This window comes from Microbacterium sp. Leaf159, assembly GCF_001423615.1.
In the GTDB taxonomy this organism is placed as follows: Bacteria; Actinomycetota; Actinomycetes; order Actinomycetales; family Microbacteriaceae; genus Microbacterium.
Map to the genome: position 1 here is coordinate 50,989 of NZ_LMOU01000001.1, position 113,963 is coordinate 164,951.

Annotated in this window: 111 protein-coding genes and 2 tRNA genes (1 of these 113 running past the window's edge); 87 read left to right on the forward strand and 26 right to left on the reverse strand. The window is 67.6% G+C overall.

Annotated features, from left to right (window positions below):
* The first annotated feature begins 98 nt into the window (after positions 1-98).
* The gene (locus ASF80_RS00250; RefSeq protein WP_235559976.1) at positions 99-1,658 is read left to right on the forward strand and encodes a MinD/ParA family protein; all 1,560 of its coding nucleotides are present in this window, start codon (positions 99-101) and stop codon (positions 1,656-1,658) included.
* Positions 1,658-2,149: a peptide deformylase gene (gene def, locus ASF80_RS00255; RefSeq protein WP_056306959.1), complete on the forward strand. Its 492-nt coding sequence runs from the start codon at positions 1,658-1,660 to the stop codon at positions 2,147-2,149. The genes ASF80_RS00250 and def overlap by 1 nt, the downstream gene beginning before the upstream one ends.
* A gap of 63 nt (positions 2,150-2,212) precedes the next feature.
* Here def and ASF80_RS00260 read toward each other — a convergent pair whose 3' ends face one another.
* Entirely contained in the window at positions 2,213-4,045 is a 1,833-nt protein-coding gene (locus ASF80_RS00260; protein WP_056306961.1) for an AMP-dependent synthetase/ligase, read from the reverse strand.
* Positions 4,046-4,196: 151 nt separating this feature from the next.
* On the opposite strand from ASF80_RS00260, the gene ASF80_RS00265 reads away from it, so the two are divergent.
* Positions 4,197-4,895 carry a lysophospholipid acyltransferase family protein gene (locus ASF80_RS00265; protein ID WP_056311564.1) on the forward strand — a complete coding sequence of 233 codons (699 nt, stop codon included), beginning with the start codon at positions 4,197-4,199 and terminating at the stop codon, positions 4,893-4,895.
* Between the two features lie 38 nt (positions 4,896-4,933).
* Positions 4,934-6,274, forward strand: a complete 1,341-nt coding sequence (locus ASF80_RS00270) for a class II 3-deoxy-7-phosphoheptulonate synthase (RefSeq protein ID WP_056306963.1) — start codon at positions 4,934-4,936, stop codon at positions 6,272-6,274.
* 103 nt (positions 6,275-6,377) lie between these two features.
* Here ASF80_RS00270 and pknB read toward each other — a convergent pair whose 3' ends face one another.
* Together pknB and ASF80_RS00280 are read right to left on the reverse strand one after the other, a co-directional pair.
* Positions 6,378-8,324: a Stk1 family PASTA domain-containing Ser/Thr kinase gene (pknB, locus tag ASF80_RS00275; RefSeq protein WP_056306965.1), complete on the reverse strand. Its 1,947-nt coding sequence runs from the start codon at positions 8,322-8,324 to the stop codon at positions 6,378-6,380.
* A 79-nt stretch (positions 8,325-8,403) separates the two neighbouring features.
* Entirely contained in the window at positions 8,404-9,597 is a 1,194-nt protein-coding gene (locus tag ASF80_RS00280; RefSeq protein ID WP_235559837.1) for a LysM peptidoglycan-binding domain-containing protein, read from the reverse strand.
* 221 nt (positions 9,598-9,818) lie between these two features.
* Between ASF80_RS00280 and ASF80_RS00285 the strand changes: the two genes are divergently transcribed.
* The gene (locus ASF80_RS00285; RefSeq protein WP_414845667.1) at positions 9,819-10,163 is read left to right on the forward strand and encodes an Rv2175c family DNA-binding protein; all 345 of its coding nucleotides are present in this window, start codon (positions 9,819-9,821) and stop codon (positions 10,161-10,163) included.
* Positions 10,164-10,189: 26 nt separating this feature from the next.
* On the opposite strand, the gene ASF80_RS00290 is transcribed toward ASF80_RS00285, so the two are convergent.
* A complete protein-coding gene (locus tag ASF80_RS00290) occupies positions 10,190-11,290 on the reverse strand; it encodes a polyprenyl synthetase family protein (RefSeq protein ID WP_056306967.1) in 1,101 nt (366 codons plus the stop codon).
* A gap of 85 nt (positions 11,291-11,375) precedes the next feature.
* Here ASF80_RS00290 and ASF80_RS00295 point away from each other — a divergent pair, with 85 nt between their 5' ends.
* The 27 genes from ASF80_RS00295 to ASF80_RS00425 all read left to right on the forward strand — a co-directional run bounded on the left by ASF80_RS00295 (position 11,376) and on the right by ASF80_RS00425 (position 40,210).
* On the forward strand, positions 11,376-11,747 hold the full coding sequence (locus ASF80_RS00295; RefSeq protein WP_056306969.1) for a DUF3040 domain-containing protein: 372 nt from the start codon (positions 11,376-11,378) through the stop codon (positions 11,745-11,747).
* A 298-nt stretch (positions 11,748-12,045) separates the two neighbouring features.
* Positions 12,046-12,477, forward strand: coding sequence for a division/cell wall cluster transcriptional repressor MraZ (gene mraZ / locus ASF80_RS00300; protein WP_056306971.1), 432 nt, complete (start codon positions 12,046-12,048; stop codon positions 12,475-12,477).
* Between the two features lie 117 nt (positions 12,478-12,594).
* The gene (rsmH, locus tag ASF80_RS00305; protein ID WP_056306973.1) at positions 12,595-13,533 is read left to right on the forward strand and encodes a 16S rRNA (cytosine(1402)-N(4))-methyltransferase RsmH; all 939 of its coding nucleotides are present in this window, start codon (positions 12,595-12,597) and stop codon (positions 13,531-13,533) included.
* The gene (locus ASF80_RS00310; protein WP_056306975.1) at positions 13,530-14,117 is read left to right on the forward strand and encodes a hypothetical protein; all 588 of its coding nucleotides are present in this window, start codon (positions 13,530-13,532) and stop codon (positions 14,115-14,117) included. The genes rsmH and ASF80_RS00310 overlap by 4 nt, the downstream gene beginning before the upstream one ends.
* A 39-nt stretch (positions 14,118-14,156) precedes the next feature.
* Positions 14,157-15,938, forward strand: coding sequence for a peptidoglycan D,D-transpeptidase FtsI family protein (locus ASF80_RS00315; protein WP_056306977.1), 1,782 nt, complete (start codon positions 14,157-14,159; stop codon positions 15,936-15,938).
* 28 nt (positions 15,939-15,966) lie between these two features.
* Positions 15,967-17,379: a UDP-N-acetylmuramoyl-tripeptide--D-alanyl-D-alanine ligase gene (locus ASF80_RS00320; RefSeq protein ID WP_056306979.1), complete on the forward strand. Its 1,413-nt coding sequence runs from the start codon at positions 15,967-15,969 to the stop codon at positions 17,377-17,379.
* Positions 17,376-18,488: a phospho-N-acetylmuramoyl-pentapeptide-transferase gene (gene mraY, locus ASF80_RS00325; RefSeq protein WP_056306980.1), complete on the forward strand. Its 1,113-nt coding sequence runs from the start codon at positions 17,376-17,378 to the stop codon at positions 18,486-18,488. Before ASF80_RS00320 ends, mraY begins: the two co-directional genes overlap by 4 nt.
* The gene (gene murD / locus ASF80_RS00330) at positions 18,478-20,016 is read left to right on the forward strand and encodes a UDP-N-acetylmuramoyl-L-alanine--D-glutamate ligase (RefSeq protein WP_056306982.1); all 1,539 of its coding nucleotides are present in this window, start codon (positions 18,478-18,480) and stop codon (positions 20,014-20,016) included. The genes mraY and murD overlap by 11 nt, the downstream gene beginning before the upstream one ends.
* Positions 19,985-21,223: a putative lipid II flippase FtsW gene (gene ftsW / locus ASF80_RS00335; RefSeq protein ID WP_056306983.1), complete on the forward strand. Its 1,239-nt coding sequence runs from the start codon at positions 19,985-19,987 to the stop codon at positions 21,221-21,223. Before murD ends, ftsW begins: the two co-directional genes overlap by 32 nt.
* Positions 21,220-22,296 carry a UDP-N-acetylglucosamine--N-acetylmuramyl-(pentapeptide) pyrophosphoryl-undecaprenol N-acetylglucosamine transferase gene (locus tag ASF80_RS00340; protein WP_056306986.1) on the forward strand — a complete coding sequence of 359 codons (1,077 nt, stop codon included), beginning with the start codon at positions 21,220-21,222 and terminating at the stop codon, positions 22,294-22,296. Before ftsW ends, ASF80_RS00340 begins: the two co-directional genes overlap by 4 nt.
* 64 nt (positions 22,297-22,360) lie before the next feature.
* Positions 22,361-23,758: a UDP-N-acetylmuramate--L-alanine ligase gene (gene murC / locus ASF80_RS00345; protein WP_056306988.1), complete on the forward strand. Its 1,398-nt coding sequence runs from the start codon at positions 22,361-22,363 to the stop codon at positions 23,756-23,758.
* 3 nt (positions 23,759-23,761) lie between these two features.
* Entirely contained in the window at positions 23,762-24,703 is a 942-nt protein-coding gene (locus ASF80_RS00350) for an FtsQ-type POTRA domain-containing protein (protein WP_082488128.1), read from the forward strand.
* 176 nt (positions 24,704-24,879) lie between these two features.
* Positions 24,880-26,031: a cell division protein FtsZ gene (gene ftsZ, locus ASF80_RS00355; RefSeq protein WP_056306990.1), complete on the forward strand. Its 1,152-nt coding sequence runs from the start codon at positions 24,880-24,882 to the stop codon at positions 26,029-26,031.
* 50 nt (positions 26,032-26,081) lie between these two features.
* Entirely contained in the window at positions 26,082-26,732 is a 651-nt protein-coding gene (locus ASF80_RS00360; RefSeq protein WP_414845668.1) for a YggS family pyridoxal phosphate-dependent enzyme, read from the forward strand.
* Positions 26,733-26,775: 43 nt separating this feature from the next.
* Complete coding sequence (locus tag ASF80_RS00365) at positions 26,776-27,255, forward strand: cell division protein SepF (protein WP_056306994.1); 480 nt, start codon at positions 26,776-26,778, stop codon at positions 27,253-27,255.
* A 3-nt stretch (positions 27,256-27,258) separates the two neighbouring features.
* Positions 27,259-27,558 carry a YggT family protein gene (locus ASF80_RS00370; RefSeq protein ID WP_235559839.1) on the forward strand — a complete coding sequence of 100 codons (300 nt, stop codon included), beginning with the start codon at positions 27,259-27,261 and terminating at the stop codon, positions 27,556-27,558.
* 154 nt (positions 27,559-27,712) lie between these two features.
* Positions 27,713-28,315, forward strand: coding sequence for a DivIVA domain-containing protein (locus ASF80_RS00375; protein WP_056306996.1), 603 nt, complete (start codon positions 27,713-27,715; stop codon positions 28,313-28,315).
* Positions 28,316-28,324: 9 nt separating this feature from the next.
* Positions 28,325-28,975 carry a signal peptidase II gene (gene lspA, locus ASF80_RS00380; RefSeq protein WP_056306998.1) on the forward strand — a complete coding sequence of 217 codons (651 nt, stop codon included), beginning with the start codon at positions 28,325-28,327 and terminating at the stop codon, positions 28,973-28,975.
* A 2-nt stretch (positions 28,976-28,977) separates the two neighbouring features.
* Complete coding sequence (locus tag ASF80_RS00385) at positions 28,978-29,898, forward strand: RluA family pseudouridine synthase (RefSeq protein WP_056307000.1); 921 nt, start codon at positions 28,978-28,980, stop codon at positions 29,896-29,898.
* 97 nt (positions 29,899-29,995) lie between these two features.
* Positions 29,996-30,595, forward strand: coding sequence for a GNAT family N-acetyltransferase (locus tag ASF80_RS00390; protein ID WP_056307002.1), 600 nt, complete (start codon positions 29,996-29,998; stop codon positions 30,593-30,595).
* Between the two features lie 31 nt (positions 30,596-30,626).
* Positions 30,627-31,232 (forward strand): RNA polymerase sigma factor, encoded by a 606-nt coding sequence (locus ASF80_RS00395; protein WP_056307004.1) that lies wholly within the window; start codon positions 30,627-30,629, stop codon positions 31,230-31,232.
* Positions 31,207-32,310: a hypothetical protein gene (locus ASF80_RS00400; protein WP_056307005.1), complete on the forward strand. Its 1,104-nt coding sequence runs from the start codon at positions 31,207-31,209 to the stop codon at positions 32,308-32,310. The genes ASF80_RS00395 and ASF80_RS00400 overlap by 26 nt, the downstream gene beginning before the upstream one ends.
* 61 nt (positions 32,311-32,371) lie before the next feature.
* Positions 32,372-35,890, forward strand: coding sequence for a DNA polymerase III subunit alpha (dnaE, locus tag ASF80_RS00405; protein ID WP_056307007.1), 3,519 nt, complete (start codon positions 32,372-32,374; stop codon positions 35,888-35,890).
* Positions 35,891-36,006: 116 nt separating this feature from the next.
* Positions 36,007-37,389, forward strand: a complete 1,383-nt coding sequence (locus ASF80_RS00410; RefSeq protein ID WP_082488129.1) for a hypothetical protein — start codon at positions 36,007-36,009, stop codon at positions 37,387-37,389.
* Positions 37,389-38,696, forward strand: a complete 1,308-nt coding sequence (gene hisD, locus ASF80_RS00415; RefSeq protein WP_056307008.1) for a histidinol dehydrogenase — start codon at positions 37,389-37,391, stop codon at positions 38,694-38,696. Before ASF80_RS00410 ends, hisD begins: the two co-directional genes overlap by 1 nt.
* A 10-nt stretch (positions 38,697-38,706) precedes the next feature.
* On the forward strand, positions 38,707-39,177 hold the full coding sequence (nrdR, locus tag ASF80_RS00420; protein ID WP_056307011.1) for a transcriptional regulator NrdR: 471 nt from the start codon (positions 38,707-38,709) through the stop codon (positions 39,175-39,177).
* A 10-nt stretch (positions 39,178-39,187) separates the two neighbouring features.
* Positions 39,188-40,210, forward strand: coding sequence for a quinone-dependent dihydroorotate dehydrogenase (locus ASF80_RS00425; protein ID WP_056307012.1), 1,023 nt, complete (start codon positions 39,188-39,190; stop codon positions 40,208-40,210).
* Between the two features lie 71 nt (positions 40,211-40,281).
* On the opposite strand, the gene ASF80_RS00430 is transcribed toward ASF80_RS00425, so the two are convergent.
* Positions 40,282-40,869, reverse strand: a complete 588-nt coding sequence (locus ASF80_RS00430; RefSeq protein ID WP_056307014.1) for a DUF3043 domain-containing protein — start codon at positions 40,867-40,869, stop codon at positions 40,282-40,284.
* Positions 40,870-40,915: 46 nt separating this feature from the next.
* Between ASF80_RS00430 and ASF80_RS00435 the strand changes: the two genes are divergently transcribed.
* From ASF80_RS00435 to ASF80_RS00455, 5 genes are all read left to right on the forward strand, one after another.
* Complete coding sequence (locus ASF80_RS00435) at positions 40,916-42,337, forward strand: dipeptidase (RefSeq protein ID WP_056307016.1); 1,422 nt, start codon at positions 40,916-40,918, stop codon at positions 42,335-42,337.
* A gap of 71 nt (positions 42,338-42,408) precedes the next feature.
* Positions 42,409-42,774 (forward strand): iron-sulfur cluster insertion protein ErpA, encoded by a 366-nt coding sequence (erpA, locus tag ASF80_RS00440; protein ID WP_056307018.1) that lies wholly within the window; start codon positions 42,409-42,411, stop codon positions 42,772-42,774.
* 96 nt (positions 42,775-42,870) lie between these two features.
* Positions 42,871-43,773, forward strand: a complete 903-nt coding sequence (gene coxB / locus ASF80_RS00445; protein ID WP_056307020.1) for a cytochrome c oxidase subunit II — start codon at positions 42,871-42,873, stop codon at positions 43,771-43,773.
* Positions 43,774-43,776: 3 nt separating this feature from the next.
* The gene (ctaD, locus tag ASF80_RS00450; RefSeq protein ID WP_056307022.1) at positions 43,777-45,510 is read left to right on the forward strand and encodes a cytochrome c oxidase subunit I; all 1,734 of its coding nucleotides are present in this window, start codon (positions 43,777-43,779) and stop codon (positions 45,508-45,510) included.
* Between the two features lie 3 nt (positions 45,511-45,513).
* Positions 45,514-45,948 (forward strand): cytochrome c oxidase subunit 4, encoded by a 435-nt coding sequence (locus ASF80_RS00455; protein ID WP_056307024.1) that lies wholly within the window; start codon positions 45,514-45,516, stop codon positions 45,946-45,948.
* A gap of 93 nt (positions 45,949-46,041) precedes the next feature.
* Here ASF80_RS00455 and ASF80_RS00460 read toward each other — a convergent pair whose 3' ends face one another.
* The 7 genes from ASF80_RS00460 to ASF80_RS00490 all read right to left on the reverse strand — a co-directional run bounded on the left by ASF80_RS00460 (position 46,042) and on the right by ASF80_RS00490 (position 51,961).
* Entirely contained in the window at positions 46,042-46,461 is a 420-nt protein-coding gene (locus ASF80_RS00460; protein WP_056307026.1) for a rhodanese-like domain-containing protein, read from the reverse strand.
* Positions 46,462-46,547: 86 nt separating this feature from the next.
* The gene (locus ASF80_RS00465; protein ID WP_056307027.1) at positions 46,548-47,051 is read right to left on the reverse strand and encodes a GNAT family N-acetyltransferase; all 504 of its coding nucleotides are present in this window, start codon (positions 47,049-47,051) and stop codon (positions 46,548-46,550) included.
* A complete protein-coding gene (locus tag ASF80_RS00470; RefSeq protein WP_056307030.1) occupies positions 47,048-47,461 on the reverse strand; it encodes a RidA family protein in 414 nt (137 codons plus the stop codon). Before ASF80_RS00470 ends, ASF80_RS00465 begins: the two co-directional genes overlap by 4 nt.
* Positions 47,462-47,556: 95 nt before the next feature.
* Positions 47,557-49,374: a cytochrome b gene (locus ASF80_RS00475; RefSeq protein ID WP_056307032.1), complete on the reverse strand. Its 1,818-nt coding sequence runs from the start codon at positions 49,372-49,374 to the stop codon at positions 47,557-47,559.
* Positions 49,371-50,447: a ubiquinol-cytochrome c reductase iron-sulfur subunit gene (locus tag ASF80_RS00480; protein ID WP_056307035.1), complete on the reverse strand. Its 1,077-nt coding sequence runs from the start codon at positions 50,445-50,447 to the stop codon at positions 49,371-49,373. The genes ASF80_RS00475 and ASF80_RS00480 overlap by 4 nt, the downstream gene beginning before the upstream one ends.
* Before the next feature lie 36 nt (positions 50,448-50,483).
* Positions 50,484-51,287 carry a c-type cytochrome gene (locus tag ASF80_RS00485; protein ID WP_056307037.1) on the reverse strand — a complete coding sequence of 268 codons (804 nt, stop codon included), beginning with the start codon at positions 51,285-51,287 and terminating at the stop codon, positions 50,484-50,486.
* A 20-nt stretch (positions 51,288-51,307) separates the two neighbouring features.
* On the reverse strand, positions 51,308-51,961 hold the full coding sequence (locus ASF80_RS00490; protein WP_082478282.1) for a heme-copper oxidase subunit III: 654 nt from the start codon (positions 51,959-51,961) through the stop codon (positions 51,308-51,310).
* Positions 51,962-52,153: 192 nt separating this feature from the next.
* Between ASF80_RS00490 and trpD the strand changes: the two genes are divergently transcribed.
* Together trpD and ASF80_RS00500 are read left to right on the forward strand one after the other, a co-directional pair.
* Positions 52,154-53,218 carry an anthranilate phosphoribosyltransferase gene (trpD, locus tag ASF80_RS00495; protein WP_056307039.1) on the forward strand — a complete coding sequence of 355 codons (1,065 nt, stop codon included), beginning with the start codon at positions 52,154-52,156 and terminating at the stop codon, positions 53,216-53,218.
* A gap of 9 nt (positions 53,219-53,227) precedes the next feature.
* Complete coding sequence (locus ASF80_RS00500) at positions 53,228-54,214, forward strand: PHP domain-containing protein (RefSeq protein WP_056307041.1); 987 nt, start codon at positions 53,228-53,230, stop codon at positions 54,212-54,214.
* Between the two features lies 1 nt (position 54,215).
* Here the strand turns inward: ASF80_RS00500 and ASF80_RS00505 are convergent, their stop codons facing one another.
* A complete protein-coding gene (locus tag ASF80_RS00505; protein ID WP_056307043.1) occupies positions 54,216-55,151 on the reverse strand; it encodes a 5'-3' exonuclease in 936 nt (311 codons plus the stop codon).
* A 204-nt stretch (positions 55,152-55,355) separates the two neighbouring features.
* Here ASF80_RS00505 and rpsA point away from each other — a divergent pair, with 204 nt between their 5' ends.
* The 11 genes from rpsA (at position 55,356) to ASF80_RS00560 (ending at position 67,957) form a co-directional block, all read left to right on the forward strand.
* Positions 55,356-56,810 (forward strand): 30S ribosomal protein S1, encoded by a 1,455-nt coding sequence (gene rpsA, locus ASF80_RS00510; RefSeq protein WP_056307045.1) that lies wholly within the window; start codon positions 55,356-55,358, stop codon positions 56,808-56,810.
* Between the two features lie 144 nt (positions 56,811-56,954).
* On the forward strand, positions 56,955-57,809 hold the full coding sequence (locus tag ASF80_RS00515) for an ABC transporter ATP-binding protein (RefSeq protein ID WP_056307047.1): 855 nt from the start codon (positions 56,955-56,957) through the stop codon (positions 57,807-57,809).
* Positions 57,806-58,852 carry an aliphatic sulfonate ABC transporter substrate-binding protein gene (locus ASF80_RS00520; RefSeq protein WP_056307049.1) on the forward strand — a complete coding sequence of 349 codons (1,047 nt, stop codon included), beginning with the start codon at positions 57,806-57,808 and terminating at the stop codon, positions 58,850-58,852. The genes ASF80_RS00515 and ASF80_RS00520 overlap by 4 nt, the downstream gene beginning before the upstream one ends.
* Positions 58,849-59,709 carry an ABC transporter permease gene (locus ASF80_RS00525; protein ID WP_056307051.1) on the forward strand — a complete coding sequence of 287 codons (861 nt, stop codon included), beginning with the start codon at positions 58,849-58,851 and terminating at the stop codon, positions 59,707-59,709. The genes ASF80_RS00520 and ASF80_RS00525 overlap by 4 nt, the downstream gene beginning before the upstream one ends.
* Before the next feature lie 2 nt (positions 59,710-59,711).
* Positions 59,712-61,712: an acetate--CoA ligase gene (gene acs, locus ASF80_RS00530; protein ID WP_235559841.1), complete on the forward strand. Its 2,001-nt coding sequence runs from the start codon at positions 59,712-59,714 to the stop codon at positions 61,710-61,712.
* The gene (locus ASF80_RS00535; RefSeq protein ID WP_056307055.1) at positions 61,709-63,013 is read left to right on the forward strand and encodes an O-acetylhomoserine aminocarboxypropyltransferase/cysteine synthase family protein; all 1,305 of its coding nucleotides are present in this window, start codon (positions 61,709-61,711) and stop codon (positions 63,011-63,013) included. The genes acs and ASF80_RS00535 overlap by 4 nt, the downstream gene beginning before the upstream one ends.
* Before the next feature lie 11 nt (positions 63,014-63,024).
* Positions 63,025-63,594: a CoA-binding protein gene (locus tag ASF80_RS00540; RefSeq protein WP_056311575.1), complete on the forward strand. Its 570-nt coding sequence runs from the start codon at positions 63,025-63,027 to the stop codon at positions 63,592-63,594.
* Between the two features lie 31 nt (positions 63,595-63,625).
* Positions 63,626-64,225, forward strand: a complete 600-nt coding sequence (gene coaE, locus ASF80_RS00545; protein WP_056307057.1) for a dephospho-CoA kinase — start codon at positions 63,626-63,628, stop codon at positions 64,223-64,225.
* Entirely contained in the window at positions 64,222-65,436 is a 1,215-nt protein-coding gene (locus ASF80_RS00550) for an MFS transporter (protein WP_056307059.1), read from the forward strand. Before coaE ends, ASF80_RS00550 begins: the two co-directional genes overlap by 4 nt.
* Positions 65,437-65,532: 96 nt before the next feature.
* Positions 65,533-67,605: an excinuclease ABC subunit UvrB gene (gene uvrB, locus ASF80_RS00555; RefSeq protein ID WP_056307061.1), complete on the forward strand. Its 2,073-nt coding sequence runs from the start codon at positions 65,533-65,535 to the stop codon at positions 67,603-67,605.
* A gap of 19 nt (positions 67,606-67,624) precedes the next feature.
* Positions 67,625-67,957, forward strand: a complete 333-nt coding sequence (locus ASF80_RS00560) for a TfoX/Sxy family protein (RefSeq protein WP_082488131.1) — start codon at positions 67,625-67,627, stop codon at positions 67,955-67,957.
* 11 nt (positions 67,958-67,968) lie between these two features.
* Here the strand turns inward: ASF80_RS00560 and ASF80_RS19205 are convergent, their stop codons facing one another.
* Positions 67,969-68,211, reverse strand: coding sequence for a hypothetical protein (locus ASF80_RS19205; RefSeq protein ID WP_082488132.1), 243 nt, complete (start codon positions 68,209-68,211; stop codon positions 67,969-67,971).
* Between the two features lie 44 nt (positions 68,212-68,255).
* Here ASF80_RS19205 and ASF80_RS00565 point away from each other — a divergent pair, with 44 nt between their 5' ends.
* The 17 genes from ASF80_RS00565 (at position 68,256) to ASF80_RS00645 (ending at position 84,181) form a co-directional block, all read left to right on the forward strand.
* The gene (locus tag ASF80_RS00565) at positions 68,256-68,699 is read left to right on the forward strand and encodes a MarR family winged helix-turn-helix transcriptional regulator (RefSeq protein ID WP_056307063.1); all 444 of its coding nucleotides are present in this window, start codon (positions 68,256-68,258) and stop codon (positions 68,697-68,699) included.
* Between the two features lie 20 nt (positions 68,700-68,719).
* On the forward strand, positions 68,720-69,451 hold the full coding sequence (locus ASF80_RS00570; protein ID WP_082488133.1) for a DUF4129 domain-containing protein: 732 nt from the start codon (positions 68,720-68,722) through the stop codon (positions 69,449-69,451).
* Entirely contained in the window at positions 69,448-69,984 is a 537-nt protein-coding gene (locus tag ASF80_RS00575; RefSeq protein ID WP_157520956.1) for a hypothetical protein, read from the forward strand. The genes ASF80_RS00570 and ASF80_RS00575 overlap by 4 nt, the downstream gene beginning before the upstream one ends.
* A 1-nt stretch (position 69,985) precedes the next feature.
* The gene (locus ASF80_RS00580) at positions 69,986-70,951 is read left to right on the forward strand and encodes an AAA family ATPase (protein ID WP_056307070.1); all 966 of its coding nucleotides are present in this window, start codon (positions 69,986-69,988) and stop codon (positions 70,949-70,951) included.
* Complete coding sequence (locus ASF80_RS00585; protein ID WP_235559842.1) at positions 70,948-72,207, forward strand: DUF58 domain-containing protein; 1,260 nt, start codon at positions 70,948-70,950, stop codon at positions 72,205-72,207. Before ASF80_RS00580 ends, ASF80_RS00585 begins: the two co-directional genes overlap by 4 nt.
* Entirely contained in the window at positions 72,204-72,410 is a 207-nt protein-coding gene (locus ASF80_RS00590; protein ID WP_056307074.1) for a hypothetical protein, read from the forward strand. Before ASF80_RS00585 ends, ASF80_RS00590 begins: the two co-directional genes overlap by 4 nt.
* 5 nt (positions 72,411-72,415) lie before the next feature.
* The gene (locus ASF80_RS00595; protein ID WP_056307076.1) at positions 72,416-72,739 is read left to right on the forward strand and encodes a hypothetical protein; all 324 of its coding nucleotides are present in this window, start codon (positions 72,416-72,418) and stop codon (positions 72,737-72,739) included.
* A gap of 58 nt (positions 72,740-72,797) precedes the next feature.
* On the forward strand, positions 72,798-75,686 hold the full coding sequence (gene uvrA / locus ASF80_RS00600) for an excinuclease ABC subunit UvrA (RefSeq protein ID WP_056307078.1): 2,889 nt from the start codon (positions 72,798-72,800) through the stop codon (positions 75,684-75,686).
* On the forward strand, positions 75,686-77,602 hold the full coding sequence (gene uvrC / locus ASF80_RS00605) for an excinuclease ABC subunit UvrC (protein ID WP_056307080.1): 1,917 nt from the start codon (positions 75,686-75,688) through the stop codon (positions 77,600-77,602). Before uvrA ends, uvrC begins: the two co-directional genes overlap by 1 nt.
* 30 nt (positions 77,603-77,632) lie before the next feature.
* Positions 77,633-78,505 (forward strand): RNase adapter RapZ, encoded by an 873-nt coding sequence (gene rapZ / locus ASF80_RS00610; RefSeq protein WP_056307082.1) that lies wholly within the window; start codon positions 77,633-77,635, stop codon positions 78,503-78,505.
* A 68-nt stretch (positions 78,506-78,573) separates the two neighbouring features.
* On the forward strand, positions 78,574-79,551 hold the full coding sequence (gene whiA / locus ASF80_RS00615) for a DNA-binding protein WhiA (RefSeq protein ID WP_056307084.1): 978 nt from the start codon (positions 78,574-78,576) through the stop codon (positions 79,549-79,551).
* A gap of 187 nt (positions 79,552-79,738) precedes the next feature.
* Entirely contained in the window at positions 79,739-80,365 is a 627-nt protein-coding gene (locus ASF80_RS00620) for a superoxide dismutase (RefSeq protein WP_056307086.1), read from the forward strand.
* A gap of 115 nt (positions 80,366-80,480) precedes the next feature.
* The gene (gap, locus tag ASF80_RS00625; RefSeq protein ID WP_053096657.1) at positions 80,481-81,491 is read left to right on the forward strand and encodes a type I glyceraldehyde-3-phosphate dehydrogenase; all 1,011 of its coding nucleotides are present in this window, start codon (positions 80,481-80,483) and stop codon (positions 81,489-81,491) included.
* 10 nt (positions 81,492-81,501) lie between these two features.
* Positions 81,502-82,716: a phosphoglycerate kinase gene (locus tag ASF80_RS00630; protein ID WP_056307088.1), complete on the forward strand. Its 1,215-nt coding sequence runs from the start codon at positions 81,502-81,504 to the stop codon at positions 82,714-82,716.
* Entirely contained in the window at positions 82,707-83,498 is a 792-nt protein-coding gene (tpiA, locus tag ASF80_RS00635; RefSeq protein ID WP_056307090.1) for a triose-phosphate isomerase, read from the forward strand. Before ASF80_RS00630 ends, tpiA begins: the two co-directional genes overlap by 10 nt.
* Positions 83,499-83,579: 81 nt before the next feature.
* Positions 83,580-83,828 (forward strand): preprotein translocase subunit SecG, encoded by a 249-nt coding sequence (gene secG / locus ASF80_RS00640; protein ID WP_053096652.1) that lies wholly within the window; start codon positions 83,580-83,582, stop codon positions 83,826-83,828.
* A complete protein-coding gene (locus tag ASF80_RS00645) occupies positions 83,828-84,181 on the forward strand; it encodes an RNA polymerase-binding protein RbpA (protein ID WP_056307093.1) in 354 nt (117 codons plus the stop codon). Before secG ends, ASF80_RS00645 begins: the two co-directional genes overlap by 1 nt.
* Positions 84,182-84,253: 72 nt before the next feature.
* Here ASF80_RS00645 and ASF80_RS00650 read toward each other — a convergent pair whose 3' ends face one another.
* Positions 84,254-85,459 carry a hypothetical protein gene (locus ASF80_RS00650; RefSeq protein WP_056307095.1) on the reverse strand — a complete coding sequence of 402 codons (1,206 nt, stop codon included), beginning with the start codon at positions 85,457-85,459 and terminating at the stop codon, positions 84,254-84,256.
* Between the two features lie 108 nt (positions 85,460-85,567).
* Positions 85,568-85,638: transfer RNA gene (locus ASF80_RS00655), tRNA-Gly, on the reverse strand.
* 109 nt (positions 85,639-85,747) lie between these two features.
* Between ASF80_RS00655 and ASF80_RS00660 the strand changes: the two genes are divergently transcribed.
* The 12 genes from ASF80_RS00660 to ASF80_RS00715 all read left to right on the forward strand — a co-directional run bounded on the left by ASF80_RS00660 (position 85,748) and on the right by ASF80_RS00715 (position 96,135).
* Positions 85,748-85,821: transfer RNA gene (locus ASF80_RS00660), tRNA-Pro, on the forward strand.
* Between the two features lie 62 nt (positions 85,822-85,883).
* Positions 85,884-87,419 (forward strand): trigger factor, encoded by a 1,536-nt coding sequence (gene tig, locus ASF80_RS00665; RefSeq protein WP_056307097.1) that lies wholly within the window; start codon positions 85,884-85,886, stop codon positions 87,417-87,419.
* Between the two features lie 81 nt (positions 87,420-87,500).
* Positions 87,501-87,998 (forward strand): tetratricopeptide repeat protein, encoded by a 498-nt coding sequence (locus ASF80_RS00670; RefSeq protein ID WP_056307099.1) that lies wholly within the window; start codon positions 87,501-87,503, stop codon positions 87,996-87,998.
* A gap of 81 nt (positions 87,999-88,079) precedes the next feature.
* Positions 88,080-88,676, forward strand: coding sequence for an ATP-dependent Clp protease proteolytic subunit (locus tag ASF80_RS00675; RefSeq protein WP_042540775.1), 597 nt, complete (start codon positions 88,080-88,082; stop codon positions 88,674-88,676).
* 20 nt (positions 88,677-88,696) lie between these two features.
* Positions 88,697-89,338: an ATP-dependent Clp protease proteolytic subunit gene (locus tag ASF80_RS00680; protein ID WP_056307101.1), complete on the forward strand. Its 642-nt coding sequence runs from the start codon at positions 88,697-88,699 to the stop codon at positions 89,336-89,338.
* A 157-nt stretch (positions 89,339-89,495) separates the two neighbouring features.
* Positions 89,496-90,431 carry a sugar-binding transcriptional regulator gene (locus ASF80_RS00685; RefSeq protein ID WP_056307103.1) on the forward strand — a complete coding sequence of 312 codons (936 nt, stop codon included), beginning with the start codon at positions 89,496-89,498 and terminating at the stop codon, positions 90,429-90,431.
* Complete coding sequence (gene deoC, locus ASF80_RS00690; RefSeq protein ID WP_056307105.1) at positions 90,428-91,429, forward strand: deoxyribose-phosphate aldolase; 1,002 nt, start codon at positions 90,428-90,430, stop codon at positions 91,427-91,429. Before ASF80_RS00685 ends, deoC begins: the two co-directional genes overlap by 4 nt.
* Positions 91,430-91,440: 11 nt before the next feature.
* Entirely contained in the window at positions 91,441-92,883 is a 1,443-nt protein-coding gene (locus ASF80_RS00695; protein WP_056307107.1) for an aldehyde dehydrogenase family protein, read from the forward strand.
* Positions 92,880-93,731: an aldehyde dehydrogenase family protein gene (locus ASF80_RS00700; RefSeq protein WP_056307111.1), complete on the forward strand. Its 852-nt coding sequence runs from the start codon at positions 92,880-92,882 to the stop codon at positions 93,729-93,731. The genes ASF80_RS00695 and ASF80_RS00700 overlap by 4 nt, the downstream gene beginning before the upstream one ends.
* Before the next feature lie 119 nt (positions 93,732-93,850).
* Entirely contained in the window at positions 93,851-94,240 is a 390-nt protein-coding gene (locus ASF80_RS00705) for a VOC family protein (protein ID WP_056307112.1), read from the forward strand.
* Positions 94,241-94,333: 93 nt separating this feature from the next.
* Positions 94,334-95,602, forward strand: coding sequence for an ATP-dependent Clp protease ATP-binding subunit ClpX (gene clpX / locus ASF80_RS00710; protein WP_056307115.1), 1,269 nt, complete (start codon positions 94,334-94,336; stop codon positions 95,600-95,602).
* Positions 95,599-96,135, forward strand: a complete 537-nt coding sequence (locus ASF80_RS00715; protein ID WP_056307117.1) for an NUDIX hydrolase — start codon at positions 95,599-95,601, stop codon at positions 96,133-96,135. Before clpX ends, ASF80_RS00715 begins: the two co-directional genes overlap by 4 nt.
* A 27-nt stretch (positions 96,136-96,162) precedes the next feature.
* On the opposite strand, the gene ASF80_RS00720 is transcribed toward ASF80_RS00715, so the two are convergent.
* On the reverse strand, positions 96,163-98,214 hold the full coding sequence (locus ASF80_RS00720; protein WP_056307118.1) for a M3 family metallopeptidase: 2,052 nt from the start codon (positions 98,212-98,214) through the stop codon (positions 96,163-96,165).
* Positions 98,211-99,119, reverse strand: coding sequence for a LysR family transcriptional regulator (locus ASF80_RS00725; protein WP_056307121.1), 909 nt, complete (start codon positions 99,117-99,119; stop codon positions 98,211-98,213). Before ASF80_RS00725 ends, ASF80_RS00720 begins: the two co-directional genes overlap by 4 nt.
* A gap of 81 nt (positions 99,120-99,200) precedes the next feature.
* On the opposite strand from ASF80_RS00725, the gene tdh reads away from it, so the two are divergent.
* The 4 genes from tdh to ASF80_RS00745 all read left to right on the forward strand — a co-directional run bounded on the left by tdh (position 99,201) and on the right by ASF80_RS00745 (position 102,334).
* On the forward strand, positions 99,201-100,244 hold the full coding sequence (gene tdh / locus ASF80_RS00730) for an L-threonine 3-dehydrogenase (RefSeq protein ID WP_056307123.1): 1,044 nt from the start codon (positions 99,201-99,203) through the stop codon (positions 100,242-100,244).
* On the forward strand, positions 100,244-101,422 hold the full coding sequence (locus ASF80_RS00735) for a glycine C-acetyltransferase (RefSeq protein WP_056307124.1): 1,179 nt from the start codon (positions 100,244-100,246) through the stop codon (positions 101,420-101,422). Before tdh ends, ASF80_RS00735 begins: the two co-directional genes overlap by 1 nt.
* 73 nt (positions 101,423-101,495) lie before the next feature.
* Positions 101,496-102,119, forward strand: coding sequence for an ArsR/SmtB family transcription factor (locus tag ASF80_RS00740; protein WP_056307127.1), 624 nt, complete (start codon positions 101,496-101,498; stop codon positions 102,117-102,119).
* On the forward strand, positions 102,116-102,334 hold the full coding sequence (locus ASF80_RS00745) for a hypothetical protein (RefSeq protein ID WP_056307130.1): 219 nt from the start codon (positions 102,116-102,118) through the stop codon (positions 102,332-102,334). The genes ASF80_RS00740 and ASF80_RS00745 overlap by 4 nt, the downstream gene beginning before the upstream one ends.
* A gap of 67 nt (positions 102,335-102,401) precedes the next feature.
* Here the strand turns inward: ASF80_RS00745 and ASF80_RS00750 are convergent, their stop codons facing one another.
* The 7 genes from ASF80_RS00750 to ASF80_RS00780 form a co-directional block, all read right to left on the reverse strand.
* The gene (locus ASF80_RS00750) at positions 102,402-102,617 is read right to left on the reverse strand and encodes a hypothetical protein (protein ID WP_056307132.1); all 216 of its coding nucleotides are present in this window, start codon (positions 102,615-102,617) and stop codon (positions 102,402-102,404) included.
* The gene (gene valS / locus ASF80_RS00755; protein WP_056307134.1) at positions 102,617-105,211 is read right to left on the reverse strand and encodes a valine--tRNA ligase; all 2,595 of its coding nucleotides are present in this window, start codon (positions 105,209-105,211) and stop codon (positions 102,617-102,619) included. Before valS ends, ASF80_RS00750 begins: the two co-directional genes overlap by 1 nt.
* Before the next feature lie 97 nt (positions 105,212-105,308).
* Positions 105,309-105,782, reverse strand: coding sequence for a hypothetical protein (locus tag ASF80_RS00760; RefSeq protein WP_056307136.1), 474 nt, complete (start codon positions 105,780-105,782; stop codon positions 105,309-105,311).
* Position 105,783: 1 nt separating this feature from the next.
* Complete coding sequence (locus ASF80_RS00765) at positions 105,784-107,355, reverse strand: hypothetical protein (RefSeq protein WP_056307139.1); 1,572 nt, start codon at positions 107,353-107,355, stop codon at positions 105,784-105,786.
* Positions 107,352-107,675, reverse strand: coding sequence for a hypothetical protein (locus ASF80_RS00770; RefSeq protein WP_056307140.1), 324 nt, complete (start codon positions 107,673-107,675; stop codon positions 107,352-107,354). The genes ASF80_RS00765 and ASF80_RS00770 overlap by 4 nt, the downstream gene beginning before the upstream one ends.
* A 43-nt stretch (positions 107,676-107,718) precedes the next feature.
* Positions 107,719-108,012 carry a WXG100 family type VII secretion target gene (locus tag ASF80_RS00775; protein ID WP_056307142.1) on the reverse strand — a complete coding sequence of 98 codons (294 nt, stop codon included), beginning with the start codon at positions 108,010-108,012 and terminating at the stop codon, positions 107,719-107,721.
* Positions 108,012-108,419, reverse strand: coding sequence for a YbaB/EbfC family nucleoid-associated protein (locus ASF80_RS00780; protein ID WP_056307144.1), 408 nt, complete (start codon positions 108,417-108,419; stop codon positions 108,012-108,014). The genes ASF80_RS00775 and ASF80_RS00780 overlap by 1 nt, the downstream gene beginning before the upstream one ends.
* Before the next feature lie 157 nt (positions 108,420-108,576).
* On the opposite strand from ASF80_RS00780, the gene ASF80_RS00785 reads away from it, so the two are divergent.
* From ASF80_RS00785 to ASF80_RS00800, 4 genes are all read left to right on the forward strand, one after another.
* On the forward strand, positions 108,577-110,187 hold the full coding sequence (locus ASF80_RS00785) for an ABC transporter substrate-binding protein (RefSeq protein ID WP_056307146.1): 1,611 nt from the start codon (positions 108,577-108,579) through the stop codon (positions 110,185-110,187).
* A 103-nt stretch (positions 110,188-110,290) separates the two neighbouring features.
* Complete coding sequence (locus ASF80_RS00790; protein WP_056307148.1) at positions 110,291-111,232, forward strand: ABC transporter permease; 942 nt, start codon at positions 110,291-110,293, stop codon at positions 111,230-111,232.
* Positions 111,229-112,041: an ABC transporter permease gene (locus ASF80_RS00795; protein ID WP_056307150.1), complete on the forward strand. Its 813-nt coding sequence runs from the start codon at positions 111,229-111,231 to the stop codon at positions 112,039-112,041. The genes ASF80_RS00790 and ASF80_RS00795 overlap by 4 nt, the downstream gene beginning before the upstream one ends.
* Positions 112,038-113,546 (forward strand): ATP-binding cassette domain-containing protein, encoded by a 1,509-nt coding sequence (locus ASF80_RS00800; protein WP_056307152.1) that lies wholly within the window; start codon positions 112,038-112,040, stop codon positions 113,544-113,546. Before ASF80_RS00795 ends, ASF80_RS00800 begins: the two co-directional genes overlap by 4 nt.
* Here the strand turns inward: ASF80_RS00800 and ASF80_RS00805 are convergent.
* Positions 113,536-113,963: the 3' portion of a pentapeptide repeat-containing protein gene (locus ASF80_RS00805; protein ID WP_056307154.1), read on the reverse strand. The gene runs 223 nt beyond the window's last position; the window shows 428 of its 651 coding nt (coding positions 224-651); the start codon falls outside the window, past its right edge; it ends in the stop codon at positions 113,536-113,538. The genes ASF80_RS00800 and ASF80_RS00805 overlap by 11 nt on opposite strands.

Genomic DNA, 113,963 nt, shown 5'->3' on the forward strand with positions numbered 1-113,963 from the left:
ACGCTGACGACGACGACGACGACGACGAGGACGAGGACGAGCCAGCTTCTGCTTCTCTGCCCGACCGCTCGGCCGAGCCCGAAGTCGACACGGTGGCTGTGCCGAACATCGAAGTAGAGAATGACATCGAGCCCGAGCCCGAGCCCGAGCCCGAGCCCGAGCCGGAGCCCGTAGCCGAGGCTGAGTCGGCCGCGGATGTAGCCGAAGCCGAAGTCGACCCCGCCGGCGATTCCGAGATCGCGCCCGCCTTCGAGGAAGAGCGGGAGCCGGAGACCGAGCCCGTCTCTGAGACAGACTCTGAGGTCGAAGCAGTGACTGCCTCGGAGCCGGAGAATGCCTCCGAGCCCGAGCCCGAGCCCGAGCCCGAGCCCGAGCCCGAGCCCGAGCCCCGGATCACTCGTGAGCGCGCGATCGAGCGCGATTCCCCTGCGTCGACGCCAGGCGCGTCTGCCTCCGCCACGGCCGACCCCACGGGCACCGACGTGGTAGCCCAGGAGGCCGCGGCTGCTGCGGCATTCATCGCGAGGGCGCGCGCCGACCTCGACGCCGGACGCGGCTCGCGCCGCTCGGCGGCCGCGGCATCACTCGCCAAGAAGGAGAGCCAGCCAGTGGAACCATCCAAGAACGTGCCGGCCCCCGCACAGGCCACCCGCGCCGGCCGCGCCGAGGTTCAGCTCGCGTCGAAGCGCCTGGACGACCTCGGGGACTCGTCCCGCGAGAGCGCCGACCTGCTCACGGCGGATCGGCTGCTCGATCCGCACCGACTCACCAAGCCGGAGCCGGAAGGCGCCTGGAGCCACTTCCTCTACACGATCTCCGGCCGTCGGATCAACATCGGCGACGGCAAGCGCGCGCGTGAGCGCAAGGCGCTGAGCGCGAGGATCGCCGCCCCGATCATCGGGGGCGCTCGATTCGTCCCCGTGCTGTCGCGCAAGGGCGGCGTCGGAAAGACGACGATCACCGCGCTGCTCGGCATGGCACTCGCGGATGCGCGTGACGACCGAGTCATCGCCGTCGACGCGAATCCCGATCGCGGCACGCTCGCCGAGCGCGTCGTGCGCCCTCACCACAACAAGACGGTGCGTGACCTCGTGCGCATCCACGACGAGGTGCGGGGCTACCACGACATCTCCGCGATCGTCGCTCGCGATGCGACCCGACTCGACGTGCTCGCCTCCGATTCCGACCCCCGCATCGCGGAGGCGTTCAGCGACAGCGACTACCGAGATGTAGCCGGCGTCGCGGCCCATTACTACTCGCTGGTCCTGACGGACACGGGGACAGGCATCGTCCATTCGGTGATGTCGGCCACGCTCGACCTCGCCGATCAGCTCGTGATCGTGTCGGGGCTCAGCGTCGACGAGGCTCGCCTCGCATCCGAGACCCTCACCTGGCTCGAGAGCAACGGTTACGCCGAGCAGGCGCGCGATGCGGTCGTGGTGCTGAACCAGTCGACGCCCGGGGCGCCGCTCGTGCGCCTCAACGAACTCGAGGCGCACTTCCGTACGCGCGCGAAGAACGTGGTGCGGATGCCGTATGACGCTCAGATCGCCGGCGGCGGAACCATCGTGTTCGCGAACCTTCAGCCCGAGACGAGGGTGGCCGCGCGCGAGCTCGCCGCACTGCTCGTCGAGGGCATCCGGTCGAAGGGCGCCTGATGGCGGTTCGCGAGATCCGGGTCTTCGGAGACCCCGTGCTTCGTACCGTGTGCAGCCCGATCGACGTCATCGACGACGGCGTGCGCGCCCTGGTGACCGATCTGATCGACACCGTGGAGGTTCCGGGGCGCGCAGGCGTCGCGGCTCCCCAGATCGGAGTCGCCGTTCGGGCCTTCAGCTACAACATCGACGGTGATATCGGCTACGTGCTCAATCCGGTCCTGACCGAGGTGCGCGGCGAGCCGGTGCCGACGGGGGAGGGATGCCTGTCCGTTCCCGGGCTCTGGCACGACGCGATGCGTCACCCCTGGGCCCGGGTCGAGGGAATCGACCTCGACGGCTCACCTGTCGTGCTCGAAGGCGATGGCCTCCTGGCTCAGGCACTGCAGCACGAGACGGATCACCTCGACGGCAAGCTCTATCTCACGCGACTGGATGCCGAGACGCGCAAGCGCGCGATGCGCGAGGTGCGCGAGAGCGACTGGTTCTGAGCGTTCGACACATAGGAGAAGGGCCCCGCCGGAGCGGGGCCCTTCTCATATGTGCGGGTCGTCTCAGCCGCCGATGGCGACGTTCGTCGTCGAGACGGGCTCGTCGTAGATGGCGGCGATCTCGTCGGCGAAGTCGTTCATGATCACATTCCGCTTGATCGAGAGCTTGGGCGTCAGGTGTCCGGATGCCTCGGTCCATTCGCTGTCGAGGATCGTGAACTTGCGGATCGACTCGGCGCGGGAGACGCGGGCGTTGGCGGCATCCACCGCCTTCTGGATCTCGGCGCGCACCGCGTCGTTCTTCGCGGCGACCGTGAGCGACATGTCCTTGTCGAGTCCGGCGTTCGCGAGCCACGTGGGCAGCATCTCGGAGTCGAGTGTGACGAGCGCCGAGATGAACGGTCGCTGGTCGCCGACGACGACGACCTGGCCGATGATCGGGTTCGCGCGGATCGGGTCCTCGAGAGCGGCCGGTGCGACGTTCTTGCCGCCTGCCGTGACGATGATCTCCTTCTTGCGACCGGTGATCGTGAGGAAGCCCTCGGAGTCGAAGCTGCCGATGTCGCCGGTGTGGAACCAGCCGCCTTCGCTGAAGGCCTCCGCAGTGGCCTCGGGATTGTTCCAGTACTCCTTGAACACGTTGATGCCGCGCACCTCGATCTCGCCGTCGTCGGCGAGCCGCACCCCGACGCCGGGGAGAGCGGGGCCGACGGTGCCGATCTTCGACTTGTCGGCGAGATTCACGGTCGCAGGGGCCGTGGTCTCGGTGAGGCCGTAGCCCTCGAGGATCACGACGCCGAGGCTGTGGAAGAAGTGACCGAGTCGCGCGCCGAGCGGAGCTGAGCCCGAGACGGCGTAGACGATCCTGCCGCCCATCGCCTCACGCAGCTTGCTGTAGACCAGCTTGTTGAACAGCGCGAACTTGAGCCGGGTTCCGAACGGGACGCTCTTTCCCTCTTCGACCAGCTTGGAGTGCTGGATCGCGACGTCGGCCGCCGCGCGGAAGATCTTGCCCTTGCCGCCGGCCTCGGCCTTCTGCTCCGCCGAGTTGTAGACCTTCTCGAACACGCGCGGCACGGCGAGGAGGAAGGTCGGCTTGAAGGAGCCGAGCGCCGGCAGCAGCTGACGCGTGTCGGGCTGATGCCCGGTGCGGACGCCCGCGTGGATGTTCAGGATCGAGATGAAGCGCGCGAAGACGTGCGCGGTCGTGATGAAGAGCAGCGTCGAGGAACCGGGCGTCTGGACGACGGCATCCAGCGCCTTGGCGGAGTTGCGGGAGAGCTCGACGAAGTTGCTGTGCGTGAGCACGCAGCCCTTGGGGCGACCGGTGGACCCGGACGTGTAGATGAGGGTGGCGATGTCGGAGCCGACGGCGATGTTGCGGAGGCGCTCGATCTCGGCGTCCGGCACGGACGCCCCCTGCGCCGTGAGCGCGTCGATGGCGCCGAGGTGAAGCTGCCACACCTCGCGGAGCAGCGGGAGGTCGCCACGGACCTCGTCGAGTCGGGCGAAGTGCTCGGGGGACTCGACCATGACGGCGATCGCGCCCGAATCCTCGAGGATCCACTGGATCTGCGACGGCGAGCTGGTCTCGTAGATCGGCACCATCACCGCGCCGGCGTAGAAGAGCGCGAAATCGACGAGAGTCCACTCGTAGGTGGTGCGGGCGAGGAAGCCCACCTTCTCGCCGGGCTGGATGCCGGCGGCGACGAAGCCCTTCGCGAGAGCGATGACCGCGGTCTGGAAGTCGGCGGCGGAGATGTCGCGCCAGCCCTCTCCGTCGGGGACGGCGAACAGAGGGCGATCCGGAGTCGCCTCGACGCGCTTGGCCAGCAGGTCGGCGATGTTCGCATCGGGATCGGCGGGGACGACGGCGGGGACTTCAAACTGGACCACGGCAGCTCCTTCGGTACCGGTCGGGCACTGGGTTGCACACGAGTCTAGGGCATGACACCGGGTCGCACATCTGATGACACTGAGTCGCCTTTCTCGGTCGACCGGAACCGAGCGCTGGCGGATCGTCATCACGGCGCTAGACTTCACCTCGATGTTCTACTGGCTGATGAAGTACGTCGCGATCGGACCCGTCGTCAAGGCCGTCTTCCGACCGTGGGTGGTCGGGCGTGCGAACATCCCGGCGAACGGCGCGGCGATCCTCGCCAGCAACCACCTCTCTTTCGCGGACTCGATCTTCCTGCCGCTCATGATCGATCGCCCCATGTCGTTCCTCGCCAAGAGCGACTACTTCACAGGGCGCGGCATCAAGGGGTGGGCCACGAAGTTCTTCATGAAGGCCACCGGCCAGATCCCGATCGACCGCTCGGGCGGCAAAGCCTCCGAGGCGTCTCTGAACACCGGACTGCAGGTGCTGGGGCGGGGAGACCTCCTGGGCATCTACCCCGAGGGCACCCGCAGCCCCGACGGACGTCTCTACCGCGGCCGCACCGGCATCGCCCGGATGGCCATGGAGGCGAAGGTCCCCGTCGTCCCCGTGATCATGGTCGACACGGACACGGCGATGCCGATCGGTCAGCGACTGCCACGCGTGGTTCGCGTCGGGATTGTCATCGGAGAGCCTCTGGACTTCTCTCGCTACGCGGGAATGGAGAACGACCGATACATCCTGCGCTCGGTCACGGACGAGATCATGGTCGCCCTTCAGCGGCTGGGGGAGCAGCAGTACGACGACGTCTACGCGTCGACCGTCAAGGACCGTCTCCCGGTGCGCGTCACACGGCGCTCCTGAGGCATCTCGGCTCCGCCGCGCGCACTAGGCTGGACTTCATGCTCCAGCACCACATCGACGCGCTTGACGCGTGGCGCTCGCTCCCGATCAAGCAGCAGCCTCAGTGGCCCGACGCCGAGCGCGTCTCCGAGGTCTCGACGCAGATCGCAGCGCTTCCGCCCCTGGTGTTCGCCGGCGAGGTCGACAACCTCCGCGACCGTCTCGCACGCGCAGCATCCGGGCGGGCCTTCCTGCTCCAGGGTGGCGACTGCGCAGAGACGTTCGCCGGCGCCACCGCCGATCAGATCCGCAACCGGATCAAGACCGTCCTGCAGATGGCGGTCGTGCTGACGTATGGCGCATCGATGCCCGTCGTGAAGATGGGCCGCATGGCCGGTCAGTTCGCCAAGCCCCGTTCCAGCGACACCGAGACCCGCGGCGACGTCACGTTGCCCGCGTACCGCGGCGACATCGTGAACGGCTACGACTTCACCGAGGGCTCGCGTCGTGCCGACCCGGGCCGTCTGCTCCAGGGGTACCACACCGCCGCCTCGACGCTGAACCTCATCCGCGCCTTCACGCAGGGTGGCTTCGCCGACCTCCGCGAGGTGCACTCCTGGAACAAGGGCTTCGCCCAGAACCCGGCCAACCAGCGCTACGAGCGCATGGCCGCCGAGATCGATCGCGCCATCAAGTTCATGGAGGCTGCCGGCGCCGACTTCGACGAGCTCACCCGCGTGGAGTTCTTCACGGGCCACGAGGGTCTGCTGATGGACTACGAGCGTCCGATGACGCGCATCGACTCCCGCACGGACACGCCGTTCAACACCTCGGCGCACTTCCTGTGGATCGGTGAGCGCACGCGCGAGCTCGACGGCGCGCACATCGACTACTTCTCGAAGATCCGCAACCCCATCGGCGTCAAGCTCGGCCCGACCACGACGCCCGAAACGGCTCTGGCTCTGATCGACAAGCTCGACCCGAACCGCGAGCCCGGACGACTGACGTTCATCACGCGCATGGGCGCGGGCAAGATCCGCGACGCTCTGCCGCCGCTGCTCGAGGCCGTCCGCGACTCGGGCGCGCAGCCGCTGTGGGTCACCGACCCGATGCACGGTAACGGCATCACGACGCCCACGGGTTACAAGACGCGTCGCTTCGACGACGTCGTCGACGAGGTACGCGGCTTCTTCGAGGCGCACCGCGCCGCGGGCACGTTCCCCGGCGGCATCCACGTCGAGCTCACCGGTGACGACGTCACGGAGTGCCTCGGCGGATCCGAGCACATCGACGAGGCCGCGCTCGCGACTCGCTACGAGAGCCTCTGCGACCCGCGTCTGAACCACATGCAGTCGCTCGAGCTGGCCTTCCTCGTGGCTGAGGAGCTCGAGAAGCGCTGACCCGCGCCCCTGAGAACACGAACCGCCCTTCCCGAGATCGGGGAGGGCGGTTCGTCGTTGCGGAGTCGCGTGCGACTACGCAGTCGCACGCGTGACCCGGAGATCAGCCGCTGAGCTGGATCGAGAGCTTGACGTTGCCGCCGCGGGGGAGCTGCTTGTCGGCTCCGGGATCCTGGGCGGTCACGCGCGCCAGGTCGGCGAATCCGGGCAGATCGCCCCAGGCGGCGTAGCTCGAGGTGAAGCCGGCGTTCTCGAGGATGCCCTTGGCCTCGACGAGGGTCTTGCCCGAGACGTCCGGAACCGGGAACAGCTCCGGCCCCTTCGAGACGATGAGCTGCACAGTGTCGCCGGGGCGCCAGTTGCCTTCTTCGGCGCGATCGGCGACCCCGACCACGAGGTCCTTCGCGACCGACTCGCTGAAGACGGACTGGACTTCGCCCGCGACCAGGAGCTGCTTCTCGGTGAGTGTGTTCGTCGCCTGATCCACCGACATGCCGGACACGTCGGGGAAAGCGCCGGCCGAGACGTAGAGCTCGACCGTGTCGTCCTCGAGAAGTTCGCAGCCCTCGGCGCAGGCATAGACCTCGCCGCCGTCGCGCGGGGTGACGAAGGCGTTGATCACGCGCCCGGCGTCGGCATCGGAGAACAGCACCAGTGACGTCTCGGTCGTGTTGACCTTGATGCCCGACAGATAGTCGCGGGCCTCCTGCTCGGTCTTGCCGTTGAGGGCGTCCGCCGTGTGCGAGGCGGGTCCGGTGGAGACGTACACCGTGACCTCGGCGCCCTTGTCGAGCCGCTCGCCTTCGTCGGGATCGGTGCGGATCGCCTGATCCCTGGCGACATCGATCGAGTTCTCCTCGCCGCGGACGGGAACGAATCCCTCTGCGGTCAGGGCGTCGGCTGCGGCCTCGTACGAGAGGCCTGCGACCCCCGGCACGGCGACGAGGGAGCCGGGCCCTGAGCCGAACCACCAGCCGACGCCGCCGGCGACGGTCGCGAGGAGCAGCACGAGGGTCAGCAGGAACGCTCCGCGTGCGCGACGCCTCGATGATCGGCGACGCAGGAGGGTGGCGTTGTCGACGGCCTCCGGCACCGGGGTCGTCGGGTCGGCGATCACCATCGTGCTCGGCATGACCTTCGTCAGGTCGGCCGAATCGGCCTGGGATCGCTGCGAGGTGGTCGCAGCCGCGACGGCGGGGGCGATGCCGAGGCCTCGCTCGATCTCGCGCAGACGCTCGAGCATCTGCCCGGCATCGTCCGGACGCTCGTCCGGGGACTTCTCGGTCGCCCACAGCACGAGCTCGTCGAGCGGCTCGGGAACCCCGGGGTTGCGCACACTCGGGCGCGGCACGGATTCGGTCGCGTGCTGGAAGGCGATCTGCATGGGCTGCTCGCCCTTATAGGGCTGCTCGCCGACGAGCATCTCGTAGAGCATGATGCCGAGTGCGTAGATGTCGCTGCGGGCGTCTGCGGTGCCTCGGGTCACGAGTTCGGGGGCGAGATAGGCGATCGTCCCGAGAAGCTGCTGCCCGGTGGCGGTGTTCGCAGTCGTCGCGCGCGCGAGCCCGAAGTCGCCGATCTTGATGCGTCCGTCCTCGGCGAGCAGCACGTTCTCCGGCTTGACGTCGCGGTGGACGATTCCGGCACGGTGAGCGGCGGAGAGACCGGCGAGCACCGCATCCATGATCGTGATGGTCTGGGGGATCGTGAGCCGCTTCTGCTCGCGCAGGAGCTCGCGCAACGTGATGCCGGGGAGGTACTCCATCACCAGGTAGGCGAGCTCGCCGTCCTGGCCCTGGTCGAACACGTTCACGACGTGCGGGTCGGCCAATCGAGCAGCCGCACGTGCCTCCTGGATGAAGCGGCTCTGGAAGGCAGAGTCGTCGCTCAGGTGCGCGTGCATGACCTTCAGGGCGATGCGTCGCTCGAGCCGCAGATCCGTCGCCACGTACACGGTGGCCATGCCGCCGCGTGCGATCCGGGCGCGTACCCGATACCGACCGTCGACAAGCCGCCCGATGAGGGGGTCGGCCTGCTGATTGGTCGTCACGTCAAGATTCTATGGAGAACTGCCTGAAAGCTTGGGGAGCGGCTCGCCCCTGGACCCTGCGGGTTTGCCCGGAAGAGGGTCACCCGTGAAGGCCGAGCCACTGGTGGGCCTGGGTCTCCCACTGGCCGTAGCGCTCGGGATAGGCCGAGATCTGCACCGCCTGCGCCGCATCCGTGAATCGCATGCCCTCCCAGCCGGTGATGTCGAGAAGCCCCCGGGAGCCCTGCCCGTTGGGGTCGGATGCGCCGCCGAAGAACACACGGGTGCTCCGGTCGGCGTCGATCGCCTGCTCCGGTGTTCCCCAGCCCATGCTCGGTCGCTGCTGGAACAGTCCCAGTGAGTCGCGGTCTCCCCATGAGAGGTTCCGCAGGCTGGATTCGACCATGGCGGTCGCGAGGGCGATGGCGATCCCGCGATCGGAGACTCCGAGATTCCGCCCGACGCTGATGATCAGGTGGGCGTTCGCGGCCTGCTCCGCATCGAGATTCGCGAACAGTTGGCCGGGTGGCGCGGTCGCAGCGGCGGGCGCCGGTGCCGGTGCGGTGACCGCGGCGGCAGCGGCGACGACGATGCTCTGCCCTGGGTAGATGATCGAGCCCGAGCTCAGTCCGTTCATCGCGTAGAGCTGCGCCACCGACGTGCCGTATCGCTGAGCGATCCCGAAGAGCGTGTCGCCCGCGACGACGGCATGCGTCTGCCCACCGGTCGCCACCGGGGCGGGGGCCGCGGGGGCGACGGTCACCGGTGCGGGGGTCGAGGTTCCCGAGAGCGCGAGCTGCTGGCCGGGGTAGATGACGGATGCTCGGGTGAGGCCGTTCGCTGCCAGCACGGCGTCGACGCTCGTGCCGTACCGCTGCGCGATGCCGAACACCGTGTCGCCCGCGGCGACCACGTGGGTCGCCGTCGCGGGGGCTTGAGCCGGGGGAGCGGCGGGTGTCACGGGCGCGGACGCCCCGGCGAGGGACAGCGTCTGCCCCGGGTAGATGACGGATCGCCAGGTGAGCGCATTCCACGTGAGCACATCGACCGTGCGAAGGCCGAAGCGATTCGCGATCGACGAGATCGTGTCGCCGGGCTGCACGGTGTAGGCGGCGGGGGGCGCCTCTGCCGTCTTGACCTGAGTGGCGCTCGACTGGAGTCGCTCGATGGGCGGCGTGACGGCGTCTGCGGACGCGGGCACGACCGCGATCGCGCCAGACAGTGTGCCCAGCACCGCGGCGGGCACTCCGAGCTGGAGATAGCGCGTTCGGCGCGCGACAGCATGCGTTCTCAAGGTGGTCTCCCTTGTTCGGCGTCTGCCCACGCTGACACGTATGTAAACGGAAGTCAACAGAAGTGACGGGAGATGCCACTGTGACGAATGGGACGAAAGTGAATCGATGGACCGGCAGAAATGCGGCGACCGCGAAGAGATGAGATAGTTGCAACGTGTCTGTTCCGTCTGAAAGCAAGCCGTCTGAAACCTCGCAGTCCGAGACCGCGTCCGAGAACAGCGTGACCGCTTCCGGCGTCACCGCCACCGAGTGGTTGACGATGCCCGATCTCGTCGAGGTCCTCGACGAGGCGCTCGGCCGTGTTCGTCGACTCATCGACGACCACTACCTCGTCGGGTCGCGTCGCTCCGGCGTCTTCGCGGTCCCCTCGGTGTTCATCGTCGACGGCCAGCCGCTGTCCTCGCTACGCGGAACGATCATCGTGCTGCAGGATGCCGGGTTCAGCGATGACGAGGTCATCGACTGGCTGCTCGCCCCCGAGGAGGAGCTGGGTCGTTCGCCGATGGCCGCACTCCTCGCCGGCCACAAGAGCGCGGTCCGCCGCGTCGCCCGCACCCTCGCCTGAACCGGCGAGCCTGCTCGGAGCCCCGTTCAGGCTGACCGGACGGTCGCCGCACGCGCGAGATCGCGCAGGTCGCCCACGGCCGCGTTGTCGAGACGCGCGCCCGAGAGCGCACGGTCGGCATCCTTCGCATAGACGTCGATCATGCGCTCGACGCGATCGAGCGCACCGGAACCCGAGATGGTCGCCTGGAGGAACGCGACCTGCTCGGTTGTGAGGTCAGGGTCGCCGAGCATCTCGTCGAACAGATTGCGCGCCGACGTGTCGAGCGTCTCCCTGGTGAGCGCGACCAGAACCGTGCGCTTGCCCTCGCGCAGGTCGTCGCCCGCCGGCTTTCCGGTCACGGCGGCATCCCCGTAGACCCCGAGGACGTCGTCGCGCAGCTGGAACGCCATGCCCACAGGGTGGCCGAACCGGCGCAGGGCGTCGAGCTGATCGTCGGCACCGCCGGCGATCGCCGCGCCGAGGACCAGGGGCTGCTCGATGCTGTAGCGCGCCGACTTCAGCGAGACGACGCGCAGAGCACGCTCGACATGCGAGTCGGTCGCGTGCACGCTCCATGCGGACTCCTCGGCGATGTCGAGGAACTGACCGACCGTCACGTCTCGACGCATGCGACCGTATTCGCGGCGTACGGCCGCGGCGTGGGGCAGCGGATCGATCGCATCCTCGAGCAGGTCGTCGCTCCAGGCCACGAGCAGGTCGCCGAGGAGGATCGCGGACGAGCGACCGAACGCCGCCGCATCGCCGACCCACCCGGCCTCACGATGCGTCGATTCGAGGGCTCGGTGCGCTGCGGGGCGACCGCGGCGCGTATCGGAGTTGTCGATGAGGTCGTCGTGCACGAGGGCGGCCGACTGGAAGATCTCCAGAGCCGCGCAGACGTCCCAGAGGGCGGTCGATTCCTCGGCGCCGCGATCCGTGAATCGGGCGACGGCCTGCCACCCGGCATGGCAGAAGCGTGCGCGCAGGCGCTTGCCCCCGACGAGGGTGTCGGACGCCGAGTCGAGGAGGCCCGTGGCGTCGGGCCCGTAGTCGATCGACTCCTCCCTCATCCGGTCGAGGAAGAGCCGCAGGCGAGCGGCGACGGCGTCGGAGACGAGTGTGGGGGACGGCACGACTCCCAGCATACGTAAAGCCAAACGGGGGCCTTACGGCTAGCCCCGACCGACATACCGCGCGTAGAATGGATGGACGATACCCGAGGGGGACGAAATGCCACTCTCCGAACAGGAGCAGCGTCTGCTCGACGAGATGGAACGCCATCTCCTCCACAACGACGCCGACGTCGTGAGTGCGCCGTCAGGTGACCGCGCACTCAGCTACCGCAATCTCGTGTACGGAGCCCTGCTGCTCCTCGCAGGTGTCGGCGGGTTGATCGTCGGTGTCGTGCTCGGCGACGTGTGGGGTGTCGTGGTCGGCGTCATCGGATTCGCCGCGATGCTCGGCGGCGTGATGCTCGCCGTCACCCCGGTTCGCAGGCCTCTCTCCGCCGTTCCCCGTGAGCGGGCGCCCAAGCAGAAGAGCTCGGCATCCTTCATGGATCGCATGAACGACCGCTGGGATCGCCGCCAAGACGGTCAGTGACCCCCACCTCCTCTTCTTCGAAGGCCCGGATGCTCTGAGCATCCGGGCCTTCGTCGTTTCCGGCCCCGGACGCGGGTGAGGATCTGCTCTGCGCTCGCGAGCGAGCGCTTTCCGCCACTGGTGCTCCACCGCCCTCCACTCATCCTCCACCTCTCTCCACCGCGTGATCACGCGGAACTTCGGCGTGCCTGCATCCGCTCGGGCGGTCAATCCGTGGATTGACCGTAGGTTTGTGGAGCAAAGTGGAGTAAAGTGGGGCGCACCTCGAGTTGGCCGGACGCAGAGGGGGTGATGGCTGATGTTGCTGGGAACGCATTCTCCGAAGTTGGACGACAAGGGACGGGTCATCCTTCCCGCGAAGTTCCGCGAAGACCTCGGTGGCGGCATCGTCGTCACACGAGGGCAGGAACGCTGCCTCTACGTCTTCAGCACGGCCGAGTTCGAGGCGATGCACGAGCGGATCCGTCAGGCGCCGCTCGCGAACAAGCAGGCGCGTGACTTCATGCGCCTGTTCCTCTCCGGTGCGAGCGCGGAGATGCCAGACAGCCAGAACCGCATCACCATCCCCGTGCACCTTCGTCAGTACGCGGGCCTGCAGAAGGAACTCATCGTCACCGGTGTCGGCGCTCACGCCGAGATCTGGGATGCCGAGAGCTGGAACACCTACCTCGCAGCCGGCGAGGAGACATATGCCGATCTCGAGCAGGAGGTGATCCCGGGACTGTTCTGACCACGGCTGTGATGCCCCGCCGCTCCTGCCCCGACACACTTCCCCGGTGCCGGGTCGAGAAGCGGAGGGGGATCAGGGCCCTGGTCTCCGACTTACAGAGGTCACCCGAGAAAGATCATGAACCTCCGCGACATCCACACCCCCGTACTGCTCGACCGCTGCGTCGAGCTGCTCGCTCCCGCCCTGCAGGCCGACGGAGCGGTGCTCGTCGATGCCACTCTCGGCATGGGCGGTCACTCCGAGGCTCTGCTCGAGCGCTTCCCGAACATCCGTCTGGTCGGTCTCGACCGCGACACCGACGCGCTGCGCATCGCGGGGGAGCGGCTCGCCCGCTTCAAGGATCGGGTCACGCTCGTGCACACCGTGTACGACGAGATCGGACTGCACGCTCAGGGCGCGGCCGGCATCCTCTTCGACCTCGGCGTGTCGTCCCTGCAGCTCGACGAAGCCGACCGCGGCTTCGCCTACTCGAAAGATGCTCCGCTGGACATGCGGATGGATCAGACGAAGGGCGTCACCGCCGCAGAGGTCATCGCGACTTACAGCGAAGGCAACCTCCGTCGCATCTTCGAGCGCTACGGCGAGGAGAAGCTGGCCGGCCGCTATGCGCGATTCATCATCGCCGCACGCGAGAAGCAGCCGATCACCCGTTCGGGAGAGCTCGTCGAGATCCTTCAGGCCGCCACTCCTGCTGCGGCTCAGCGCGCAGGGCACCCCGCGAAGCGCGTGTTCCAGGCGCTGCGCATCGAGGTCAACGCCGAGCTCAACGTGCTCGCCGATGCGATCCCCTCGGCCATGGACGCACTCGCGGTCGGCGGACGCATCGTCGTGATGTCGTACCAGTCGCTCGAGGACCGACTCGTGAAGCAGGCCTTCGCCGCAGGTGCGGCGTCGACCGCTCCGCGCGGTCTGCCCGTCGAGCTGCCGGAGCACGCGCCCCGCTTCAAGATCATCACCAAGGGTGCCGAGCTCGCGGATGACGACGAGCGCGCCAGGAACCCCCGTGCGATTCCGGTGCGACTGCGTGCTGCAGAGAAGCTGCGGGAGACCTCATGAGCCTGAACGCGCTGGCACCCCAGCCCCGCTCTCTGCCTGACGCACCGTCACGTGCGCCGCGTCGTCGCCTCGAGCCCGTCACGGGAACGCCGGCCCGCCGCAAGCCGAAGCTCGCCTATGCGCTCATCGCCGTCGCGGGTGCTCTGGCGATCGGAGCCGTGCAGATCGGCCTGTCGCTCGCGATCACACAAGACTCGTTCACGCTGGCGAGCCTCTCGTCCGAGCAGCACGAGCTGGACCTCCGCACGAATGCGCTGCAGGAGGACCTGACCGGTCTCAGCTCGCCGCAGTCCCTCGCGACGGGAGCCGCTGCGCTCGGCATGGTGGTCGCCGGCTCGCCGGCCTACCTGCGGCTCAGCGACGGTGCCGTCTTCGGCCAGGGGACAGGCGCGGTCGGAGCATCCACCATCGATCCGAACGGCGCAGGCGCGGTGAGCAACGCGCTGCTGAACGACGTGCCGGTGAACGCCTCCACGGAGGATGACGCCACGCCGGACGCCACGCCGGACGGTACTGCAGAGCAATCCGCCGAGGAGTTGCCGCCGGCCATCACCGACGGGCTCCCGAGCCCCAGCACCCGCTAGCCGGATCCACCGACCATCACGACCTGACGGAGAGAGTCCATGACGACACGAGCCACCCGGACGCCCCGGCGACGCACGGTCGTCGCGCTGGCCGTGATCCTGTCGATCCTCGCCGCGTTCGTCGTGCGCCTGGTCGACATCCAGGTGGTCAAGGCCGACGAGCACGTCGCCCAGTCGCTGGAGTTCATCGCACACGGCACCGCCATCCCCGGACAGCGCGGATCCATCGTCGACGCCGACGGCGCGGTGCTCGCCGAGAGCGTCAACGTCTACGACGCGCAGCTGAGCCCCCAGGTGATCCGACTCCTCGAAGAGGACGAGAAGAACCCTCCTGAGCTGCCGTGGGCCGAGGCATCCACCCGCATCGCGGACATCATGGGACTGGATGCCGAGAAGCTCCGCGCCGACGTCGCCGCAGCGCTGGCCGCGAACCCCGACTCCCAGTACCTCCCGCTCGTGAAGGGGCTCAGCACCGAGAAGTACATCGAGCTGCGCGACCTCAAGATCTCGTCGTACCTCACGATGAAGCCGCGCGAGGTGCGGGTCTACCCGAACGGCGCCGTCGCCGGAAACCTCCTCGGCTACCTCAACGGTGCGGGCGATGCGCAGGCCGGCGTCGAGAAGATGGACGAGAAGTGCCTCGCGCCGACCGACGGCGAGGAGTCGTACCGCACCGGCAAGAACGGCGTGGTCATCCCCGGCAGCGAGAGCAAGATCGACGCCGTCGACGGCGGCGCCGTGCAGCTCACGATCAACAGCGACCTGCAGTGGTACATGCAGCAGATGATCGCCGAAGAGGCGCAGACGCAGGGCGCCAAGGGCGGCACGGTCACCGTCGTCGAGGTCGCCACGGGCAAGATCCGAGCGGCCGCGGAGTGGCCGACCATGGACCCCAACGATCTGGACGCCTCGTCGTCCGACACCTGGGGCAGCAAGCTCTTCACCTATCCGTTCGAGCCGGGCTCCACGTTCAAGCCGGTCACAGCCGCGGCCATCATGGAGAACGCCGGAGTCACGATGACGAGCCCCACGGTCGCGGCATCGTCGAAGGAGAAGTTCGACAACGGCGCCGTGATCAACGACGCGTTCGTGCACCCGACCTTCCAGTACACCCTCGCCGGCGCGCTCATCGACTCCTCGAACGTGGCGCTGTCGAAGTTCGGCACCATGGTGAGCCCCGATGTGCGTTATGACTACCTGCAGCGCTTCGGCGTCGGCACCAGGACCGTGGACTTCCCGGACGAGGCGGGCGGCCTGCTGCACCCCACGAGCGAGTGGGACAACCAGTCGCTGTACACGACCACGTTCGGACAGTACTTCACCGTCACCGCCCCGCAGCTCGCCGGCGCTTACCAGGCGATCGCGAACGGCGGAGAGAAGATCGGCCTGTCTCTGATCGAGTCCTGCACGACGCCGGACGGCACGGTCGTCACTCCGGAGGCCGCGGCGCACGACCAGATCATCAAGCCCGAGACCGCCGCCGACCTGACGCGGATGCTCGAGAACGTCGCCGTCCAGGGCGGCAACGCCGAGCGCATCCAGGTTCCCGGCTATCGCGTGACCAGCAAGACCGGTACCGCGCAGATCCCGGACGGCAACGGCGGATACAAGGCGGGCGTGTACTACACGAGCATGGTGGGCTTCGCTCCCGTCGATGACCCGCAGTACGTCGTCGTGGTGACTCTCGACGAGCCGACTAGAGTTACATCGTCTGCTGCTACCGCGTCGGCCTTCCAGAAGGCGATGACCCAGACCATGAAGACCTACCGCGTGATGCCGTCCTCGACTCCGATGGACGCACTGCTTCCCAAGTTCGAATAGACGGCGCCCCGCCGCGCCTGGAGACGTCATGATCGCCCTGTCGCTTGCTGAGATCGCCACCGTCCTCGGGGGTGATCTCCGACTCGCCGGTACCGCGACGGCCGAGACCCTCGTCGACGGCGTGGTCGACACCGATTCGCGCAACATGGCGCCCGGATCCGTTTTCGTCGCGAAGCCGGGGGCCGAGACCGACGGGCACCGCTTCGTCGGCTCCGCACTGGCCGCCGGCGCCGCGCTCGCGATCGTCGAGCATCCGGTCGATGACGAGATCACGCAGATCGTCGTCCCGAGCGCCGTCGGTGCGCTCGCCGATCTCGCGCGAGAGGTCGTGGCGCGCGTGCGTGCCGCGGGACACCTCAAGATCGTCGGCATCACGGGTTCGAACGGCAAGACGACGACCAAGAACTTCCTGGCGCGCATCCTCTCCGGCGAGGGAGAGACGGTCGCGCCCGTCAACTCGTTCAACAACGAGGTGGGCGCTCCGGTGACCATGCTGCGGGTCACGCACGGCACGCGGTTCCTCGTGAGCGAGTTCGGTGCGGACGCGCCGGGCAGCATCGCCCGCCTCGCGGGCCTCGTGGAGCCGGACATCGCCGTGGTGCTGATGGTCGGCATGGCGCATGCCGGAGGATTCGGAGGAATCGAGTCGACGGCGAAGGCCAAGTCCGAGCTCGTCTCCGCCGCCATCCCCTCGGGGACCGCCGTGCTCAACGTCGACGACCCCCGTGTCGCGGCGATGCGCGAGCTCGCGGTGTCCCGCGGCATGCAGGTGGTCGGCTTCGGTCAGAGCGCCGCGGCGGATGTGCGAGCCCATGACCTCGAAGTCACCGCGTCAGGCACCTCCTGTGTGATCGAGGCCGCGGGGGAGCGGCTCCCGCTCCGGCTGCAGGTCCTCGGTGCGCATCACGTCGGCAACGCCCTGGCCGCCATCGCGGCTGCGCGTGTGCTGGGTGTCACGACGGCAGACGCGATCGCTCGTCTCGAGACGGTCGAGATCGCCGAGCGCTGGCGCATGCAGCCGATGGGCAACGAACGGGTGCGCATCATCAACGACGCGTACAACGCGAGCCCGGACTCGATGGCCGCGGCGCTGCGCACCCTCGCGCAGATCACCGGCCCCGACGAGCGGACGGTCGCCGTGCTCGGTGCCATGAGCGAGCTCGGCGAGACGGCGGGTGAGGAGCACGACAGGATCGGTCTGCTCGCCGTACGGTTGAACATCCAGCGGATCGTGGTCATCGGCCCCGAGGCACGCCGCCTCTTCATCTCCGCGATCGGCGAGGGCTCGTGGGACAGCGAGGCCGTGTTCTTCGCAGACCAGGGTTCCGCGTTCGAGTACCTGCGCGGCGAGCTGCGCGACGGCGACCGCGTGCTCGTGAAGTCATCCAATTCCGTGGGGCTCCGGCACCTCGGCGATCGTCTGGGAGAATTGTTCTCGTGAGATCTCTCATCATGGCGGCCGCCATATCGCTCGCCTTCACTCTCTTCCTGACTCCCGTCTTCCTCCGGCTCTTCCGGAAGTGGGGCTGGGGGCAGGTCATCCGCACGCCCGAAGCGATCGAGAACCCGAGCCACGAGGCGAAGCGGGGAACCCCGACGATGGGCGGCGTGATCTTCATCGTCGGAACCATGGTCGGCTACTTCACCGGGACATACGTCGGTGGCGGGACGCCCTCGACATCGGCGCTCCTCGTCATCTGGCTGATGGTCGGATTCGGTGCCGTCGGCTTCATCGACGACTACATGAAGGTGCGCAGTCAGCGCAGCCTCGGGCTCTCGGGCTGGCGCAAGATCATCGGCCAGCTGCTGGTGATCATCCCGTTCGGCATCATCGCCCTGAACTTCCCGAACTCGTACGACCAGACACCGGCATCCGGCTCGATCTCGCTCTTCCGCGACATCCCCTGGCTGAACCTCTTCGCCTTCGCCGCGATCCTCGGCTGGGCTCTGTACCTGCTGTGGATCTCGGTCATCGGCGTGGCGACGTCGAACAGCGTCAACCTCACGGACGGGCTCGACGGCCTCGCTGCGGGAGCCGGAGTCATCGTCGTCGGCGCGTACAGCCTGATCGCCTTCTGGCAGTTCAAGCAGTCCTGCGTCGGCGAAGGCGTCGAATCGGCGGCCATCGGCGGATGCTACGAGGTGCGCGATCCGTTCAGCCTGGCGATCATCGCCGCGTCGTTCGCCGCCAGCCTCATCGGCTTCCTCTGGTGGAACGCCCCCAAGGCCAAGGTCTTCATGGGCGACGTCGGCTCGATGGCGATCGGCGGCGTGATCACCGCCATGGCGATCCTCACCCGCACCGAGCTGCTGCTCTTCGTGATCGCCGGCGTGTTCGTCCTCGCGTCCGGCTCGGTCATCCTGCAGCGTGCCTACTTCAAGGTCACTCGCGGCAAGCGTCTGTTCCTGATGAGCCCCTTCCACCACCATCTCGAGATGCGCGGGTGGTCAGAGGTGACGATCGTCGTGCGGATGTGGATCATCGCAGGACTCCTCGCCGTCTCGGCCGTCGGACTCTTCTACGTCGAATGGCTCACGCGTGTCAGCTGAGTCCAGGCTCGCGACGCTGACCAGCTGGCGCTCCGACTGGTCGGGTCTGCGGGTCGCCGTGCTCGGACTCTCGATGACCGGCTTCTCGGTGGCCGACACGCTCACGGAGCTCGGTGCCGATGTGCTCGTGCTCAGCGAGTCGGCCGAGCAGGAGTATGCCGACCTTCTGCCCGTGATCGGCGCACGCCTCGAGCTGGGTTCGCTCGCCGAGGTGCCCGAGTCGCTCAGCGACTTCGCACCGGAGGTGGTCATCGCCTCTCCCGGCTTCTCTCCCGTGCACCCCGTGATCCGGTGGGCGCAGGAGTCCGGCATCGCGATCTGGGGTGACATCGAGGTCGCCTGGCGCGTGCGAGACAAGGTCACGCGCGCCGACGGCACTCCGGCCGACTGGGTGCTGATCACCGGCACCAACGGCAAGACCACCACGACGCAGCTGACGGCATCCCTCCTCGTCGAGGGCGGGCTGCGTGCGGCCCCGTGCGGAAACATCGGCGTGCCGGTGCTGGATGCCGTGCGCGACCCCGAGGGCTTCGACGCGCTCGTCGTGGAGCTCTCCAGCCACCAGCTCTGGTACCTCGGGCAGTCCAGCGCAGAGGGGCAGCTCTTCCCGCACGCGTCGGTGTGCTTGAACCTCGCGGACGACCACCTCGTATGGCACGGCAGCGCCCAGGCGTATCGCGACGCGAAGGCGATCGTCTATCGCAACACCCGCGTCGCCTGCGTCTACAACAAGGCCGATGAGGCCACCCGGCTCATGGTCGAGGAAGCCGAAGTCGTCGACGGCGCACGCGCCATCGGCTTCGACCTCGGCATCCCCGGGCCTAGCGACCTCGGCGTGGTGGAGGGACTGCTCGTCGATCGGGCGTTCCTCGACGATCGCGCGACCAGCGCTCTGGAGCTGACGACGGTCGCCGACCTGCAGGCCGTCGGCCTCGCCGCGCCGCACATCGTGCAGAACATCCTGGCGGCCAGCGCGCTCGCGCGTTCGCTCGGGGTGGAGCCCGAAGCCATCCACACAGCCCTCCAGTCCTTCCGACTCGACGAGCACCGCATCCAGATCATCGCGCGCCACGCCGGCATCACCTGGGTCGACGATTCCAAGGCGACGAATCCGCACGCCGCTGCCTCATCGCTGCGTGCCTACCCCGGTGCGGTCTGGGTCGTCGGCGGAGATCTGAAGGGCGTCGACATCGCCGATCTGGTCGCATCCGTCGGCTCGACGGCCCGCGCAGCCGTCGTGATCGGTGTCGAGCGCACGTCCGTCGTCGCGGCATTCGAGCGACACGCGCCGGGGGTGCCGGTATTCGAGGTGGATGCTGGCGAGACTGGTCACGTCATGAATCGCGTCGTGGAGATCGCCGCGGGGATCGTCGAGGGCGAGGGCACAGTTCTGCTGGCCCCCGCAGCGGCATCCTTCGACCAGTTCTCCAGCTACGCGGATCGCGGACACCGCTTCGCCGAGGCGGTGCGGGACTGGATAGACCGGGGGAGCGCCGATGACGCAGGTCGCACGCCCCCCTCGGTCTGAGTCCGGCCGCACCACGTCGGGGGGCCTCGCCGCCCGTGTCTCCCTCGGGAGGCGGTTCACGCCGGTCTCGACCGAGTTCCTGATGATCGCGTCGGCGGCCCTGATGCTGACGATCTTCGGACTCGTGATGGTGCTCTCGGCGACGAGTGCGACCGCGGTGTCCAAGGGTGAGAACCCGATGGACGGCGCGCTGCGCCAGGGGATCTTCGCCGTCCTCGGCATCCCGCTGATGTTCCTGATCTCGCGCCTGCCCATCGCGTTCCTCAAGCGCATGGCGTGGCCGGCGCTTTTCGGCTCGATCGCCCTGCAGATGCTCGTCTTCACGCCCCTCGGCATCGAGGACGGCGGTAACCGCAACTGGATCATGATCGCCGGGTTCACGCTGCAGCCGTCGGAGTTCCTGAAACTCGCGCTCGCGCTCTGGGTCGGGTACGTCCTGCTGCGCAAGCAGACGATGCTCGGGACCTGGCACCAGGTGTTCATCCCGGTGGTCCCGGTCGGGGCCCTCGCCATCGGCACGGTCATCGCCGGAAAAGACCTCGGCACCGCGATGGTGCTGGTCATCGTCCTGCTCGGCTGCCTGTTCTTCTCCGGCGTGAAGCTGCGGCTGTTCATCCTGCCGGTGCTGCTCGGCGTCGTGGCGGTCATCGCCCTCGCCGTGACGAGCCCGGACCGCATGCGACGCATCACGGCCACGTGCTCAGACATGTCGGCCTACAGCACCGACTGCTACCAGTCGATCCATGGGATCTGGGGCATGGCCTCCGGCGGCATCTTCGGCGTCGGGCTCGGAAACTCGCAGGAGAAGTACGGCTGGCTGCCCGCCGCCGGCAACGACTTCATCTTCGCGATCGTGGGGGAGGAGCTCGGGCTGATCGGGTGCATCGTCGTCCTCGCGCTCTTCACCCTCTTCACGGTCGGCGCCTTCCACATCATCCGCAAGACGGACGACCCGTTCATCCGCGTCGCGGCCGGTGGCATCACCGTCTGGATCACGGGGCAGGCCGTGTTCAACATCGGCGTCGTCATCGGGCTGTTCCCCGTCATGGGCGTTCCGCTTCCGTTCATGTCGCAGGGCGGCACGGCGCTCCTCGCGGTGCTCATCGCCTGCGGCGTCCTGCTGTCCTTCGCGCGCACTCTCAAGGTCCCGGAAGCACGTGCGGCTGAGCGGACCCCTTCGGCAGGGCGGGGTAGGGTCACACGGTGACCACGTACCTTCTCGCCGGCGGTGGAACCGCCGGTCACGTCAATCCCCTGCTCGCCGTCGCCGACGGACTGCGCGCCCGCGAAGCCGATGCGACCGTCCTGGTGCTGGGCACGGCGGAGGGCCTCGAGTCCCGACTCGTCCCCGCCCGAGGATACGAACTCCTCATCGTCGACAAGGTGCCGTTCCCTCGTCGTCCCAACAGGCAGGCGGCGGCATTCCCCGGCCGTTTCCGTCGAGCGATCGCCCAGGTGCGTGCGCACATCCGCGCGCACGGGGTCGACGTCGTGGTCGGTTTCGGCGGATACGCCTCCGCCCCCGCCTATGTGGCCGCCCGCCGAGAGGGTGTGCCTTTCGTCGTGCACGAGGCCAACGCCAAGCCGGGCCTCGCGAACGTGCTGGGTGCGCGTCGCGCCGCGGCGACCGGAGTCGCCTTCGGCGGCACGAAGCTGCGCGGCGGCGAGGTCGTCGGCATGCCGCTGCGCCGTGAGGTCATCGAGCTCGACCGCGCTGCTGCCCGCGACGAGGCCGCAGAGCACTTCGGGCTCGACGCCTCTCGCCCGGTCCTGCTCGTGTTCGGAGGATCGCTCGGAGCTCAGCGCCTGAACGAGGCCCTCGCCGACTCCTGGGGCGATGTCCTCGCCGCAGGATGGCAGCTGCTGCACGTCACGGGCGAGCGCAGCGACCTCGCTGATCCCGAGGTTCCCGGATATGCGCTGCGCCGCTACGTCGACCGCATGGATCTCGCGTTCGCCCTCGCCGACCTCATCGTCTCGCGCTCCGGGGCGGCGACGGTCAGCGAGATCAGCGCGCTGGGCATCCCGGCGCTGTACGTGCCGTACTCGGTGGGCAACGGCGAGCAGCGGCTCAACGCGGCATCCGCCGTCGCCGCCGGCGCCGCACGTCTGCTCGACGACGCCACCTTCGACGGAGACGCCGTGCGGCGCATCGTGATCCCCGTGCTGAAGGACCCGCAGCGGCTCTCGACGATGGCGGACGCCGCAGGTCAGGTGGGCACGCGCAGCGGCACCGAGAATGTCATCGCGCTCGTCGACCGGGCCCTCGGGCTCGTCTGAGTCCGCCGCAGACACGGCTCAGCGCCGCCGAAACGTCCTCACCGAAAAGTAGACTGAATCCGACATGATCAGACCTGACCTCACCCTCCCGATCCCCGAGTCGATCTCCTCCGCGCACTTCATCGGCATCGGCGGATCCGGCATGAGCGGCCTCGCCAAGATGTTCCTCGACGCGGGGATCCGCGTCTCCGGGAGCGACCGGGCCGACAGCGACAACCTCCGCGCCCTCGCAGCGGCCGGGGCCACGGTGCACGTCGGACACGACGCCGCCCACCTCGGCGATGCCGACACCGTGGTGCACACGGGAGCGATCTGGCCCGAGAACCCCGAGTTCGTGACGGCGAAGGAGCGGGGACTGCACGTCATCCACCGCTCGCAGGCGCTGCACTGGCTGATCGGCTCGCGGCGACTCGTCTCGGTCGCCGGTGCGCACGGCAAAACCACGTCCACCGGCATGATCGTGACGGCGCTCCAGGCGCTCGGTGCCGATCCGAACTTCGTGAACGGCGGCGTGATCGAGCAGCTCGGCGTCTCCAGCGCGACGGGCACCGGTGAGCTCTTCGTGATCGAGGCCGACGAGTCCGACGGCACGTTCCTGCTCTACGACACCGCGGTCGCACTCATCACCAATGTCGACCCCGACCATCTCGACCACTACGGCTCCGACGAGGCCTTCCACGACGCGTTCGTGCGCTTCGCCGACGCCGCCACCGAGGCCGTCGTCATCTCCAGTGACGACGCCGGCGCGCTGCGCGTGGGCGCGGGGCTGTCGCACCCGAACGTCATCACCTTCGGGCAGTCCGAGGATGCCGACGTCCGCGTCACCGACATCGTGGCCGCGGGCCCCGTCTCCGCGACGATCACCCGGGGTGACGAGAGCGTGCGGCTGCAGCTCGCCGTGCCCGGTGTGCACAACGCGATCAACGCGGCGGGAGCGATCACGGTGCTCCTGTCCGTCGGCTTCGGCCTGACGGAGTCCGCGCGCGCCGTCGAGGGCTTCGCCGGCACCGTGCGCCGGCTCGAGCAGCACGGAGTCGAGCGCGGCGTCACGGTCTACGACGACTACTCGCACCACCCGACCGAGGTGCGCGCGGCGCTCGAGGCGATGCGCTCGATCGCCGGCTCCGGCAGGATCATCGCGATCCAGCAGCCCCACACGTACTCGCGCACGCAGCACATGTTCCGCGAGTTCGCCGACGTGCTCGAGACCTACGCCGACCACACGGTCGTGCTCGACGTCTACGGTGCCCGCGAAGACCCGGTGCCCGGTGTCACGGGTGAGCTGGTCAGCGGTGCCTTCCAGGATCCCTCGCACGTGCACTTCGTCGCGGACTGGCAGCAGGCCGCCGACTACACGGCGTCGGTCGCGCGTGAGGGCGACTTCGTCGTGACTCTCGGCTGCGGCAACGTCTACCAGATCATCCCGCAGGTGCTCGAGTCGCTGCGGACCACAGAGGTCTAGGAGATGCGACGTCCGCCTCCGCTTCCCACGCCTCCCGCGGGTCTCGCGGAGGACGAGTCCGCAGCCGGGCGACGGGCGGGCTCTCGTGGTCGCGCACGCGCCGCTACGGGTGAAGGCCGGCGCGACGATGCGGATGTCGTCGATCTCGGGGCCTTCGCAGGAGACGCGGGCGCGGAGGATGCCGAGCGGCCGACGTCGACGCGCGACGTCTGGCGTGCGGCGCGCGCACGGCGCAAGGCCCTTCGCGCCGAGATCCGGCGCTTCACCCAGCGCTCCCGCCGCCGACGGATCATCTGGCTGAGCGCGATCGGCGCTGTCGTGCTCCTCGTGGGGGGAACGACCGTCGCGGCGTACAGTCCGCTGTTCGCGGTCGAGAAGATCACCGTGGTGGGCGCGACGACCCTGGATGCCGCGACGGTCGAAGCCGCGCTGGCCGACCAGATCGGCACCCCGCTCGCCTCGATCGACTCGAGCGAGGTCAAGGCGTCTCTGCTGGCCTTCCCGCTGATCGAGACCTATGCGCTGGAGGCGAAGCCTCCGCACGACCTCACGGTGCGGATCGTCGAGCGCACACCCGTCGGAGTCATCCGCTCGGAGGCGGGGTACACGCTCGTCGACGCCGCGGGGGTCGCTCTCGCGACGACGTCGGATCAGCCCGCCGGACAGCCTCTCCTCGACATCGAGGGCGGCACCGACTCCGCAGCCTTCGAGAGCGCTGGGCTCGTCGTGCGGTCGGTGCCGGCCGATCTGAGGGCGACGCTCACGGGTGTGCGCGCGACGTCGCCGGACGACGTGACGCTCACGTTGAGCTCGGGTCTCACCGTGGTGTGGGGGAGCTCGGAGGACTCGCCGATGAAGAGCGAGGCCCTCTCGAAGACCCTGATCGGGCGTCCGGACGCATCCACGATCGACGTCACTTCGCCCCACGCAGTCGTCGTCGGCTGAGGTTTCGACGGCAAACGGGCGACACGCCCGTGTCGTTGCGTGTGCGCGGGGGCGTGACGCTTACCTTCGAACAAGAGAAACCAATACCGGGAAATACTTTACACCTCTAGTTGAGGTTTAAGGTTCAACCCTCGGGATCTCGCCCAAAGACAGGCTCGACTATTCGGAGGCCGGCCATGAGCCAGAACCAGAACTACCTCGCCGTGATCAAGGTCGTCGGCGTCGGCGGTGGCGGCGTCAACGCCGTCAATCGCATGATCGACCTCGGTCTCCGCGGAGTCGAGTTCATCGCAGTGAACACCGACGCGCAGGCGCTGCTGATGAGCGACGCCGACGTCAAGCTCGACGTGGGCCGCGAGCTCACTCGCGGACTCGGCGCAGGAGCCGACCCCGAGGTGGGTCGCCGTGCAGCCGAGGACCACGCGGAAGAGATCGAGCAGGCGCTCACGGGCGCCGACATGGTCTTCGTGACCGCGGGAGAGGGAGGCGGAACCGGAACCGGTGGCGCCCCCGTCGTCGCTCGCATCGCGAAGTCGATCGGCGCGCTGACCATCGGTGTCGTCACCAAGCCGTTCTCCTTCGAGGGGCGTCGTCGTCAGAGCCAGGCCGAAGCCGGCGTGGTGAAGCTCAAGGAAGAGGTCGACACGCTCATCGTGGTGCCGAACGACCGCCTCCTCGAGATCAGCGATCGCGGCATCTCGATGATCGAGGCCTTCGCCACGGCCGACCAGGTGCTCCTCGCCGGTGTGCAGGGCATCACAGACCTCATCACGACCCCGGGTCTCATCAACCTCGACTTCGCTGACGTCAAGTCCGTCATGCAGGGCGCGGGTTCCGCGCTCATGGGAATCGGATCCGCCCGCGGAGCCGACCGCGCGATCAAGGCCGCCGAGCTGGCTGTCGAGTCGCCGCTCCTCGAGGCCAGCATCGAGGGTGCTCACGGAGTCCTGCTCTCCATCCAGGGTGGTTCGAACCTCGGGATCTTCGAGATCCACGACGCCGCAGACCTCGTCAAGGAGGCCGCGCACCCCGAGGCGAACATCATCTTCGGTACGGTCATCGACGACACGCTCGGCGATGAGGTGCGTGTCACCGTGATCGCCGCCGGCTTCGACAGCGGCGAGCCCTCACTGCGCCTCGACCCGATGGTCGTCACGCGTCCCGCCGCAGCGAGCACGCTCCCTGAGGTCGCTCTCTCGAACGACGAGGAGAGCAAGCCCGCCTCCGAAGCCGTCGAGGCCGAGAAGGCCCCGCAGCGCGTGACAGCGACGAGCATCGAGCCCGCGTTCGCGGATGACGACATCGACATCCCTGAATTCCTGAAGTGACCCTCGCGCAGGGCCCCGATGAATCGGGTCTGGCTGCGCGGCTCTCGGCGATCGATGAACGCATCGCCGAGGCTGCGCGCCTGGCCGATCGGGATCCGGGTGAGATCACCCGGATCGTCGTGACGAAGTTCCATCCGGCATCGCTCGTGCGCGACCTGCAGGCGCTGGGTGTGCGCGAGGTGGGGGAGAACCGCCAGCAGGAGCTCTCCTCGAAGGTCGGCGAGCTCGACGGCCTCGATGTCCGCTGGCATTTCATCGGACAGGCGCAGACCAACAAGGCCTCGGCGATCCGCCGGAGCGCGGATGCCGTGCATTCGGTCGATCGCGACAGGCTCGCCGACGCCCTGCACAGGGCTGCCGAGGGGGATGATGTCCTCGACGTCCTCGTCCAGGTCAATCTGACGGCCGACGAGGGGCGAGGCGGTGTCGCGCCTGACAGCGCGCGCTCGCTCGCCGAGCACATCCTGACCCTTCCGTCGCTCCGCCTGCGAGGCGTGATGGGCGTGGCTCCTCTCGATGAGGAACCCGCCTCGGCGTTCGCCCGGCTGCGCGCCGTCGCAGACGGCGTGCGAGAGATCGAGCCCGCCGCCGACTGGATCTCTGCAGGCATGACCGGTGACTTCGTCGAAGCCATCGATGCCGGCGCGACACACCTGCGGATCGGCTCCGCAATCACGGGACCCCGCCCCGACCGGGGTTAACCTGTGAACAGACCAGCCCGACACGTTCGAACCGGAGGACACGATGGGTAACCCGCTGAAGAAGACCATGGTGTATCTCGGCCTCGCCGACGAGGAAGAGGCTTACGAGGAGCAGGCTCCGGCCCGCGCCCACCGCGAACGTGATCGCGACCGCGACCGTGACCGGGAAGAGCCCGCTCCGGCGCCCGTCACCCCGCTGCGGCGCCCCGTCGCCGTGCGCCAGCCCGCAGGAGGGGCAGTGAACGAGATCCTCACCGTGCACCCGAAGCAGTATCGCGATGCCCAGCTCATCGCCGAGAGCTTCCGCGAAGGTGTCCCGGTCATCATCAACCTCTCTCAGATGAGCGACGCCGACGCTCGCCGTCTGATCGACTTCGCATCCGGTCTCTCACTCGGCCTGTACGGCCGCATCGAGCGGGTCACCTCGAAGGTGTTCCTGCTCTCGCCGGAGAACATCGCTGTGTCGGGCCACGGGGGAATCGCGCACGCAGACGCTGAGTCCGCGGGCTTCGACCAGTCGTAGACCGTGGGGATCGTCGTCTCCATCGTCGCCAGCATCATCCATCTGGCGCTTCTGCTGTATCTGCTGGTGCTCTTCGCTCGCCTGATCCTGGGCTACATCCCGATGTTCAATCGGGAGTGGCGACCCAAGGGTGCGGGTCTCGTCGCAGCCGAGCTCGTCTACACACTGACCGATCCGCCTGTCCGGTTCTTCCGGCGGATCATCCCACCCCTCAGGATCGGCTCGATCTCGCTTGATTTCGGGTTCTCGATCACGATTCTGATCGTGCTGATCCTCATGAGCATCGTCCGCAACTTCATCTGAGTCCTGCGCGACTTCGACGCCGCGGAGTGTCGCGGCGTCGCGGCTGACAGGCTCGGGGACTATGCTTGGCTCCCAGGTGCGCGCCCCGGGTTCGCGCCACATCACGACCACGCCATTCTCGAAACTGGCAACCGAACTCATCGAAGGAGCCACCATGGCACTTACCCCGGATGACGTCGTCACCAAGCAGTTCCAGCACGTCCGCTTCAAGGACGGCTTCGACCCGGACGAGGTCGACGACTTCCTCGACGAGATCGTCATCGAGTGGCGCAAGGCCCTCGAGGAGAACGTCGAGCTCAAGGCCAAGCTGGCCGCGTTCGAGTCCGGCGATGCGCCGGTCGCTGCTGCGGCTCCCGCAGCCGAGGCGCCCGCTCCCGTCGTCGAAGAGGCGCCCGTCGCCGCACCGGCCGAGCCCGCTCCGTCGGGTTCCGCGACCGCCACCGCCGGCATCATCGAGCTCGCACAGCGCCTGCACGACGAGCACGTCGCCGAGGGTGAGGCCAAGCGCGCTCAGCTCATCGCCGACGCCGAGGGCGAGGTGAACCGCATCCGCACCGAGGCCGAGGCCAAGCAGCGCGAAGAGTCGGCACGTCTCGAGCGCGAGCGCAACACGCTCGAAGCCCGCATCACCGAGCTCCGCAACTTCGAGCGCGACTACCGCTCGCAGCTGCGCGGCTACATCGAGGGTCAGCTCCGCGACCTCGACGAGAAGTCGGCGTCGACGGACTCGACCCCGGTCTCCGCGATCGGACTGTAGGTCGTCCCTTTGCCAGGACGCCCTGCCCTTCGTCGGTCGGCGGCTGGCGCGATCGTTGCGATTCTCGCAGCGATCGTGCTGGCCGCCGATCAGTTTGTGAAGTACCTCACCACCGAGAACCTGCCGCTGCAGGAGCCCGTCCCGGTGCTCGGTGAGTTCCTTCAGCTGTACTACGTGCGCAATCCCGGTGCGGCGTTCTCGCTCGGGTCCGACGTCACGTGGATCTTCACCATCGCGCTGGCGGTCGTCGCCGGTGTGATCGTGTGGAAGGCCTTCGGCCTGCGCTCCCGGCTCTGGGCCGTCGTCCTCGGTTGCCTTCTCGGTGGAGTGCTCGGCAACCTCACGGATCGCCTCTTCCGCGATCCCGGTTTTCCCATGGGGCACGTCGTCGACATGATCTCGATGCCGTGGATGATGCCGGCGATCTTCAACGTCGCGGACATCTTCATCGTCACGGGCATGATCTCCGTGGCGCTGCTCGTCGTCTTCGGGCTGCGTTTCGACGGCACGCGCGAACGCGACCACGCCCCCGTGGAGACGGACGAAGAGGCCGAGGCCGTCGCGATCGCCGAAGAGGCGGATGCTGTGGAGCAGACGGACGCCTCGCAGGCCGACACCACGTCTCCCGATGCGCCAGCCGCCGCGTCGGACGGGCGCTGAGCGTGGAGTTCCGCTCCCTTCCCGTCCCTGAGGGGCTGGAGGGAACGCGCGTCGACGCCGCCTTGGCCAAGATGCTCGGCTTCTCCCGGACCTTCGCCGCGGATGTCGCCGCAGCCGGAGGCGTGCGTCTCGACGGTGTCATGCTCGACAAGTCCGATCGTCTTCGCGGCGGCGGATGGCTCGAAGTGGAGTGGCAGCCGAAAGAGGAGCCGCGGATCATCCCGATCGCGGTACCCGAACTCGGGATCGTCTACGACGATGACGACATCGTCGTGGTCGACAAGCCCACTGGCGTCGCCGCCCACCCGTCTGTCGGCTGGGAGGGCCCCACGGTGGTGGGCGCCCTCGCCGCCGCAGGGTTCCGTGTCGCCACGAGCGGTGCGCCCGAGCGTCAGGGCGTCGTGCATCGCCTCGATGTCGGCACCAGCGGGCTCATGGTCGTCGCCAAGAGCGAGTCGGCCTACACGGCGCTCAAGCGCGCCTTCAAGGAGCGCACGGTCGAGAAGATCTACCACGCGGTCGTGCAGGGGCACCCCGATCCGTTCACGGGCACGATCGACGCACCGATCGGTCGGCACCCGAATCACTCATGGAAGTTCGCGGTCGTCTCCGACGGCAAGCCTTCGGTGACCCATTACGAGACGCTCGAGGCGTTCCCGGGCGCCTCGCTCCTCGAGATCCATCTCGAGACCGGTCGCACGCACCAGATCCGCGTGCACATGGCCGCGCTCCGGCATCCGTGCGTCGGCGACCCTCTCTACGGTGCAGACCCCACGCTGTCGGCGAAGCTCGGACTCACCCGCCAATGGCTGCATGCGCACAAGCTCGCATTCTCACACCCGGCGACGGGGGAGTGGGTGCAGTTCGAGTCGGCATACCCTGCGGACTTCGAGCACGCTCTGGCGGTCCTGCGAGGCGAGTAGCCCCTTCGGCCGGCAGATGGCGAGAACAGCACTCATGGCATGCCCGAAGTCCGCTGAGTGCCTAGGCGATGTCCGTGGGGTGGGCCAGACTGGGCGCATGAGCATCGAGGTGCGACCGGCGACCGAGTTCGACGACGTGGCTGCTCTCGTCGGCCCGAAGAAGCCGACATCGAACGTGTGCTTCTGCCTGAGCTATCGGATCGGCAGTAAAGAGAACAACGAGCTGAGAGGCTCCCAGCGCGCGGATCGGGTTCGTGAGCTCTGCCATCAGGACCCGCCTCCGGGCGTAATCGCCTACCTCGACGACGAACCGGTCGGATGGGCGGCGGTGCACCCGCGCAACGACACGAGCTTCGCGCGGAACAGGCTGATCCCGAAGGTCGACGAGCTCGACGTGTGGTCGCTGTGGTGCATCCGGGTCCGTCCCGGACACCGCAAGCAGGGGATCTCGCATGCGCTGATCGACGGTGCCGTGGCCTATGCGAAGAAGCGCGGCGCCCCGGCGATCGAGGGGTATCCCGTCGACAACCGGGGTGAGAAGGTGAATCTCACCATGGCATACGTCGGGACGCGAGGGTTGTTCGAGGCGGCAGGCTTCACCAAGGCCGCCGACACCGACTCGACTCTCGACGGATTCCCGCGGGTGCTGATGAGGCTCGATCTGACGAGGTCGAAGAAGTCGTCGAAGAAAGAATGAACCGTCCGCTCTTCCTTGGGCAATACATAGTGTGAGCACAGACAGCGAGATCATTCAGCGGTCGCTCGGGCAGCCCCGAGCCTTTGCCGAACTGTTCGATCGGCACGCCAGGACGGTAGGTGGCTACGCCGCCCGCCGACTCGGCCCTGATGCAGGCGAGGACATCCTCAGCGAGACCTTCCTGGTCGCGTTCGCACGGCGCAAGTCGTTCGACACGGCCTGGGACTCAGCGCTTCCCTGGTTGTACGGGATAGCCTCCCGTCTGATCAGGAAGCATCGGGCACGGGAAGCGAAGAACCTCCGGTCGAAAGTGGCGTCCGCGCAGCGCGAGGAACACATCTCCCAGGGAGACCTTGAGACGACGATCGCCCGACTCGATGCGGAGATCTCCACCCGCGAGCTGGGTCCGCGCATCGCGGCGCTCTCGAAGAAGGACCGCGAGACCCTGTTGCTCTACGCCTGGGGAGATCTGACGTACGAAGAGGTCGCCGTCGCCCTCGGCGTTCCCGTCGGCACCGTCCGATCCCGGATGAACCGCGTACGGACGCGGTTGGACCCGGCGAGAGCGATCACCAGAGAACGAGTCGTGAATGATGAGAAGGGAGCGGTCGATGGACGTTTTCGAGCGCGTGCGTGACGTGAATGCAGGTCTCACCCTGACAGAGGACCGGGTGAGCGCTGCCCGCCTGCGCCTCCTTCAGGGGATCGACGACAGCCGGAACGCGGAGCGCAAACGCCTCGCCAGGAGGCCGATGTTCGTGATCGCCGGAGCGGTGACCGGGGTGGCCGCCGTGACCGCAGGAGTCGTAGTGGTCGGCCAGATGACCGCTCCGTCGCCTCAGGTCGAAGCGATTCCGACGTTCGCGCCGACCCCGCCGCCGTCGCCGTCCACGGGCGATCCCTTCGAACGCGCGACGGTGGCGAGCGTGCTCGAATCGGCCGCAGGTGCGACGGTCGCCGGCGGGGCGCTGGAGGCGGCGCCCGGCCAGTATCTTCGTGTGGAGCATCAGACCACTCAGCTGGTTCTCTACCAGCCGACCGACCAGTACACGAAGTGGGACGCAACTCGCGCGTCCGCAACCGCCGCGTGGACCGCTTCCGGAACCTACTTCACGTACATCCCGGGTGATCGGTCTCAGGAGTGGGTCACGCTCTTCGAGCCGAAGACCACCATCGGTCAGACCTTCGGAGCAGGGGCGGACGCTCTTGCGACCGAGTGGCTCGGCACCACTCTGCAGGAGCAGATCATCGACCGGCATGCGGGTGGTATCGACGACGGATCCGACCCGCAGACCGGGTCGGATGCCTATTATGCGCAGATCCCTCGCGACCCGCAGCAGCTGCTCGACTGGTACCGCACTTTCATGATCGGAGACGTGCTGGACGAGGACAGTCAGATCGCATCGATGATCATCCAGGAGCTGCAGCGGAATGCGGCTCCGGCCGATCTGCGAGCTGCGATGCTCCTCGCACTCCGGGCGATGCCCAACGGGAAGATCGTGAGCGTCGACGGTTCCCTGGTGACCTTGGAGTTCTCCTTCACGTGGACCTCGGACCGGTTCGATAGCTGGACGGATACCCTCACGGTCGACACGTCCTCGGGGTTCGTCTCGGCGAGCTCGAGGACGCTGGGTTCCGAAGGGACGCTGGTGCCGGCCGCAGTACCGAACTTCTCGGTCGTGACGTCGATCTCGATCGTCGACGACGCTCCGTGACGGGATGGCCGAAGCCCCGACACCGGTCTCGATGTCGGGGCGCCGCCGTAGAATCGAAGGCATGGCATCCGACTCCTTCGTCCACCTGCACGTGCACAGCGAGTACTCGATGCTCGACGGGGCGGCGAAGATCGCGGCGATGACCCAGGCCGCTGCGGATTACGACATGCCGGCCATTGCGGTGACCGATCACGGCAACACCTTCGCGGCCTTCGAGTTCTACAAGGCGGCCAATGCCGCGGGCGTCAAGCCGATCATCGGACTCGAGGCTTACGTCACCCCCGGCACGCACCGCAGCGACAAGACGCGCGTGCAGTGGGGGTCTCCCGATCAGAAGAGCGACGACGTGTCGGGTTCCGGCGCGTACACCCACATGACGATGTGGAGTGAGAGCACGCAGGGCATGCACAACCTGTTCCGGCTCAGCTCGCTGTCGAGCATGGAGGGCTACTACTTCAAACCCCGCATGGATCGGGAGCTCCTCCAGACCTACGGCAAGGGACTGATCGCCACGACCGGATGCCCGTCGGGCGAGATCCAGACCAGGCTGCGACTCGGCCAGTACGACGCGGCTCGTGCGGCGGCGGCGGAGTTCCAGGATCTGTTCGGCAAGGAGAACTACTTCGCCGAGATCATGGATCACGGCCTCTCGATCGAGCGCCGGGTCATGACCGATCTGATCCGTCTCTCCAAAGACCTCAGCATCCCGCTCGTCGGCACCAACGACTCCCACTACACCCACCAGCACGAGGCCGATGCGCACGCGGCGCTGCTGTGCGTGCAGTCCGGCTCGACGCTCGACGACCCGAACCGCTTCAAGTTCGACGGCGACGGGTACTACATCAAGACGGCCGCCGAGATGCGTCAGCTGTTCCGCGACCACCCCGAGGCGTGCGACAACACGCTGCTCATCGCAGAGCGCTGCGAGGTCGAGTTCAACACCGCGGCGAACTACATGCCGCGTTTCCCCGTGCCGGACGGCGAGACGGAGGACAGCTGGCTCATCAAGGAGGTCGAAGCGGGCCTCCATTACCGGTACCCGAGCGGCATCCCCGACAAGGTGCGCAAGCAGGCCGTATACGAGACCGACATCATCCTGCAGATGGGCTTCCCGGGCTACTTCCTCGTCGTCGCCGACTTCATCAACTGGGCCAAGGACAACGGCATTCGCGTCGGTCCCGGTCGTGGTTCCGGTGCCGGATCGATGGTCGCCTACGCCATGAAGATCACCGACCTCGATCCCCTCGAGCACGGTCTGATCTTCGAGCGGTTCCTCAACCCCGACCGCGTCTCGATGCCCGACTTCGACGTCGACTTCGATGACCGTCGCCGCGGCGAGGTCATCGACTATGTGACCAAGAAGTACGGCTCCGAGCGCGTCGCGCAGATCGTCACCTACGGCACGATCAAGTCGAAGCAGGCGCTGAAGGATGCCGGGCGAGTGCTCGGGTTCCCGTTCAGCATGGGCGAGCGCCTGACCAAGGCCATGCCGCCGCCCGTCATGGGCAAGGACATGCCCCTCGACGGCATGTTCGACTCCGCGCACCCCCGCTACAAAGAGGCGAGCGAATTCCGTGCGCTGATCGACACCGACCCCGAGGCGAAGACGGTGTTCGATCGCGCCCTCGGTCTCGAGGGACTGAAGCGCCAGTGGGGCGTCCACGCCGCCGGTGTGATCATGTCGTCCGAGCCGCTGCTCGACATCATCCCGATCATGCGTCGCGAGCAGGACGGCCAGATCGTCACGCAGTTCGACTACCCGTCGTGCGAGTCTCTCGGCCTGATCAAGATGGACTTCCTGGGGTTGCGCAACCTCACGATCATCTCGGACGCGCTCGACAACATCCGCACCAACAGGGGAGAGGAGCTCGACCTCGAGCACCTCGAGCTCGACGACCGCGGAGCCTACGATCTGCTCGGCAGGGGTGAGTCGCTCGGCGTCTTCCAGCTCGACGGCGGGCCCATGCGCGCGCTCATGCGTCTGATGCGCCCAGACAACTTCGGCGACATCTCGGCCCTGATCGCGCTGTACCGTCCAGGGCCCATGGGGGCGAACTCCCACACGAACTACGCGCTGCGAAAGAACGGCCAGCAGCCCATCACGCCGATCCATCCGGAGTTCACCGAATCGCTCGCCGACATCCTCGACGAGTCCTACGGCCTGATCATCTATCAGGAGCAGGTCATGGCCATCGCCCAGCGCGTGGCCGGATTCTCACTCGGTCAGGCCGACATCCTCCGCCGAGCGATGGGCAAGAAGAAGAAGTCCGAGCTGGACAAGCAGTTCGAGGGCTTCCAGGCCGGTATGCACGCGAACGGCTACTCCGACGGGGCCGTCAACGCCATCTGGGAGATCCTGCTCCCGTTCTCCGACTACGCCTTCAACAAAGCCCACTCGGCCGCCTACGGCGTCGTGTCGTACTGGACCGCCTACCTCAAGGCCCACTATCCCGCCGAGTACATGGCTGCACTGCTCACCAGCGTCGGCGACTCGAAAGACAAGATGGCGCTGTATCTGAACGAGTGCCGCCGGATGGGCATCAAGGTGCTCCCGCCGGACGTCTCCGAATCCATCAACTACTTCGCCGCCGTCGGCGACGACATCCGATTCGGGCTCGGTGCCGTGCGCAACGTCGGCAGCAACGTCGTCGAGGGCATCGTGAAGTCGCGGAAGGATGAGCGCTTCACCTCTTTCCACCACTTCCTCGACAAGGTGCCGCTGCACGTCTCGAACAAGCGCACCGTGGAGTCGCTGATCAAGGCAGGCGCCTTCGACTCGATGGGCGACTCCCGCCGGGCACTGCTGGAGATCCACGAAGACGCCGTAGAGGCCGCCGTGGATCGCAAGCGGAACGAAGCGCAGGGCGCGATCGGCTTCGACTTCGACAGCCTGTACGAGGGCACGGACGAGGTGGCCCCGGCCAAGGTTCCCGCGCGGCCGGAGTGGACCAAGAAGGACAAGCTCGCCTTCGAGCGCGAGATGCTCGGCCTGTACGTCTCCGACCATCCTCTCGCAGGGCTCGAAGTGCCTCTCGCGAAGCACGCGTCGATCTCGATCCACAACCTCATCAACTCCGAGGAGATGCAGGACGGCGAACAGGTCACGGTCGCCGGGCTCGTCACCAGCGTCCAGCACCGCGTGGCGAAGGCGAGCGGCAACCCTTACGGCATGATCACCGTCGAGGACTTCAACGGCGAGGTGACGGTCATGTTCATGGGAAAGACCTACACCGAGTTCCAGCACATCCTCCAGCAGGACTCGATCCTGGCCGTCCGCGGACGTGTCTCGAAGCGCGACGACGGGCTCAACCTCCACGCGCAATCGGCATTCGCACCCGACGTCGGCTCCTTCGATGCGGCAGGACCGCTCGCACTCGTGCTGGCTGAGCAGAGAGCGACCGAGAGGGTGATGAACGAGCTCGCCGAGGTCCTGCGCCGACACAACGGAGACACCGAGGTCGTTCTGCGCGTGCACCGTGGCGGCACGGCGAAGGTGTTCGACGTGCCGATGCCCGTGAAGGTCTCCGCCGACCTGTTCGGCGATCTCAAGTCCCTCCTCGGGCCGAGCTGTCTCGGCTGACCAGCTGCCATACACGAGTCGCCCGATGACGTCCTCCCGGATGCACCGGGTAGTATCAGGACGCGTTCGGGTGCAGGGCGTCAGAAGCTCTGCACCGTGGCGAAAGGACCACCCCCATGAGCACGGAATCCCCCTTCCTGAACAGTGACGGCTCGGATGCAGACGGTGCAGCCGCGGCTTCAGAGTCCACGGTCGACGAGGTCTTCTCCGACGACGACGGTGTCCTCTACGACGACGAGGTGACGCCGGAGTTCGGCATCCTCGGGTTCACCCTGCGTGAGCTCCTGATCGTCGGCGTGTGGCTCGTCGCATTCATCTCCTCGTTCTTCCCGCACGCCGTCGACGCCTCGATCTGGAGCACCGGCATCCAGTGGATCCTTCCGATCGGGGTGCCCACGGTCGCGGTCTTCCTGCTGATCCTGCGCAGGTTCTCACCGGACGGCATCCGCCGGGTCGGATCCCTCGGGATCGACCAGTTCGCCTCCGTCGCCTTCTCCGTCGCAGCCGTCTTCTGGATCGGAGCGCTGTGGAACGCGGTCGCCTTCGCGATCGAGTTCGGCATCTTCGCGCTCTCCTGGAGCGGCATCGTCCAGCTCATCGCGTCGCTCGCGCTCGTCACCCTCACCGTGTTCGCACCGCTGGTCCCCGGACTCAGGGAAGACTTCCACGGCCGGCTCGTCACGCTCGCACACCGCAACGCGAACCCGGTGCGCCCCGTCATCCCGCGTCCGCGGCCCGAGCCGGCGCCGGCGGCGGACGTGGATTCCGAGGAGAGCTCGGAATCCGCCGACGACTCCGCGCCGGGTGTGTCCCTCACCGCGGCGGATTATGCGCCCGACGCGACCGAGCAGTACGCGTCTGACACGAACGCTCAGTATGCGTCCGACACGACTGCGCAGTACGCGCCCGACACGACTACGCAGTACGGGGCTGACGCGACCGTCCCGCACGAGCCCGCGGCTCACACCACGCAGGCGTTCCCCGCCGGTGGACTCGACGTCGAGCTGTCCGGGAACCAGGCGACCGACGAGGTCGCCCGCCTCGACCTGGCCGAACAGGTGCCGCTCGCCGCGCATGCATCCGGCGGCGGGACGGGCACAGAGCAGGCGACGTCCGATGAGGACTACGCCCCTGCCTACTTTCGAAGCAGCCGGGGCCAGGAGCCCGAGATCGTGTCGGACACCGGAAGCATCGAATCGCTTCTGGGTGCGACGGCTCAGGACGTCTCGTCTGCCGAGACCGCCGCGTTCCCCGCCGTGGAGCATCACACCGACGTCCCCGCGAACGACGCATACGCCACCGCCCCCGCCGCGCAGCCGTTCTGGGTGCTCGCTCCGACCGAGCGCGACGTGCACGACGAGCGAGGCGAGGCGATCTTCCAGATCGGTCCGAACGCCTGGGCTCTCGTCATCGAGGACCGCGGCGGCGCCTACGTCGTGCGACACGACGACGGTCGCATCGGCTACCTGCACGACATCGTAGACATCACGAAGGGCTGATCTTGCGCACGATCGATCTGCGGGGGCGCGAGCTCTCGCCGGCTGACATGCTCGCGGCCGTGCCGCGAGCCACGCAGGCACGCGCCGAGGCACTCGACACCGCGGCGCGGATCGTCGAGGACGTGCATGCGCGCGGCGAAGAGGCGCTCCGGGAGCAGGCCGGCAGATTCGACCGCGTCTCCGGCCACGAACTCCGAGTGCCGGCCCAGCACATCGCCGATGCCCTCGAGGTCCTGGCACCGGAGGTCCGTGCTGCGCTCGAGGAGGCGATCCGTCGGGTGCGCATCGCCTCGGCCGCCCAGGTGCCCGCCCCCCAGGTCACCGAGATCGGCGCCGGTGCCACCATCACCCAGCGCTGGCAGCCGGTGCACCGCGCGGGCGTCTACATCCCCGGAGGCAAGGCGGTGTATCCGTCGAGCGTCATCATGAACGTCGTCCCGGCACAGGTGGCCGGAGTCGAGCAGATCGCGCTCGCATCCCCTCCGCAGGCGGACCAGGCCGGACGCGTCCACCCGACGATCCTCGCAGCGGCCGGGCTCCTCGGCATCACGGAGGTCTATGCGATGGGCGGGGCGGGGGCAATCGGGGCGTTCGCACACGGTGTCGCCGGCATCGGCCTCGATCCGGTCGATGTGCTGTCGGGGCCGGGAAACAACTACGTCGCGTCGGCGAAGAGGGCTGTGGCCGGCGTCGTCGGCACGGATTCCGAGGCCGGGGCCACCGAGATCCTCGTCGTCGCGGACTCGGCCGCAGACCCGCGACTGATTGCCGCCGACCTCGTGAGCCAGGCAGAGCACGACGAGCAGGCGTCGGCGGTCCTCGTGACCGATTCTGAGGAGCTCGCGGACCGCGTGGTGTCCGAGGTCGCCCGGCAGGCCGCCTCGACGCGCCACGCCACCCGCGTGGCTGCAGCGCTCGACGGCCCGCAGTCCGCGATCGTTCTCGTCGACGACCGCGCGATGGCCACCGCGTTCAGCAACGCCTACGCGCCGGAGCACCTGGAGCTGCACCTCGAGGATGCCGAGGCCGCGGCAGAGTCGTTCACCAGCGCCGGTGCCGTCTTCGTGGGAGACCAGACGCCCGTCAGCCTCGGGGACTACATGGCGGGCAGCAACCATGTCCTCCCCACCGGGGGACAGGCGCGCTATGCACCCGGCCTCGGCGCCTACACGTTCCTCCGCCCGCAGCAGGTCATCTCGTACGATCGCGCAGCCCTCGCCGAAGTCCGTGCCGGAGTCGTCGCACTCGCCAACACCGAGGTGCTTCCCGCGCACGGTGAGGCGATCGAGGCTCGTTTCACGGCGTAGGATCGGTCAGATGCACTGCCCCTTCTGCCGTCACTCGGACTCTCGGGTCATCGACTCCCGCACCAGCGACGACGGTCTGTCGATCCGCAGGCGACGGCAGTGCCCCGAGTGCGGCGGTCGATTCACGACGACCGAGACGGCGAGCCTCAACGTCATCAAGCGGTCGGGCGTCATGGAGCCGTTCAGCCGCGAGAAGGTCATCTCCGGTGTGCGCAAGGCCTGTCAGGGCCGACCAGTGACCGAGGCCGACCTGGCCATCCTCGCCCAGCGGGTGGAGGAAGCAGTGCGACAGACCGGTGTCTCGCAGCTCGACACGAACGAGATCGGGCTCGCGATCCTCGGTCCGCTCCGCGATCTCGACGAGGTCGCCTACCTGCGGTTCGCGAGCGTCTATCAGGCGTTCGACTCGCTCGAGGACTTCGAGAGCGCGATCACCGATCTCCGCGCCGACCACGTGAAGCCGGAGCCCGTCGACCGGTAATCTGGCAGGGATGTATCCGCTGCTCTTTCGCGCTGTCCTGTCGCGCTTCGACCCCGAGTTCGCCCACCACGCCGGGATGGCGGTGATTCGCGTACTCGGTGTGCCCCCGTTCTCCTGGGCGACACGCGCGCTCACGAAGCCCGACCCGTCGCTGCGCGTCGAGGCGCTCGGCCTGACCTTCTCGTCGCCGTTCGGTATCGCCGCGGGCTTCGACAAGAACGCGATCGGTGTGCGCGGGCTCGCAGCGCTCGGCTTCGGTCACGTCGAGGTCGGCACCGTGACGGCGATCCCGCAGGAGGGCAACCCCAAGCCTCGGCTCTTCCGGCTCGTCGCCGACCGTGCCGTCATCAACCGCATGGGCTTCAACAACGAGGGTGCGGATGCTGCCGCGCGGCGACTCGCGAAGTTGCGCAGAGGAGCCCCTGACACGGTGATCGGCGTCAACATCGGCAAGAGCCGGGTCGTCGACGTCGAAGACGCGACAGCCGACTACGTCGCGTCCGCGACCAGGCTCGCACCGCTCGCCGACTACCTGGCGGTCAACGTGTCGTCGCCCAACACGCCCGGCCTTCGAGGCCTGCAGGCCGTCGAGACCCTGGCACCGCTGTTGAGGGCCGTGCGCGCGGCATCGGGATCCACGCCGCTGCTCGTCAAGATCGCACCCGACCTCCCGGACGACGAGATCACGGCGATCGCGAAGCTCGCCGTCGACGAGGGACTCGCGGGGATCATCGCGCACAACACGACGATCAGCCGCGAAGGCCTCACCACGGACGTGGCGACCGTCGAGGCGGCGGGGGCCGGCGGCCTCTCCGGTGCGCCCCTCAAGGAGCGTTCGCTGCAGGTCCTGCGACTCGTCCGTACCGCTGTCCCCGAGGACTTCTGTGTGATCGCCGTCGGGGGAGTGGAGACCCCTGCGGACGTGCAGGAGCGACTCGCCGCCGGGGCGACCCTCGTGCAGGGATACACGGCCTTCCTGTACCGCGGCCCGTTCTGGGGGCGCGAGCTCAACAGGGGACTCGTGCGCGGCTGAAACCGCCGAGAACGCAGAAGAGGCGTCTCGTGCTCGTGAGAGCAGGAGACGCCTCTTGCGCGTGACGGGTGTCAGGCGGGGTAGTCGCCGCGCTTGACCTGAGCCTTCGGCAGGCGCATGAAGCGCATCTGCAGCGACCGCATGGCGGCGTACCAGCCGAGGCCGCGCTCCATGCGCTCCTGGCCGAACTTCGCTGCGATCTTGCGCTTGACGCGGAAGCCGAGCAGGACCATGCCGCCGATCGCGAGGATCAGGTAGGCCATCATGACCAGGTAGGCCCAGCCGGCGATGGCGAAACCGCCGATCGCGAGGTTTGCGGGGAGCAGCGAGATGAGGATCACGAGCACCATCACGCCCATCACGAACTCCGCGGGGTGCCATCCGGCGTCCACGTAGTCTCGCACCCAGCGGCGCTGCGGGCCCTTGTCACGGGCGGGGAGGAACTTCTCCTCACCGGCGGCGAGACCTGCCTGCGCGCGGTTGCGCCGCTCGTTCAGCTCGGCGCGGGCTGCGGCCTTGGCCTCCTTGGTGTTCGCGACGAGAGGGCGTCTGCGTGCGGCTTCCTGCTCGGCCCGGGTCGGCGTCGGGCGTCCCTTGCCCGAGCCTGGCGTCTCGGAGGCGTCGTCGTTCGTCGGAGGGGAGACAGGGGAAGTGGCCACGAGGTTCCTCGGTTCGGTGAAGGTGGATCACCTTAAGATTACTCGCATGACATCTCCTGCCCAGCCCGGTGACCAGAATCTGTCCAGCGAGCGCGAACCTGCGGTCCTCGAAGCGGCATCGACAGGCTTCCCTGCGGCGCTGAGCGACCTCGGTCGGCTCGTGCGCATCCCCGGCATGGCCTGGCCGGCTTTCGACCAGACGCAGTTGGAGCGCAGCTCTGAGGCCGTCGCCGCTCTGGCGACCGACACCGGAATCTTCGACGAGGTCCGCATCCTCCGGGCGGCGATCCCCGGAACCGACGAGCACGGGCAGCCGGCGGTGCTCGCCACACGTGCCGCGCGCAACGGCAAGCCCACCATCCTGCTCTACGCGCACCACGACGTGCAGCCTCCGGGTGACGACGCGCTGTGGGAGACACCGCCGTTCGAGCCGACCGTTCGCGGCGGACGCCTGTACGGGCGCGGAGCGGCAGACGACAAGGCCGGCATCATGGCGCACATCGCCTCGATCCGCGCGGTCGCCGAGGTGATCGGCGACGATCTCGAACTGGGAATCGCGATGTTCATCGAGGGCGAGGAGGAGTACGGATCGCGCTCGTTCGCCCAGTTCCTCGCGGACAACAAGGAGGCGCTGCGCGCAGACGCCATCGTGGTCGCCGACTCCGGCAACTGGGACTCGGTCACGCCGGGGCTGACGGTGTCTCTGCGTGGGAACGCGCGATTCACTGTGCGGGTGCGCACTCTCGACCACGCATCCCACTCGGGGATGTTCGGCGGAGCGGTGCCCGACGCGATGATGGCGACGGTCAAGATGCTCTCCACCCTGTGGAACGACGACGGCTCGGTCGCGGTCGAGGGGATGACGGAGCGGGATGCTCCCACGCCCGAGTACGGCGAGGAGACCCTCCGCGATGAGGCAGGACTCCTCCCCGGTACCTCGCCGATCGGGGACGGCACGATCCTCAGCCGGATCTGGAACAAGCCGGCCGTCACCGTCATCGGCATCGACGCGACGAGCGTCGAGGCGGCGTCCAACACGCTGCTTCCCGAGGTCACGGTCGTCGTGAGCGCCCGCGTGGCCCCCGGCCAGTCCGGGGAGGAGGCGTACGCCGCCCTCGAGGCGCACCTGCGCGCGCACGCGCCTTTCGGCGCAGAGCTGTCGTTCTCCGATGTCGACCTGGGCAACGGATTCCTGGTGGACACGAGCGGCTGGGCCGTCGCACTCACGCGCGACGCGATGCGCGACGGCTACGGCGTCGCACCGATCGATCTCGGTGTCGGCGGATCCATCCCCTTCATCGCCGATCTGGTGCGGGAGTTCCCTGCCGCGCAGATCCTGGTCACCGGCGTGGAGGACCCGCACTCCAGGGCGCACAGCCCCAACGAATCCTTGCACCTCGACACCTTCCGCCACGCGGTCGCCACCGAGGCCCTTCTCCTCTCCCGCATGAACGACATCATCATCTGAGCCCGTTCCGCCCGCCGGAGGGTAAAATCGAGTCACCAGCCGTGCGAGCGCGGCCCGTCACAAGGAGCGACATGAGCGACACCACACTGACTGCAGCAGAGACCACCCAGGCACACGGCGTGAAGCTGACCGACGCCGCGGCCACGAAGGTCAAGAACCTCCTCGAGCAGGAAGGCCGTGACGACCTGCGTCTGCGCGTCGCCGTCCAGCCCGGTGGATGCTCGGGCCTGATCTACCAGCTCTACTTCGACGAGCGCTACCTCGAGGGCGACGAGACCGTCGACTTCGACGGCGTAGAGGTCATCATCGACAACATGAGCGTCCCGTATCTCGACGGCGCATCCATCGACTTCAAGGACACGATCTCGGAGCAGGGCTTCACGATCGACAACCCCAACGCCGCGGGCAGCTGCGCCTGTGGAGACAGCTTCCACTGATCCGAACCCCTCCGCCAACCTGCGTGGTTGGCATGAATCAGGTGTGAGGTTGCCCTAGACTTGGGTGTGCCCTGTCCGCAATCTGAAAGGTGCATCGTGCCCTCGAAACGCCGCCTTCGTTGGGCCGCTCTTCCTCTGGGAGTAGTGGCAGCCGTGGCCCTGGCGGGATGTACTGCCACTGAGCTGAACGGTTACCTCCCGGGCTTCGTGGAGGGTGAGCCTGCGGCCACCAACCAGACCGAGCGCGTGTCCTCGCTCTGGGTGAACTCCTGGATCGTCCTCCTCGCCGTCGGCGTGATCACCTGGGGCCTGATGGCCTGGGCCGCGATCGCATACCGTCGCCGCAAGGGACAGACCGGCCTGCCGGTGCAGATGCGCTACAACATGCCGATCGAGATCTTCTACACGATCGTGCCGCTCATCCTGGTGCTGGGAATGTTCTTCTTCACCGCTCGCGACCAGAGCGCGATCGAGGCGAAGTGGGATGACCCCGACGTCGAGATCACCGCGATCGCCAAGCAGTGGGCGTGGGACTTCCAGTACGACGGCGAAGAAGAGGACAACTCCGACGCCGTCTGGACCATGGGCATCCAGGCTCAGCCCGACGCCGCCGGCAACATCGACCAGGCGCAGCTTCCGACCCTGGTGCTGCCGGTGGACCAGAAGGTCACCATCAACCTGCAGTCGCGCGATGTCATCCACTCGTTCTGGATCATCGACTTCCTCTACAAGAAGGACATGTACATCGGGAAGGACAATTCCTGGTCCTTCATCCCGACGCGCGTCGGCGAGTACGCCGGCAAGTGCGCCGAGCTGTGTGGTGAGTACCACTCGATGATGCTGTTCAACGTCAAGGTCGTCGAACAGGACGAGTACGACGCCTACCTCCAGTCGCTCGAGGAGGAAGGCAACACCGGCGACATCACGGATGCGTACGACCGTCTGTCGAACTTCCCGGGCACCACCGCAACGACCGACTCCGAGGAAGGAGAGGAGTAAGCCATGTCGACAACTGAAGCCCCCCGCACCGACGAGGCCCCCCGCTCCCGACCCACGACTCTGCCCGCACGCCAGGCCGCTCTCATGAGCTCCTCGCGCGTCGAGCAGAAGGGCAACATCGTCGTCAAGTGGATCACCTCCACCGACCACAAGACGATCGGGTACATGTACCTCATCGCCTCGGTGCTGTTCTTCCTCCTCGGTGGCGTGATGGCCCTCGTCATCCGTGCAGAGCTGTTCGCGCCCGGGATGCAGATCATCCCGACGAAGGAGCAGTACAACCAGCTCTTCACGATGCACGGCACGATCATGCTGCTGATGTTCGCGACGCCGCTCTTCGCCGGCTTCGCGAACGCGATCCTGCCGCTGCAGCTCGGAGCGCCCGACGTCGCGTTCCCGCGTCTGAACGCCTTCGCGTTCTGGCTCTTCCTCTTCGGTTCCACGATCGCCGTGGCCGGCTTCCTCACGCCTCAGGGCGCCGCGTCGTTCGGATGGTTCGCCTATCAGCCCCTCGCGAGCGCCTCGTTCTCGCCGGGTGTGGGCGGAAACCTGTGGATGGTCGGCCTCGGCATCTCGGGCTTCGGAACCATTCTCGGAGCGGTGAACTTCATCACCACGGTGATCACGATGCGTGCCCCCGGTATGACGATGTGGCGTATGCCGATCTTCTCGTGGAACACGCTCATCACGAGCCTCCTGATCCTGATGGCCTTCCCGGTGCTCGCAGCTGCGATCTTCGCCGCGGCAGCAGACCGCATCCTCGGCGCGCACATCTACGACCCGGCCAACGGCGGCGTCCTGCTCTGGCAGCACCTGTTCTGGTTCTTCGGTCACCCCGAGGTCTACATCATCGCCCTGCCGTTCTTCGGCATCGTGTCGGAGATCTTCCCGGTGTTCAGCCGCAAGCCGATCTTCGGATACAAGACCCTGGTCTACGCGACGATCGCCATCGCGGCGCTCTCGGTCGCGGTGTGGGCCCACCACATGTACGTCACGGGTTCCGTGCTCCTGCCGTTCTTCGCCCTGATGACCATGCTCATCGCGGTGCCGACGGGTGTGAAGATCTTCAACTGGATCGGAACGCTCTGGCGAGGATCCGTGACGTTCGAGACGCCGATGGTGTTCGCACTCGGCTTCCTCGTGTCGTTCGTCTTCGGTGGTCTGACCGGCGTCATCCTCGCGGCTCCGCCGCTGGACTTCGCGCTGTCCGACTCCTACTTCGTGGTCGCTCACTTCCACTACGTGGTCTTCGGCACGGTCGTGTTCGCGATGTTCGCCGGCTTCTACTTCTGGTGGCCGAAGTGGACCGGACGCATGCTCAACGAGCGCCTCGGCTACGTGCACTTCTGGATGCTGTTCATCGGCTTCCACATGACGTTCCTCATCCAGCACTGGCTGGGCGTCGACGGCATGGTCCGTCGCTACGCGGACTACTCGGCGGCAGACGGTTGGACCTGGCAGAACCAGGTGTCGACGATCGGTGCGATCATCCTCGGTGCGTCGATGCTGCCGTTCTTCCTGAACGTCTGGATCACGGCGCGCAAGGCACCCAAGGTCACGGTCAACGACCCGTGGGGCTACGGTGCGTCGCTCGAGTGGGCGACGTCGTGCCCGCCGCCGCGTCACAACTTCACGTCGATCCCGCGCATCCGCAGCGAGCGTCCTGCATTCGACCTGAACCACCCCGAGGCGGCGGAGTTCACGCCTGCCGCCCCCGGCGAGCGAGAGGGCCACTGAGCCATGCGCGACAACGTCATTCTCTGGTGGATCCTGACCGCGTTCTTCGCACTGGTCGGCGTCGTCTACACCGGCTGGCACATCCTGGCGACTCCGTCGGAGAACTTCGCCGAGCGGATCGAATGGGTCGGCACCGTGGCGCTGTTCTTCGCAGCCTTCATGGGCGCGCTGATCGCGTTCTACCTCGATCGCACGCACAAGGCGCAGAACGGTGAGCTGCCGGAAGACATCCTGACCAGCGACATCGACGACGGTGACCCCGAGCTCGGCGAGTTCAGCCCGTGGTCCTGGTGGCCGCTGGTTCTGGCCGCGTCTGCTGCGGTGTTCGTGGTCGGACTCGCGGTCGGTCACTTCCTGCTCCCGATCGGCCTCGCGATCTTCGTGGTCGCGATCGTCGGCTGGGTGTACGAGTACTACCGCGGCAACTTCGCCCGCTGAGCGTCATGAAGAAGGCCCCTGGGATCCGTCCCAGGGGCCTTCTTCGTCGTATCCCGCGCACGCCGTCCCGCAGGTCGTGGGCCCGGGCGAGGTCTAGGCGTTCGTGCGCACCCGCGCCACACCGGTGAGCGGATCGACCGGGCGGTGGTGCACGCCGTCCGCGTCCTCCACCGGATAGCCCTCGCGAACCCAGTACTCGAAGCCACCGATCATCTCGCGCACGTCGTACCCGAGTGCGGCGAACTCCCTGGCGCCCTTCGCGCCGGCATTGCAGCCAGGGCTCCAGCAGTAGACGACGACCGCGGCATCGGCGGGGACCTCGGCCGGAGCTCGGGTCGCGATCTCGCTGTAGTGCATGTGGACGGCTCCCGAGACGTGTCCCTGGGCCCAGGCCTCGTCGGCGCGGACGTCGATGACGACGACGTCCTCGCCGGCCTTCAGCGCGGCGTGGACGTCGCTGGCGTCGGTCTCGTAGGCGAGTTTGGCGGCATAGTACTCAGCGCGATCGATCATGATCCGAGCCTAGGGAGACGTCGTGCGGTGCGCCCTCATCATCCTGACGAGGGCGCACCGGATTCCGCCAAAATCGAAGCGGCCGTTCAGAGCTCCACGGTCATCTGCACACGCCGCCCGTAGCGGTCGAGCGAGAGCGAGGCCTCCGTGTCGACGAGGCCGCGCTGGAACGGGGTCTCCGGGATGCTCTCGAGGAATCCGCACGAGGCGTAGAACGGAGCGTTCCACGGGATCTCGGCATAGGTCCGCAGCGACATCCGCGTGTAGCCGCGTTCGCGGGCCTCGTCCAGCGCGGCGTCGACGAGGCGGCGTCCGTAGCCCTGGCGACCGGAAGAGGGGAGAACGGAGAGCTGCTCGAGGTGTGCGTGACCGTCGGCGTCGAGTACATGGACGAAGCCGATGGGGGAGGAGTCCTCGGGGTCCTCGACCACCAGGACGAACCCGGGCGCTCCGAGCCTCTCGGCGCCATCGCCGGCAGGCGGCCATTCGGGTGCCCCCAGGCTGTCGATCAGAAGTGCATCGGCATGTGCCTCGATGGCCTGCAGGACTTCGGCATCCTCAGAGACGCCCGGACGGATCACGCCGTTCATCGTGTCTCCTCCGCGACTGCTGCGACCGCTTCTATCTCGACCAGCTGGTGATCGTAGCCGAGCACCGTGACGCCCAGGAGAGTGCTGGGCACGTCATGGTCGCCGAAGGCCGCGTGTACGACGTCCCAGGCTGCGACAAGATCCCTCTGAGACGACGAGGCCACCAGGACGCGTGTACTGATGACGTCGGTGAGAGACGCGCCGCTCGCGCGCAATGCCTCGCGCAGCGTCTCGACGCAGCGGGCAGCCTGTGCGGCGTAGTCGCCGGGTGCGGTCGTGCTGCCGTCATCTTCGAGCGGGCACGCGCCGGCGAGGAAGAGCAGCCGGGATCCGGATGGTGCTGTGGCCGCGTACGCATAGGGCGCTGCGGCGAGGTCGGCGGAACGGATGAGTTGGACTGCTGAGCTCATGTCACGATCCTTCCACGCCCAGATGAGAGGCTCCCGGATACGACGAAGGCCCTGTCCTGAACGGACAGGGCCTTCGCCGTGGGGGAGCGGCGGTCTTACTCGCCATCCTCCGACTTCTTCTTACGAGGCTTCTTCACCGGCTCGGTCGAGATGACCGTGCTGGGGGTGTTCGGCGTCTCGTCGATGTGGGTCTCGTCGCTCACTGTCAGGGGCGCGTCAGGGAAGCCTGCGCGCTCGTGAGCGCCCTGGATCTCGGCAGCCTCGGTCTCGTCGTTGTGAGCCTCGACGTGGTGCTGATGAGCGTCCGCGGCCTCGACCTCGGCCTGCGTGAGCGGGGCGAGACGATCCTCGAAGAACCAGCGCGACACGGAGGAGCGCAGGTTCTCGGTCCACGAGATGCGTCCCTTCGCGTTCGGGCGGACGACCAGCGGCTCGTAGCCGTCGACGTCGATGAGCTTCCAGCGGTCGTACTTGTCGACCGGCTGGTGCACCTCGATGAACTCGCCGCCGGGGAGGCGGACGATGCGGCCCGACTCGAAGCCGTGCAGGACGATCTCGCGATCCTTCTTCTGCAGCGCGAGTGCGATGCGCTTCGCCACGAAGTACCCGAGCACCGGTCCGACGAACAGCAGCGCCTGGAGCGTGTGGATCACGCCCTCCATCGTCAGCATGAAGTGCGTCGCGATGAGGTCCGAGGAAGCCGCAGCCCACAGCACCGCGTAGAAGACGACGCCGGCCACGCCGATGGCGGTGCGGGTCGCCGCGTTGCGCGGACGCTGAGCGATGTGGTGCTCGCGCTTGTCGCCCGTGATCCACGCCTCGAGGAAGGGGTAGATCGCGACGAGCACGATGAACAGCCCGAGCACGATGACCGGAAGCAGGATGCCGAACGACCACGTGTGGTTGAGGAACACGACGTCGAGGTTCGACGGGGCCAGTCGCAGCGCGCCGTCCGCGAATCCGATATACCAGTCAGGCTGGGTACCGGCGGAGACGGGGGACGGGTCGTAGGGGCCGTAGTTCCAGATCGGGTTGATCTGGAAGAACGTCGCGATCAGCACGATCGTGCCGAAGACGATGAACAGGTAGCCGCCCATCTTCGACATGTAGACCGGCATCATCGGGTAGCCCACGACGTTGTCGTTCGTGCGGCCGGGGCCGGCGAACTGCGTGTGCTTGTTGACGATCATCAGCATCAGGTGCACGACGATCAGACCGATGACGAGCAGCGGCAGCAGCAGGATGTGCAGCGTGTAGAGGCGGCCGACGATGTCGGTGCCGGGGAACTCGCCGCCGAAGAGCAGGAACGAGATCCAGGTGCCGACCAGCGGGAAGCCCTTGATCATGCCGTCGATGATGCGGAGGCCGTTGCCCGACAGCAGGTCGTCAGGAAGCGAGTATCCGGTGAAGCCCTCGGCCATCGCGAGGATGAACAGCACGAAGCCGATCACCCAGTTGAGCTCGCGGGGCTTGCGGAACGCACCGGTGAAGAAGACGCGCAGCATGTGCACGCCGATTCCGGCGACGAACACGAGCGCGGCCCAGTGGTGGATCTGGCGCACCAGGAGACCACCGCGGAGGTCGAACGAGATGTGCAGCGACGACTCGAGGGCCGCCGACATCTCGATACCGCGCATCGGGGCGTACGCACCGGTGTAATGGGTCTCGACCATCGACGCCTGGAAGAAGAACGTCAGGAAGGTTCCGGAGAGGAACACCACCACGAAGCTCCACAACGCGATCTCGCCGAGCATGAACGACCAGTGGTCGGGGAAGATCTTGCGTCCGAGCTCCTTGACGAAGCCGGAGATGCTGGTGCGCTCATCGATGTAGTTCGACGCGGCGCCGACGAATCGGCCGCCGAGAGGCGCCTTGTTGTCCTTGTCCTCTTTGGACAGCGTTGCGGTGCTCAATGGCGCTCCCAGAAGCTCGGGCCGACGGGCTCGGTGAAGTCACTGCGTGCGACGAGGTAGCCCTCGTCGTCGACGGTGATGGGCAGCTGCGGCAGCGGGCGTGCGGCCGGGCCGAAGATGACCTTGGCGTGATCCGTGACGTCGAACTGCGACTGGTGGCAGGGGCACAGGAGGTGATGCGTCTGCTGCTCGTAGAGAGCGACAGGGCAACCGACGTGCGTGCAGACCTTGGAGTACGCGACGATGCCGTCGTACGACCAGTCCTTGCGGTCCTCGGCTTCGGTGAGCTGCTCGGGGCGCAGGCGCATCATCAGCACGATGGCCTTGGCCTTCTCCTCGAGGTAGCCGTCGTGGTGGCTGAGGTCGGCGAGGTCCTCGGGGATCACGTGGAACGCGGATCCGAGGGTGACGTCTGCGGCGCGGATGGGGGTGCCGTCGGGGTCGCGCACGAGACGCTGGCCCTTCTCCCACATCGTGTGCTTCAGCAGTGCGACCGGGTCGCCCGCTGTGGGGTCGTCAGGGGTGCTGTGCGGAGCGAGGCCGCGGAACAGGGTCACGCCGGGAATGATCGAAGCCACGATCGCTGCGAACAGCGAGTTGCGGATCATGGTGCGGCGGCCGAAGCCGGACTCCTCGTTGGCGGTCTCGAACGCCTCGATGACCGCTTCGCGCGTCGACTCCGTGCCACGGGTGGGGTGGCGGTACTCGATGTGCTCCTTGTCGCTCATGAGCGCCTTGGACCAGTGGATCGCCCCGATGCCGATCGAGAGGAGCGCGAGTGCGATGCCCAGACCGATGAAGAGGTTGTTCTGACGGATGTCGATGAGCGCGCCGCTCTCGATGGGGAAGAGCATGTAGGCGGCGACCGCCCAGATGCTTCCTGCCAGCGAGAGGTAGAACAGGGTGTAGACCGTGCGCTCCGCAGCCTTCTCAGCGCGCGGGTCCTTGTCGGTCATCCGCTCGCGGTGCGGCGGAAGCCCGGGGTTCTGCACGGGATCGCTGACTGCGACACCCAGCCCCGGAGAGGGCTGGTAGGCCCTGTCAAGAGCCTGCGAGTCGTCGTCGTGTGCCATGGTGCTCCTCGTACGTTCCTCTTCGATGAATAAGCGTCAGTTGGACTTCGCCGTGATCCACACGGTGATGGCGACGAGCGCGCCGATGCCGAAGATCCAGACGAACAGGCCCTCGGAGACGGGACCCAGCGAACCGAGCGAGAATCCGCCGATCTGCACGGACTGCTGCTGGTAGAGCAGAGCCGAGATGATGTCGCGCTTGTCTTCGTCCGACAGGTTCATGTCGCCGAAGACGGGCATGTTCTGGGGACCGGTGACCATGGCCGCGTACATGTGCAGCGCGCTGGTCTCGGTCAGAGCCGGGGCGTACTTGCCCTCGGTGAGTGCACCACCGGCTGCTGCCACGTTGTGGCACATGGCGCAGTTGACGCGGAACAGCTCGGCGCCGTTCGCGACATCGCCGCCTCCGTCGAGGACATGCTCGTCGGGGAAGGTCGGGCCGGGAGCGGACTCCTGGACGAACGACGAGATCGCAAGGATCTGGTCCTCCGTGAACTGCGGCGTCTTCTGCGGGGCCTGCGGTCCCTGCATCTGCAGGGGCATGCGTCCGGTGGACAGCTGGAACTCGGTCGCGAGCTCACCGACGCCGTAGAGGCTCGGGCCGTTCGCGGTTCCCTGCAGGTCGAGACCGTGGCAGGTGGCGCAGTTCGCGGTGAACAGCTTCTCGCCGTCTTCGACGGTCAGCGTGCTGGCAGCGGTGGTCTGCGTGTCGGTCGCAGCGAAGGCTGCGGATGTTCCGGCGTACACGGCGCCGGTGATCATGAGGCCTGCTCCGATGAGTGCCACCGCAGCCAGGGGACTGCGACGGCCGTTCGAACGGCGCTTCTTCTCTCGTGCCATCTCGGGGATCAGCTCCGCTCTTATTTCAGGAAGTAGATAACGACGAACAGCACGATCCAGACGACGTCGACGAAGTGCCAGTAGTAGGACACCACGATCGAGGACGTCGCCTCCTTGTGCCGGAAATTCTTGACGGCGTATGCGCGGCCGATGACGAGGAGGAACGCGATGAGACCGCCGGTGACGTGCAGGGCGTGGAAGCCGGTCGTCAGGTAGAACGCGGATGCGTAGGAGTCGGCGTTGATCGGCATGCCCTCAGCGACGAGCTGTGCGTACTCCCACACCTGACCGGACACGAAGATCGCGCCGAGTGCGAAGGTGAGGAAGAACCACTCGACCATGCCCCAGCCGAAGAGGCGACGGCGGCCGGCGAGGTTCTTCTGCCCCTTGGCGATGCGGTACGGCTGCAGGTCCTCTGCCGCGAACACGCCCATCTGGCACGTGAAGGAGGAGAACACCAGGATCGCCGTGTTGACGAACGCGAACGGGACGTTCAGCAGTTCGGTGCGGTCGGCCCAGAGCTCCGGTGAGGTGCTGCGGAGAGTGAAGTAGATCGCGAAGAGTCCCGCGAAGAACATCACCTCACTGCCGAGCCACACAATGGTGCCGACAGCTACCGGGTTGGGGCGCTTGATCGTTCTTGCCGCCGGGGCATACGTCGCTGAGGTCGTCACCCTTCCATTATGGCCGATCCTCGGGCGTGATTCTCGCACCGGAGGGCCCCGATTCGCTGTCGTGCGACTTAGGCAACCCTAAGAAAACGCTGCGAATCCTCGGTGAATCCGCGGGAAACGGGGGGTGCCGCGGGCGAGAGTCGCCGTGCGGAAGAGTCTGCACGTTTTCCCGGCGCCGATAGGATCGCACACATGGCTGATTCCCTGACCTGGTCCGACGTGCTCACCACTCTTCTGGAGCGCCGCGACCTCAGCGTCTGGGAGTCCACCTGGGCCATGCGCCAGATCATGCGCGGCGACGTGACCGAGGCGCAGCTCGCAGGCTTCCTCGTGGCATTGCGAGCCAAGGGAGAGACGATCGATGAGATCGTCGGGTTCCGCGACGCTATCCTCGAGGCGGCCGTTCCGCTTCCTGTGTCGCCGAACGTCCTCGACATCGTCGGCACCGGCGGCGACCGGGTCGGCACGGTCAATGTCTCGACGACCGCAGCGGTCATCATCGGCGCCACCGGCGTGCCCGTCGTGAAGCACGGCAACCGAGCAGCGAGCTCTGCCTCCGGATCATCGGATGTACTGAGCGCTCTCGGACTCGAACTCACCCTCGACCCGGCGGCGGTGTCATCGATCCTCGATCGCACCGGCATCACCTTCGCCTGGGCCGGCGCTTTCCACCCGGGCTTCAAGCACGCGGGTGCGGTTCGCGCAGAGCTCGGGGTGCCGACGGTGTTCAACATGCTCGGCCCGCTCTGCAACCCCGCCCGAGCCGAGGCCAACGCCGTCGGCGTGGCGCAGCTCGAGCGCGTCCCGCTCATCACCGGTGTGTTCCGCACCCGCGGCGCGACCGCGCTGGTGTTCCGCGGTGACGACGGCCTGGACGAGCTGACCACCACGGGCCACAGTCGCATCTGGGAGGTCACCCGGGGCGACATCCACGAGCACGACCTCGATCCGCGCGACCTCGGCATTCCCGTCGCCGACCTCGCCGATCTGATCGGCGGAACTCCCGACCACAATGCGGAGATCCTGCGCAGGACGCTCGACGGCGAGAAGGGCGCGGTGCGCGACATCGTGCTGCTGAACGCCGCGGCAGGGATCGTCGCGTTCGAGCTGTCGCAGGATGCCGCGCAGGTCCAGCGTCCGATCCTGGAGCGCCTGCGCGAGGGATACGAGCGAGCGGCGACCGCGGTGGACGACGGCCGGGCCATCGCGAAGCTGGACGAGTGGATCAGCGTGAGCCGAGAGCTCGCCTCCGCCTAGGGAAGACATATGGACCCCGTCGCCGCACTGCTCGAGATCGCGTCTCTGCTGGAGCGCGAACGGGCTTCGCGCTATCGGGCGAAGGCGTTCCGCCAGGCGGCGGCGACTCTGCAGCAGCTGCCCGAGGACGTCCGTGAGGACCCCACCCGGCTGCGAGCCGCCAAGGGCATAGGGGAGTCGACCTTCGGCGTCATCCGGCAGGCGCAGGCCGGAGAGGTCCCGGACTATCTCGTCGAGCTGCGTGGAGATGTCGAGCCCGAGAAGGTGTCGCAACTGCGCGCCAGGCTCCGTGGCGACCTGCACGCGCACACGGAGTGGTCCGACGGCACGACCCCCATCCCCGTCATGGCTGCGGCCGCGCGGGCGCTCGGGCACGAGTATCAGGCGATCACCGATCATTCGCCGCGCCTCCGGGTGGCCCGTGGGCTCTCCGCCGAGAGGCTCCGCGAACAGATCCCCCTCGTGCGGGCGGAGTCGGGAGACGGGTTCACCCTGCTCGCGGGTATCGAGGTCGACATCCTCGAGGACGGCGCCCTCGACCAGGAGGACTCGCTGCTCGGCGAGCTCGACATCGTCGTCGCATCCGTCCATTCGAAGCTGCGCATGGACGCGAGGCCGATGACGGCACGGATGATCGCTGCCGTGTCGCACCCTCGAGTCAACGTGCTCGGTCATTGCACCGGCCGCCTCGTGCAGGGGGAACGCGGCACGAGGCCGGAGTCGCAGTTCGATGCCCGCGCCGTCTTCTCGGCCTGCGCCGAGAACGGCGTCGCGGTCGAGATCAACTCCCGGCCCGAGCGTCAGGACCCGCCTGACGAGCTGATCGCGATCGCCCTCGACGCTGGGTGCCTCTTCTCGATCGACTCCGATGCGCACGCGCCGGGTCAGCTCTCGCTGCTCGACCACGGCGCAGAGCGCGCAGAACGGGCCGGAGTGCCCGCCTCCCGCATCATCACGACCTGGGGGCTCGATCGACTGCTCGCCTGGGCGAACTGACTCAGCCCTCTACGGTCGCCACCGCCGCGACGGCGCGGGCCATCGAGGATCCGAGGTTCCACTTCTCCGCGAGCGCCGTCGCGGCATCCGCCTCGGCCGGGTCGAGCGGCCGCAGCGCCTCGGCCGGCGCCACGATGTCAAGATCGGGTGCCACGGCGACGACCGTCGGGGCGACGTCCAGGTACGCGGTCGCGGCGAGGATCTTCGCCCGGACTCCAGCGCTCATCCCCTCTCCGGCTTCTGCTGCCGCGCGGATCCCGACGAGATCCCCATGGGACTGCAGCAGGGTCGCGGCGGTCTTCTCTCCGACGCCTGCGACGCCCGGCAGTCCGTCGGATGCGTCGCCCCGCATGGTGGCGAAGTCGGCATACTGCCCGGGGAGCACACCGTATTTGGCCACGACCACGGCATCCGTCACGATCTCGAGGTTGCTCATGCCGCGTGCCGTATAGATGACGCGGACGTCCCTCGCGTCGTCGACGAGCTGGAACAGGTCGCGGTCGCCCGTGACGATGTCGACGGGCATCGTCGCGTGCGTGGCGAGAGTGCCGATGACGTCGTCCGCCTCGTGCTCGGCGACACCGATGATGGGGATGCCGAGAAGGCCGAGAGTCTCACGGATCAGCGGGATCTGGGCCTCGAGCGGGTCGGGCACCTCTTCGACGTCGGGACCCGCAGCCACCACCTCGACGACTCGGTGCGACTTGTAGCTCGGGATCAGATCCACCCTCCACTGCGGCCGCCAGTCGTCATCCCAGCAGGCGACCACGTGCGTCGGCTCGTAGAGGGTGATGAGCTTCGCGATGATGTCGAGCAGGCCGCGAGCCGCGTTGATCGGGGAGCCGTCCGGCGCAGTCACCTTGTCGGGAACGCCGTAGAAGGCGCGGAAGTAGAGACTGGCGGTGTCGAGCAGAAGAAGCTTGTCGGCGCGGGGCATGCCGACAGTCTGTCAGCGTGCGGGCCGCGCGTGGTATTGCATCCTTCACGCAGCCTCGAGATCTGATAGCCTTGATTGTCACTCGTGGCGTGCATATGCGTGCCCGGGGGACAGAAACCAAATCAATCGCTGCAGAGCTCGTGATCGGCCGTGCGCGGCCGGAGCCTTCAGCCCGAGTCTCCATTCACAAGGACAACCCACTACATGACTACCGCAACGACCGCCCCGGCCACCAAGCAGGTCGCCATCAACGACATCGGATCTGCTGAGGACTTCCTGGCCGCGGTCGAGAAGACCCTGAAGTTCTTCAACGACGGCGACATCATCGAAGGAACGATCGTCAAGATCGACCGCGATGAGGTCCTGCTCGATGTCGGATACAAGACCGAGGGTGTCATCCCCTCGCGCGAGCTCTCGATCAAGCACGACGTCGACCCCAACGAGGTCGTCAAGGTCGGCGACGAGGTCGAGGCCCTGGTTCTCCAGAAGGAGGACAAGGAAGGCCGTCTGATCCTCTCCAAGAAGCGTGCTCAGTACGAGCGTGCCTGGGGAGACGTCGAGAAGATCAAGGAGAACGACGGAGTCGTCACCGGTACGGTCATCGAGGTCGTCAAGGGTGGACTCATCGTCGACATCGGCCTCCGTGGCTTCCTCCCGGCTTCGCTCATCGAGCTGCGCCGCGTCCGCGACCTCACGCCGTACCTCGGCCAGGAGATCGAGGCCAAGATCCTCGAGCTCGACAAGAACCGCAACAACGTCGTGCTCAGCCGCCGCGCGCTGCTCGAGCAGACGCAGTCGGAGTCGCGCACCACGTTCCTGAACAACCTGCACAAGGGTCAGGTCCGCAAGGGTGTCGTGTCGTCGATCGTCAACTTCGGTGCGTTCGTCGACCTGGGCGGCGTGGACGGCCTCGTGCACGTCTCCGAGCTGTCCTGGAAGCACATCGAGCACGCCTCCGAGGTCGTCGAGGTGGGCCAGGAGGTCACCGTCGAGATCCTCGAGGTCGACCTCGACCGCGAGCGCGTCTCCCTGTCGCTGAAGGCGACGCAGGAGGACCCGTGGCAGGTCTTCGCCCGTACCCACGCGATCGGTCAGGTCACGCCGGGTAAGGTCACCAAGCTCGTTCCGTTCGGTGCGTTCGTGCGCGTCGCAGACGGCATCGAGGGCCTCGTCCACATCTCCGAGCTCTCCAGCAAGCACGTCGAGCTGGCCGAGCAGGTCGTGTCGGTCGGCGAAGAGGTCTTCGTCAAGGTCATCGACATCGACCTCGAGCGTCGCCGCATCTCGCTCTCGCTGAAGCAGGCGAACGAGGCTGTCGACGTCAACGGCACCGAGTTCGACCCGGCGCTCTACGGCATGCTCGCCGAGTACGACGAGGCCGGCGAGTACAAGTACCCGGAGGGCTTCGACCCCGAGACCGGTGCGTGGAAGGACGGCTTCGACACCCAGCGCGAGGCATGGGAGAAGGAGTACGCTGCAGCCCAGGCTCGCTGGGAGGCTCACAAGGCTCAGGTTGCCAAGGCAGCCGAGGCCGAGGCGGCCGCTGGCGACGACTTCGGTGGCCAGGTCTTCTCGAGCGAGGCCGCAGGCGCGGGCACGCTCGCTGACGACGAGGCTCTCGCGGCTCTCCGCGAGAAGCTGTCGGGCGGCAACGCTTAAGCATCACGCTCTGGAACGGGCCGTCATCCTTCGGGATGGCGGCCCGTTCCGCGTATCCACCCGTGTTCCGGAGGCGCGGAGGCTACGTGACCGAACATTACGTCCGCATTCGTCACATTTCAGCGGGTTGGACAGCATGGGGGTATGACCTCTCTGCTCTCCGCGCCGTCCACGGCACGCGGCCCGGCGATCGCCGGCACCGCCCAGCCCGTGCGCCTGCACGGGGTGGAGAGGAGCTTCCCCGTCGCTCGCGGTCGGCGTGACGTCCTCCGCGGGGTCGACGTCGAGGTCGCAGCCGGTGAGATCGTCGCGATCGTCGGACCCTCCGGATGCGGCAAGTCCACTCTCCTGCGTCTGGTCGGTGGATTGGATGCGCCGACGAGCGGCAGCATCCTGCTCGATGACTCCGGGGTCGCCGACGTCGACGAGCGCACCGCGATCGCCTTCCAGGAGCCCCGACTCCTGCCGTGGCGGACCATCGCGCAGAACGTCGAGCTGGGACTTCCTCGCGGCACCGCGCGACGCGAAGGCCGCGAACGCGTGCGCGAGCTGCTCGAACTCGTCGGTCTCGAGCAGGCGGCAGACCAGCGTCCGCGTGAGGTGTCGGGCGGAATGGCGCAGCGCGCCTCGCTCGCCCGCGCGCTCGCCCGCAACCCCGGGGTCCTCCTCCTGGACGAGCCCTTCGGCGCGCTCGACGCCCTCACGCGACTGCGGATGCACGATCTCCTCCTGAAGATCCACGCCGCAGAGCCCACCACCGTCCTCCTGGTCACCCATGACGTCGAAGAGGCCCTCTACCTGGCCGACCGCGTGCTGCTGCTGCGCACGCTGGTCGGCGACGCCGAGACGGACGCGCCCTCCATCGCGCGCACGATCACGGTCCCCGGCATCCGCCCCCGCGACCGCGCCGATCGCGGCCTCGCGGACCTTCGCGCCGAGCTCCTCGAAGGACTCGGCGTCGACACCCACCACAGCACCGCCACCGAGGAGACCCGATGAGCACCATCACCCGCCGAATCATCCCCGCGATCGCCATCGCCGGGACGATGATGCTCGTCGCGTCCGGCTGCGTCGCCGGAGAGAACGCCACAGCCTCCGACACGTCGAAGGACGATGCCGCCGCGACCGACGAATGGTCGTCCGACACGCTGTCGATCGACTTCGCCACCTACAACCCGCTGAGCCTCGTGATCCGTGACCAGGGAATCCTCGAGGACATCCTGGGCGACGACGTCGACGTCGAGTGGGTGCAGTCCGCCGGCTCCAACAAGGCGAACGAGCTGCTGCGCTCCGGGTCGATCGACGTGGGATCGACGGCCGGCTCCGCCGCGCTCCTCGCCCGTGCGAACGGCTCGCCCATTCAGGTCATCGACATCTTCTCGCAGCCCGAGTGGTCGGCGATCGTCGTCGGCCCCGACAGTGACATCACCTCGGTCGAGGACCTCGCGGGCAAATCCGTCGCCGCGACCAAGGGCACGGACCCTTACTTCTTCCTGCTGCAATCCCTCGAGGAAGCCGGCCTCTCGGTCGACGACGTCGAGGTGCAGAACCTCCAGCACGCTGACGGACGCGCAGCGCTCGACGGCGGCTCGGTCGACGCCTGGGCGGGCCTCGACCCGATCATGGCCGCGGCCGAGGTGGAGTCGGGCGACCAGCTCATCTACCGCAACGTCGACTTCAACACCTACGGATTCCTGAACGCCACCGAGGACTTCATCGAGAACCACGCGGACCTCGCGCAGGCGGTCGTCGACGCCTACGAGCAGGCGCGCGAGTGGGCCCTCGAGAACCCCGACGAGACGGCCGCGCTGCTGGCCGAGGTCGCGGGCATCGACATCGAGGTCGCGAAGACCGTCATCACCGAGCGCTCGAACCTCGACGTGAGCGGCATCCCGGGAGACGACCAGGTCGCGGTGCTCGAGAAGATCGCTCCTGTGCTCGTCGACTCCGGTGATGTCCAGGGCGGCAAGGACTCGGTCGACAAGGCGCTGGACTCGATCGTCAACGCCACCTTCGCAGAGAAGGCGGTCGGGGGCGAGTGAGCCTTCCCGACCAGCGCGTGGTGGTACCCGCGGACGCACGGGAGGCGCTCGACGCCGCTCGCGGCGTCCGCCGGCACGCCGAGGTGGGCGCGCGGCATGCCTGGGACCGTCCGGTGGTGCGCGTCATCGGCGGATTCCTGCTGCCCGCCCTCATCATCATCGCCTGGCAGGTCGTGACGACCACCGGACTCGTCGCTCCCTACCTCCTCCCGTCCCCGGCGTCCGTCTTCGCCGCCGGCGTTGAACTGGCCGAGCGGGGTCTGCTCTGGACACACATCGCGATCTCGGTGCAGCGTGTGCTGCTCGGCTTCGCGATCGGATCCGTGATCGGACTCGCGATCGCGGGGATCGTCGGGCTCTCGAGGATCGGCGACGTGCTGCTCAGTCCCACGCTCTCGGCGGTCCGTGCGGTCCCGTCTCTGGCCTGGGTGCCGCTCCTGATCCTCTGGATGCAGATCGGGGAGGAGTCCAAGGTCACGCTGATCGCCATCGGTGCGTTCTTCCCGGTCTACACGACCGTCGCGTCGGCGCTCCGACACGTCGATCCCCAGCTCGTCGAGGCAGGACGCTCCTTCAGTCTCCGCGGCTGGTCGCTGTTCCGCACCGTGCAGTTGCCCGCCGTCGTGCCGTCTGTGGTCGCAGGCCTCCGGCTCGCACTCGCGCAGGCCTGGCTGTTCCTCGTCGCCGCCGAGCTGATCGCCTCGTCGATGGGACTCGGGTTCCTGCTCACGGACTCGCAGAACAGCGGACGCGTCGACAGGATCATCCTGTCGATCGTCCTGCTCGCGCTTCTGGGCACGATCACCAACGCCCTTCTCGTGCTGGTCGAGAAGTATCTGCTCCGACGGTGGGTGTGAGAGTGACGGAAGCACGTCTGCACGAGACCCGCACATACCCGGCGCCCGACGGCTTCGCCGCGACGGCGAACGTGACCGCCGAGGCGTACGCGCGGGCGGCATTGGATCCGACCCTCTTCTGGGAGCAGGCTGCCGAGCGGCTCGACTGGGCCGAGTCCTGGCACACGGCTCACGAATGGGATCCGCCCGCGGGCGATGCCGTTCCCGCCGCACGCTGGTTCGTCGGCGGACGGCTCAACGTCGCCTACAACTGCGTCGACCGCCACGTCGAGGCCGGCCGCGGTGACAAGGTCGCGCTGCACTTCGAGGGCGAGCCGGGCGACCGCATCGCCGTGACGTACTCCGACCTTCAGGACAGGGTGTCGCGCGCGGCCAACGCGCTCATCGCACTCGGCATCCGACCGGGCGACCGTGTCGTCATCTACCTCCCGGTGCTGATCGAGACGGTCGTGATCACCCTCGCCTGCGCGCGCGTCGGAGCCGTGCACTCACTGGTGTTCGGCGGGTTCTCCGCCGAGGCGGTGCGGTTCCGGCTCGCCGACACAGGAGCCAAGCTGCTGGTGACGAGCGACGGACAGTTCCGCCGGGGCAGCGCCACCGAGGTCAAATCGACGGCCGACATCGCGGCCGAGGGCCTGCCCGACCTCGAGCACGTCCTCGTGCTCCGGCGCACCGGGCAGGATGTCCCCTGGACCGAGGGACGCGACGTCTGGTGGCACGACGTCGTCGACACCGCCTCGTCCCGGCATGAGCCCCAGGCGTTCGATGCCGAGCATCCGCTCTTCATCATCTACACGTCGGGCACCACGGGGAAGCCGAAGGGGCTCGTCCACACATCCGGCGGGTACCTCACGCAGGCGAGTTGGGCGCACTGGGCGCATTTCGACGCGAAACCCGACGACGTGCACTGGTGCACGGCGGATCTCGCCTGGGTGACCGCCCACACGTACGAGATCTACGGTCCTCTCTCGAACGGCCTGACGCAGGTCATCTACGAGGGGACGCCGGACACACCGAACCGCGAGCGGCACCTCGAGATCATCGAGCGCTACGGCGTGACCGTGTACTACACAGCGCCCACGCTCGTCCGCACGTTCATGACCTGGTTCGGCGCAGAGCTGCCGCAGGGGCACGACCTGTCGACTCTGCGTCTGCTCGGGACGGTCGGGGAGGCGATCAACCCGGAAGCCTGGATCTGGTTCCGCCGCAACTTCGGTCGCGACGAGCTCCCGGTGGTCGACACCTGGTGGCAGTCCGAGACCGGGGCGGCGATGATCGCGCCGCTGCCGGGAGTGACGACACTCAAGCCCGGTTCCGCATCCGTGCCGCTGCCCGGTATCGACGCGACCGTGGTCGACACGAACGGCGATGAGGTCGCGCCAGGAAGATCCGGAACGCTCGTGGTGCGGCGTCCGTGGCCGGGGATGGCGCGGACCGTGTGGGGCAACCCGCAGCGATACCGTGATGCGTACTGGTCGGCCTACGCCGGTCACGGCGAGCACGGTGGATACTACGTCGCCGGTGATGGGGCGACGCGCGATGCCGACGGCTACATCTGGATCCTCGGCCGCCTCGACGACGTCGTGAACGTGTCCGGCCACAGGCTCTCGACGATCGAGATCGAGTCGGCGCTCGTGGCGCACGACACGGTGGGGGAGGCAGGCACCGCAGGCGTCGCCGACCCCGTCACCGGGCAGGCCGTCATCGCGTTCGTCACCGCGTCAGGACGTGCAGAGGTCTCGACCTCGCAGCTGCGAGCACAGGTGGCCACGGCGATCGGACCCGTCGCCAAGCCGAAGCACATCGTCGTGGTCCCGGATCTGCCCAAGACCCGCTCCGGCAAGATCATGCGACGACTGCTCGCACAGCTGTGGGAGGCCGAGCAGGACCGGCGCGCAGGGCGCGCACCCGCCCCGCTCGGGGACACGACATCTCTGCAGAACCCGTGGGCCGTCGACGACATCGCCGCCGTGCTCGAGACCACCGAACTGAGGACGCAATGACGGAAGAACACCGCTTCGGGTTTCGCACGAGGGCTCTCCATGCCGGAGGTACACCGGATGCCGCGACGGGTGCCCGCGCCGTGCCGATCTACCAGACGACATCGTTCGTGTTCGAGGATGCGACGGATGCCGGCAACCTCTTCGCGCTGCAGAAGTACGGCAACATCTACTCGCGCATCGGCAACCCCACCGTCGCCGCGCTCGAGGAACGACTGGCATCGCTCGAGGGCGGGATCGGCGCCGTCGCGACCGCATCGGGCATGAGCGCCGAGTTCATCACGTTCGCCGCGCTCGTCGGAGCGGGCGACCACGTCGTCGCCTCGGCGCAGCTCTACGGCGGCACCGTGACCCAGCTGGACGTGACGCTGCGCCGTTTCGGCGTCGCGACCACGTTCGTCGCCTCCACGGATCCGGCCGACTACGCGGCGGCGATCCGGCCCGAGACCAAGGTCGTCTACGTCGAGATGATCGGCAACCCGTCGGGTGAGATCGCCGACATCGAAGGCCTCGCGGAGGTCGCACATGCCGCCGGTGTGCCGCTCGTCGTCGACGCGACACTGGCCACTCCGTACCTCGCGCGGCCGCTCGAGCACGGCGCCGACATCGTCATCCATTCGGTGACGAAGTTCCTCGGCGGTCACGGGACGACGCTCGGAGGCGTCGTGATCGAGAAGGGCACGTTCGACTGGGGCAACGGGCGCTTCCCGCAGATGACGGAGCCCGTCGAGTCGTACGGAGGGATCAAGTGGTGGGACAACTTCGGCGAGTACGGGTTCCTCACCAAGCTCCGCACCGAGCAGCTGCGCGACATCGGGCCGGCGCTGAGCCCGCAGTCCGCCTTCAACCTCTTGCAGGGCGTCGAGACGCTTCCGCAACGCATCGACGCACATCTCGCCAACGCACGCATCGTCGCGGACTGGCTGGCGTCCGACCCCCGCGTGGAATACGTGACCTGGGCCGGGCTCGAGGGCCATCCGCATCATGAGCGCGCCGCGAAGTACCTGCCGCTCGGGCCGGGGTCGGTGTTCGCGTTCGGAGTGAAGGCCGAAGACGGTCGCGCGGCGGGGGAGACACTGATCGAGAACCTGCAGCTGGCATCGCACCTCGCGAACATCGGTGACGCGCGCACGCTCGTCATCCACCCGGCATCCACCACCCATCGACAGCTCACGGAATCGCAGCTCGTGGCCGCCGGAGTGCGCCCCGACCTCATCCGGATCTCGGTCGGCCTCGAGGACGCGGACGACATCATCTGGGACCTGGACCAGGCACTCAGCACGGCGACGGGAGCGAACCGATGAGCGACACGAACATGGCGGGGGCAGACGCCTGTGCTCTCCCCGCGCCTCAGGATGCTGCAGCATGCGCGCTTCCCGGAGCGGCCCCGCTGCACCCTGAGCGCACATGGGAAGGGCCGAGCCAGCAGGAGCGCTTCGGCATCCTCCGACGTGCGAAGTCCGTCGCGATCGTCGGCGCATCGAACAACCCGGCCCGCGCGTCGTACTTCGTCGCCACCTATCTGCTCTCGAGCACCGCGTACGACGTCTACCTCGTGAATCCGCGTGAGTCGTCCATCCTCGGACAGCCCGTCTATGCGTCGCTCTCCGACCTCCCCGTCGTCCCCGACATCGTCGACGTGTTCCGTCGGCACGAGGATCTTCCCGGCGTCGCGCAGGAGGCGATCGACCTCGGCGCGCAGACGCTGTGGCTGCAGCTGGGGTCGTGGAACGAGGAGGCGGCCGCCCTCGCCGAGGACGCAGGGCTCGCCGTGGTGATGGATCGCTGCATCAAGATCGAGCACGCGCGGTTCCACGGCGGACTGCACCTCGCCGGGTTCGACACGGGCGTCATCAGCTCCCGGCGTCAGCTTCTCGGACGCTGAGCACGGCCGGGTCGAAGCCTAGACTGGCCGCATGGCTCTCATCGCGCTCACCGGCGGCATCGCCTCCGGGAAGTCGACCATCGCACGACGACTGGCGGAGAGGGGAGCAGTCGTCGTCGATGCCGATCAGATCGTCCGCGACGTGCAGGCACCGGGGACTCCGGTGCTCGCAGCCATCGCCGAGACGTTCGGGGCAGAGGTCATCGCCGCCGACGGCTCGCTCGATCGTGCCGCCCTCGGCGCGAAGGTCTTCGGGGATGCCGATCACCTGGCGCAGCTGAACGCGATCGTGCACCCTGCGGTCCGCGCCGAGTCCCAGCGCCGGTTCGACGAGGCGATGTCGGCTGACCCCGAGACGGTCGTCGTGTACGACGTGCCGCTCTTGGTCGAAGCGCGGGTCGACGATCCGTGGGACCTGATCGTCGTCGCGCACGCGCCCGTCGACGAGCGCAGGCGTCGGCTCGTGGAGATCCGCGGGATGGCGGAGCGTGCCGCGCAGGAGCGAATCGACGCGCAGGTCTCGGATGAGCGCCGCCTGGCGATCGCCGACGTGGTCATCGACACGTCCGGATCGCTGGAGCAGACGCTCGCACAGACGGATGATCTCTGGGAGCGGATCAGCACGTCGTGACCTTCACCGGTCACGCCCCCGGATCGCCCGTATACCGACGCCTGATCGTCGGTCTGTTCTTCGCGGGCATCGCGACCTTCGCGCAGCTCTATTCGCCCCAGGCCGTACTGCCGCAGCTGTCCACAGCTCTCGGGATCTCGCCGGCGAGCGCCGCGCTCAGCGTGTCGGCGGCGACGCTCGGGCTGGCGGCCGCCGTCATCCCCTGGTCGATGGTGGCCGACCGCATCGGGCGGGTGCAGGCGATGGCGATCGGCGTGCTCGCGGCGACGGTACTGGGGCTCCTGGCCCCGCTCAGCGCGGGGATGGAGATGCTCCTGACGCTGCGCCTGCTCGAGGGAGTCGCTCTCGGGGCTGTCCCTGCGGTCGCGCTCGCGTACCTGAGTGAAGAGGTCAGCCCGCGAAACGCCGCCGCCGCAGCGGGCAGCTACATCGCGGGAACGACGGTGGGTGGGCTCGTCGGCCGGATCGTGTCCGGCATCGTCGGCGAGCAGACGGGGTGGCGGGAGGGCATGTGGACGGTCGCGGGGCTGTGCGCGGTGGCGGCCGTGCTGTTCCTGTGGTTGACGCCGAAGGCGCAGGGATTCGTACCCGGACGATTCCGGGACGACGCCGGACCGGGGATGCTCGCTCGCCTGCTGGCGCCGCTGCGCTCGGGTCGTCAGCTCGCTTTGTACGCCCAGGGCTTCCTGCTCATGGGAGCATTCGTCGCCGTCTACAACTACCTCGGGTTCCACCTCGCCGAGCCGCCCTTCGCCCTGCCGGGCTGGGTGGTGACGTTGCTCTTCCTCGCCTACCTCGCCGGCACCGTATCGTCTCCGTGGGCAGGCTCTCTGGCCTCTCGCTTCGGGCGATACCCGGTCCTGCTGGGCGCGATCGCCGTGATGGCCGCGGGTGCGGCCGCGATGCTCGCTCAGACCACTCCGATCGTGCTGATCGGGCTGCTTCTCTTCACCGGAGGCTTCTTCGGTGCGCACGCCGTGGCTTCGGGGTGGGCGCCGGTGGCGGCGGGGCCCGACAGCAGAGCACAGGCATCCTCGCTGTACTACTTCGGCTACTACGCGGGATCGAGCCTGTTCGGCTGGGCGCTCGGCATCGTGTTCGGCCAGGTGGACTGGGTGTGGTTCATCGTCGCGGTCCTCGCCATGTGCGGCCTCGCTGCAGGCTCGGCAGTCGTGAAGCTGCGCGCATCGCCGGGCACCCGTTCCTCCTGAGCGAGGACCAGCCACCGGGGGCGGACTGAGCAGCTCTCCGTTCGCTGCTGACGGACGCGCGACCCCGGTGTCGGTGGCCCGGCATACGCTGGAGGTATGCAACCCACGCGCAGTGTCCGTCCTTTCGAGGTCATCAGCGAGTACGAGCCTGCCGGCGACCAGCCGAAGGCCATCGCCGAGCTGGCGTCCCGCATCAATGCCGGCGAGACCGACATCGTGCTGCTCGGTGCGACGGGTACCGGCAAGTCGGCCACGACTGCGTGGCTTGTCGAGCAGGTGCAGCGCCCGACGCTCGTGCTCGCGCACAACAAGACGCTCGCCGCTCAGCTCGCCAACGAGTTCCGCGAGCTGATGCCCAACAACGCGGTCGAGTACTTCGTCTCGTACTACGACTACTACCAGCCCGAGGCATACGTCCCGCAGACCGATACCTTCATCGAGAAGGACTCGTCGATCAACTCCGAGGTCGAGCGTCTGCGTCACTCGACCACGAACTCGCTGCTCAGCCGCCGCGACGTGATCGTCGTCTCCACCGTCTCCTGCATCTACGGTCTCGGTGCGCCTGAAGAGTACCTTCGCGCCATGGTCGCCCTCCAGGTGGGGGAGAGATACGACAGGGATGCGCTCATCCGCCAGTTCATCGCGATGCAGTACAACCGCAACGACGTCGACTTCTCGCGCGGCAACTTCCGCGTACGCGGCGACACGATCGAGATCATCCCTGTGTACGAGGAGCACGCGATCCGCATCGAGTTGTTCGGCGACGAGATCGAGGCGCTGTACTCCCTGCATCCGCTCACCGGCGAGGTCATCGAGAAGCTCGATGCGGTGCCGATCTTCCCCGCTTCGCACTATGTGGCGGGAACCGACGTGATCCAGCGCTCCATCGGCACGATCGAGCACGAGCTGGAAGAGCGGCTCAAGGAGTTCGAGCGTCAGGGCAAGCTGCTCGAGGCGCAGCGTCTGCGGATGCGCACCACGTTCGACCTCGAGATGCTGCAGCAGCTGGGCTTCTGCTCCGGGATCGAGAACTACTCCCGGCACATGGATGGCCGTCAGCCCGGCGAGCCGCCGCACACGCTGCTCGACTTCTTCCCCGACGACTTCATGCTCGTGATCGACGAGTCCCACGTCACGGTGCCGCAGATCGGTGCCATGTACGAAGGCGATGCCTCGCGCAAGCGCACCCTCGTGGAGCACGGATTCCGTCTGCCGAGCGCGATGGACAACCGCCCGCTGCGTTGGGACGAGTTCAAGAACCGCATCGGTCAGACGGTGTACCTGTCTGCGACCCCCGGCAAGTACGAGATGGGCATCGCCGACGGTGTGGTCGAGCAGATCATCCGTCCGACCGGCCTCGTCGATCCGCACATCATCGTGAAGCCGTCCAAGGGGCAGATCGACGATCTCCTCGAAGAGATCCGGGTTCGCGTGGGTCGTGATGAGCGCGTGCTCGTCACGACGCTCACGAAGAAGATGTCCGAAGAGCTCACCGACTTCCTCGGAGAGCACGGTGTGCGGGTGCGCTACCTCCACTCCGATGTCGACACGCTCCGTCGTGTCGAGCTGCTCAGCGAGCTGCGGGCCGGCGTCTACGACGTGCTCGTCGGCATCAACCTGCTCCGCGAAGGCCTCGACCTGCCCGAGGTGTCGCTGGTCGCGATCCTCGATGCCGACAAAGAGGGCTTCCTGCGCTCCGGCACGTCGCTGATCCAGACGATCGGCCGCGCGGCGCGAAACGTGTCGGGTGAAGTGCACATGTATGCCGACAAGATCACCGACTCGATGGCCAAGGCCATCGAGGAGACCGACCGTCGTCGTGAGAAGCAGGTGGCATACAACCTCGAGCACGGCATCGACCCCCAGCCGCTGCGCAAGCGGATCGCCGACATCACCGAGGTTCTCGCTCGAGAGGGCGCGGACACCGCCGAGATGATGTCATGGCGCGGGCGTGCGACCGGCAAGGGCAAGTCGCCGACACCGAACCTGCGTCGTACGGGAATCGCTGCCGAGGGCGCTCAGCAGCTCGAAGCCGTCATCCAGGACCTGTCCGACCAGATGCTCGCGGCTGCGGCCGAGCTCAAGTTCGAGCTCGCCGGGCGGCTGCGCGACGAGGTGCAGGACATGAAGAAGGAGCTGCGTGCCATGGAGAAGGCCGGGCACGCCTGAGTCCCAGGAGGCGACGACGATGGATGCGTCAGGTGAAGAGCTCGCCGACCGCGTGCGCGCGCTGCTGACCCTCGACGGAGAGGTCGAGGAGAAGCGGATGTTCGGCACTCGCGTCTTCCTACTCGACGGGCACATCCTGGTCGGAGCCCGCAGCGGTGGTGTGCTCCTCGTTCGAGTGGACGAAGAGCACGGCGCGGCGCTGATCACCAGACCGGGCGTCGAGACGGCGGTCATGGGACCCCGGACGATGGGAACCGGTTGGCTCGATGTGTCGCCAGGAGCGCTGGTCGGCGATGACGACCTGGCGTTCTGGCTCGACGTCGCGCGCGAGGATGCAGCCCGCGACGACTGACGGCTCGATTTTCAGGGGCAGTGGACGAGCGTCTTCGGGCCTGAGCGATCGATCTCGTGCTCGCTCATCGGGGCCCCGCAGAGCGGGCACGCCCGTTCCGCTCTCTCGGCAGCGCTCGGGGGAGGCGTCTTCTCGTAGGGTCCGACCGACGCCGGGCCGGCGAACCGAATCAGATTCGAGTTGATCCAGGAATAGAGGCCACCTGCCTCGCGGATGCGCGAGCGAAGAGGAGGGCGATCACTGGAGCGTGCCATGTTGGTTAGTGTACTAACTATTAGTGCCGTTGTATAGTCGAGCCGTGACCGCTACGGATGATCTGCTCCGGCTGGACAACCAGCTCTGCTTCGCCCTGGTGACCGCCGCGCGCAACGTCGTCGCGATCTACCGGCCGATCCTGGAGCCGCTCGGGCTCACGCATCCGCAGTACCTCGTGATGCTCGCGTTGTGGGAGCGCGCTCCACGCCAGCTCAACGATCTCGCCGCTGATCTCGCTCTCGAGCCGGCCACCGCGTCGCCGCTGGTCAAGCGCCTCGAGGCCGACGGGCTGGTCGCCCGGCAGCGCAGCTCGGAGGACGAGCGCCGCCTCGACATCACCCTCACGGATGCCGGACGTGCGCTCCGCGAGCGCGCGCTCGACGTTCCTCGTCAGGTCATGGCGGCGGTGGGTATGGATCTCGAGCAGATCGCGACCCTGCGCGACGGGTTGTCGGCTTTCGCGGGTCGCCGCCCGACCCCGGAGTGACCGCGTCATAGGGTGTGGGCATGCCGAGTGACCGCCCGACAACCGATGCGCGTCGGGGTGTTCGTCGGCTCGGACTCGTGAGCGTCGTCGCCGCACTCTTCCTCATCGTGATGATCGCCGCCGCGATCCAGGGAGCGCCGACATTCCGTCCGTCGGAGCCCGTGCCGCCGGCGTCGGAGCCGCCGGCTCCCACGACTGCGCCCGGCGCGACGGGGCTTCCGGAAGAGGTCGAGATCGACCCCACGAGCGCCGCGGTGGTGCAGGTGTTCGCAGTGATCCTCATGCTCCTCGTGGTCGCAGGCGTCATCGCGCTCCTCGTGATCATCGTCCGAGCGCTGCTCCGCGCCTGGCGAAACAGGCCCACGGAGCGGCGCGACGGGGCCGAGGTCGCTGCAGATGTCGCTGAGGTGGCCGCGGTTCCCGAACCTGAGGTGGTGGTCGAAGCCATCAGGCGCGGCATCGCCGGTGCGCTGCAGGCCATCGACGAACGCGCGCTGCCCACAGACGCCGTCATCGCCGCGTGGGTCGGTCTCGAAGAGAGTGCGGCGGATGCGGGGGTCACACGCGCTGCGAGCGAGACGCCGGGGGAGTTCGCGCTCAGGGTCATCACGCGGCGCTCCGGGATCGAGGACGACGCCTCGGAGCTGCTGACCCTGTTCGAGCGGGTGCGCTTCGGCGCCCACGAAGCCACCGAGTCGGAGCGGCACGCCGCGCGCGCTGCGCTCCGACGGATCGAAGAGGTATGGCGATGAGGTGGGGGCGCACCGTCACTGCCGCGGCTGCCGGAGTGATCGCCGCACTGGGGCTCACCGGTTTCGGGTTCACCTGGCCTTTCGTGATCGGGTGGAGTCTTGTCGTGGTCGCGCTCGCGCTTCTCGCGCAACTCGCGGTGCCGCTCGAACCCGGCGTCGACGCCCCGCATATACCCGTGGAGCCCGATCGACGGCCGACGGAGATATCCCGCATGGCGTGGGCGCTGAACACGCACACGGGGCTCGCCGGTGCGCAGATCACGCGCCGCGTGCGGGAAGCACTCCGGCAGCGCCTCCAGCGCCGCGGAGCAGACCCGGCGGACCCCGCGAAAAGGTCTCTGGTCTCCGCGCTGATCGGCCCCGATCTCTGGGCTCGCCTGGAAGGACCGGGGACCACCATCGTCGACATCGAGCGAGCACTCGACGTGATCGACACTCTCAGCCTTGGGCCGTCCGCAGGGATCACGACGGCACCGGACGCACCGCCCATATCCACCGGCCGCGCGTCGCTGTTCCCGAGACACAGGAGATGACATGACAACATCCACCGAGATCGCCGAGGCCGGAGCTCGAATCCTCGCCGCCGTGCGCACCGTCGTCGTCGGGATGGACGACCCGCTCGAGATCGCGCTCGCCTCGATCCTGGCCGGGGGGCACGTGCTCTTCGAAGACGTGCCAGGGCTCGGCAAGACCCTCGCGGCACGCAGCCTCGCCTCGGCGCTGGGGCTCTCGTTCCGCCGGCTCCAGTGCACCCCGGACATGCTCCCGGGTGATGTCACCGGGTCTTACGTGTATGCGCCCGACTCCTCGGACTTCGTCTTCCGACCGGGACCGATCTTCACCGGTCTCCTCCTGGCCGACGAGATCAACCGCACGACCCCGAAGACGCAGTCCGCGATGCTCGAGGCGATGGCCGAGCGGCAGGTCACCGTCGAGGGCAACAGCTTCCCCCTGCCCGCGCCCTTCCATGTGATCGCCACGTCGAACCCCATCGAGTACGAGGGCACCTACGCGCTTCCTGAGGCGCAGCTCGACAGGTTCCTGGTCAGGCTCTCGGTCGGATATCCGGATGTGTCGGGTGAGGCGCAGATCCTGCAGAACCGCATGACCCGACGGCAGGAAGCCACGCACGTCGCCGCCGTCATCGATGCGGAGCGTCTCGTCGAGCTCCAGGCTGTGGTCGAGGCCATCCATGTCGACGACGACATCGCACGCTACTGCGTCGAGATCGCCCGCGCGACACGGACGGCGCCGAACGTCGAGGTCGGGGCCTCCCCGCGCGGCTCGCTCGGCCTGCTGCTGCTCGGTCGCGCCCTGGCTGCGCTGGACGGTCGCGATTTCGTGCGACCGGATGACATCAAGCGGATCGCCGTGCCCGTGCTCGCCCATCGCCTCACGCTGACGCCGCAGGCCTGGGCGCAGGGCGCATCGGCCGCCGACGTCGTGCGAGCCGTCGTGGGTCAGGTGCCCGTTCCTCCGACAGTGAAGGAGCGCGTGTGACGAGACCATCGATGCATGGTCGCTGGAGTCCGGCACTGGCCGTCGCCATCGCCGGCGCGATCGTTCTCGCGGTCATCGGACTGCTGTTCTCGCGTCCGGATGTCGTCGCCATGGGGCTCCCCGTCGCGCTGTGGAGCGCTCTCGCTCTGGGACGTGGAACCTCAGGCGTCGCGGTCGATCCGAGTGTCGCTTCGCTCCCGAGCGCCGACGGCGAACTGCTCACTGAGATCTCGGTCGAGAGCGACGCAGAGATGGTCGAGCTGTTCGTCGTGCAATCCGAGCGCAGGAGCCGACGCGCGATGGTTCCCGGTTCCGGGGCCACGGTCCTCGCACGGAGCCGTGTGCTCCATTCGGGCCCCTCCCTCCCGGTGCAGGTCTCGGCGCGCGGCGTCGCGCTCGACGGGGCTGTGCTCTCGGAGCCGTCCGAGATCGTCAGGAGCAGACGACAGGTCGCTCCCACGCCCCGCACCGTCGGGATGCTGCCACTGCCGAGGCGCTTGACCGGTCTGCACGGCTCGCACGAGGGGCGCCGCCCCGGCCAGGGCGGCGACTTCCGGGACATCCATGCGTTCGCGCCCGGAGACGAGCTGCGTCGAGTCGACTGGCGTGCGACGGCGCGGATGGCACGGCGACCGGGCGATCTGCTCGTGCGCCGGACCCACACCCTGAGCGATGCGTCCGTGGTGATCGCGATGGACACCTCGGAGGACCTCGGAGAGGTGGTCGCGTCGTGGGGGAGCGGGGACTTCGAGCGCAGCGGCGTGACGTCGCTCGACAACGCCCGTGAGGCCGCGCGCGGGCTCGCCGGCGCCGCCATCCATGCCGGCGACCGCGTCGCTCTGCACGTCCTCGTGCATGGCGGGCGTTCGCTGCGCAGCGGCGGAGGCTCTCGTCATCTCGCACGCCTCGAAGCGGCGATCGCGGCGACGGGGCAGGCTCGCGACGACGCGGCCTTCCGCAGGACCCCTCATGTCCCGCACGGCTCGGTCGTCCTCGTGCTGTCCACGTTCTTCCAGGGGGCCGCCGCGCAGACCGCGCTGATGTGGCGGGCGAGCGGCCACCGCGTCGTCGCGATCGACGTCCTGCCGCGGCTCGATCACTCGCGCCTCACCCGCCCTCAGCTCATCGGCCTGCGTACGGTGCTGGCGGAGAGGGAGAACGTGTTCGCCGACCTGCACGGTGCGGGCGTCGACGTGGTGACGTGGGCGGACGATCCGTCCTCCGCGCTGCGCGAGATCGCGAGGGCCAGGCGATGAGAGCGCCGAACGACACGTTGCAGACGCCGGCCGCCGTCTCCTGGATCGTGGTGCGGGTCGTGTTGATCGCCGTCGTCGCGGTCGGGGCGGTCGTGCTCAACCCCCTCGTAGGGTGGCAATGGGTGGCCGTGATCCTGGGGGTGACCGCCGCGGTGTTCCCGCAGACCTTCGCCGCGCGTGGGGCGGGGTCGCGTGCATCGTGATCGGGATGCTGCTCTCGGAGCCCGACCTCGGTCGGGCGATGCTCGCAGTGCTCGTCGTGCACGTGATCCACGTCCTGACGTCGCTGACCCTCGTGATCCCTCGCGGCTCACGGGTCGTGCTCGCCGCGCTGCGCCCGACTGCCATCCGCTTCGTCCTGGTGCAGGCGATCGCCCAGCCGCTGACGATCGCCGTCATGCTCGGCGTCGACGGAGCCGAGGGCACAGCGCCGTGGGCTGTCGTCGCCGGCGGCGGCGCGGTCGTCGCGCTCGCGGTGCTGCTGCTCGTGATGGCGAATCGGCGCCAGGCAGGTGGGCGGCGGCGACTGTGAGGGCCTTCCTGTGAGCCCTCACGGAGCCAATGTCCGTGGCCCCTCGTAGACTTGATCAGTGCCTATCGTCCCGGTTGCAACCCCAGGAAAACTCAGTGTTCGCGGTGCCCGCGTCCACAATCTCAAGAACGTCGACATCGACATCCCACGCGACTCTCTCGTCGTGTTCACCGGCCTGTCCGGATCGGGAAAGTCCAGTCTCGCGTTCGACACGATCTTCGCCGAAGGGCAGCGTCGCTACGTCGAATCGCTGAGCGCCTACGCGCGGCAGTTCCTCGGCCAGGTCGATCGACCGGACGTCGACTTCATCGAGGGGCTGAGCCCTGCGGTGTCGATCGACCAGAAGTCGACCAACCGCAACCCGCGGTCGACGGTCGGCACGATCACCGAGATCTACGACTACATGCGCCTGCTCTGGGCCCGCATCGGCATCCCGCACTGCCCCGAGTGTGGAGAGCGCATCCAGCGCCAGACCGTTCAGCAGATCGCCGACCAGCTCATGGAGCTGCCTGAGCGCACCCGCTACCAGATCGTCGCGCCCATCGTCTCGCAGAAGAAGGGCGAGTTCGTCGACCTCTTCCGTGAGCTCGGGGCCAAGGGGTACTCGCGCGCGATCGTCGACGGCGACCTGATCCAGCTCGCCGAGCCGCCCACGCTCAAGAAGAGCTACAAGCATGACATCGCGGTCGTCGTCGACCGTCTCGTGGCAGCTGACGACATCCTCGGTCGCGTCACCGACTCGGTCGAGACCGCACTCGGGCTGGCCGGTGGCGTGGTGCAGGTGAACTTCGTCGACGAAGAGGGCGACGACGCCTGGCAGTCGTTCTCCGAGAAGCTCGCATGCCCGAACGGGCACGCGCTCTCGCTCACCGAGATCGAGCCGCGCACCTTCTCGTTCAACGCGCCGTTCGGCGCCTGCCCGGCCTGCTCGGGACTCGGCACGCGCATGTCTGTCGACATCGACCTGATGCTCGGCGACGAAGAGCTATCGATCCGCGAGGGTGCGATCGTCCCGTGGACCACGCAGGGCAAGGGGCTCTTCCAGTACTACGAGCGACTGCTCGAGGGTCTGGCCGACGACCTCAAGTTCTCGCTCGACACTCCGTGGCAGGACCTCAGGGTCGACGTGCAGGACGCGATCCTCCGCGGCGACAACTACAAGGTCACCGTCAAGTTCAAGAACCGGTACGGGCGCGAGATGCGCTACGCCTCCGGCTTCGAGGGCGTCGTCCCCTACATCGAGCGGCAGTACGCGCAGGCCGAGTCCGACACGCAGCGTTCGCGCTGGGGCGAGTACCTCCGCGAGGTGCCGTGCCCGGTGTGCGACGGCAACAGGCTCAAGCCCGAGGTGCTCGCGGTGCAGGTGCACGGTCACTCGATCGCCGAGGTGTCGCACCTCAGCCTCGCCGATGCCCGTTCTTTCATGGAGACGCTGACGCTCACCGATCGTGAGGCCAAGATCGCGGCACAGGTGCTGCGCGAGATCCGCCTGCGACTCGACTTCCTGCTGCAGGTCGGTCTGTCCTACCTCAACCTCAGCCGCTCGGCCGGTTCGCTCTCCGGCGGCGAGGCTCAGCGCATCCGATTGGCCACCCAGATCGGATCCGGGCTCACCGGCGTGCTCTACGTACTCGACGAGCCCTCGATCGGCCTCCACCAGCGCGACAACCGGCGCCTGATCGACACTCTGCTCAAGCTCCGCGATCTGGGCAACACGCTCATCGTCGTCGAGCACGATGAAGAGACCATCGAGGCGGCCGACTGGGTCGTCGACATCGGCCCCGGCGCCGGCGTGAACGGCGGCGAGGTCGTGCACTCCGGGCCGTATTCGGCTCTGCTCGACGCGCCGGACTCGATGACGGGGGAGTACCTTTCCGGTCGTCGCGAGATCCCCACCCCCGCGAAGCGTCGCAAGCTCGACAAGAAGCGCATGCTGAGCGTCGTCGGCGCCCGCGAGAACAACCTCAAGAACGTGAGTGTCAACTTCCCGCTCGGCGTCCTGACGGCCGTCACGGGCGTGTCCGGATCGGGCAAGTCGTCGCTGGTCAACGACATCCTCTACCAGGTGCTCGCGTCACGGCTCAACGGTGCGCGCACCGTGCCCGGAAAGCACACGAGAGTCTCGGGGCTCGACAACCTCGACAAGGTCGTGCACGTCGACCAGGCGCCGATCGGCCGCACCCCGCGCTCCAACCCCGCGACCTACACCGGTGTGTTCGATCGCATCCGCTCGCTGTTCAGCGAGACGCCCGAGGCGAAGGTCCGCGGCTACCAGCCAGGGCGCTTCAGCTTCAACGTCAAGGGCGGTCGCTGCGAGGCGTGCTCGGGAGACGGCACGATCAAGATCGAGATGAACTTCCTCCCCGACGTGTACGTCGACTGCGAGGTGTGCCATGGCAAGCGCTACAACCGCGACACGCTCTCGGTGCACTACAAGGGCAAGAACATCGCCGAGGTGCTCGAGATGCCGATCGCAGAGGCCGCGGAGTTCTTCGAGCCCATCCAGGCCATCCACCGGTACATGAAGACCCTCGTCGACGTGGGCCTGGGGTACGTGCGTCTCGGTCAGTCGGCGACGACTCTCTCCGGCGGTGAGGCGCAGCGCGTCAAGCTCGCCACCGAGCTCCAGCGCCGCAGCAACGGTCGCAGCATCTACGTGCTCGACGAGCCGACGACCGGTCTGCACTTCGAAGATGTGCGCAAGCTGCTCGAGGTGCTCAACGGTCTTGTCGACAAGGGCAACACGGTGATCGTCATCGAGCACAACCTCGATGTGATCAAGTCCGCGGACTGGGTCATCGATCTCGGACCGGAGGGCGGTTCCGGTGGTGGTGAGATTCTGGCGACCGGCACTCCCGAGCAGATCGCCAGGGTCGAGGACAGCCACACAGGTCAGTTCCTCGCCGAGATCCTGGGTGAGGGGCGCGCCGCGAAGAAGGCCAGCTGATGGCCGACGTGCTGCCGTACAAGCCGAGGGCCGGTGAGATTCCGACCAACCCCGGCGTGTACCGGTTCCGCGACGCCGACGGCCGCGTGCTCTACGTGGGCAAGGCCAAGAACCTGCGTCAGCGCCTGTCGAACTATTTCGCGCCCCTGCGCACGCTGCACGAGCGCACTCGGCGGATGGTGACCACGGCCTCGTCTGTCGAGTGGACGGTCGTGTCGACCGACGTCGATTCGCTGCAGCTGGAGTACATGTGGATCAAGGAGTTCGATCCGCCCTTCAACGTGCGGTACAAAGACGACAAGTCGTATCCGTTCATGGCGGTCACCCTGGGAGATGAGGCCCCTCGGGTGATCGTCACCCGGAATCGCAAGATCCCCGGTGCGCGATACTTCGGCCCCTATCCCAAGGTCTGGGCGGTGCACGAGACGATCGATCTGATGGTCAAGGCCTTTCCCATCCGCACCTGCAGCGACTCGAGCTACAAGCGGGCGATGCAGACGGGGCGACCGTGCTTCCCGGGGCAGATCGGCAAGTGCGGTGGGCCGTGCTCGATGACCGTCACCATCGAAGAACACCGCGCGATGGTCGACGACTTCGTCGCGTTCATGGCCGGCGGTGACGAGCGGTTCACGCGCGAGCTGACCACCAGGATGCTCGCGGCATCCGCGGCGATGGACTACGAGGCCGCGGCCAAGTACCGAGACAAGCTCTCGGCGATCGAGGCCGTGCTCGGAAAGAGCGCGCTGGTGCTGGCGACCGACGAGGACGCGGATCTGTTCGGCATCGCGGAAGACGAGCTCGCGGCCGCCGTGCAGCACTTCGTGATCCGTGGTGGACGCGTGCGCGGTGTCCGCGCGATGACGATCGAGAAGGAGATCGACATCTCCGGCGCCGAGCTCGTCGACCAGGTGCTGCAGCGCGCCTACGGCGATGCGCAGGACGTGCCTCGGCGCATCCTGGTGCCTTCGCTTCCCGATGACGCGGCCGAACTCGAGGTGTGGCTGCGGGAGCGACGGGGCAAGAAGGTCGAGATCGCGGTCGCCCAGCGCGGTCAGCGCGCCGACCTGATGCGCACGGCGACCCTCAATGCCCAGCAGGCGCTGATCCGCTACAAGACCCGACGCACGAGCGACTACGTCGCGCGCACCCAGGCCCTGACCGACCTGCAGGATGCGCTCGGTCTGACCGAAGCGCCCCTGCGCATCGAATGCTTCGACATCTCGCACCTCGGCGGCACCAACGTGGTCGCCTCGATGGTCGTCTTCGAAGACGGTCTTCCGCGCAAGGACCAGTACCGATCGTTCAACATCCCCGAGACGACCGACGACACCGACTCGATGTACCAGGTGCTCCGTCGGCGCCTCGCATATCTCGATCGCCCGGAGGAGGCCGACGAGCCTGCAGCGGTCGTGGCGGTCGCCGGCGAGACCGACGACGGCCTGGAGGAGGTCGTCGTCGAGGTCAAGCGCAAACCGCGGTTCGCCTATCCGCCCCAGTTGCTGCTCGTCGACGGCGGTCAGCCGCAGGTCGAGGCGGCAGCGCGGGCCCTTCGCGACGCCGGGCACACCGAGATCGCTGTGTGCGGCATCGCGAAGCGGCTCGAGGAGATCTGGCTTCCCGGCGAGGACTTCCCGGTCATCCTGCCGCGCACCAGCGAGTCCCTCTACCTGCTCCAGCGGTTGCGCGATGAGGCCCACCGCTTCGCGATCACGCATCAGCGCAAGCGACGCAGGAACGACATCTCGTCGGTGCTCTCCGAGGTCCCAGGTCTCGGCGCATCCCGGATCAAGGTCCTCCTCAAGCACTTCGGATCCGTCACGGCACTCCGGGCTGCGGCGCCAGGAGAGATCGAAGAGGTGCAGGGGATCGGCCCCGTGCTGGCTCAGAACATCCATACGCATCTCTCCACTCGCTAGGCTGGTGCATGCGGGGGAGAAGGAGTAACCATGGCTGACGGGGAAAAGGGCGAGTTCCTCATCGTCACGGGCATGTCGGGCGCTGGACGCACGACGGTAGCGAACGCACTCGAGGATCTCGGCTGGTATGTCGTCGACAACCTGCCACCGCAGATCCTGCGCCCGCTGCTCGACCTCACCGACATGGGCGGCACCGCGCTGCCCAAGGTCGCCGCGGTGGTCGATGTCCGAGGACGCAATCTCTTCGACGACTTTCCCGGAGTCGCTCGGGCACTGCGATCACGCGGGTCCGTCCGGGTGCTGTTTCTCGACGCCTCCGACGACGTGCTCGTCCGGCGGTTCGAGTCGGTGCGCCGACCGCAACCGCTCCAGGGAGACGGCACGCTGCTCGACGGCATCCGCATCGAGCGTCATAAACTCGCTCCGATCAGGGAATCCGCCGATCTGGTCATCGACACATCTGCCCTCAACATCCATCAGCTCGCCACTCAGGTCTCGGATCTGTTCTCAGAAGAGGGCGCTGCTCGCCATCGCGTGACGCTGATGAGCTTCGGTTTCAAGTACGGACTGCCGACGGACGTCGATCTGGTCGCCGACATGCGATTCCTCCCCAACCCGTTCTGGAACGAGGAGCTGCGCGGACTCACCGGCAAGGACGAGCCCGTCAGAGATTATGTGCTGTCCCGCGAGGGCGCCACCGAGTTCCTCGACGCCTATACGGCGGCTCTCACACCGGTGCTCGAGGGGTATCAGCGCGAGAACAAGAGCCACTCGACGATCGCGATCGGCTGCACCGGCGGCAAGCACCGCTCGGTCGCCATGGTGGAGGAGCTGGCTCGTCGGCTCGCCGCCTTCCCCGGCGTGGCCGTGAACGTGCGTCATCGGGACCTCGGCAGGGAATAGCAGGAGCCTCCGTCAGAGTAGGCTGGAGGTTTGCGTCGCGATCCGGCGCGTGAGCGTAGAGGAGTGTCGTGGCACTAACCACCGACGTCAAGGCTGAGCTGGTCAGCATCCGTAATGCACCCCCGACGGTGCGTGTGGCGGAGGTCACCTCGATCCTCCGGTTCGCCGGCGGACTGCACTCCATCGCCGGGCGGGTCGCCGTCGAAGCAGAGGTGGATGCCGAGATCCTCGCGCAGCGCGTCGCTCGCGACCTCGCCGAGATCTACGGTGTTCGGCCCGAGATCGCGCAGGTGCAGTCCAGCACGGCGAACGACGGCGCCCGCTGGGCCGTCAGGGTCATCGCGTCGGGCGAGACGCTCGCTCGCCAGACCGGGCTGCTCGACCAGCGTCGTCGCCCCGTCCGCGGCCTGCCCAACCGCCTGACCACCGGGTCTCGCGCCGAGATCGCAGGCCTCTGGCGAGGTGCGTTCCTCGCCGCAGGAACCCTCAGCGAGCCGGGCCGATCGGCCATGCTCGAGGTCGCGTGCCCCTCGTCCGAAGCGGCCATGGCTCTCGTGGGTGCCGCGCACCGTCTCGGTGTGGCTGCGAAGGCACGCGAGGTGCGCGGCATGCCGCGCGTCGTGGTCCGTGAGGGTGAGGCGATCCGCACGATCCTCAGCGAGATGGGCGCGCAGAAGACCGCCGTCACGTGGGAGGAGATGCGCCAGCGCCGCGAGGTCCGCGCGGGTGTCAACCGTCTCGTGAACTTCGACGATGCGAACCTGCGTCGTTCCGCGCAGGCTGCCGTCGCCGCCTGCGCCCGGGTCGAGCGAGCGCTCGAGATCCTCGCCGACGAGGTGCCCGACCACCTCAAGATCGCCGGGGAGCTCCGTCTCGCGCACCGCGACGCGAGCCTTGACGAGCTGGGTCACCACGCCGACCCGCCCATGACCAAGGATGCCGTCGCCGGACGCATCCGTCGTCTTCTGGCCATGGCTGACAAGCGTGCGCAGCAGGAGGGCATCCCGGGCACCGAGGCCGCGGTGCCCGCAGGCCTCGACGTCTGAGCGCTTCCGTCGACATGAGCGAGGCGATCCCTGTCAAGGGGTCGCCTCGCTTCGTCATATGGGGGAAGGATCAGGGTCGGCGACACGTTGTCGTCACTAGGATGAGTTAAGTCCGCTCTACGCCGCACCTCGGCGGCGCAGAGGATCGGCAAGCGCCGCGGCGCGGCGCGGATTGGATGAAAGCGACATGGCGATTTACACGCTCCCCGACCTTCCCTACGACTTCGCAGCCCTCGAGCCGCACATCAGCGGCAAGATCATGGAGCTGCACCATGACAAGCACCACGCGACCTACGTCGCCGGCGCGAACACCGCCCTCGAGCAGCTCGCCGAGGCCCGTGACAGCGGCAACCTCGCCAACGTGAACAAGCTCGAGAAGGACCTCGCGTTCAACCTCGGCGGTCACGTCAACCACTCGATCTTCTGGACGAACCTGTCGCCGACCGGCGGCGGACAGCCCGAAGGCGAGCTCAAGGCCGCGATCGACGAGTTTTTCGGCTCGTTCGAGAAGTTCCAGGCGCACTTCACCGCCAACGCCCTCGGCATCCAGGGCTCCGGCTGGTCGGTGCTCAGCTGGGATTCGATCGGGCAGCGCCTGATCATCCAGCAGCTGTTCGACCAGCAGTCGAACACCGCAGCGGGCACCGTGCCGCTGTTCCAGCTCGACATGTGGGAGCACGCCTTCTACCTCGACTACCTCAACGTGAAGGCCGACTACGTCAAGGCCGCGTGGAACATCGCCAACTGGGAGAACGTCGCTCAGCGCTTCGAGGCAGCCCGCGAGAAGACGAACGGCCTGCTGGTACTGTCGTAATCGGGTCGCGTCCCGACGGGCCTAGTCTCGTCGGGACGCCATCTCAGCCAAAAACCCCCGCGCACCGCGCACGCACGATTGCTGCGCACAGCGCACGAGAAACAGGGAGACCTGAGTGTCTGTCAAGATCGGTATCAACGGCTTCGGCCGTATCGGACGCAACTACTTCCGCGCGGCTCTCGCGCAGGGAGCGGACATCGAGATCGTCGCTGTCAACGACCTCACCGACAACAAGACCCTTGCCCACCTTCTGAAGTACGACTCGGTGGGCGGCGTCCTCGATGCTGACATCAGCTACGACGACGAGAGCATCACGGTCAACGGCAAGGCCATCAAGGCGTTCGCCGAGCGCGACCCCGCCGGTCTCCCGTGGGGCGAGCTGGGCGTCGACATCGTCATCGAGTCGACCGGCTTCTTCACCAAGGCCGAGCTCGCCAAGAAGCACATCGAGGCAGGCGCCAAGAAGGTCCTCATCTCGGCACCGGGCACCGGCGTCGACGGCACGTTCGTCATGGGCGTGAACGAGGACACGTACAACCCGGAGACCGATCACATCATCTCCAACGCCTCGTGCACGACCAACTGCCTCGCACCGCTGGCACAGGTCTTCAACGACGCGTTCGGCATCGACCGCGGCTTCATGATGACGGCTCACGCCTACACCGCAGACCAGAACCTGCAGGACGGCCCGCACAGCGACCTGCGTCGTGCTCGCGCCGCCGCCATCAACATCACCCCGGCATCCACCGGTGCTGCCAAGGCGATCGGCGAGGTCCTCCCCGAGCTCCAGGGCAAGCTGAGCGGCTCGTCGTACCGCGTGCCGGTTCCCACCGGCTCGATCGTCGACCTCACGCTGATCACCGACCGTGAGAACCTCACGGTCGAAGAGGTCAACGAGGCCTACAAGAAGGCTGCTGCCGACGGTCGCCTGGCCGGCTTCCTGCAGTACAACGAAGACCAGATCGTCTCGAGCGACATCGTGCACAACCCGCACTCGTCGATCTTCGACGCCACGCTGACCAACGTCAGCGGCAACCTGGTCAAGGTCTCCAGCTGGTACGACAACGAGTGGGGCTACTCCAACCGTCTCGTCGACCTGACCGAGTACGTGGCAGAGCGTCTCTGAGACATCTCCCATGACTCTGCGCACCCTGGATTCACTGGGTTCGCTCGAGGGCAAGCGCGTCATCGTCCGTTGTGATCTCAACGTCCCCCTGCGGGATGGGATCATCACGGACGATGGCCGTGTCCGCGCCTCGTTGCCGACCCTCAATGCACTGATCAACGCGGGCGCCCGCGTCGTCGTGTGCTCGCACCTCGGACGACCCGACGGTGCGCCCGACCCGCAGTACAGCCTCGCGCCGGTCGCCCAGCGACTGTCCGAGCTGCTCGGCAAGCCGGTCGCGTTCGCTCGCGACACCGTCGGCGAGTCGGCGCAGGAGGCAGTCGCCTCGCTCGAGGACGGCGGCATCGTCGTCATCGAGAACCTGCGGTTTAACCCGGGGGAGACCTCGAAGGACGACGCCGAGCGCGGCGCCTTCGCGGCTCAGCTCGCAGAACTCGGAGACGTCCTCGTCTCCGACGGATTCGGTGTCGTGCACCGCAAGCAGGCAAGCGTCTACGACCTCGCCCAGCTGCTGCCGTCGGCCGCCGGTCTGCTCATCGCGGCAGAGCTCGACGTGCTCGATCGCCTCACCGAGAACCCCGAGCGCCCGTACGCGGTCGTGCTCGGTGGGTCGAAGGTGAGCGACAAGCTCGGCGTCATCTCGCATCTGCTCCCGCGCGTCGACCGCATCCTCGTCGGCGGCGGGATGCTGTTCACCTTCCTCAAGGCACAGGGCCACGCCGTGGCATCCAGCCTCCTCGAAGAGGATCAGCTCGAGACCGTCCGCGGCTACATCGCCGAGGCCGAGAAGCGCGGCGTGGAGCTCGTGCTCCCGACCGACGTGGTGGTCGCATCCTCGTTCTCGGCCGACGCCGAGCACGAGGTCACGGCAGCCGATGCCATCGAGAGCACCGCTTTCGGTGCATCGGGCATCGGCCTGGACATCGGTCCGGACACGGCCGCTCGGTTCGCCGAGGTCATCCGCGGGTCCAAGACCGTGTTCTGGAACGGCCCGATGGGCGTGTTCGAGTTCCCGGCCTTCGCGGGCGGCACCAAGGCCGTCGCGCAGGCGCTCACCGAGGTCGACGGTCTCAGTGTCGTCGGCGGTGGCGACTCGGCTGCGGCCGTGCGTCAGCTCGGCTTCACCGACGACCAGTTCGGTCACATCTCGACCGGCGGCGGCGCCAGCCTCGAGTTCCTCGAGGGAAAGAAACTACCCGGCCTGGAGGTGCTCGGATGGGCCTGAACGCCCGTACCCCGCTGATCGCGGGAAACTGGAAGATGAATCTCGACCACCTGCAGGCGGTCGCATTCGTGCAGAAGCTGCATTGGACGCTCAAGGACGCCAAGCACGAGGACGGCTCGGTCGAGGTCGCGGTGTTCCCGCCCTTCACCGACATCCGCAGCGTGCAGACGCTGATCGACGCGGACAAGATCCCGTTCGCGCTCGGCGCGCAGGACATCTCGGCACACGATTCCGGTGCATACACCGGTGAGGTGTCGGGAGCGTTCCTCGCGAAGCTCGACGCGAAGTACGTCATCATCGGCCATTCGGAGCGCCGCGAGTACCACGCGGAATCCGACGAGGTCGTCGCAGCGAAGACGAAGGCCGCGCTCAAGCACGGCCTCTCGCCGGTGATCTGCGTGGGCGAGACCGCGGAGGATCTCGAGAAGTTCGGCGCGAGCGCGGTTCCGGCCGGACAGCTCGAGGCTGCTCTGCAGGGGCTCTCCAAGGATGCCGACATCGTCGTGGCGTACGAGCCGGTCTGGGCCATCGGCTCCGGCCAGGCAGCGACGCCGCAGCAGGCGCAGGATGTCTGCGCTGCGCTGCGCACGGTGATCGCCAAGGTCCTCGGTGACGACGCTGCGGCGCGCACCCGGATCCTGTACGGCGGATCGGTCAAGTCGGCGAACATCGCGAGCTACATGCGTGAGCCCGATGTCGACGGCGCACTCGTCGGAGGCGCGAGCCTCGTGGTCGACGAATTCGCCGCGATCATCCGGTTCGAGAAGCACGTCGGCGTGTGAGTGTGGCGGGGCTCCGGCCCCGCCGCACCGTATACTTGACCGTTACCGGGGCAATCCTGCCCCAGCGAAAGGCTCTTCCTCGTGGAAATTCTCGAGTTCGTCCTGCAGGTGGTGCTGGGCATAACCAGCGTCCTGCTGACTCTCCTCATCCTCCTCCACAAGGGTCGCGGTGGCGGCCTGTCCGACATGTTCGGTGGCGGAATGACGTCGGCTGTGGGCTCGTCGGGTCTCGCTGAGCGCAATCTCAATCGTTTCACCGTGATCCTCGCTCTGGCGTGGTTCGTGTCGATCGTCGCGCTCGGTCTCATCACGAAGTTCGAGGTGATCTGATGGCTACCGGCGGCAATGCGATCCGAGGGACCCGTGTCGGTTCCGGCCCCATGGGCGAGCAGGACCACGGCTACCACGCCGACCGCATCGCGGTGTCCTACTGGGACGGTCTCGGCAACGAGACGGTCCGCTACTTCGCGGCGGGTCTTCCTGAAGAGGAGATCCCCGAGACCATCGACCACCCGCAGTCCGGGCTGCCTGCCGGGCGTGACAAGGCCAACCCGCCTGCGCTCGCGAAGGCGGAGCCGTACAAGACGCACCTCGCGTACGTGAAGGAGCGTCGTACCGACGAGGAAGCCGTCCAGCTTCTCGAAGACGCGCTCACCCAGCTGCGTGAGCGTCGGGGCCAGTGACCTCGATCTGATCTCAGAGAAGAAGCCGTCGCGATCTGATCGCGACGGCTTCTTCCGTATCCGGCGGCGGTCTCAGCGGCATCCGGCCGCGGCGTCGATATAGGACTGCGGCGGGTAGCCGTACGCCCAGACGCCGTTCGCGTCGTCCGTGAACCCCATGCTGATGGCCCACGCGGTGGCCCACTTCTCGATGCTGTCCTGCGTCGACGAGTCGTACATGTCCTCGCACTTCACGCTGATGGCGTGGCCGACCTCGTGCGCGACGAGTGCCTTGCTGCGATCGGCCGGCCACTGCTCGGCCACCGAGTTCGAGAGCTCGATCACCGCTCGATCGGGTTCATCCCACCACCAGGTCGTCAGGCCGCCCATGCTCCCGTTCTCGCCGGCATTGTTCACGATCTGGTTCCAGTCGAACTCGAGCAGCACACCTGGTGCCAGCGACCGCGCATACGCCTCGATCTCGAGCCGCACGCCCTGCAGAGGACCGGCCTTCTCGCTCAGTTCCGCGCTCTCGGAGGCGACGACCTGTGCGGCGGCGTCCTGGAGAGCCACGAACGTGCTGACGGCGGAGTCGTCGAGAGCGGAGGCTCCGGCGGCAGTGGAGGCGGCGTCACGCAGTGCGATGACGTCGTCGTTCTTGGCGGAGACGTGAGCGACCTCGAACGAAGCGGCCGCGGTCGCAGCGGAGCCGAGGAACGCGAGACCGGCATCCGTCACCAGCGTCTCCGCCTCAGCGAGCGCGGGGGATTCCTCGGCGAGCTCGGAGTCGAGATCCTCGAGATCCTGGATGTCGAGCCGGAGTCCCTCTGATGCACCGAACAGCTCCCAGAAGAAGACGGGTTTCGAGCCTTCATCCGGCAGCGCGGTGTCGAGCACCTGATCGGCGGACGCCGAGGTGTCGGCGGCCTCGGTGATCGACGCCGCCAGCGCCTCCTTCGCGGTGGGGTCTGCGAGCACGCCAGAATCGCTGTCGAGCAGGAGGGTCGCGGTGTCGGAGGTCGAGACGAGCCGGTCGGACGAGAGCGTGACCTCTGCGATCGTGTCCTGAGCGGTTTCCCTCGCGCCGTCGAACTCCGCGCGCGTGTCGTCGTACCCGAGATTCGCGGTGATCTGCAGCGATCCCACGACCGCGACGGCGACGAGTGCGCCGATGATGCCGATGAGGAGTCCCGTCCTCCTCTTGCGCGGCCGCGGTGCCTGGGGGAACGCGCTCGCGATGTGCGCGGGGAGGACATGGCCTCCGGGTGAGGGCTCGGAGAAGTCGTGGGGAGCAGACATTCGGTGGGGACCTCCGGTCGGGACCTGCGTATCTCGACTCTGCCAGAAGAACGCCCGCTGAACGGGAAAACGTCGAAGGCCCCCGCGTCTGCGGGGGCCTTCGGAGTGAGGGGCTGACGAGAATCGAACTCGCATCATCTGTTTGGAAGACAGAGGCTTTACCACTAAGCTACAGCCCCGTTGTCGGCCTGATCCGGGAGGACTGTGCCGACTCATCGATCATAGCGGACTGACGGAGGTGCTCGTGTCCGTTAGACTCGGTGGGGCTGAATCTGCATGCGGATTCCCCGGGGCGTAGCTCAGTTTGGTAGAGCGCCCGCTTTGGGAGCGGGAGGTCGCAGGTTCAACTCCTGTCGCCCCGACATGGCTTCAACGGCCTGACAGCCGCGATTCAGCGCGGAAATCACAAGGAGAGCACACCAGAATGGCGAACAGCACCGTCGAGAAGCTGACCCCGACCCGGGTCAAGCTCAGCATCACGGTCACCCCCGACGACCTCAAGCCCAGCATCGCGCACGCCTACGAGCACATCGCTCAGGACGTTCAGATCCCCGGCTTCCGCAAGGGCAAGGTCCCCGCTCCGATCATCGACCAGCGCATCGGTCGCGGCGCGGTCATCGAGCACGCGGTCAACGAGGGCCTCGACAAGTTCTTCCGCGACGCGACCGTCGAGCACAAGCTCCGCGTCGTCGGCCGCCCCGCCGCCGACATCACGCAGTGGCCGAACGAGAAGGACTTCTCGGGCGACCTGCTCGTCGACATCGAGGTGGACGTCCGCCCCGAGATCGAGATCCCCGCGTACGACGGCATCACCCTCACGGTCGACGCCGTCGAGGCCGACGAGGCTGCTCTCGACGCAGAGCTCGAGAACCTGCGCGCCCGCTTCGGCACGCTCGTTCCCGTCGACCGCCCCGCAGCGAAGGGTGACTTCGTCGAGCTCGACCTCGTCGCCACCATCGACGGCGCCGAGATCGACCGCGCCGAGGGCGTCTCCTACGAGGTCGGCTCCGGCGAGCTGCTCGAGGGCATCGACGATGCGATCGAGTCGCTCACCGCAGGCGAGGACACCACGTTCCGCTCCGCACTCGTGGGCGGCGACCACGCCGGCTCCGAGGCTGAGGTCTCCGTCACCGTCAAGGCCGTCAAGGAGCGCGAGCTCCCCGAGGCCGACGACGACTTCGCCCAGATCGCCAGCGAGTTCGACACGATCGCCGAGCTCCGCGCGAGCCTCGCCGAGCGCGTCTCGCAGCAGGGCGTCTTCACGCAGGGCTCCGCCGCACGCGACAAGCTCGTCGAGGCGCTGCTCGAGCAGATCGACATCCCCGTTCCGCCGAAGCTCATCGAAGACGAGGTGCACAACCACCTCGAGGGCGAGAACCGCCTCGAGGACGACGTGCACCGCGCCGAGGTCACCGAGGCCAGCGAGAAGCAGTTCCGCACGCAGGTGCTGCTCGACACGATCGCCGAGCAGGCCGACGTGCAGGTCTCGCAGGAGGAGCTCTCGCAGTACCTCATCCAGTCCGCATCGCAGTACGGCATGGCTCCCCAGGAGTTCGTCGAGGCGCTGCAGTCGTCGAACCAGCTTCCCGCGCTCGTCGGTGAGGTCGCCCGCAACAAGGCCCTCGCGATCGCGCTCGGCAAGGTCAAGGTCGTCGACACGAACGGCAAGTCCGTCGATCTGTCGGACTTCGTCGTGACCGACGATGAGGCCGAGACCGAAGCTGCTGCCGACGAGAAGCCCGCCAAGAAGGCTCCGGCCAAGAAGGCTCCGGCCAAGAAGGCTCCCGCGAAGAAGGCCGACGAGGCCGAGGCCGCTGCGAAGCCGGCTGCGAAGAAGCCCGCTGCGAAGAAGGCTCCTGCCAAGAAGGCCGACGACGCCGAGGCCGCTGCGAAGCCGGCCGCGAAGAAGCCCGCTGCCAAGAAGGCTCCGGCCAAGAAGGCAGCCGACAAGGCTGAGTGATCGAACACGATCTCTGGGAAAGGGGCGGATGCTGCGGCATCCGCCCCTTTCTCGTAAACCGACGAGATGAGGAGCGAAGGCATGACGAAGACCTGGGATGAGCGCATCGACGAGGTGTGGGCAGAGGCGACGGGCGAAGAGGTCGGCGACGACACCATCGCCCGGATCGACGCACTCGCTGCCGAGCGCGGTACCGACGATGCGCGTGCGGAATTCGAGCGAGCCGGCGCCAGGGACTCCGCCGGTCGCCCGGCGGAAGCGGTCCAGCTGTACCGCCGCGCACTCGCTCTGGGCCTCGACGACGAGCATCGCCCGCAGTGCGTGATCCAGATGGCCAGCTCGCTGCGCAACCTCGGCGAGTTCGAGGAGGCGCTCTCGGTGATCCGCGCCGAGGAGGAGCTGTCGTCGGACGGTCCGTATCGCGATGCCGTCGCCACCGTCCACGCACTGATCCTGGCGAGCTCGGGACGACCGGCGCACGGTCTGTCCGTCGCGCTGCTGGCTCTCGTCCCTCACCTGCCGCGGTACCACCGCTCGATGACCGCCTACGCGCACGAGATCGCGGAACTCGACGCCTGATATGCCGACGGCGAACACGGCCTGAGCGCCGCGTCGTCGCCGGTAGATTCGAATCACTGAAACACGGAATCAGGAGCTGACATGGCTGCAGAACCCCTCCTCGCTACGAGCGTCTTCGACCGACTGTTGAAAGACCGCATCATCTGGCTGGGATCGGAGGTGCGCGACGACAATGCGAACGAGATCTGCGCGAAGATCCTCCTTCTCGCCGCAGAGGACTCCGAGAAGGACATCTACCTCTACATCAACTCGCCCGGCGGATCGATCACCGCGGGCATGGCGATCTACGACACGATGCAGTTCGTCCCGAACGACATCGTCACCGTCGGAATCGGCATGGCCGCATCGATGGGTCAGCTGCTGCTGACCGCAGGCACCAAGGGCAAGCGCTACATCACCCCCAACGCGCGAGTGCTGCTGCACCAGCCGCACGGTGGCTTCGGCGGCACGTCGAGCGACATCCAGACGCAGGCGCAGCTGATCACGTCGATGAAGAACCGCCTCGCCGAGATCACTGCGGCGCAGACCGGCAAGTCGGTCGAGCAGATCAACGAAGACGGTGACCGCGACCGTTGGTTCACCGCCGACGAGGCGCTCGAGTACGGCTTCGTCGACCACATCCGCGACTCGGCCACCGACGTCGTCGGTGGCGGCGGAACCGACCAGGACATCAAGTAACGGAAAGCGAAAGGACTCTCATGTACGCACCCACCTTCCGCTCTGCCGGCGACCTGCCCTCCAGCCGCTACGTGCTTCCTCAGTTCGAGGAGCGCACGGCTTACGGCTTCAAGCGCCAGGACCCCTACAACAAGCTGTTCGAAGATCGCGTGATCTTCCTCGGCGTGCAGGTCGACGACGCGTCGGCCGACGACGTGATGGCGCAGCTCCTCGTGCTCGAGAGCCAGGACTCCGAGCGTGACATCACGATGTACATCAACTCACCCGGTGGTTCGTTCACCGCGATGACGGCGATCTACGACACGATGCAGTACGTCGCGCCGCAGATCCAGACCGTGGTGCTCGGTCAGGCGGCATCCGCCGCCTCCGTGCTGCTCGCGGGCGGCCACCCCGGAAAGCGTCTCGCCCTGCCCAACGCCCGTGTGCTCATGCACCAGCCGGCGATGGGTGAGGCCGGACACGGTCAGGCGTCCGACATCGAGATCCAGGCGGCGGAGATCCTCCGCATGCGCACCTGGCTCGAGGAGACCATGGCTCGCCACACCGGCAAGCCGGTCGAGCAGGTCAACCGCGACATCGACCGCGACAAGATCCTGTCCGCCGCCGAGGCGCTGGACTACGGCATCGTCGATCAGGTGCTCACCTCGCGCAAGCGCGTGTGACGCACTGCTGTCCTGAAAGGACGTCGGCCCCTCGGGGTCGGCGTCCTTTCTCGTGTGCGCGGCGAATGCGCGACCCTTCACCGGGAGAGTGCGCATATGAGCACACGGGTGCGCGAACGGTGATTCCGCCGTAAGCTGGACGCGGAAGGAGGATGCCGTGGAAGAAGAACTCACCATGGTCCGCGTCGCCGAGCTGTACTACGACGAAGACAAGACCCAGGACGAGATCGGGGCGCTCCTGAAGCTCTCCCGCTGGAAGGTGGGCCGTCTGCTCACTCAGGCGCGCGAGCGCGGCATCGTCCGGATCGAGATCGTGCATCCGCGAGCTCGGCGCCTCGGACTCGAGCGCCAGCTCGTCGAGCGCCACGGCCTGAGGGCGGCAGTCGTCGTGCCCTCTCCCGACGGCGACGACGGAACGCTCGAACGCGTCGCACAGGCCGCCGCCGACTTCCTCACCGCCATGCGTCCGGTTCCGCGGACGCTCGGCGTCAGCTGGGGGCGCACGCTCCGCGCCGTCGCCGAAGCGCTGCCCGACGGGTGGGCCACAGGCGTCACGGTCGTGCAGCTCAACGGGGGAGTGAGCCTCAACCGTCGCTCGGGCGGAGCCGCAGGTCTCGCCGTCACGATCGCCCAGCGCGCCTCGGGCCATGTGTCCCTTCTGCCGAGCCCGGCGATCCTCGAGCGCGTCGAGACCAAGCAGGCCATCGAGGCCGATCGCACGGTCGCCGCCGTCCTCGAGGAGGCCGCCGAGGCGCAGGCGTTCCTGTTCACGGCCGGTCCCTGCGACGCCACCTCCGCTCACGTCGAGAACGGCTACCTCTCGGCGTCCGACGTCGAGGAGCTCGCCCGCCGCGGCGCCGTGGGCGACGTGCTCGGGCGCTACATCGACGCGGACGGCAACATCGTCGACCCCCAGCTCGACGCCCGGACGGTCGGAGTCGACCTCGGTCGGCTGCGCGCCGCGAAGCGCTCGATCTTCGTCACCGCGGGTGACGCCAAGCATGACATCGCGCGTACAGTCGTGACCAGCGGCCTGTGCAGCGTCCTGGTGACAGATGAGACCACAGCACGAGCATTGTTGGAGGAACAATGACGACCCAAGAACTCAGCCGCAGAGCGGCGGTGGACGTCCTCGGCGGTGAGCCGGACGACGCCACGCTCCGCCGCTTCCTGCACGGACTCCCCGGCGTCGACGCCGTCGGCCTCGAGCAGCGCGCTGCCGGTCTCGGCACGCGATCGATCAAGACGACGTCGAAGGCCTGGGCCCTCGACACCATCATCAAGCTGATCGACCTCACGACCCTCGAAGGCTCGGATACGCCGGGCAAGGTGCGGTCGCTGGTCGCGAAGGCCAAGAACCCGGATGCCGCAGACCCGTCGACCCCCAAGGTCGCCGCCGTCTGCGTGTACGGCGACATGGTCGGCGACGCGGTCGAGGCACTCGGTGCGCTGCACGGTGACCCGGACGACGGTCTGATCTCGGTCGCCGCGGTCGCCACGGCCTTCCCGAGCGGACGCTCGTCGTTGGCGATCAAGCTGGCCGACACGGCGGAGGCCGTCGCGGCCGGTGCCGACGAGATCGACATGGTCATCGACCGCGGGGCGTTCCTCTCCGGTCGCTACGGACTCGTGTACGACCAGATCGCCCAGGTGAAGGAGGCGTGCCGTCGTGCGGACGGCTCGTACGCCTCGCTCAAGGTCATCCTCGAGACCGGTGAGTTGAACACCTACGACAACATCAAGCGCGCATCGTGGCTCGGCATCCTCGCCGGCGGCGACTTCATCAAGACGTCCACCGGCAAGGTGCAGCCCGCGGCCACCCTGCCGACGACGCTGCTGATGCTCGAGACGGTGCGCGACTGGCACCGCGGCACGGGGGAGCGCATCGGCGTGAAGCCCGCCGGCGGCATCCGCGCCTCCAAGGACGCGGTCAAGTACCTCGTCACCGTGGCCGAGACCGTGGGTGAGGAGTGGCTCCAGCCGCATCTGTTCCGCTTCGGAGCCTCGAGCCTACTGAATGACGTGCTGCTGCAGCGTCAGAAGCTCACCACCGGCCACTACTCCGGCCCCGACTACGTCACGATCGACTAGGAGCCCCGAATATGTCATTCCTGGAATACGCTCCGGCACCGGAGTCGAAGGCAGTCCTCAACCTCAGGGACAGCTACGGTCTGTTCATCGACGGCGAGTTCGTCGACGGTTCGGGCCCGAGCTTCACCACCATCTCGCCCGCCGACGAGACCCGCATCGCCGAGATCGCGTCCGCGAGTGATGAGGACATCGATCGCGCGGTCGCCACTGCCCGTCGCGCATACGACAAGACCTGGTCGAAGATGAGCGGTCGCGATCGGGGCAAGTACCTGTTCCGCATCGCCCGCCTCGTGCAGGAGCGGGCTCGTGAGCTCGCCGTCGCCGAGAGCCTCGACAACGGCAAGCCGATCAAGGAGAGCCGCGACGTCGACGTGCCTCTCGTCGCATCCTGGTTCTTCTACTACGCGGGCTGGGCCGACAAGCTCGACCACGCGGGGCTCGGAGCGAACCCGCGCGCGCTCGGCGTCGCCGGGCAGATCATCCCCTGGAACTTCCCGCTGCTGATGCTCGCGTGGAAGCTCGCCCCTGCCCTGGCCGCCGGCAACACCGTCGTGCTCAAGCCCGCAGAGACCACGCCGCTCACGGCGCTGATCTTCGCGGAGATCCTGCAGCAGGCCGATCTTCCGGCGGGTGTGGTCAACATCGTGACGGGTGCGGGCGCGACCGGCGCTTCTCTCGTGCGCCACCCGGACGTCGACAAGGTGGCCTTCACCGGCTCGACCGGAGTCGGCCGCGACATCGCCCGCGCTGTCGCCGGGACGAACAAGAAGCTCACGCTCGAGCTCGGAGGCAAGGCCGCGAACATCGTGTTCGACGACGCGCCCATCGACCAGGCCGTCGAAGGCATCGTCAACGGCATCTTCTTCAACCAGGGGCACGTGTGCTGCGCCGGAAGCCGGCTGCTCGTGCAGGAGTCGATCCACGACGAGGTCATCGATCGTCTGAAGAACCGCCTCTCGACCCTGCGTCTCGGCGACCCGCTCGACAAGAACACCGACATCGGTGCGATCAACTCGGCGGCCCAGCTCGCCCGCATCCGGGAGCTCAGCGACATCGGCGAGGCCGAAGGTGCAGAGCGCTGGACGGCCGACTGCGCGATCCCTGACAAGGGATTCTGGTTCGCTCCGACGATCTTCACCGGAGTCGAGGCATCGCATCGCATCGCCCGTGACGAAGTCTTCGGGCCCGTCCTGTCGGTGCTCACGTTCCGCACGCCTGCCGAGGCGATCGCCAAGGCGAACAACACGCCGTACGGTCTTTCCGCGGGCATCTGGTCGGACAAGGGCTCTCGCATCCTGGCGGTCGCCGACCGGCTCCGCGCCGGCGTGATCTGGGCCAACACGTTCAACCGTTTCGACCCGTCGAGCCCGTTCGGCGGTTACAAGGAGTCCGGATACGGCCGCGAGGGCGGACGTCAGGGTCTCACCGCGTACCTGAAGGGGGCCTCCGCATGAGCAAGCGATTGACCGTTCCGAAGACCTACAAGCTGGCCATCGGCGGTGCCTTCCCCCGCAGTGAGTCCGGCCGCACCTACGAGGTGCTGTCGGCGAAGGGGGCCTTCCTCGCGAACGCCGCCCAGGGCTCCCGCAAGGATGCACGGGATGCCGTCGTCGCCGCACGTGCCGCGGTGAAGGGCTGGTCGGGCGCCACCGCATACAACCGCGGACAGGTGCTCTATCGGGTGGCCGAGGTGCTCGAGGGGCGCCGTGCGCAGTTCATCGATGAGATCGCCGCGCAGGAGGGCGTCTCGACGTCCGCAGCATCCACGCAGGTCGACGAGGCGATCGACCTCTGGGTCTGGTACGCCGGCTGGTGTGACAAGTACGCACAGGTCGCGGGCAACGCGAACCCCGTCTCCGGTCCGTACTTCAACATCTCGGTGCCGGAGCCGACCGGGGTGGTCGCGATCGTCGCACCGCAGGACTCCGCCCTGCTCGGTCTCGTCTCGGTCGTGGCTCCTGCGCTCGTCGCAGGCAACACGGTCGTGGTGATCGCGAGCGAGCGCTTCCCGCTGTCGGCCATCAGCCTCGCCGAGGTGCTCGCGACGAGCGATGTGCCCGGGGGCGTCGTCAACGTGCTCACCGGCTCTCCGGCCGAGATGGCTCCGTGGCTCGCCTCGCACCAGGACGTCAACGCGCTCGACCTTGCCGGTGCCGGCGACCTCGAGTGGATCGACATGCAGATCGCTGCCGCCGAGACGCTCAAGCGCGTGCTGGCTCCCGGCGTTGTCACCGCATCTCCGGAGCGCATCGGCGCCTTCACTGAGGTCAAGACCGTCTGGCACACCAAGAGCATGGTCTAGCGTCGGCCCTACGCTGAGAGCCCCGCAGCATCAGCTGCGGGGCTCTCAGCGTGTCTCGGGCGACTCCTGCGAGCAGCGACGTCTTAGTGCGGAAAACTCAGCGCGCTATGTTGTGACGCGTGATCCGCCTCCAGAACGCCACATACCTCGTCCACGACCACGATGAGGCACTCGCGTTCTTCGTCGATGGGCTCGGCTTCGTCGTGCGCCAGGACGAGACGTTCGAGGGTGGCTGGCGTCGGGTGGTCGTCGGGCCTGAAGCAGGAGGCACGGGCCTCGTACTGGCGCTGTGCGCCGACCCCGAGATGCTCGGGCACCAAGCCGGAGACGACGTCGCGTTCTTCCTCGAGACCGATGATTTCGAGCAGCAGCATGCGCGCATGCTGGCCCACGGCATTCGATTTCGGGAGGAGCCGCGCCACGAGGCCTACGGCACCGTCGCGATCTTCGAGGATCCCTACGGAGCGCCATGGGATCTCATTCGGCCGCCGCGCATGTCGATCGGATAGTTCCACCACGACCCCGCGCCAATGCGTCCCGGTGTCGGATGCAGCGGTTAGGCTCAGTAGACGATCTCAGGATCCCCCCCTAGGAGGACGCGCATGGCCCGTATCGGCGAAAGCGCTGACCTGTTCAAGTGCTCATTCTGCGGAAAGAGCCAGAAGCAGGTGCAGCAGCTCATCGCAGGACCCGGTGTGTACATCTGCGACGAGTGCGTCGAGCTGTGCAACGAGATCATCGAAGAGCGGATGGCGGAATCCTCCGCCGAGGGCGGTGCAGACTTCGAGCTGCCGAAGCCCCGTGAGATCTTCTCCTTCCTCGAAGAGTACGTCGTCGGTCAGGAGCCCGCGAAGAAGGCACTCGCCGTCGCGGTCTACAACCACTACAAGCGCATCCGTGCGCACGGCACGCTTCAGACGGCCGAGCAGAAGGCCGAGAGCATCGAGATCGCCAAGAGCAACATCCTGCTCATCGGTCCGACCGGCTGCGGCAAGACCTACCTGGCGCAGACGCTCGCGAAGCGCCTCAACGTGCCGTTCGCGGTCGCAGACGCCACCGCACTGACCGAGGCCGGCTACGTCGGTGAGGACGTCGAGAACATCCTCCTGAAGCTGATCCAGGCGGCGGACTACGACGTCAAGCGCGCCGAGCAGGGCATCATCTACATCGACGAGGTCGACAAGATCGCCCGCAAGGCCGAGAACCCGTCGATCACCCGCGACGTGTCGGGCGAGGGTGTGCAGCAGGCGCTGCTCAAGATCATCGAGGGCACGGTCGCATCCGTGCCGCCGCAGGGCGGGCGCAAGCATCCCCACCAGGAGTTCCTGCAGATCGACACGTCGAACGTGCTGTTCATCGTGGCCGGCGCATTCGCCGGGCTCGAGGACATCGTGTCGGCGCGCGTCGGCAAGCACGGCATCGGCTTCGGAGCCCCGTTGCACGACAAGGGCAAGGACCTCGATCTGTTCAGCGAGGTGCTCCCCGAGGACCTGCACAAGTTCGGTCTGATCCCCGAGTTCATCGGCCGACTGCCCGTCGTCACCTCGGTGTCGCCTCTCGACCAGGATGCTCTCATCGACATCCTCACCGGTCCCCGCAACGCGCTGGTCAAGCAGTACCAGCGCATGTTCGAGCTCGACGGCGTGCAGCTCGAGTTCGAGGAAGAGGCTCTGCGGTCCATCGCCGACCTCGCGGTCGAGCGCAAGACCGGTGCGCGCGGACTCCGCGCGATCCTCGAAGACGTGCTCGGTCCGATCATGTTCGAGATCCCCTCCGCCGAAGACGTCGCCAAGGTCATCGTGACCCGCGCGGCCGTCGATGAGGGCGCGCCTCCCACGATCGTGATGGAGCGCAAGCGCAAGAGCGCGTGAGCCCGGCACCCGCGCCCTGGCGGGTCGTCGACAGCGAGATCGTCGTCGCCGACCGCTGGATCCGTGTGCGCGCGGACGACTGCCGTGATGCGGACGATCGTCGGATCGCGCCCTATTACGTGCTCGAGTACGGGGACTGGATCTCACTGCTCGCGCTGGATGCCGACGGCGGCGCGATCATCGTCGAGGAGTACCGCCACGGAGCGGGGATCATCGCGATGGGGATGATCGGAGGCGGCGTCGAACCCGGCGAGGCCCCGATCGCGGCAGCGGCCCGGGAACTCCGCGAGGAGACGGGCTACGAGCCGGGTGAGATCGTCGAGCTCGGATCCACCTGGGCGAACTTCGGCAACCACACCAACCGCGTGCATCACTTCCTCGCCCGCGACTGCGTCCGCGTCGCCGAGCAGGCGCTCGACGACAGCGAGGCGATCGCCGTGCACGTGGTGTCCCTCGACGGTCTCGGCGAGCACCTCGCTCAGAGCTATCACCAACTCACCTGGTACAAGGCGATGGAACTGCTCGACCGCTGAGACGAGGTGGATCGCGGATGATCCTGCTCAGGTATCGAGCCCTCGACGCTTCAGCAGAGGGGCGATCTCCGCGTCGCGGCCACGGAAGTCGCGGTACGCGTCGATCGGGTCCTTCGATCCGCCGACCCCGAGGAGGCGCGCACGGAATCGATCGCCGTTCTCGCGAGTGAGCCCGCCATGCTCTCGGAACCAGTCGACGGTGTCGGCGTCGAGCACCTCGCTCCAGATGTAGGAGTAGTACCCCGCGCTGTACCCGCCCGAGAACACATGGGCGAAGTAGGTCGACGAGTAGCGAGTCGGCACGACCGGGTCGTCGAGACCGATGTCGGCGAGCGCAGCGCTCTCGAACGAGGAGACGTCGGCGACTCCGGCGTCGGCCCCCACCTGATGCCAGGCCTGGTCGAGCCAGGCGGCCGCGAGGTACTCGCTGGTGTCATGCCCCTGGTTGAAAGCCTCGGTCGCGCGCAGTCGCGCGACGATCGCCGGGTCGAGTGGCTCGTCATTCTCGTGGTGACGCGCGTAGTTGTCGAGCACCTCGGGCCAGAGGATCCACATCTCGTTCACCTGGCTGGGGAACTCGACGAAGTCCCGGAAGACATTGGTGCCGGCGAAGTGCGGGTACGTCACCACGGCGAACAGGCCGTGCAGCGCGTGGCCGAACTCATGGAAGAGCGTGGTCACCTCGTCGAGGGTCAGCAGGGTCGGCTCTCCGTCGCCGGGAAGCGGCACGTTGAGGTTGTTGACCACGACCGGCAGCGTGCCGCGAAGGTGCGACTGGCTCACGATGGGGTTCATCCATGCGCCGCCGCGCTTCGAGTCGCGCGTGTAGAGATCGAGCACGTACAGTCCGAGGGCGGTGCCGTCGGCGTTGTGCACCTCGAACACGCGGGCCCCCGGGTGGTAGGCCACCAGGTCGTGTCTTTCGGTGAAGGTGACGCCGTAGAGCCGCGTGGCGGCGAAGAACACGCCGTCCTGCAGCACCCGCTCGGCCTCGAACCACGGTCGGAGGCCGCTCGTGTCGATGTCGTAGCGCGCGGTGCGCACCTTCTCGGTGTAGAACGCCCAATCGTGCGCCTCGACGGGGAACGGTGCGCTCTCGGTCTCGTCGACGATCGCCTGGAGGGCTTCCCGCTCCGCACGGGCGTTGCGCGCGGCCGGGGCGGCGAGCTCCCGCAGCATCCGCTCGACCGCCTCGGGAGTCCCTGCCGTCTCGTCGGCCGTGACGTATGCCGCGTGCGATGCGTAACCGAGCAGTTCTGCGCGCTCTGCGCGCAGCCGCACGATCTCTTGCAGCACCGGGCGGTTGTCGTTGCCGTTGTCACGCGATGCGCGCATGCGAGACGCATCCATGATCCGTCGCCGCGCTTCGCGATCACGCAGCTGCGCGAGATACGGATGCCCCGTGAACAGGGGCAGCGAGATCAGGAATCTGCCCTCGAGGCCACGCTCCTCGGCAGAGCGAGAGGCGGCCGAGAGCTCTCCCGTACTGAGACCGGCGAGCTCCTCGGCGGAGTCGAACACGACGGCCAGGTCGTTGGTGTCATTCAGCAGGTTGCGTTCGAAAGTGTTGTTGAGCGTCGAGAGCTGCTGATTGAGCAGAGTGAGCCTCTCCTTCGCCGCGTCATCGAGGGCGGCGCCCGCGTGCGTCATCTCACGGTGGTGCCGTTCGACGAGATAGCGCTGCTCGTCGTCGAGGTCGAGATCGGCGAGCTGTGCGTGCACCTGCTGCACGCGCCAGTACAGGGCGCCGTCGAGGGTGATCGCGTCCTGATGCGCGGCCATCAGGGGAGCGAGATGCTCGTCGATCTCCTGGATCTCGGGCGTCGCATCGGCCGAGGTCACCGTGTAGAACGCATGCGCGACTCGGTCGAGCAGGTCGCCGGAGCGCTCGAGCGCGTCGATCGTGTTCTCGAAGGTGGGCATCGAGCGCACCATCGTGATCCGCGAGATCTCGCGGAGGTGCTCGTCGAATGCGGCCTGGAACGCCGGGAGGTAGTGCTCGGGCCTGATCGCGGCGAAGTCGGGAAGACCGTAGGGGAGCGTGGACGGCTGGAGCAGCGGGTTCGAGGCGTCGGTCATCCTCTGAGCCTAGCCATCACCCGCTGGAGGGCCTCGACGACGAGACGGACGGACTGCCGCCTCAGGTTCTCGGGCCGGGCGAGCACGTCGATCATCCGGTGAGTGCTGACTCCTCGTAGGGGGAGCCGGACGATGTCGCGATCGTCGACCGTGCGGGTCGTGTAGCGCGGCAGCATCCCCAGCACTCCGCCGGCGGCGACGACAGCGGCGATCGCCCCGTAGTCGTTGATCCTGTGGCGGATCTCGACGGGGCGGCCGGCCACGGCGGACACCGCGCGCAGCACGTCGTCGGGGGAGTATCCGACACGGCTCGTGACCCACGGGCTGTCGACCACGTCGAAGGATGTCACCTGGCCACGCGCGGCGAGGGGATGGGATGCCGAGACGGCGACGTCGAGCGGCTCCCGCACGAGCGCCAGGCTGCGCATCCCGTCGGTGGGCCAGGGAGGAGAGTGCTCCATGCGGTGCGCGAGCACGAGGTCGTAGCGGGCGGTGAGAGCCGGGAAGTCGCTCTGCGCCACGTCCTCGTCTGTGAGCTGCACGGTCGGCGGCGCATCCGCCGCGTCGAGTTCCCGGATCAGCGAGCCGAAGAGCGCCTGTCCCACGCTGTGGAATCCGCTGACCGTGACGATGCCGGTGCTGTCACCCTCGAAGTCGTCCACCGCGCTGCGCGCTGCGGCCATGGCATCGATCGCGTCGGCGCCGGCCGTGGCGAGCACTTCGCCTGCGGCGGTCAGCGCCAGGCGGCGCCCGTCTCTCCGCGTGAGCGGCGTGCGAAAGCTCCGCTGCAGCGCCGCGAGGTGCTGCGACACGGCTGAGGGCGTCACGTGCAGGTTGTCGGCGACGGCGGCGACGCTGCCCAGCGCGCCGAGCTCTCTGAGGATCTGCAGCTGATGGAGTTCCATGTTCACAGATTAGCGATCACTACATCATCTATACAGAAGTTTGGGATTGCTCTACATCGTCGCTCGCGATGGGATCGACGTATGAAGGCACTGTTCAAAGCGGAACGCGCAGCCGGTCTCGAGCTCGTCGATCGTCCTGAGCCCACCGCGGCGGCCGACGAGGTGGTGATCCGCGTTCTGCGCACGGGGATCTGCGGTACCGACCTCCACATCCGTCGATGGGATGACTGGGCCGCATCTGCGATCGAGGCTCCGCTCATCCCCGGCCACGAGTTCTACGGAGAGGTCGTCGAGGTCGGGCCGCTCGTGCATGACATCGCGGTGGGCGACCGCGTCTCCGGTGAGGGGCACATCGTCTGCGGCACGTGCCGCAACTGCAGGGCGGGGCGCCGGCAGATGTGCATCCGCACGATCGGCCTCGGGCTGCAGCGAGACGGCGCCTTCGCCGAGTTCCTCGCGCTGCCGGCGACCAATGTCTGGGTGCATCACGCCGATGTCACACCGGAGCTCGGCGCGATCTTCGACCCGCTCGGAAACGCCGTGCACACGGCGCTCACCTTCCCGCTCGTCGGCGAGGACGTGCTCGTGACAGGATGCGGGCCGATCGGTCTGATGGCGATCGCCGTCGCCCGGCATGCCGGCGCGCGCTTCATCGCGGCGACGGACGTCAGCGCTCCCCGTCTCGAGATGGCGCGTCTGATGGGCGCCGACGAGGTCGTCGACGTCTCGGTCCGCGACATCCGTGATGCCCAGGACTGCCTCGGACTGCGTGAGGGCTTCGACATCGGGTTCGAGATGAGCGGTGCGGCGTCGGCGCTGCCGGCCATGATCGACAACATGAATCACGGTGGTCGGATCGCGATGCTCGGTCTGCCCAGCGCCGGCTTCGACATCGACTGGGGCAAGCTCGTCACCCACATGCTCACGATCAAGGGCATCTACGGACGCGAGATGTTCGAGACGTGGAACGCGATGGGGGCGATGCTGCAGACCAGCGCGACTCTGCGCGACTCGATCGGACGGGTGATCGCCGACGTGATCCCCGCCAGGGATTGGGAACAGGGTTTCGCCGCGGCAGAGTCCGCGGGAACGGGAAAGATCATCCTCGACTGGACGGAGCTGTGATGTACGGGACATTCCGGAAGCATGTGGCGGACGAACTCGACGGCATCGAGGCCGCGGGCCTCACGAAGCACGAGCGCGGCATCCGCGGACCGCAGAGCGCCGAGATCACGGCGGACGGTGCTGAGGTGCTCAACTTCTGTGCCAACAACTACCTGGGGCTCGCGGATGATCCGCGAATCCTCGAATCGGCGACAACGGCGCTGCAGGAATGGGGCTACGGGCTCGCCAGCGTCCGCTTCATCTGCGGCACCCAGGAGCAGCACCTGGAACTGGAGCGCCGACTCGCGGGGTTCCTTGGAACGGATGACGCGATCCTGTACTCCTCGTGCTTCGACGCCAACGGGGGAGTGTTCGAGACGCTGTTCGGCGCCGAGGACGCGATCATCTCGGACGAGCTCAACCACGCGTCGATCATCGACGGGATCCGTCTCTCCAAGGCTCGTCGACTGCGGTACCGGAACCGCGACATGGCGGATCTCGAGGCGCAGCTGCAGGATGCATCCGATGCCCGTTTCCGGGTGGTCGTCACCGACGGGGTCTTCTCGATGGACGGCTACATCGCACCCCTCGCCGACATCTGCGACCTGGCCGAACGCTACGACGCACTCGTGTTCGTCGACGACTCGCACGCGGTCGGCTTCGTGGGGGAGAGCGGCCGGGGCACGCCCGAGTTCTGCGGCGTCGCGGATCGGGTGGACATCTACACGGGCACGTTCGGCAAGGCGCTCGGTGGAGCGTCCGGTGGTTACGTCGCCTCGCACTCCGACATCGTCGCTCTGCTGCGTCAGCGCTCCCGCCCGTATCTGTTCTCGAACACGCTCGCGCCCGCGATCGTGGCAGGAACCCTGACCGCTCTCGACCTGGTCGAGGGCTCGGCCGATCTCCGAGCGCGTCTGCGCGACAACGCCGCTCTGTTCCGCGAGCGGATGACGGCGGAGGGATTCGACCTGCTGCCGGGGGAGCATCCGATCGTCCCGGTCATGTTCGGCGACGCGGCTCTCACGGCGCGAATCGCGACGGAGATGCAGGCGCAGGGCATCTATGTGACCGCTTTCAGCTTTCCTGTCGTGCCCCGCGGACTGGCGCGGATCCGCGTGCAGCTGTCGGCGGCGCATACGACCGAGCAGATCGAGAGATGCGTGGCCGCCTTCGTGGCCGCGCGAGCCGTCGTGAGCTGACGAGCGCGCAGACCAAGAGGTATTTGCAAAGAAGTCCTTGCAAAGAAAGCTTTGCAAGCGTATCTTTGCATACATGGCAGAAGAAGAGCAGTTGCGACGACTCGACTCCGGGGCGCTCAAGGCCCTGGCTCACCCGCTGCGTGTGCGGATCTTCGATCTTCTCAGCGCGCACGGGCCGCAGACGGCGAGTTCGCTCGCCTCGATGCTGGGGGAGACCTCCGGGTCCACCAGCTACCACCTGCGCACGCTCTCGGCGCATGACCTGATCCACGAGGTCGAGGGGCGGGGCACCGCTCGAGAGCGCTGGTGGGAGCTGCCCGAGGGACGCATCGACATCCCCGGTCCGAGCCAGAGCATGTCGCCCGCGAACCGGGCAGCGGCGCAGATCGTGTCGTCGGAGTTCTTCCGCCTGCGGCACGAGACCCTGATGTCCTACGTCAACCGGCCGGACACCGAGGTGCCGGAAGGCTGGAAGGACGCGGGCCTGATCGCCACGACCCTGCTCGAGATGACCCCCTCGCAGATGGAGGATCTCAAGGACGAGCTCATGGGAGTCATCGAGAGTGCCGTCGGGCGATATCGCGGCCAGACCGGGCCAGACGTGCGCCGGGTGTCGATGCGCACCGAGCTCTTCGACCTTCCGGCGACCGGGCCGGTGCTCTCCGTTGCCGCTGAATCGAACGAGGGGGAATCATGACCAGCGCGACCATCCGCCTCGTCGCTCCGACGCAGGCGGAGCGACAGCTCCTCGGCCTCGCCGATCGCCTCACGGGATTCGTCGAGCGACGCATCACTCGTCGGGCCCAGAAGCGAGCCCTCGCGCTCGACCTCCTGCGCGAGCAGCAGACCAGGCGACAGGATCCTCGGGCGGTCGATCACATGCTCGCCCAGATCGGACTCCCTCGGCGCTGAGACGTTCCGATGACGGCGAAGCCCCCTGCCGCAGGCGCGGTCAGGGGGCTTCGTCATCAGAGCTCGGTCAGTCCTCGAACGGGCGGGCGATCACATCACCGGAGCCGGTCTGCACGACCTCCCAGCCCGCATCGAGCTCGGCGGTCGCGCGGCCCTCGAGCCAGGTGAGCGTCCAGTGCCCGGTGAGACCGCGCGATTCGACCTCGGAGATCGCCGGCCGGAGCGCGGCGGGAACGGATGCCGGCGGCTCGGAGCCGGTGGCCCACCGCGTGCCCAGCTGCATCAGGCGCCCTCGACCGGAGCGAGCTCGATCGCGGTGACCGCGAACTCGTCCGCCTCGGTGAACTCGAGGTCGGCGATGCGCCCGACGGCTCGGAGATCGTCGGCCGCTGCGCGGAGCGCCTCGAGCTTGGCGGCAGGGGCGGCGATCGCCGCGCGCGACACCGGGGTCTTCTGCGAGGCCTTCGCCTCGGTCTTGGCGCGGCGGATGCCGATCAGAGCCTCGCTCGCCGCCGACAGCACAGCCGTGTCGCCCTCGATGCCGAGTGCCTCGGGCCAGGCCGCAGTGTGCACCGAGCCCTCTTCGAACCACGACCACACCTCTTCGGTCGCGAACGAGACGATCGGTGCGAGCAGTCGCAGCAACGTGGACAGCGCCAGGCGCAGCGCGAGCGCGGCGGATGCCTGACCCACGTCGTTCTGGTTGTAGGCGCGCTCCTTGACGAGCTCGAGGTAGTCGTCGCAGAAGGTCCAGAAGAACGCCTCGGTGACTTCGAGTGCCTTCGCCTGGTCGTAGTTCTCGAACGCCCTGGTGGCCTCCGCGATCACGGCGTCGAGCCCGGTGAGCATCGAGGCGTCGAGAGCGTGGGTGACCTGTGCACCGTCAGGCACGGGGAACGACAGCACGAACTTCGCGGCGTTCAGCACCTTGATCGCCAGTCGGCGACCGATCTTGACCTGCGTCGGGTTCTGCGGGTCGAAGGCGGCATCCATGCCCAGGCGGCTGGAGGCGGCCCAGTAGCGCACCGCATCCGATCCGTGGGTCTCGAGGATGTCGGCCGGCGTCACGACGTTGCCCTTCGACTTCGACATCTTCTTGCGGTCGGGGTCGACGATGAAGCCCGAGATCGCGGCGTTGCGCCACGGCGAGCGGCCATCCTCGAGAGTCGAACGCAGCATGGTCGAGAAGAGCCAGGTGCGGATGATGTCCTGACCCTGCGGGCGCAGGTCGAACGGGGCGGTGAGCTGCCACAGCTCCTCGTCGCGCTGCCATCCGCCGGCCAGCTGCGGGGTCAGGGACGACGTGGCCCAGGTGTCGAGGATGTCGGCCTCGGCCTCGAAGCCGCCGGCCACTCCACGCTGATCCTCGGTGTATCCCGCAGGCACATCGGTGGTCGGATCGATGGGAAGGATCGCGTGATCGGGGGCGAGCACCCGGTCGTAGTCGCGGTCGCCGTTCTCGTCGAGTCCGTACCAGAGGGGGATCGGCACGCCGAAGAAACGCTGACGCGACACGAGCCAGTCGCCGGTCAGGCCGCCGACCCAGTTCTCGTAGCGCACCCGCATGAACTCCGGATGCCAGTCGAGCTCGGTTCCGTGCGCGAGCAGCTCGTCACGGAGCTTGGCGTCACGGGCGCCGTTGCGGATGTACCACTGCCGCGTCGACACGATCTCGAGGGGACGGTCGCCCTTCTCGAAGAACTTCACCGCGTGGTTGAACGGCTTGCCGACCGCGGTCATGTCGCCTGTCTCCTGCAGCTTCTCGACGATCGCCTTGCGCGCCGAGAACACGGTCTTGCCGGCGAGCTCGGCCGTGTACCAGTCGATGGCCTCGGGACTCGCCACGATCGACGGGGCGGTGGGCAGGAAGCGCCCGTCCAGACCGATGGTCGTCATGTTCGGCAGGTCGCCGCCGGTGGTGGTGCGCAGCTCGCGCCACCAGATGATGTCGGTCACGTCGCCGAAGGTGCAGACCATGGCCGCACCCGTGCCCTTGTCGGGCTGCGCGAGGTGGTGTCCGTGGACCTCGATCTCGGCGCCGAAGAAGGGCGTCCGCACCTTCGTACCGATCAGGTGCTTGTGCGGGCCCTCGGGGTGCGTCACGATCGCGACGCACGCCGGGAGCAGCTCGGGGCGCGTGGTCTCGATCGTGATCGAGCCCGAACCGTCTGCGAAGGGGAAATCGATGGTGTGGTACGCGGCCTGCTGGTCGCGGTCCTCGAGTTCGGCCTGGGCGATGGCAGAGCGGAAGTCGATGTCCCACAGGGTCGGCGCGAGCGACTGATAGGCCTCGCCGCGCTCGAGGTTGCGCAGGAACGCGAGCTGGCTCTGACGAATCGTGTCGTCGGAGATCGTGCGGTACGTCTGGGTCCAGTCGACGCTGAGGCCGAGCTGGCGGAAGAGGGCCTCGAACTGCTTCTCGTCCTCGATGGTCAGGCGCTCGCACAGCTCGATGAAGTTGCGGCGGCTGATCGGCACCTGGTCGGCCGCGCGGCTGGACTTGTTGTCCCCACCCTCGAACGGCGGGGTGAAGTCGGTCTGGTACGGGAGCGTCGGGTCGCAGCGCACGCCGTAGTAGTTCTGCACCCGGCGCTCGGTGGGCAGACCGTTGTCGTCCCAGCCCATCGGGTAGAAGACGTTCTTGCCGCGCATGCGCTCGAAACGCGCCTTGACGTCGGTGTGCGTGTACGAGAACACGTGACCGATGTGCAGACTGCCGGACGCCGTGGGTGGGGGAGTGTCGATCGAGTACACGCCCTCACGGCCGGACTGTGCGGCGCGGAGTCGGTCGAACAGGTAGGTGCCCTGCTCCGACCACGACTCACCCCACTTCGCTTCGAGGCCTTCGAGCACGGGCTTGTCGGGAATCACGGACATGGAGGTCTCCTCGAGCGATGTATGCGGCACTGTGTGAGCGTGCCTGAGTGTGGGTTGTGCCCCACAGTCTAATCGTCCCGCACAGGTGGGGAGTCCCTCACTCGCCCCAGACGGCCTCCACGATCGCTGCCGCCTGGTCGTTCGTGACCGCCAGGTCGCCGTAGCTGGCCGCTCGCGTCTCGAGGTCCGGACTGATCTGCTCCACCACCTCTTTCACATCGATGGGTTCGCCATCGACATCGTTCACGGAGAGCTTGATCTGATCGCTCGGCACATCGTTGTTCTGGAGCACGATGGTGAGTATCCCGGCGAGATCATCGGCCGAGAGCTCGCCGTGGTCGAGATCCACCCCGACGATGAGGTTGAAGGTGAAGCCGTCGATTCCTTTCGCCGCGAACGAGTCGGTCACGCCGATGTCGGACTCCGCCAGGGCAGCGGGAATCGTCTCGGCGAAGTCCCCGTCGGAGAGCTCTTTCGTGATCGCTCCGCACCCGCTCAGCGCGACCATGGCGGCGCCGAGGGCGAGGATCGCGACTCCGCGGACGAGTCGAGTGACGCCGGTGGTGCTCATGTCAGCGTTCCACTCCCTGATAGACCTGGTGATCGACGACCGTACCACCGAGACCCGCGAGATCCCAGGGATCCGTGCCGTTGTTCGCGGCGTGGTATCCGCTCTCCCAGTCGCCGACGGAGTCTGCGTAGAGCGCGTTGTCGTGCGCACTGAATCCGTGTGATCCCGGAGGGTCCGGAAGGGTGATCTGGTGGATGTTCGGCGGGAGCACGGTCACGGGGGTGTTCGGGATGTCGATGGGCGACTGGCCGGGCAGCCCTGGCACGCCGACGAGACTTCCGTCCAGCATCGGCACGACGTCCGTCGCGTGCTGGAACGCGTAGACCGGCACGTTCGGCGGCACGTGGAAGTTGTCGACGGGGGAGCCGTTGGTCACGACCCCGATCGGGTTGTACGGGAAGGACGAGTCCGCGGCGAGGTTCGCCGCCATGATGCCTCCCTGACTGAAGCCGGTCAGAACGACATCTGATCCTGCGGGGATGCCCGCCTGTTGCATCGCGTCCAGCACAGCGCGCTCGTACTGCGTGCGGAAGAGCGGATTGTCGAGCATCAGAGCGAGGTTGTTGTCGCGGTCGTTCATCGCGCCCGCGGGTCCGCCGACCTCCCACGCCTGCGTCGAGGGCAGCGACACGACCCAGTGGGTCGATCCGTCGGGTGCGACGACCTCCTTGATGTCGATGGCGGTCGAATCCTCGCCGCCCATCGAATCGGTCGTGCCGTTGACCGAGACGAGGTCCGACAGGGAGTCGAGAGACGTCACCCCGTGAGCGTCCTTCCAGGCCTCGAGCTGTTCGTCGGTGAGCGTCGACGGATCGATCTCGTTCACGCGCGCGTCATCGGTCAGGAAGTCGTGCAGGACGTTGCCGAACACCAACCCGAGCGGTCCACCGGTGGGCGCTCCGACCAGAGGCAGCATGTCCACGAGGAGGTCTCGGAGCGTTGCCAGTGCGTCTCCGATGAGGGGGATCAGCTTGTACAGCAGCTGAGCGAGTGAGACGACGGCGCCCGTGAGGCTCTTGACCAGAGCGCCCGCAGAGGTGATGAAGTCGGCGGCGGACGACGCGAAGCGCTTGATGTCGTCGATCTTCTTCAACGGGTTGAGGCTGAAGCTGAAGAGGTCGTCGGCGAACCTGCTGAGGCTCCCGAGGAAGTCGCAGATCAGGACCCTCGTCGACTCGATGATCTGGCTGACCAGCCGCACGGCGCTTGCGGTGGCCCCGGTCCACTGCGCGGCGTCCTCGGCGACGGACAGCAGGTCGCCGTAGCGGGCCCGGAGCGCGCGGACCGTCCGTCCATCCATGTCTGCGAGTTTCGGCTCTGCGTCCCGCAGGGTCTCGACAACCCTGCGGAGGGACTTCTCCGCGTCCTCCCATCGCGAAGCGAATCCGCCGACCGTCCCCGGGTCGCCGAGGAGGTCGTCGAACCACTCGCGCAGCGGGGCGATGTACTGCATCAGCATCCCCGCGAAACCCGGGATGCTCGCGCAGTCCGCCTGCGACGCACTGGGCCCGGGCGCCCCGGCTGCCCAGGATCCGGAGCGCACCTGGCCGCTGATGGAGGCGATCGCGCTCACAGCTCGCCCTCGATCGTGCCGAACGCCTTCACGGCCCCGTCCTCGATCTCGCCGAACGCATCGACGATGCCCTTGAGTCCTGTGCCGGTCGCGTCGGCGAGCGCGGTGGCCGCCGTGAGTGTGGACTCGGATGCATCGGCGAGCGCGTCGATGGCGGGGCCGAGCAGCGGCCCGCACATCGCTCCGAAGGCCGACTGCCCGACGCCTCCCGCCGCTGTCTTCGCTGCGGCGCCGAGGAGCTCGGCGGCGGTGGTGAGTGATTTCACGTGTGCGCGAAGCTCATCTTCGTCGATGATGATCTGCTGATTGGCTGCGGTCATCGTGATCGGTTCCCCCCGATTGTGTGTCTGGTGTGATCCGGCGTCAGCTGCCGCCGAGGACGCGCTGGCCGGCCAGATCCGCGTCCGAGTACTGGGTTGCGAGCTCTCCGAGCGCGTCGGAGATCGCGACGACGAGTGCGGTGCGTTCGCGCATGAGTCCGTCGAACCTGCCCTGTGCCGAGTCGAACGCGAGCTGGGCCTCGCCCGACCACGATCGACGAAGGATCCCCGCGTGGGCGGTGAGCTCCTCGAGGGCGGCATCGATGTTGAGCGAGGCGACGCTGATCGCCTTCGCGGCCTTCGCCACCTGGGCGGGGTTGACCTCGATCACGCCCATCAGCGGTACTCGATCGTGCTGCCGCCTGCCTGCGGGAAGGCGGTGTCGATGTCGTTGCGCACGGCCGCGACGAGCGGCGAGCTCTCGCCGAGGGTCAGGCTCATCGACGCGAGCACCTGCTCTGCGGCCGCGCGCTGCGCCTTCGCGATCGTCGCGGTGATGAGTCCGCCGAGTGCCGCGGCGTCGGTCGCGGTGCTGATCGACGACAGCTGCACCGACTCGATCCCGCCGGTGGGGCGCGCGGTGACCGTGACGCGACCGTCCGCAGACGAGACCGTCGCCGTGGTCTCCGCGACCTCGTCCTCGAGCTTCGCCGACTCCGCGGCCAGGTCCTGAGCATGCGCTATCTGGGCATCGATCTTCGCGTTCAGCGCGGCGATCGTGTCCGAAAGTTCCTCGGTTGACACTGCTACCCCCTCCTCCGGTGTCCTCGCAGTATATGAGGAGCGGATGACGCGGTGAAGGCCGCGGAGCGCCCGTGTCGCCGTGGACGTCCTAGAATTGGATCGAGTCCAAGAACTGATGCATCCGCGTCGTCTCCCGCATTCCCTCCCGAGGAACAGCATGCCCATCTCCTTCCTGCGCCGCGCGATCCCGCTCGGTGCCACCGTCGCCGTGAGTGCTCTCCTGCTCAGCTCGTGCGCCGCTCCCTCCTCCGAATCCGACGGCGGCGAGCTCGTCTGGTCGATCGAGGGTGCGAACCTCTCGGCCGGTCACATGGACCCGCAGGTGAGCCAGCTCGACGTCTCGGGCATGGTGCAGCGCGCCGTGCTCGACTCTCTCGTGTTCCAGGAGGACGACGGTTCGTTCACCGCGTGGCTGGCGAAGGACTGGTCCGTCTCGGACGACAGCACCGAGTACACCTTCGTCCTGCGCGACGACGTGACGTTCTCGGACGGAGAACCGTTCGACGCCGAAGCGGTCAAGGCGAACTTCGACCGCATCGTCGACCCTGAGACCGAGTCGGCTCAGGCGGCATCGATGCTCGGCGCTGATTTCTACGAAGGCACGGAGGTCATCGACGACCACACCGTGAAGGTGAGCTTCACCCAGCCGTACGCGCCGTTCCTGCAGGCGGCCAGCACTCCGCAGCTCGGCTTCTACTCACCGGCGGTGCTCGCCGAGTCCGCAGATCAGCTGAAGGCCGGAGGGCCCGACGTCACGGTCGGCACCGGTCCGTTCGTGCTCACCGAGTACACGCCCGATCAGGAGCTCGTCTACACCCGCAACGACGACTATGCCTGGGGCCCGCACGGCGAGGACGCACCGAAGGTCGAGACGCTGCGCGTCGAGATCCAGCCGGAGGCATCTGTCCGCACCGGCGTGGTGCAGAGCGGCGAGGCTGATCTCGCGAGCAACATCCCGCCGAACCTCGCAGGGGATCTCGGAGACGGCATCACCGTCGATTCGATCGAGTACCCCGGCCTGCCCTATTCGCTGTACCTCAACGAGAAGTACGGCGTCTTCGCCGACGAGAAGGTCCGCCAGGCGTTCGCCCGGGGCATCGACGTCGACGCGGCAGTCGATGAGATCTTCTTCGGACAGTTCCCGCGGGCGTGGAGCGTGCTCGGGTCGACGACCCCCGGCTACGACGCCTCGCTCGAGGACAGCTGGCCGTTCGATGCCGCCGCGGCGAGCGCACTGCTCGATGAGGCGGGCTGGACGGAGCGCGACAGCGACGGCATCCGCATGAAGGACGGCCAGCGTCTGTCGGCACGGTGGATCGCCTGGACCCCGGTGCCGGACGACCGCGCGGCTCTGGCGAACGCGATCCAGTCGGATCTCAAGGGGATCGGCTTCGAGGTCGTGCGCGAGGTGCTGGAGCCGGGTGCCTACAACGAGCAGTACGGCCCGAAGACGTTCGACCTGACCGACTGGGGATTCTCGGGCGTCGACCCGGACTTCCTGCGAGCGCACCTGCACACGGACGGATTCCAGAACGCCTCGCAGGTCACGGATCCCGAGATCGATGCGCTGCTCGACCAAGCCGTCGCGTCCAGCGACCAGGACCAGCGCAACAGCATCTACACGCAGCTGCAGGAGTGGAACGCGGAGTACACGGCGATCGTGCCGCTGTACAGCCCGTCGGCCATCACCGCCGTCGGCGAGCGCGTGAGCGGTCTGGACTACGACCTGTACGGGCGGCCCCTGTTCTTCGACGTGAGCGTCGGCTGACGCCTGGGTCGTCGAGCCCCCTCCGGTATATCGCTGCGGTATCGTTCGTGAGCGAGCGCCGCGTACCGGAGGGCGCTCAGGAACTGTCGAGAGGGCGCGAACGGTGAAGGCAGCGCTCCTCCGCATCGCCGGCCTCGCGGCATCCGTCGTGATCGTGCTCTGGGGCGCGGCGACGCTGGTGTTCCTGGCGTTCCGCATCATTCCTGGCGATCCGGTCTCGGTGATGCTCGGACCGCAGGCCCAGGTCAGCGAGGCGGTGAAAGACGGCATCCGCGCAGAGCTCGGACTTGACCGGCCGCCGCTCGAGCAGTATCTGAGCTTCATCGGTCAACTCGCCAGGGGAGACCTCGGGGAGTCGTACCAGCTGCGGATGCCGGTGGCCGAGGTCATCGGCCGTCAGCTCGGGCCGACGCTGCAGCTCTCGGCGCTCGCTCTCGTGATCGCTGTGCTGCTCGCGCTGGCCGTGGCCCTGCTGGTGCGCGGCCAGGCAGGGCGAGCTGTCGCGGCGGGCATCGAACTCGTCATCCTCTCGTCGCCGGTGTTCTGGATCGGTCTGATCCTGCTCAGTGTCTTCGCGTTCGGACTCGGGTGGTTCCCCGTCTCGGGTGCGCGGAATCCGGCGACGATCGTGCTGCCGGCCATCACGCTCGCGCTGCCCGTGGCGGCGCTTCTCAGTCAGGTCCTGCGCGACGGACTCGTGCAGGCCGAGCGGATGCCGTTCGCAGAGACCGTCCGAGCCCGGGGCGCGGGCCCGTCGTGGTTCACACTGCGGCACGGGCTGAGGCACGGTGCCGCGAACGCGGTGACGCTGGCGGCCTACCTGACCGGATCGGTGCTCGGCGGAGCCGTGCTCGTCGAGACGGTCTTCGCCCGTGCGGGCCTCGGGCGGGTCACCCTCGCAGCCATCACCAACCGCGATCTGCCGGTGATCACGGGGATCATCCTGCTCAGCGCCATCGTGTTCGTGATCGTGAACCTCGTGATCGAGCTCCTGCATCCGCTCATCGACCCGCGTCTTCGCACGGAACGCGGGGGTGCGCGATGAAGCGCGCGCAGGTCGTGCTGCTGTGGTGCGCGGTGGCCGTGCTGCTGGTTCTCGCGTTCGCCGCGGCCTTCCCCGGAGTCCTCGCCACGCACGACCCGCTCCAGACGGACGTGCGGGCATCGCTGCTGCCGCCGAGTGCCGAGCACCTGTTCGGCACCGATCAGAGCGGCCGCGACGTGTACTCGCGGGTGGTCCACGGTGCCGGGCGCTCGATCGGGATCGGTCTGCTCGCGACCGGCATCGCGCTCGCTGCAGGACTCCTCATCGGCGCGCTCGCCGGACTCGCTCCACGGGGAGTCGACGCGGCGCTCATGCGGGTCAACGACGTGCTCATGGCCTTTCCCGAGTTCCTGGTAGCACTCGTCGTCGTGGCGGTGCTCGGACCGGGGCCGGTCAACATCGCGATCGCGGTGACGCTCGCCGCCGTCCCCGTCTACATCCGTCTCGCCCGCGTGCAGACCCGCACGCTCCGCAGCGCCGAGCACGTCGAGGCCGCACGCATCCTCGGGGTTCCTCCCGTGCCCGCCTTCGTCCGTCACGTGGTGCCGGGGGTGCTCGGCTCGTTGAGCGTGCTCGCGACGATCGGCATCGGATCGAGCATCCTCGCCGCGGCCGGACTCAGCTTCCTCGGCCTCGGTCCCTCGGAGCCGACACCCGAGTGGGGACTCATGCTCGCGGGTGGGCGCAACGTGCTGGGCCAGGCCTGGTGGATCGCCGTGTTCCCCGGCATCGCGATCACCGTGACGGTGATCGCGGCGACCGTCGTCGGCCGGGTCCTGCGTGCCAGAGCAGAGGGGCGGACCTCATGACCGCGGCGCTGGAGCTGACGGGCCTTCGCATCGACTTCGGTGGGGCGCCCGTGGTCGACGGGGTGTCGATGACCGTGTCGCGTGGTGAGTGCGTCGCCATCGTGGGCGAGTCGGGGGCAGGCAAGTCGCTCACCGCCCGGGCGCTGCTCGGACTGACGCCGGCAGACGCCCGCGTGCGCTTCGAGCGGCTCGTGGTCGACGGAACGGATGTCGCACGATTCGGCGAGCGGCGTTGGAGGTCCCTCCGCGGCTCCGGCATCGCGCTCGTCTCGCAGGATGCTCTCGTCTCGCTCGACCCGCTGCAGCGGGTGGGCTCCGAGATCGCTGAACCCCTGCGTCTGCACCGGCTCGTCTCAGGTCGGGCGGCGCTGCGCGACAGGGTCCAGGAGCTGCTGCACCGGGTGTGGATGCCGGATGCCGACCGCAGAGCGCGGCAGTATCCCCACGAGCTCTCCGGGGGTCTCAGGCAGCGAGCGCTGATCGCCTCGGCCATCGCCGCGGACCCGGCGATCCTCGTGGCGGACGAGCCGACCACGGCCCTCGATGCGACCGTGCAGGCGCGGATCCTCGGACTGCTCCGCGAGATCGCGGATGCCGGCACCGCGATCGTGTTCATCAGCCACGACTTCGCGGCGGTCCGTCGGATCGCCGATCGGGTGCTGGTCATGCGCGACGGCGCGGTGGTCGAGTCAGGGTCGGTGGCCGAGGTGCTGGAGGCACCGCAGCACGAATACACCCGGCAGCTGATCGCCGCGACCATCCACGAGCCGAGGGCGATCTCCACCGGCGACCCCTCGCCCGTGCTCGTGGCGACTGGTGCGACCAGGACGTTCGGCGAGATCGCGGCGGTGAGCGATGCCTCGTTCACCGTGCACGAGGGACGCACTCTCGGGATCGTCGGGGAGTCGGGCTCGGGCAAGACCACGCTCGCGCGGATGATCGTCGGCGTCGAGCAGCCCGACGACGGAGGACTGCGCTGGATCGGGGAGCACCGCGTGCAGCTCGTGCACCAGAATCCGCTCGGTGCCTTCGACCCTCGGTGGTCGATCGGTCGGTCGCTGAGGGAGGCGCTCGCCGCGGGCGGCGTGCCCCGCACGATACGGTCCCGGCGTGTGGCCGAGCTTCTCGCCGAGGTCGACCTCGACCCCGTGCTGGCGAACCGTCGACCCGCCGCGCTGTCGGGCGGGCAGCGTCAGCGCGCTGCCATCGCACGGGCACTGGCGGCCGAGCCCGAGGTGCTGGTGCTGGACGAGCCGGTGTCGGCGCTGGATCCGTCCGTGCGCGAACGCGTGCTCCAGCTGCTGCTCCGACTGCAGCGCGAGCGGCGGCTGACCATGATCTTCGTGTCCCATGATCTCGACGTCGTCGGTGCGGTCGCCGACGACGTGCTCGTGATGCAGGACGGCGTCATCGTCGAGCAGGGTGCGGTCGCCGATGTGTTCGCATCGCCGCAGCATCCGTTCACGCAGGAGCTGCTCGAGGCGAACGGCCCCGTCAGTCCTTGACCTGGATGCCGATCCCCGCGGCGAGCACCGGGGCGAGCTGCTGCACCTGGAAGCTGCTCAGGGTCGTCCCGCGGAGGCTGTTCGCATCGAGGAACGCCGAGGCGTCGAGCCCGCGCAGGTCCACGTGCGTGGCACGCATGCCTCGCGAGTCCACCTCGTCCGAGCGCGTGTCGGTGAAGCGCACACGCGTGAGCTCGGCCTGGGGCATGTCGATCGTCCGGATGCTGCACGCGGTGATCTCGATGTCTGCCGCCCGCACCCCGCCGAGGTTGAGATAGTCGATCCGCACGTCGCGGAGCTCCAGCTCGTCGATGCGCGCGCTGCTCAGATCGAGCGTGCCGATGCGGCCTCCGCTGATGCGGACACGGCGCACGCCGGCATCCCGCATCTTGAGCGAGGCGATGCGGACACCCGCCA

Excerpts from the sequence above, each read along its gene's own strand:
- def (WP_056306959.1), top strand. The coding sequence starts at position 1,658 with ATGGCGGTTCGCGAGATCCGGGTCTTCGGAGACCCCGTGCTTCGTACC.
- ASF80_RS00265 (WP_056311564.1), top strand. The coding sequence starts at position 4,197 with ATGTTCTACTGGCTGATGAAGTACGTCGCGATCGGACCCGTCGTCAAG.
- ASF80_RS00270 (WP_056306963.1), top strand. The coding sequence starts at position 4,934 with ATGCTCCAGCACCACATCGACGCGCTTGACGCGTGGCGCTCGCTCCCG.
- ASF80_RS00290 (WP_056306967.1), bottom strand. The coding sequence starts at position 11,290 with ATGCTGGGAGTCGTGCCGTCCCCCACACTCGTCTCCGACGCCGTCGCC.
- ASF80_RS00295 (WP_056306969.1), top strand. The coding sequence starts at position 11,376 with ATGCCACTCTCCGAACAGGAGCAGCGTCTGCTCGACGAGATGGAACGC.
- mraZ (WP_056306971.1), top strand. The coding sequence starts at position 12,046 with ATGTTGCTGGGAACGCATTCTCCGAAGTTGGACGACAAGGGACGGGTC.
- rsmH (WP_056306973.1), top strand. The coding sequence starts at position 12,595 with ATGAACCTCCGCGACATCCACACCCCCGTACTGCTCGACCGCTGCGTC.
- ASF80_RS00310 (WP_056306975.1), top strand. The coding sequence starts at position 13,530 with ATGAGCCTGAACGCGCTGGCACCCCAGCCCCGCTCTCTGCCTGACGCA.
- ASF80_RS00315 (WP_056306977.1), top strand. The coding sequence starts at position 14,157 with ATGACGACACGAGCCACCCGGACGCCCCGGCGACGCACGGTCGTCGCG.
- ASF80_RS00320 (WP_056306979.1), top strand. The coding sequence starts at position 15,967 with ATGATCGCCCTGTCGCTTGCTGAGATCGCCACCGTCCTCGGGGGTGAT.
- ftsW (WP_056306983.1), top strand. The coding sequence starts at position 19,985 with ATGACGCAGGTCGCACGCCCCCCTCGGTCTGAGTCCGGCCGCACCACG.
- murC (WP_056306988.1), top strand. The coding sequence starts at position 22,361 with ATGATCAGACCTGACCTCACCCTCCCGATCCCCGAGTCGATCTCCTCC.
- ASF80_RS00350 (WP_082488128.1), top strand. The coding sequence starts at position 23,762 with ATGCGACGTCCGCCTCCGCTTCCCACGCCTCCCGCGGGTCTCGCGGAG.
- ftsZ (WP_056306990.1), top strand. The coding sequence starts at position 24,880 with ATGAGCCAGAACCAGAACTACCTCGCCGTGATCAAGGTCGTCGGCGTC.
- ASF80_RS00365 (WP_056306994.1), top strand. The coding sequence starts at position 26,776 with ATGGGTAACCCGCTGAAGAAGACCATGGTGTATCTCGGCCTCGCCGAC.
- ASF80_RS00375 (WP_056306996.1), top strand. The coding sequence starts at position 27,713 with ATGGCACTTACCCCGGATGACGTCGTCACCAAGCAGTTCCAGCACGTC.
- ASF80_RS00390 (WP_056307002.1), top strand. The coding sequence starts at position 29,996 with ATGAGCATCGAGGTGCGACCGGCGACCGAGTTCGACGACGTGGCTGCT.
- ASF80_RS00400 (WP_056307005.1), top strand. The coding sequence starts at position 31,207 with ATGGACGTTTTCGAGCGCGTGCGTGACGTGAATGCAGGTCTCACCCTG.
- dnaE (WP_056307007.1), top strand. The coding sequence starts at position 32,372 with ATGGCATCCGACTCCTTCGTCCACCTGCACGTGCACAGCGAGTACTCG.
- ASF80_RS00410 (WP_082488129.1), top strand. The coding sequence starts at position 36,007 with ATGAGCACGGAATCCCCCTTCCTGAACAGTGACGGCTCGGATGCAGAC.
- nrdR (WP_056307011.1), top strand. The coding sequence starts at position 38,707 with ATGCACTGCCCCTTCTGCCGTCACTCGGACTCTCGGGTCATCGACTCC.
- ASF80_RS00425 (WP_056307012.1), top strand. The coding sequence starts at position 39,188 with ATGTATCCGCTGCTCTTTCGCGCTGTCCTGTCGCGCTTCGACCCCGAG.
- ASF80_RS00435 (WP_056307016.1), top strand. The coding sequence starts at position 40,916 with ATGACATCTCCTGCCCAGCCCGGTGACCAGAATCTGTCCAGCGAGCGC.
- erpA (WP_056307018.1), top strand. The coding sequence starts at position 42,409 with ATGAGCGACACCACACTGACTGCAGCAGAGACCACCCAGGCACACGGC.
- ctaD (WP_056307022.1), top strand. The coding sequence starts at position 43,777 with ATGTCGACAACTGAAGCCCCCCGCACCGACGAGGCCCCCCGCTCCCGA.
- ASF80_RS00455 (WP_056307024.1), top strand. The coding sequence starts at position 45,514 with ATGCGCGACAACGTCATTCTCTGGTGGATCCTGACCGCGTTCTTCGCA.
- ASF80_RS00460 (WP_056307026.1), bottom strand. The coding sequence starts at position 46,461 with ATGATCGATCGCGCTGAGTACTATGCCGCCAAACTCGCCTACGAGACC.
- ASF80_RS00465 (WP_056307027.1), bottom strand. The coding sequence starts at position 47,051 with ATGAACGGCGTGATCCGTCCGGGCGTCTCTGAGGATGCCGAAGTCCTG.
- ASF80_RS00470 (WP_056307030.1), bottom strand. The coding sequence starts at position 47,461 with ATGAGCTCAGCAGTCCAACTCATCCGTTCCGCCGACCTCGCCGCAGCG.
- ASF80_RS00480 (WP_056307035.1), bottom strand. The coding sequence starts at position 50,447 with ATGGCACACGACGACGACTCGCAGGCTCTTGACAGGGCCTACCAGCCC.
- ASF80_RS00485 (WP_056307037.1), bottom strand. The coding sequence starts at position 51,287 with ATGGCACGAGAGAAGAAGCGCCGTTCGAACGGCCGTCGCAGTCCCCTG.
- trpD (WP_056307039.1), top strand. The coding sequence starts at position 52,154 with ATGGCTGATTCCCTGACCTGGTCCGACGTGCTCACCACTCTTCTGGAG.
- ASF80_RS00500 (WP_056307041.1), top strand. The coding sequence starts at position 53,228 with ATGGACCCCGTCGCCGCACTGCTCGAGATCGCGTCTCTGCTGGAGCGC.
- ASF80_RS00505 (WP_056307043.1), bottom strand. The coding sequence starts at position 55,151 with ATGCCCCGCGCCGACAAGCTTCTTCTGCTCGACACCGCCAGTCTCTAC.
- rpsA (WP_056307045.1), top strand. The coding sequence starts at position 55,356 with ATGACTACCGCAACGACCGCCCCGGCCACCAAGCAGGTCGCCATCAAC.
- ASF80_RS00515 (WP_056307047.1), top strand. The coding sequence starts at position 56,955 with ATGACCTCTCTGCTCTCCGCGCCGTCCACGGCACGCGGCCCGGCGATC.
- ASF80_RS00520 (WP_056307049.1), top strand. The coding sequence starts at position 57,806 with ATGAGCACCATCACCCGCCGAATCATCCCCGCGATCGCCATCGCCGGG.
- ASF80_RS00535 (WP_056307055.1), top strand. The coding sequence starts at position 61,709 with ATGACGGAAGAACACCGCTTCGGGTTTCGCACGAGGGCTCTCCATGCC.
- ASF80_RS00540 (WP_056311575.1), top strand. The coding sequence starts at position 63,025 with ATGGCGGGGGCAGACGCCTGTGCTCTCCCCGCGCCTCAGGATGCTGCA.
- coaE (WP_056307057.1), top strand. The coding sequence starts at position 63,626 with ATGGCTCTCATCGCGCTCACCGGCGGCATCGCCTCCGGGAAGTCGACC.
- uvrB (WP_056307061.1), top strand. The coding sequence starts at position 65,533 with ATGCAACCCACGCGCAGTGTCCGTCCTTTCGAGGTCATCAGCGAGTAC.
- ASF80_RS00560 (WP_082488131.1), top strand. The coding sequence starts at position 67,625 with ATGGATGCGTCAGGTGAAGAGCTCGCCGACCGCGTGCGCGCGCTGCTG.
- ASF80_RS19205 (WP_082488132.1), bottom strand. The coding sequence starts at position 68,211 with ATGGCACGCTCCAGTGATCGCCCTCCTCTTCGCTCGCGCATCCGCGAG.
- ASF80_RS00570 (WP_082488133.1), top strand. The coding sequence starts at position 68,720 with ATGCCGAGTGACCGCCCGACAACCGATGCGCGTCGGGGTGTTCGTCGG.
- ASF80_RS00575 (WP_157520956.1), top strand. The coding sequence starts at position 69,448 with ATGAGGTGGGGGCGCACCGTCACTGCCGCGGCTGCCGGAGTGATCGCC.
- ASF80_RS00580 (WP_056307070.1), top strand. The coding sequence starts at position 69,986 with ATGACAACATCCACCGAGATCGCCGAGGCCGGAGCTCGAATCCTCGCC.
- ASF80_RS00590 (WP_056307074.1), top strand. The coding sequence starts at position 72,204 with ATGAGAGCGCCGAACGACACGTTGCAGACGCCGGCCGCCGTCTCCTGG.
- ASF80_RS00595 (WP_056307076.1), top strand. The coding sequence starts at position 72,416 with ATGCTGCTCTCGGAGCCCGACCTCGGTCGGGCGATGCTCGCAGTGCTC.
- uvrC (WP_056307080.1), top strand. The coding sequence starts at position 75,686 with ATGGCCGACGTGCTGCCGTACAAGCCGAGGGCCGGTGAGATTCCGACC.
- rapZ (WP_056307082.1), top strand. The coding sequence starts at position 77,633 with ATGGCTGACGGGGAAAAGGGCGAGTTCCTCATCGTCACGGGCATGTCG.
- ASF80_RS00620 (WP_056307086.1), top strand. The coding sequence starts at position 79,739 with ATGGCGATTTACACGCTCCCCGACCTTCCCTACGACTTCGCAGCCCTC.
- ASF80_RS00630 (WP_056307088.1), top strand. The coding sequence starts at position 81,502 with ATGACTCTGCGCACCCTGGATTCACTGGGTTCGCTCGAGGGCAAGCGC.
- tpiA (WP_056307090.1), top strand. The coding sequence starts at position 82,707 with ATGGGCCTGAACGCCCGTACCCCGCTGATCGCGGGAAACTGGAAGATG.
- ASF80_RS00645 (WP_056307093.1), top strand. The coding sequence starts at position 83,828 with ATGGCTACCGGCGGCAATGCGATCCGAGGGACCCGTGTCGGTTCCGGC.
- ASF80_RS00650 (WP_056307095.1), bottom strand. The coding sequence starts at position 85,459 with ATGTCTGCTCCCCACGACTTCTCCGAGCCCTCACCCGGAGGCCATGTC.
- tig (WP_056307097.1), top strand. The coding sequence starts at position 85,884 with ATGGCGAACAGCACCGTCGAGAAGCTGACCCCGACCCGGGTCAAGCTC.
- ASF80_RS00670 (WP_056307099.1), top strand. The coding sequence starts at position 87,501 with ATGACGAAGACCTGGGATGAGCGCATCGACGAGGTGTGGGCAGAGGCG.
- ASF80_RS00675 (WP_042540775.1), top strand. The coding sequence starts at position 88,080 with ATGGCTGCAGAACCCCTCCTCGCTACGAGCGTCTTCGACCGACTGTTG.
- ASF80_RS00680 (WP_056307101.1), top strand. The coding sequence starts at position 88,697 with ATGTACGCACCCACCTTCCGCTCTGCCGGCGACCTGCCCTCCAGCCGC.
- deoC (WP_056307105.1), top strand. The coding sequence starts at position 90,428 with ATGACGACCCAAGAACTCAGCCGCAGAGCGGCGGTGGACGTCCTCGGC.
- ASF80_RS00695 (WP_056307107.1), top strand. The coding sequence starts at position 91,441 with ATGTCATTCCTGGAATACGCTCCGGCACCGGAGTCGAAGGCAGTCCTC.
- ASF80_RS00700 (WP_056307111.1), top strand. The coding sequence starts at position 92,880 with ATGAGCAAGCGATTGACCGTTCCGAAGACCTACAAGCTGGCCATCGGC.
- clpX (WP_056307115.1), top strand. The coding sequence starts at position 94,334 with ATGGCCCGTATCGGCGAAAGCGCTGACCTGTTCAAGTGCTCATTCTGC.
- ASF80_RS00720 (WP_056307118.1), bottom strand. The coding sequence starts at position 98,214 with ATGACCGACGCCTCGAACCCGCTGCTCCAGCCGTCCACGCTCCCCTAC.
- ASF80_RS00725 (WP_056307121.1), bottom strand. The coding sequence starts at position 99,119 with ATGGAACTCCATCAGCTGCAGATCCTCAGAGAGCTCGGCGCGCTGGGC.
- tdh (WP_056307123.1), top strand. The coding sequence starts at position 99,201 with ATGAAGGCACTGTTCAAAGCGGAACGCGCAGCCGGTCTCGAGCTCGTC.
- ASF80_RS00735 (WP_056307124.1), top strand. The coding sequence starts at position 100,244 with ATGTACGGGACATTCCGGAAGCATGTGGCGGACGAACTCGACGGCATC.
- ASF80_RS00740 (WP_056307127.1), top strand. The coding sequence starts at position 101,496 with ATGGCAGAAGAAGAGCAGTTGCGACGACTCGACTCCGGGGCGCTCAAG.
- ASF80_RS00745 (WP_056307130.1), top strand. The coding sequence starts at position 102,116 with ATGACCAGCGCGACCATCCGCCTCGTCGCTCCGACGCAGGCGGAGCGA.
- ASF80_RS00750 (WP_056307132.1), bottom strand. The coding sequence starts at position 102,617 with ATGCAGCTGGGCACGCGGTGGGCCACCGGCTCCGAGCCGCCGGCATCC.
- valS (WP_056307134.1), bottom strand. The coding sequence starts at position 105,211 with ATGTCCGTGATTCCCGACAAGCCCGTGCTCGAAGGCCTCGAAGCGAAG.
- ASF80_RS00760 (WP_056307136.1), bottom strand. The coding sequence starts at position 105,782 with ATGAGCACCACCGGCGTCACTCGACTCGTCCGCGGAGTCGCGATCCTC.
- ASF80_RS00770 (WP_056307140.1), bottom strand. The coding sequence starts at position 107,675 with ATGACCGCAGCCAATCAGCAGATCATCATCGACGAAGATGAGCTTCGC.
- ASF80_RS00775 (WP_056307142.1), bottom strand. The coding sequence starts at position 108,012 with ATGGGCGTGATCGAGGTCAACCCCGCCCAGGTGGCGAAGGCCGCGAAG.
- ASF80_RS00785 (WP_056307146.1), top strand. The coding sequence starts at position 108,577 with ATGCCCATCTCCTTCCTGCGCCGCGCGATCCCGCTCGGTGCCACCGTC.
- ASF80_RS00795 (WP_056307150.1), top strand. The coding sequence starts at position 111,229 with ATGAAGCGCGCGCAGGTCGTGCTGCTGTGGTGCGCGGTGGCCGTGCTG.
- ASF80_RS00800 (WP_056307152.1), top strand. The coding sequence starts at position 112,038 with ATGACCGCGGCGCTGGAGCTGACGGGCCTTCGCATCGACTTCGGTGGG.